122 protein-coding genes, 3 tRNA genes and 1 other RNA gene (1 of these 126 running past the window's edge) are annotated in these 111,698 nt (G+C 57.9%); 86 read left to right on the forward strand and 40 right to left on the reverse strand.

Annotated features, from left to right (window positions below; all coding sequences use genetic code 11):
* Positions 1-41: 41 nt before the first annotated feature.
* Positions 42-992, forward strand: a complete 951-nt coding sequence (locus tag IEV54_RS01640) for an NAD(P)H-quinone oxidoreductase (RefSeq protein WP_150277576.1) — start codon at positions 42-44, stop codon at positions 990-992.
* Between the two features lie 49 nt (positions 993-1,041).
* Here IEV54_RS01640 and IEV54_RS01645 read toward each other — a convergent pair whose 3' ends face one another.
* The 5 genes from IEV54_RS01645 to minC form a co-directional block, all read right to left on the reverse strand.
* Entirely contained in the window at positions 1,042-2,328 is a 1,287-nt protein-coding gene (locus tag IEV54_RS01645; RefSeq protein WP_150277575.1) for a M18 family aminopeptidase, read from the reverse strand.
* Positions 2,329-2,353: 25 nt separating this feature from the next.
* The gene (locus IEV54_RS01650) at positions 2,354-2,989 is read right to left on the reverse strand and encodes an RluA family pseudouridine synthase (RefSeq protein WP_150277574.1); all 636 of its coding nucleotides are present in this window, start codon (positions 2,987-2,989) and stop codon (positions 2,354-2,356) included.
* A gap of 50 nt (positions 2,990-3,039) precedes the next feature.
* Positions 3,040-3,300, reverse strand: a complete 261-nt coding sequence (minE, locus tag IEV54_RS01655) for a cell division topological specificity factor MinE (RefSeq protein ID WP_150277573.1) — start codon at positions 3,298-3,300, stop codon at positions 3,040-3,042.
* Positions 3,300-4,109: a septum site-determining protein MinD gene (gene minD, locus IEV54_RS01660; protein WP_150277572.1), complete on the reverse strand. Its 810-nt coding sequence runs from the start codon at positions 4,107-4,109 to the stop codon at positions 3,300-3,302. The genes minE and minD overlap by 1 nt, the downstream gene beginning before the upstream one ends.
* Positions 4,110-4,242: 133 nt before the next feature.
* Complete coding sequence (gene minC / locus IEV54_RS01665) at positions 4,243-5,010, reverse strand: septum site-determining protein MinC (RefSeq protein ID WP_150277571.1); 768 nt, start codon at positions 5,008-5,010, stop codon at positions 4,243-4,245.
* 111 nt (positions 5,011-5,121) lie between these two features.
* On the opposite strand from minC, the gene IEV54_RS01670 reads away from it, so the two are divergent.
* A complete protein-coding gene (locus tag IEV54_RS01670) occupies positions 5,122-6,078 on the forward strand; it encodes a lipid A biosynthesis lauroyl acyltransferase (protein ID WP_150277570.1) in 957 nt (318 codons plus the stop codon).
* The gene (locus tag IEV54_RS01675; protein WP_150277569.1) at positions 6,075-7,262 is read left to right on the forward strand and encodes a patatin-like phospholipase family protein; all 1,188 of its coding nucleotides are present in this window, start codon (positions 6,075-6,077) and stop codon (positions 7,260-7,262) included. Before IEV54_RS01670 ends, IEV54_RS01675 begins: the two co-directional genes overlap by 4 nt.
* 4 nt (positions 7,263-7,266) lie before the next feature.
* Here IEV54_RS01675 and rapA read toward each other — a convergent pair whose 3' ends face one another.
* Positions 7,267-10,107: an RNA polymerase-associated protein RapA gene (gene rapA / locus IEV54_RS01680; RefSeq protein WP_150277568.1), complete on the reverse strand. Its 2,841-nt coding sequence runs from the start codon at positions 10,105-10,107 to the stop codon at positions 7,267-7,269.
* A gap of 315 nt (positions 10,108-10,422) precedes the next feature.
* On the opposite strand from rapA, the gene IEV54_RS01685 reads away from it, so the two are divergent.
* The 20 genes from IEV54_RS01685 to IEV54_RS01775 all read left to right on the forward strand — a co-directional run bounded on the left by IEV54_RS01685 (position 10,423) and on the right by IEV54_RS01775 (position 29,377).
* Positions 10,423-10,671 carry a hypothetical protein gene (locus tag IEV54_RS01685; RefSeq protein WP_150277567.1) on the forward strand — a complete coding sequence of 83 codons (249 nt, stop codon included), beginning with the start codon at positions 10,423-10,425 and terminating at the stop codon, positions 10,669-10,671.
* Between the two features lie 41 nt (positions 10,672-10,712).
* Positions 10,713-10,904, forward strand: a complete 192-nt coding sequence (locus IEV54_RS01690) for a hypothetical protein (protein ID WP_150277566.1) — start codon at positions 10,713-10,715, stop codon at positions 10,902-10,904.
* A 137-nt stretch (positions 10,905-11,041) separates the two neighbouring features.
* Positions 11,042-11,170 carry a cytochrome c oxidase subunit CcoM gene (ccoM, locus tag IEV54_RS17420; protein WP_263363763.1) on the forward strand — a complete coding sequence of 43 codons (129 nt, stop codon included), beginning with the start codon at positions 11,042-11,044 and terminating at the stop codon, positions 11,168-11,170.
* A gap of 170 nt (positions 11,171-11,340) precedes the next feature.
* Positions 11,341-11,982, forward strand: a complete 642-nt coding sequence (locus IEV54_RS01695; RefSeq protein WP_373286417.1) for a tRNA-uridine aminocarboxypropyltransferase — start codon at positions 11,341-11,343, stop codon at positions 11,980-11,982.
* Between the two features lie 185 nt (positions 11,983-12,167).
* Entirely contained in the window at positions 12,168-12,998 is an 831-nt protein-coding gene (locus tag IEV54_RS01700) for an SDR family oxidoreductase (RefSeq protein WP_373286410.1), read from the forward strand.
* Between the two features lie 184 nt (positions 12,999-13,182).
* The gene (locus IEV54_RS01705) at positions 13,183-14,367 is read left to right on the forward strand and encodes a thiolase family protein (RefSeq protein WP_150277564.1); all 1,185 of its coding nucleotides are present in this window, start codon (positions 13,183-13,185) and stop codon (positions 14,365-14,367) included.
* 198 nt (positions 14,368-14,565) lie between these two features.
* The gene (locus tag IEV54_RS01710; protein ID WP_150277563.1) at positions 14,566-15,555 is read left to right on the forward strand and encodes a GlxA family transcriptional regulator; all 990 of its coding nucleotides are present in this window, start codon (positions 14,566-14,568) and stop codon (positions 15,553-15,555) included.
* 76 nt (positions 15,556-15,631) lie between these two features.
* On the forward strand, positions 15,632-16,846 hold the full coding sequence (locus IEV54_RS01715) for an aspartate aminotransferase family protein (RefSeq protein WP_150277562.1): 1,215 nt from the start codon (positions 15,632-15,634) through the stop codon (positions 16,844-16,846).
* A 14-nt stretch (positions 16,847-16,860) separates the two neighbouring features.
* The gene (astA, locus tag IEV54_RS01720; RefSeq protein WP_150277561.1) at positions 16,861-17,880 is read left to right on the forward strand and encodes an arginine N-succinyltransferase; all 1,020 of its coding nucleotides are present in this window, start codon (positions 16,861-16,863) and stop codon (positions 17,878-17,880) included.
* Position 17,881: 1 nt separating this feature from the next.
* Positions 17,882-18,922 carry an arginine N-succinyltransferase gene (astA, locus tag IEV54_RS01725; protein WP_150277560.1) on the forward strand — a complete coding sequence of 347 codons (1,041 nt, stop codon included), beginning with the start codon at positions 17,882-17,884 and terminating at the stop codon, positions 18,920-18,922.
* A gap of 86 nt (positions 18,923-19,008) precedes the next feature.
* The gene (locus IEV54_RS01730) at positions 19,009-19,551 is read left to right on the forward strand and encodes a glutathione peroxidase (RefSeq protein ID WP_150277559.1); all 543 of its coding nucleotides are present in this window, start codon (positions 19,009-19,011) and stop codon (positions 19,549-19,551) included.
* Positions 19,552-19,677: 126 nt separating this feature from the next.
* The gene (alaS, locus tag IEV54_RS01735) at positions 19,678-22,305 is read left to right on the forward strand and encodes an alanine--tRNA ligase (protein ID WP_150277558.1); all 2,628 of its coding nucleotides are present in this window, start codon (positions 19,678-19,680) and stop codon (positions 22,303-22,305) included.
* Positions 22,306-22,391: 86 nt separating this feature from the next.
* The gene (locus tag IEV54_RS01740; RefSeq protein ID WP_150277557.1) at positions 22,392-23,633 is read left to right on the forward strand and encodes an aspartate kinase; all 1,242 of its coding nucleotides are present in this window, start codon (positions 22,392-22,394) and stop codon (positions 23,631-23,633) included.
* Between the two features lie 215 nt (positions 23,634-23,848).
* Complete coding sequence (gene csrA, locus IEV54_RS01745; RefSeq protein ID WP_092386879.1) at positions 23,849-24,034, forward strand: carbon storage regulator CsrA; 186 nt, start codon at positions 23,849-23,851, stop codon at positions 24,032-24,034.
* A gap of 60 nt (positions 24,035-24,094) precedes the next feature.
* Positions 24,095-24,186: transfer RNA gene (locus tag IEV54_RS01750), tRNA-Ser, on the forward strand.
* 98 nt (positions 24,187-24,284) lie between these two features.
* A tRNA-Arg gene (locus IEV54_RS01755) sits at positions 24,285-24,361 on the forward strand.
* A gap of 160 nt (positions 24,362-24,521) precedes the next feature.
* Positions 24,522-25,961: a magnesium transporter gene (gene mgtE, locus IEV54_RS01760; RefSeq protein WP_150277556.1), complete on the forward strand. Its 1,440-nt coding sequence runs from the start codon at positions 24,522-24,524 to the stop codon at positions 25,959-25,961.
* Positions 25,962-26,142: 181 nt separating this feature from the next.
* Positions 26,143-26,397: an OadG family protein gene (locus IEV54_RS01765; RefSeq protein ID WP_150277555.1), complete on the forward strand. Its 255-nt coding sequence runs from the start codon at positions 26,143-26,145 to the stop codon at positions 26,395-26,397.
* Positions 26,398-26,448: 51 nt separating this feature from the next.
* Entirely contained in the window at positions 26,449-28,230 is a 1,782-nt protein-coding gene (oadA, locus tag IEV54_RS01770; protein WP_150277554.1) for a sodium-extruding oxaloacetate decarboxylase subunit alpha, read from the forward strand.
* A gap of 10 nt (positions 28,231-28,240) precedes the next feature.
* Entirely contained in the window at positions 28,241-29,377 is a 1,137-nt protein-coding gene (locus IEV54_RS01775; RefSeq protein ID WP_150277553.1) for a sodium ion-translocating decarboxylase subunit beta, read from the forward strand.
* A gap of 118 nt (positions 29,378-29,495) precedes the next feature.
* Here the strand turns inward: IEV54_RS01775 and IEV54_RS01780 are convergent, their stop codons facing one another.
* On the reverse strand, positions 29,496-29,819 hold the full coding sequence (locus IEV54_RS01780) for an Arc family DNA-binding protein (protein WP_373286411.1): 324 nt from the start codon (positions 29,817-29,819) through the stop codon (positions 29,496-29,498).
* A gap of 338 nt (positions 29,820-30,157) precedes the next feature.
* Between IEV54_RS01780 and IEV54_RS01785 the strand changes: the two genes are divergently transcribed.
* Positions 30,158-30,234, forward strand: a tRNA-Arg gene (locus tag IEV54_RS01785).
* A gap of 84 nt (positions 30,235-30,318) precedes the next feature.
* Here IEV54_RS01785 and IEV54_RS01790 read toward each other — a convergent pair.
* The 19 genes from IEV54_RS01790 to IEV54_RS01880 form a co-directional block, all read right to left on the reverse strand.
* Positions 30,319-30,585 carry a helix-turn-helix transcriptional regulator gene (locus IEV54_RS01790; protein WP_150277551.1) on the reverse strand — a complete coding sequence of 89 codons (267 nt, stop codon included), beginning with the start codon at positions 30,583-30,585 and terminating at the stop codon, positions 30,319-30,321.
* Between the two features lie 151 nt (positions 30,586-30,736).
* Entirely contained in the window at positions 30,737-31,096 is a 360-nt protein-coding gene (locus IEV54_RS01795) for a hypothetical protein (protein WP_150277550.1), read from the reverse strand.
* Positions 31,093-31,794, reverse strand: a complete 702-nt coding sequence (locus tag IEV54_RS01800; RefSeq protein ID WP_150277549.1) for a DUF2786 domain-containing protein — start codon at positions 31,792-31,794, stop codon at positions 31,093-31,095. The genes IEV54_RS01795 and IEV54_RS01800 overlap by 4 nt, the downstream gene beginning before the upstream one ends.
* On the reverse strand, positions 31,791-32,084 hold the full coding sequence (locus IEV54_RS01805; protein ID WP_150277548.1) for a hypothetical protein: 294 nt from the start codon (positions 32,082-32,084) through the stop codon (positions 31,791-31,793). Before IEV54_RS01805 ends, IEV54_RS01800 begins: the two co-directional genes overlap by 4 nt.
* Positions 32,081-32,641, reverse strand: coding sequence for a hypothetical protein (locus IEV54_RS01810; RefSeq protein WP_150277547.1), 561 nt, complete (start codon positions 32,639-32,641; stop codon positions 32,081-32,083). Before IEV54_RS01810 ends, IEV54_RS01805 begins: the two co-directional genes overlap by 4 nt.
* Positions 32,638-33,366: a hypothetical protein gene (locus tag IEV54_RS01815; protein WP_150277546.1), complete on the reverse strand. Its 729-nt coding sequence runs from the start codon at positions 33,364-33,366 to the stop codon at positions 32,638-32,640. Before IEV54_RS01815 ends, IEV54_RS01810 begins: the two co-directional genes overlap by 4 nt.
* A gap of 387 nt (positions 33,367-33,753) precedes the next feature.
* Positions 33,754-33,951 (reverse strand): hypothetical protein, encoded by a 198-nt coding sequence (locus tag IEV54_RS01820; RefSeq protein WP_150277544.1) that lies wholly within the window; start codon positions 33,949-33,951, stop codon positions 33,754-33,756.
* Positions 33,948-34,502 (reverse strand): HD domain-containing protein, encoded by a 555-nt coding sequence (locus IEV54_RS01825; protein ID WP_150277543.1) that lies wholly within the window; start codon positions 34,500-34,502, stop codon positions 33,948-33,950. Before IEV54_RS01825 ends, IEV54_RS01820 begins: the two co-directional genes overlap by 4 nt.
* Positions 34,499-34,945 (reverse strand): hypothetical protein, encoded by a 447-nt coding sequence (locus IEV54_RS01830; RefSeq protein ID WP_150277542.1) that lies wholly within the window; start codon positions 34,943-34,945, stop codon positions 34,499-34,501. The genes IEV54_RS01825 and IEV54_RS01830 overlap by 4 nt, the downstream gene beginning before the upstream one ends.
* Before the next feature lie 38 nt (positions 34,946-34,983).
* Positions 34,984-35,307 (reverse strand): pyocin activator PrtN family protein, encoded by a 324-nt coding sequence (locus IEV54_RS01835; RefSeq protein ID WP_150277541.1) that lies wholly within the window; start codon positions 35,305-35,307, stop codon positions 34,984-34,986.
* 11 nt (positions 35,308-35,318) lie between these two features.
* Positions 35,319-35,471: a hypothetical protein gene (locus IEV54_RS01840; protein ID WP_188434285.1), complete on the reverse strand. Its 153-nt coding sequence runs from the start codon at positions 35,469-35,471 to the stop codon at positions 35,319-35,321.
* On the reverse strand, positions 35,461-35,745 hold the full coding sequence (locus IEV54_RS01845) for a phage antirepressor KilAC domain-containing protein (RefSeq protein ID WP_150277540.1): 285 nt from the start codon (positions 35,743-35,745) through the stop codon (positions 35,461-35,463). The genes IEV54_RS01840 and IEV54_RS01845 overlap by 11 nt, the downstream gene beginning before the upstream one ends.
* Entirely contained in the window at positions 35,735-36,094 is a 360-nt protein-coding gene (locus IEV54_RS01850; RefSeq protein ID WP_150277539.1) for a hypothetical protein, read from the reverse strand. Before IEV54_RS01850 ends, IEV54_RS01845 begins: the two co-directional genes overlap by 11 nt.
* Entirely contained in the window at positions 36,091-36,375 is a 285-nt protein-coding gene (locus IEV54_RS01855) for a hypothetical protein (RefSeq protein ID WP_150277538.1), read from the reverse strand. Before IEV54_RS01855 ends, IEV54_RS01850 begins: the two co-directional genes overlap by 4 nt.
* Positions 36,375-36,539: a hypothetical protein gene (locus IEV54_RS01860; RefSeq protein WP_188434286.1), complete on the reverse strand. Its 165-nt coding sequence runs from the start codon at positions 36,537-36,539 to the stop codon at positions 36,375-36,377. The genes IEV54_RS01855 and IEV54_RS01860 overlap by 1 nt, the downstream gene beginning before the upstream one ends.
* Positions 36,540-36,709: 170 nt before the next feature.
* Positions 36,710-37,159 carry a hypothetical protein gene (locus IEV54_RS01865; RefSeq protein ID WP_150277537.1) on the reverse strand — a complete coding sequence of 150 codons (450 nt, stop codon included), beginning with the start codon at positions 37,157-37,159 and terminating at the stop codon, positions 36,710-36,712.
* Positions 37,156-37,626 (reverse strand): type II toxin-antitoxin system HicB family antitoxin, encoded by a 471-nt coding sequence (locus IEV54_RS01870; RefSeq protein ID WP_150277536.1) that lies wholly within the window; start codon positions 37,624-37,626, stop codon positions 37,156-37,158. Before IEV54_RS01870 ends, IEV54_RS01865 begins: the two co-directional genes overlap by 4 nt.
* Positions 37,623-37,880, reverse strand: coding sequence for a type II toxin-antitoxin system HicA family toxin (locus tag IEV54_RS17490; RefSeq protein ID WP_150277535.1), 258 nt, complete (start codon positions 37,878-37,880; stop codon positions 37,623-37,625). The genes IEV54_RS01870 and IEV54_RS17490 overlap by 4 nt, the downstream gene beginning before the upstream one ends.
* Positions 37,881-38,116: 236 nt before the next feature.
* Positions 38,117-38,836, reverse strand: coding sequence for an XRE family transcriptional regulator (locus IEV54_RS01880; RefSeq protein WP_150277534.1), 720 nt, complete (start codon positions 38,834-38,836; stop codon positions 38,117-38,119).
* A 90-nt stretch (positions 38,837-38,926) separates the two neighbouring features.
* Here IEV54_RS01880 and IEV54_RS01885 point away from each other — a divergent pair, with 90 nt between their 5' ends.
* From IEV54_RS01885 to IEV54_RS02020, 29 genes are all read left to right on the forward strand, one after another.
* Entirely contained in the window at positions 38,927-39,139 is a 213-nt protein-coding gene (locus tag IEV54_RS01885; RefSeq protein WP_150277533.1) for a Cro/CI family transcriptional regulator, read from the forward strand.
* 384 nt (positions 39,140-39,523) lie between these two features.
* Entirely contained in the window at positions 39,524-40,051 is a 528-nt protein-coding gene (locus tag IEV54_RS01890) for a phage regulatory CII family protein (RefSeq protein WP_150277532.1), read from the forward strand.
* The gene (locus IEV54_RS01895; RefSeq protein ID WP_150277531.1) at positions 40,044-40,262 is read left to right on the forward strand and encodes a TraR/DksA family transcriptional regulator; all 219 of its coding nucleotides are present in this window, start codon (positions 40,044-40,046) and stop codon (positions 40,260-40,262) included. Before IEV54_RS01890 ends, IEV54_RS01895 begins: the two co-directional genes overlap by 8 nt.
* Position 40,263: 1 nt before the next feature.
* Positions 40,264-42,489 carry a VapE domain-containing protein gene (locus IEV54_RS01900; RefSeq protein WP_150277874.1) on the forward strand — a complete coding sequence of 742 codons (2,226 nt, stop codon included), beginning with the start codon at positions 40,264-40,266 and terminating at the stop codon, positions 42,487-42,489.
* Complete coding sequence (locus IEV54_RS01905) at positions 42,486-42,860, forward strand: hypothetical protein (RefSeq protein WP_150277530.1); 375 nt, start codon at positions 42,486-42,488, stop codon at positions 42,858-42,860. Before IEV54_RS01900 ends, IEV54_RS01905 begins: the two co-directional genes overlap by 4 nt.
* Before the next feature lie 611 nt (positions 42,861-43,471).
* Positions 43,472-43,858: a DUF1275 family protein gene (locus IEV54_RS01910; protein ID WP_188434287.1), complete on the forward strand. Its 387-nt coding sequence runs from the start codon at positions 43,472-43,474 to the stop codon at positions 43,856-43,858.
* Positions 43,858-44,304 carry an HNH endonuclease signature motif containing protein gene (locus IEV54_RS17495; protein WP_150277529.1) on the forward strand — a complete coding sequence of 149 codons (447 nt, stop codon included), beginning with the start codon at positions 43,858-43,860 and terminating at the stop codon, positions 44,302-44,304. Before IEV54_RS01910 ends, IEV54_RS17495 begins: the two co-directional genes overlap by 1 nt.
* Positions 44,305-44,410: 106 nt before the next feature.
* On the forward strand, positions 44,411-44,887 hold the full coding sequence (locus tag IEV54_RS01920; protein ID WP_150277528.1) for a P27 family phage terminase small subunit: 477 nt from the start codon (positions 44,411-44,413) through the stop codon (positions 44,885-44,887).
* 227 nt (positions 44,888-45,114) lie between these two features.
* Positions 45,115-46,575 (forward strand): terminase large subunit, encoded by a 1,461-nt coding sequence (locus IEV54_RS17295; RefSeq protein ID WP_268235126.1) that lies wholly within the window; start codon positions 45,115-45,117, stop codon positions 46,573-46,575.
* Positions 46,576-46,622: 47 nt separating this feature from the next.
* The gene (locus IEV54_RS01925) at positions 46,623-47,795 is read left to right on the forward strand and encodes a phage portal protein (protein WP_188434289.1); all 1,173 of its coding nucleotides are present in this window, start codon (positions 46,623-46,625) and stop codon (positions 47,793-47,795) included.
* Positions 47,770-48,435, forward strand: a complete 666-nt coding sequence (locus IEV54_RS01930) for an HK97 family phage prohead protease (protein ID WP_150277525.1) — start codon at positions 47,770-47,772, stop codon at positions 48,433-48,435. The genes IEV54_RS01925 and IEV54_RS01930 overlap by 26 nt, the downstream gene beginning before the upstream one ends.
* A 5-nt stretch (positions 48,436-48,440) precedes the next feature.
* Positions 48,441-49,733: a phage major capsid protein gene (locus tag IEV54_RS01935; RefSeq protein WP_223825437.1), complete on the forward strand. Its 1,293-nt coding sequence runs from the start codon at positions 48,441-48,443 to the stop codon at positions 49,731-49,733.
* A gap of 60 nt (positions 49,734-49,793) precedes the next feature.
* Complete coding sequence (locus tag IEV54_RS01940) at positions 49,794-50,129, forward strand: hypothetical protein (protein WP_150277524.1); 336 nt, start codon at positions 49,794-49,796, stop codon at positions 50,127-50,129.
* Positions 50,129-50,449: a head-tail connector protein gene (locus tag IEV54_RS01945; RefSeq protein WP_150277523.1), complete on the forward strand. Its 321-nt coding sequence runs from the start codon at positions 50,129-50,131 to the stop codon at positions 50,447-50,449. The genes IEV54_RS01940 and IEV54_RS01945 overlap by 1 nt, the downstream gene beginning before the upstream one ends.
* Complete coding sequence (locus IEV54_RS01950; RefSeq protein WP_150277522.1) at positions 50,446-50,994, forward strand: hypothetical protein; 549 nt, start codon at positions 50,446-50,448, stop codon at positions 50,992-50,994. The genes IEV54_RS01945 and IEV54_RS01950 overlap by 4 nt, the downstream gene beginning before the upstream one ends.
* Positions 50,991-51,614, forward strand: a complete 624-nt coding sequence (locus IEV54_RS01955) for a hypothetical protein (RefSeq protein ID WP_150277521.1) — start codon at positions 50,991-50,993, stop codon at positions 51,612-51,614. Before IEV54_RS01950 ends, IEV54_RS01955 begins: the two co-directional genes overlap by 4 nt.
* A gap of 54 nt (positions 51,615-51,668) precedes the next feature.
* Complete coding sequence (locus IEV54_RS01960; RefSeq protein WP_150277520.1) at positions 51,669-52,385, forward strand: hypothetical protein; 717 nt, start codon at positions 51,669-51,671, stop codon at positions 52,383-52,385.
* A 63-nt stretch (positions 52,386-52,448) separates the two neighbouring features.
* Positions 52,449-52,883 carry a hypothetical protein gene (locus IEV54_RS01965; RefSeq protein WP_150277519.1) on the forward strand — a complete coding sequence of 145 codons (435 nt, stop codon included), beginning with the start codon at positions 52,449-52,451 and terminating at the stop codon, positions 52,881-52,883.
* Between the two features lie 21 nt (positions 52,884-52,904).
* Positions 52,905-53,690 (forward strand): hypothetical protein, encoded by a 786-nt coding sequence (locus IEV54_RS01970; protein ID WP_150277518.1) that lies wholly within the window; start codon positions 52,905-52,907, stop codon positions 53,688-53,690.
* Positions 53,687-54,049, forward strand: coding sequence for a hypothetical protein (locus IEV54_RS01975; protein ID WP_150277517.1), 363 nt, complete (start codon positions 53,687-53,689; stop codon positions 54,047-54,049). Before IEV54_RS01970 ends, IEV54_RS01975 begins: the two co-directional genes overlap by 4 nt.
* A 175-nt stretch (positions 54,050-54,224) precedes the next feature.
* Complete coding sequence (locus tag IEV54_RS01980) at positions 54,225-56,255, forward strand: BAR domain-containing protein (protein WP_150277516.1); 2,031 nt, start codon at positions 54,225-54,227, stop codon at positions 56,253-56,255.
* Between the two features lie 2 nt (positions 56,256-56,257).
* Positions 56,258-56,758, forward strand: a complete 501-nt coding sequence (locus IEV54_RS01985; RefSeq protein WP_150277515.1) for a hypothetical protein — start codon at positions 56,258-56,260, stop codon at positions 56,756-56,758.
* 3 nt (positions 56,759-56,761) lie between these two features.
* Entirely contained in the window at positions 56,762-58,471 is a 1,710-nt protein-coding gene (locus tag IEV54_RS01990; protein WP_150277514.1) for a hypothetical protein, read from the forward strand.
* Positions 58,472-58,930, forward strand: a complete 459-nt coding sequence (locus IEV54_RS01995; RefSeq protein ID WP_150277513.1) for a hypothetical protein — start codon at positions 58,472-58,474, stop codon at positions 58,928-58,930.
* Between the two features lie 11 nt (positions 58,931-58,941).
* Positions 58,942-60,483: a hypothetical protein gene (locus IEV54_RS02000; RefSeq protein ID WP_150277512.1), complete on the forward strand. Its 1,542-nt coding sequence runs from the start codon at positions 58,942-58,944 to the stop codon at positions 60,481-60,483.
* A gap of 2 nt (positions 60,484-60,485) precedes the next feature.
* A complete protein-coding gene (locus tag IEV54_RS02005; RefSeq protein WP_150277511.1) occupies positions 60,486-61,205 on the forward strand; it encodes a hypothetical protein in 720 nt (239 codons plus the stop codon).
* A gap of 32 nt (positions 61,206-61,237) precedes the next feature.
* Positions 61,238-63,118: a collagen-like domain-containing protein gene (locus tag IEV54_RS02010; RefSeq protein WP_150277510.1), complete on the forward strand. Its 1,881-nt coding sequence runs from the start codon at positions 61,238-61,240 to the stop codon at positions 63,116-63,118.
* Positions 63,031-63,645, forward strand: a complete 615-nt coding sequence (locus IEV54_RS02015) for an HI_1402-related protein (RefSeq protein WP_150277509.1) — start codon at positions 63,031-63,033, stop codon at positions 63,643-63,645. The genes IEV54_RS02010 and IEV54_RS02015 overlap by 88 nt, the downstream gene beginning before the upstream one ends.
* Positions 63,646-63,703: 58 nt before the next feature.
* Positions 63,704-63,856, forward strand: a complete 153-nt coding sequence (locus tag IEV54_RS02020) for a hypothetical protein (RefSeq protein WP_188434290.1) — start codon at positions 63,704-63,706, stop codon at positions 63,854-63,856.
* A gap of 323 nt (positions 63,857-64,179) precedes the next feature.
* On the opposite strand, the gene IEV54_RS02025 is transcribed toward IEV54_RS02020, so the two are convergent.
* Positions 64,180-64,878: a hypothetical protein gene (locus tag IEV54_RS02025; RefSeq protein ID WP_150277507.1), complete on the reverse strand. Its 699-nt coding sequence runs from the start codon at positions 64,876-64,878 to the stop codon at positions 64,180-64,182.
* 170 nt (positions 64,879-65,048) lie between these two features.
* On the opposite strand from IEV54_RS02025, the gene IEV54_RS02030 reads away from it, so the two are divergent.
* On the forward strand, positions 65,049-65,615 hold the full coding sequence (locus tag IEV54_RS02030; protein WP_150277506.1) for a hypothetical protein: 567 nt from the start codon (positions 65,049-65,051) through the stop codon (positions 65,613-65,615).
* Between the two features lie 39 nt (positions 65,616-65,654).
* Here IEV54_RS02030 and IEV54_RS02035 read toward each other — a convergent pair whose 3' ends face one another.
* From IEV54_RS02035 to IEV54_RS02045, 3 genes are all read right to left on the reverse strand, one after another.
* Complete coding sequence (locus tag IEV54_RS02035; RefSeq protein WP_150277505.1) at positions 65,655-65,867, reverse strand: carbon storage regulator; 213 nt, start codon at positions 65,865-65,867, stop codon at positions 65,655-65,657.
* A gap of 67 nt (positions 65,868-65,934) precedes the next feature.
* On the reverse strand, positions 65,935-66,228 hold the full coding sequence (locus tag IEV54_RS02040) for a hypothetical protein (protein WP_150277504.1): 294 nt from the start codon (positions 66,226-66,228) through the stop codon (positions 65,935-65,937).
* A 121-nt stretch (positions 66,229-66,349) separates the two neighbouring features.
* Positions 66,350-66,628, reverse strand: a complete 279-nt coding sequence (locus IEV54_RS02045; RefSeq protein WP_150277503.1) for a hypothetical protein — start codon at positions 66,626-66,628, stop codon at positions 66,350-66,352.
* Between the two features lie 287 nt (positions 66,629-66,915).
* Between IEV54_RS02045 and IEV54_RS02050 the strand changes: the two genes are divergently transcribed.
* Together IEV54_RS02050 and lysC are read left to right on the forward strand one after the other, a co-directional pair.
* Positions 66,916-67,452: an N-acetylmuramoyl-L-alanine amidase gene (locus IEV54_RS02050; RefSeq protein ID WP_188434291.1), complete on the forward strand. Its 537-nt coding sequence runs from the start codon at positions 66,916-66,918 to the stop codon at positions 67,450-67,452.
* A gap of 293 nt (positions 67,453-67,745) precedes the next feature.
* Positions 67,746-67,994, forward strand: a complete 249-nt coding sequence (lysC, locus tag IEV54_RS17500) for an Rz1-like lysis system protein LysC (protein WP_223825566.1) — start codon at positions 67,746-67,748, stop codon at positions 67,992-67,994.
* Between the two features lie 70 nt (positions 67,995-68,064).
* On the opposite strand, the gene IEV54_RS02060 is transcribed toward lysC, so the two are convergent.
* The 3 genes from IEV54_RS02060 to coxB form a co-directional block, all read right to left on the reverse strand.
* On the reverse strand, positions 68,065-68,913 hold the full coding sequence (locus tag IEV54_RS02060) for a hypothetical protein (protein ID WP_150279440.1): 849 nt from the start codon (positions 68,911-68,913) through the stop codon (positions 68,065-68,067).
* A gap of 69 nt (positions 68,914-68,982) precedes the next feature.
* The gene (locus tag IEV54_RS02065) at positions 68,983-70,284 is read right to left on the reverse strand and encodes a tyrosine-type recombinase/integrase (RefSeq protein WP_150279441.1); all 1,302 of its coding nucleotides are present in this window, start codon (positions 70,282-70,284) and stop codon (positions 68,983-68,985) included.
* A 282-nt stretch (positions 70,285-70,566) separates the two neighbouring features.
* Positions 70,567-71,574 (reverse strand): cytochrome c oxidase subunit II, encoded by a 1,008-nt coding sequence (coxB, locus tag IEV54_RS02070; RefSeq protein WP_188434292.1) that lies wholly within the window; start codon positions 71,572-71,574, stop codon positions 70,567-70,569.
* 412 nt (positions 71,575-71,986) lie between these two features.
* Between coxB and IEV54_RS02075 the strand changes: the two genes are divergently transcribed.
* The 9 genes from IEV54_RS02075 (at position 71,987) to IEV54_RS02115 (ending at position 84,009) form a co-directional block, all read left to right on the forward strand.
* Positions 71,987-73,015, forward strand: a complete 1,029-nt coding sequence (locus tag IEV54_RS02075) for an amino acid ABC transporter substrate-binding protein (RefSeq protein ID WP_150277475.1) — start codon at positions 71,987-71,989, stop codon at positions 73,013-73,015.
* A gap of 91 nt (positions 73,016-73,106) precedes the next feature.
* Positions 73,107-74,291: an amino acid ABC transporter permease gene (locus IEV54_RS02080; RefSeq protein WP_150277474.1), complete on the forward strand. Its 1,185-nt coding sequence runs from the start codon at positions 73,107-73,109 to the stop codon at positions 74,289-74,291.
* Between the two features lie 9 nt (positions 74,292-74,300).
* On the forward strand, positions 74,301-75,395 hold the full coding sequence (locus tag IEV54_RS02085) for an amino acid ABC transporter permease (protein ID WP_150277473.1): 1,095 nt from the start codon (positions 74,301-74,303) through the stop codon (positions 75,393-75,395).
* A 10-nt stretch (positions 75,396-75,405) separates the two neighbouring features.
* The gene (locus tag IEV54_RS02090) at positions 75,406-76,170 is read left to right on the forward strand and encodes an amino acid ABC transporter ATP-binding protein (protein ID WP_150277472.1); all 765 of its coding nucleotides are present in this window, start codon (positions 75,406-75,408) and stop codon (positions 76,168-76,170) included.
* 224 nt (positions 76,171-76,394) lie between these two features.
* Positions 76,395-77,453, forward strand: a complete 1,059-nt coding sequence (locus IEV54_RS02095; RefSeq protein WP_150277471.1) for a GGDEF domain-containing protein — start codon at positions 76,395-76,397, stop codon at positions 77,451-77,453.
* A 97-nt stretch (positions 77,454-77,550) separates the two neighbouring features.
* Entirely contained in the window at positions 77,551-78,138 is a 588-nt protein-coding gene (locus IEV54_RS02100; RefSeq protein ID WP_150277470.1) for a YqaA family protein, read from the forward strand.
* Positions 78,139-78,228: 90 nt separating this feature from the next.
* Complete coding sequence (locus tag IEV54_RS02105; protein ID WP_150277469.1) at positions 78,229-79,383, forward strand: efflux RND transporter periplasmic adaptor subunit; 1,155 nt, start codon at positions 78,229-78,231, stop codon at positions 79,381-79,383.
* Positions 79,380-82,556 carry a multidrug efflux RND transporter permease subunit gene (locus IEV54_RS02110; protein ID WP_188434293.1) on the forward strand — a complete coding sequence of 1,059 codons (3,177 nt, stop codon included), beginning with the start codon at positions 79,380-79,382 and terminating at the stop codon, positions 82,554-82,556. Before IEV54_RS02105 ends, IEV54_RS02110 begins: the two co-directional genes overlap by 4 nt.
* Positions 82,549-84,009, forward strand: coding sequence for an efflux transporter outer membrane subunit (locus IEV54_RS02115; protein WP_150277468.1), 1,461 nt, complete (start codon positions 82,549-82,551; stop codon positions 84,007-84,009). Before IEV54_RS02110 ends, IEV54_RS02115 begins: the two co-directional genes overlap by 8 nt.
* A gap of 19 nt (positions 84,010-84,028) precedes the next feature.
* On the opposite strand, the gene IEV54_RS02120 is transcribed toward IEV54_RS02115, so the two are convergent.
* Both IEV54_RS02120 and IEV54_RS02125 read right to left on the reverse strand, forming a co-directional pair.
* The gene (locus IEV54_RS02120) at positions 84,029-84,874 is read right to left on the reverse strand and encodes an inositol monophosphatase family protein (RefSeq protein ID WP_150277467.1); all 846 of its coding nucleotides are present in this window, start codon (positions 84,872-84,874) and stop codon (positions 84,029-84,031) included.
* A 315-nt stretch (positions 84,875-85,189) separates the two neighbouring features.
* Positions 85,190-85,918, reverse strand: a complete 729-nt coding sequence (locus tag IEV54_RS02125) for an ROK family protein (RefSeq protein WP_150277466.1) — start codon at positions 85,916-85,918, stop codon at positions 85,190-85,192.
* 272 nt (positions 85,919-86,190) lie between these two features.
* Between IEV54_RS02125 and IEV54_RS02130 the strand changes: the two genes are divergently transcribed.
* Positions 86,191-87,510, forward strand: coding sequence for an MFS transporter (locus IEV54_RS02130; protein WP_150277465.1), 1,320 nt, complete (start codon positions 86,191-86,193; stop codon positions 87,508-87,510).
* Between the two features lie 22 nt (positions 87,511-87,532).
* Here the strand turns inward: IEV54_RS02130 and IEV54_RS02135 are convergent, their stop codons facing one another.
* From IEV54_RS02135 to flgA, 4 genes are all read right to left on the reverse strand, one after another.
* Positions 87,533-88,282: a flagellar brake protein gene (locus tag IEV54_RS02135; RefSeq protein ID WP_150277464.1), complete on the reverse strand. Its 750-nt coding sequence runs from the start codon at positions 88,280-88,282 to the stop codon at positions 87,533-87,535.
* Positions 88,283-88,347: 65 nt separating this feature from the next.
* Positions 88,348-88,809: a flagella synthesis protein FlgN gene (locus IEV54_RS02140; RefSeq protein WP_150277463.1), complete on the reverse strand. Its 462-nt coding sequence runs from the start codon at positions 88,807-88,809 to the stop codon at positions 88,348-88,350.
* Between the two features lie 56 nt (positions 88,810-88,865).
* Complete coding sequence (flgM, locus tag IEV54_RS02145; protein WP_150277462.1) at positions 88,866-89,177, reverse strand: flagellar biosynthesis anti-sigma factor FlgM; 312 nt, start codon at positions 89,175-89,177, stop codon at positions 88,866-88,868.
* Between the two features lie 142 nt (positions 89,178-89,319).
* The gene (gene flgA / locus IEV54_RS02150) at positions 89,320-90,030 is read right to left on the reverse strand and encodes a flagellar basal body P-ring formation chaperone FlgA (protein WP_150277461.1); all 711 of its coding nucleotides are present in this window, start codon (positions 90,028-90,030) and stop codon (positions 89,320-89,322) included.
* Between the two features lie 118 nt (positions 90,031-90,148).
* Here flgA and IEV54_RS02155 point away from each other — a divergent pair, with 118 nt between their 5' ends.
* The 13 genes from IEV54_RS02155 to flgL all read left to right on the forward strand — a co-directional run bounded on the left by IEV54_RS02155 (position 90,149) and on the right by flgL (position 103,144).
* The gene (locus tag IEV54_RS02155; protein WP_150277460.1) at positions 90,149-91,075 is read left to right on the forward strand and encodes a chemotaxis protein CheV; all 927 of its coding nucleotides are present in this window, start codon (positions 90,149-90,151) and stop codon (positions 91,073-91,075) included.
* 45 nt (positions 91,076-91,120) lie between these two features.
* Positions 91,121-91,948 (forward strand): CheR family methyltransferase, encoded by an 828-nt coding sequence (locus tag IEV54_RS02160; protein WP_188434294.1) that lies wholly within the window; start codon positions 91,121-91,123, stop codon positions 91,946-91,948.
* Positions 91,949-92,170: 222 nt separating this feature from the next.
* Positions 92,171-92,575, forward strand: a complete 405-nt coding sequence (gene flgB, locus IEV54_RS02165; RefSeq protein WP_150277458.1) for a flagellar basal body rod protein FlgB — start codon at positions 92,171-92,173, stop codon at positions 92,573-92,575.
* A 3-nt stretch (positions 92,576-92,578) separates the two neighbouring features.
* On the forward strand, positions 92,579-93,022 hold the full coding sequence (gene flgC / locus IEV54_RS02170; RefSeq protein ID WP_150277457.1) for a flagellar basal body rod protein FlgC: 444 nt from the start codon (positions 92,579-92,581) through the stop codon (positions 93,020-93,022).
* A gap of 16 nt (positions 93,023-93,038) precedes the next feature.
* Positions 93,039-93,725 carry a flagellar hook assembly protein FlgD gene (gene flgD / locus IEV54_RS02175; RefSeq protein WP_150277456.1) on the forward strand — a complete coding sequence of 229 codons (687 nt, stop codon included), beginning with the start codon at positions 93,039-93,041 and terminating at the stop codon, positions 93,723-93,725.
* Positions 93,726-93,760: 35 nt separating this feature from the next.
* Complete coding sequence (flgE, locus tag IEV54_RS02180; protein WP_150277455.1) at positions 93,761-95,116, forward strand: flagellar hook protein FlgE; 1,356 nt, start codon at positions 93,761-93,763, stop codon at positions 95,114-95,116.
* Positions 95,117-95,318: 202 nt separating this feature from the next.
* On the forward strand, positions 95,319-96,059 hold the full coding sequence (flgF, locus tag IEV54_RS02185) for a flagellar basal-body rod protein FlgF (protein WP_150277454.1): 741 nt from the start codon (positions 95,319-95,321) through the stop codon (positions 96,057-96,059).
* A 47-nt stretch (positions 96,060-96,106) separates the two neighbouring features.
* Positions 96,107-96,892 (forward strand): flagellar basal-body rod protein FlgG, encoded by a 786-nt coding sequence (gene flgG / locus IEV54_RS02190; RefSeq protein WP_150277453.1) that lies wholly within the window; start codon positions 96,107-96,109, stop codon positions 96,890-96,892.
* Positions 96,893-96,906: 14 nt separating this feature from the next.
* The gene (gene flgH / locus IEV54_RS02195; RefSeq protein ID WP_150277452.1) at positions 96,907-97,584 is read left to right on the forward strand and encodes a flagellar basal body L-ring protein FlgH; all 678 of its coding nucleotides are present in this window, start codon (positions 96,907-96,909) and stop codon (positions 97,582-97,584) included.
* A gap of 11 nt (positions 97,585-97,595) precedes the next feature.
* Positions 97,596-98,696: a flagellar basal body P-ring protein FlgI gene (locus tag IEV54_RS02200; RefSeq protein WP_150277451.1), complete on the forward strand. Its 1,101-nt coding sequence runs from the start codon at positions 97,596-97,598 to the stop codon at positions 98,694-98,696.
* Between the two features lie 14 nt (positions 98,697-98,710).
* On the forward strand, positions 98,711-99,868 hold the full coding sequence (gene flgJ / locus IEV54_RS02205; protein WP_150277450.1) for a flagellar assembly peptidoglycan hydrolase FlgJ: 1,158 nt from the start codon (positions 98,711-98,713) through the stop codon (positions 99,866-99,868).
* Positions 99,869-99,870: 2 nt separating this feature from the next.
* A complete protein-coding gene (flgK, locus tag IEV54_RS02210) occupies positions 99,871-101,847 on the forward strand; it encodes a flagellar hook-associated protein FlgK (RefSeq protein ID WP_150277449.1) in 1,977 nt (658 codons plus the stop codon).
* 13 nt (positions 101,848-101,860) lie between these two features.
* On the forward strand, positions 101,861-103,144 hold the full coding sequence (gene flgL, locus IEV54_RS02215; RefSeq protein WP_150277448.1) for a flagellar hook-associated protein FlgL: 1,284 nt from the start codon (positions 101,861-101,863) through the stop codon (positions 103,142-103,144).
* A gap of 15 nt (positions 103,145-103,159) precedes the next feature.
* Here flgL and IEV54_RS02220 read toward each other — a convergent pair whose 3' ends face one another.
* Positions 103,160-104,905, reverse strand: a complete 1,746-nt coding sequence (locus IEV54_RS02220) for a potassium/proton antiporter (protein WP_150277447.1) — start codon at positions 104,903-104,905, stop codon at positions 103,160-103,162.
* Between the two features lie 114 nt (positions 104,906-105,019).
* On the opposite strand from IEV54_RS02220, the gene IEV54_RS02225 reads away from it, so the two are divergent.
* The 7 genes from IEV54_RS02225 to IEV54_RS02255 form a co-directional block, all read left to right on the forward strand.
* Entirely contained in the window at positions 105,020-105,673 is a 654-nt protein-coding gene (locus IEV54_RS02225; RefSeq protein ID WP_150277446.1) for a thiopurine S-methyltransferase, read from the forward strand.
* 92 nt (positions 105,674-105,765) lie between these two features.
* A complete protein-coding gene (locus IEV54_RS02230) occupies positions 105,766-106,692 on the forward strand; it encodes an AEC family transporter (RefSeq protein ID WP_150277445.1) in 927 nt (308 codons plus the stop codon).
* Positions 106,693-106,909: 217 nt separating this feature from the next.
* Positions 106,910-107,188, forward strand: coding sequence for a hypothetical protein (locus IEV54_RS02235; protein ID WP_150277444.1), 279 nt, complete (start codon positions 106,910-106,912; stop codon positions 107,186-107,188).
* A gap of 308 nt (positions 107,189-107,496) precedes the next feature.
* Entirely contained in the window at positions 107,497-109,140 is a 1,644-nt protein-coding gene (locus IEV54_RS02240; RefSeq protein WP_223825429.1) for a methyl-accepting chemotaxis protein, read from the forward strand.
* 115 nt (positions 109,141-109,255) lie between these two features.
* Positions 109,256-109,352: signal recognition particle sRNA small type (gene ffs / locus IEV54_RS02245), an RNA gene on the forward strand.
* A 124-nt stretch (positions 109,353-109,476) separates the two neighbouring features.
* The gene (dnaX, locus tag IEV54_RS02250) at positions 109,477-111,573 is read left to right on the forward strand and encodes a DNA polymerase III subunit gamma/tau (RefSeq protein ID WP_150277443.1); all 2,097 of its coding nucleotides are present in this window, start codon (positions 109,477-109,479) and stop codon (positions 111,571-111,573) included.
* A gap of 14 nt (positions 111,574-111,587) precedes the next feature.
* Positions 111,588-111,698 carry the start of a YbaB/EbfC family nucleoid-associated protein gene (locus tag IEV54_RS02255; RefSeq protein ID WP_150277442.1) on the forward strand. 216 nt of this gene lie beyond the right edge of the window, so 111 of the gene's 327 nt are visible here — the first part of the coding sequence; its start codon is at positions 111,588-111,590; its stop codon lies off the right edge, out of view.

Below are 111,698 nucleotides of genomic sequence, written 5' to 3' on the forward strand. Positions count from 1 at the left end.
TTCCCATCTTTGATTAGCTGATATTTCACTATGGAGGCACCGTGAGAGGATTGCAAGCCGAGGGAGGTTCGCTGCAATGGCGCGAACAGCCCGCAGTAGAGCTTATGACAGGGCAGGTTAGGGTCGCCGTAAAGGCATCCGGGCTGAACCGTGCGGATTTGTTACAAAAAGCCGGGATGTATCCGCCGCCGCCCGGTGTGACGCCCGTTTTGGGGTTGGAATGTGCCGGGGAAGTAGTCGAGATCAGTGGTCCGAGTCGTTGGCAGGTTGGCGACCGTGTCTGTGCACTTCTGGCCGGTGGCGGGATGGCGGATGAGGTGGTGGTTGATGGACGTCATTTGCTACCGGTGCCTGCGGGGCTCAATTGGGCTGAAGCAGCAGCGATCCCCGAAGTGTTCAGCACGGCCTGGCTTAACGTGTTCGAGCTGGGTGCGGCCCAGCCAGGCGAGAAGGTTCTTATCCATGCCGGTGCCAGTGGCGTGGGTACCGCGGCGGTTCAGTTGTGCAAGGCGCTCGGCAACCCCTGCTGGGTAACTTTGGGCAGTGAAGAAAAACTTCAGGCCTGCAAGGAGTTAGGCGCTACCGGGGGTGCGTTGCGTCAGAACGGTATCGCTTCTTTGCAGTCGGAAGGACCCTTTCAGGTTGCCCTCGATCCCGTGGGGGCGACCTATGCAGGAGACCACCTGGACCTGCTGGGCGTGGACGCCCGCTGGGTGCTGATTGGCCTGATGGGTGGGCGCGATGCCAAGCTTGATCTGGCGAAAATGCTGATGAAGCGGATCACTCTGGTGGGCTCGACATTGCGCACACGTGACGCTGACTACAAAGCTGGTTTGCTCGCGCGGATGGAGGAGCGTCTTTGGCCGCTCTTTGCCCAGGGCAAACTCAAGCCTATAGTAGCGAAAACCTTCAATCAGAATCAGGCGGAAGAGGCTTTCGCCGAGCTTGCGGCTGACAAGATCGTGGGTAAGGTCATTCTTGTAAGAGAGTAGGGCAGCTCTTCTTGGGCCCGCCGGCTAAAGGCGGGCCTCCTCGTTGCGTTCATACAAGCCGCTCGGTGTTGTAGAACTGCGTCAACACGCGGATCAGGTACTCTGTATCTCGACTGCCAGCCATTTCGCGGATCGAATGCATGGCAAAGGTCGGAACACCGATATCCACGGTGCGCACGCCAAGCCTGCTGGCCGTGATCGGCCCGATGGTACTGCCGCAGCCCATGTCACTGCGTACCACGAAACTTTGCACTGGCACGTCAGCCTGAACGCAAAGCTCCCGAAAAAATGATGAGGTCTCGCTGTTTGTGGCATAGCGCTGGTTGCTGTTGATCTTGATCACCGGGCCCGCATTCAGACGAGGGCCATGGTTGCCATCATGCCGGTCGGCAAAATTGGGGTGGACTGCATGGGCGTTGTCCGCCGAAATCAACACGGAGCGTTGGATCGTGCGGATACGCGCACTGTTATCAGGGATGACGCGCTTGAGCACGTCCTCGAGAAATGGACCATCTGCGCCGCAGGTTGAGCTTGAACCGACCTCTTCGTGGTCGGTACAGACCAGCATGCAGGGTTGGCCTGCCCCACTGTTTATCAGCGCAGCCAGCCCGGCATGACAACTGAGGAGGTTATCCAGACGCGCTGAACTGAAGAAATCGCCGTCCAGCCCCAGTGTGCTGGGTGGTTGGGTGTCATAGAAACTCAGTTCGTAGTCCAGCACCTGCTCCAGACCGCAATCTGGATGCTCCTTTTCCAGCTGACTGCGCAACAGCTCTCGCAGATCCTGCGTCGGTTCCTGACTGTGGGCCAGGACCGGTGGCAGGTCAGTCTGTGCATTGATCGCCAGGTTGTCATTCACACCCCGATTGAGATGGATCGCCAGGCTGGGAATGGTTGCAATGGGGCGGCGAAAATCAATCAGTCGACTCTGCAAATCACCGTCTCGGTTACGGAACGTCACCCGGCCAGCCAGGGACAGATCGCGATCGAACCAGGGAGCCAGCAGAACGCCACCGTAGACCTCTACGCCAAGTTGCCACAGACCCTGCTGATTGAGTTCTGGTTGTGGTTTGACGCGCAGACAGGGACTGTCTGTATGGGCGCCCACCAATCGGATGCCGGTTTCCGGCTTGCCCAGGGTGAACGCGATCAGGGAAGAACCATTGCGCGTCACCAGGTAGCGTCCGTCTGGTTTGAGTTGCCAGTCCGCTCGTTCGTCGAGGTGCTCGAAGCCCGCCGCAAGCAGGCTTTCTACCATGTGCTGGGTGGCGTGAAAGGGCGTGGGTGAAGCCTGGATAAAGTCAGCGAGCCGCTGGTTGGTGGGACTGTGGGTCATGCTTTAGCTCCTTGGCAGCAAACTGTCAGAACGGTGCCGGACTATCGAAAATCATGCGTTCACCCGTCTCCGGGTGGCTTATTCCCAGGCGGGCTGCATGCAGGGCCAGGCGAGGGCAGGCGTCCAGGGCTTCCCCTTGGGCGTAGAGCTGATCGCCAAGCAATGGATGGCCAATCGATAGCATATGCACCCGCAGCTGATGTGAGCGACCGGTTATTGGGGTCAATTCCACGCGAGAATACTCGGGAAGACGCTCGATAACCCGCCAGAAGGTTTGCGCGTGCTTGCCCTGCTCGTGGTCAACAACGTGTCTGGGCTTGGTGGCAGGGTCATAGCGCAGTGGCAGCTCGATCTGACCTGTTTCCGTGTCTGGCTGGCCCCAACACAACGCGATATACATCTTCTCGGTCTCGCGGTCGTGGAACTGGCGTGACAGCTCCCGGTGGCTATCGGCGTTGCGGCCCAATACCAGCAAGCCCGAGGTTTCCCAGTCGAGCCGATGCACGATACGTGCTTCGGGGTAGCCGTTGTCCTGCAGCCGGGTAATCAGACAGTCCTTGTTGTCCTCTGCGCGACCGGGCACGGACAGGAGCATCGAAGGCTTGCACACAACAAGAAAGGACGGATCCTCATGGAGGATCGAGATTTCACTAAGGGGCATGGATCTACCAGGCATTTAGCAGGACGCCTGGCCCAGGCGTCCTGCAGGGATCAGGGCCGTTCGGGCAGGGTGATGTTCAGTTCCAGGATCGAACAGTCATCCTGATTTTCAAGGGCCACGTGGACCTGTTCACGGTCAATTTTCACGTATTTGCTGATCACGTCGATGATTTCCTGCTGCAGTTGCGGCAGGTAGTCGGGCTGGGTCCGTTGTCCCCGCTCGTGGGCGACAATGATCTGCAGACGTTCCTTGGCCATCGAAGCGGTGGTGGTCGGCTTCTTGCGATCGCGGAAATAATCAAAAATACTCATTACCGACCCCCGAACAGGCGCTGCAGAAGGCCCTTCTTTTCAGCTTCCAGGAAGCGATGCGGGACGTCTTCACCAAGCAGGCGGGAGACTGCATCACTATACGCCTGACCAGCATCGCTGGTTTCATCCATGATGACCGGCACGCCCTGGTTGGAGGCTTTCAATACCGCCTGCGACTCCGGAATAACGCCCAGCAACGGGATCGAGAGAATATCTTCTACGTCGGTTACCGAAAGCATCTCACCGTTGGCAACGCGGGCGGGGTTGTAACGGGTAAGCAACAGATGCTCGCGGATCTTTTCACCTTTCTCGGCGTGCCGCGATTTGCTGGCCAAAAGACCCAGCATACGATCTGAGTCGCGAACGGAAGAAACCTCCGGGTTAGTCACTACCACGGCCTCGTCGGCGAAATACATGGCCAGATGCGCGCCTTTCTCGATACCGGCAGGGGAATCGCAAACGATATAATCGAAGGTCTCCTTCAGCTCGTTGAGCACTCGCTCAACACCGTCTTCGGTCAGGGCGTCCTTGTCACGGGTCTGCGATGCGGGAAGAATGAACAGCTTATCGCAGCGCTTGTCCTTGATCAGGGTCTGGTTGAGATTGGAGTCGCCATTGATCAGGTTGACGAAGTCATAGACCACCCGGCGTTCGCAACCCATGATCAGGTCGAGATTGCGCAGGCCGACGTCGAAGTCGACGATAACAGTCTTGAATCCGCGCAAGGCGAGCCCGGTACCTATGGCTGCGCTGGTTGTAGTCTTGCCAACTCCGCCCTTGCCTGAGGTGACGACAATAATCTTAGCCAAAGTGACCTTCCTGTCCGATAAATTGAGTGATTTGGATGCGCCGCGACGGCGTTTTGCGAGATGCCCGGAAGACACCTTGTGATGGCTCAAGGCTACGGTTTGCGGGCGCCCGCTGATGGTTGCACAGTATCAGTCATAGGGCTGCTATCTTCAAGCTGTCACCATCCAGACATACATGGACCGCGTTCTTCCACAGAGATTCCTTGCGCAGATCTTCAGCGACCTTGTAATGGCCAGCGATGGACACCAGTTCGGCCTCCAGTGACTGACAGAAAATCCGCGCTTGGGTGTCGCCGCGCACGCCAGCCAGGGCACGTCCGCGCAAAGGTCCGTAGACGTGAATGTTGCCATCGGCGAGGAGCTCGGAGCCAGCGCTGACCGGTGCCATCACAATCAGGTCTCCGCCTGGCGCATAGACCTGCTGGCCCGAGCGTATCGGTTGGGTGACGATTCTGTTCTGGCCTGGAGCGGCTGCGGGCTCTGGGGTATCTTCTTTAGCCGGATTTTCTGCTGGCGCTGGAGCTTCGTCGCTTACCGGCATATCCACCGTGCGGTCCCGCCCACGACCGGGGGGCATCAGAACCAGTCCGCTCTGTTGGGCCAGCGGCCGGAAGTTGTCACTGCCGCGTAGTGCCACCGGTAACAGCCCGTGGTTGCGACATATCTGCAGCAGGCCTGCCAAGGTGCTTACGTTCATATGAGCGTCAAGCTTTTCCAGGCTCAGCACCACGGGCGTGTCGCGAAACAGATTGGGCGCTTGTGCCGCTTTGTCGCCCAGTTGCCGGGCAAAACGGCCGGTGTCCAGACGGACTACTTCGATCACCGTAACGGTCAGCATGCCGCCCTTGAGATTGAACACGGGGTCGTTATCCAGCAGGTCGAGATTGGTATCAACAGTCATTTCAGATCCACAGAGCACGGTTAGTGGGCACACTTATATAGATTGGCCGCGCTGATCGCAAGCTGCGCGCTGCTTGGGTAGAATGCACTTTTAATAATGATGGCGTTACTTATGAGTGCTCCGGTTTTTCGTCCCGCGCTGTTGCATCCGCGTTATTGGCCGATCTGGCTCGGCTTGGGTCTGCTCTGGCTGATGGTGCGTTTGCCTTATCGAGTTCTGTTGGGGCTCGGCCACCTGGTGGGTGCAGGCATGTTTGTGTTCATGCGCGAACGTCGGCAGGTAGCCGAGACCAATTTGCGGCTATGCTTCCCCGACTGGTCTGATGAGCGCCGCAGCCGGGTGGTTCGCGACAATTTCGATTCCAATGGTATCGCCCTGTTTGAAATGGCCATGGCCTGGTGGTGGCCACGTGATCGGCTTGCGCGTCTGGCCCGGGTTGATGGGCTCGAGCACCTGCAGCAGGCCGCCGCTGCAGGTCAGGGCGTTGTGCTCACGTCCCTGCATTTCACTACCCTGGAGCTGGGTGCAGCGCTGCTCGGCCAACGGGTAACCATCGATGGAATGTATCGTGAGCACCGTAATCCGGTGTTCGATCTGGTGCAGCGGCGGGGTCGTGAGCGCCACAATGCTGATGCCCGGGCGATCGAGCGAGAAGACGTGCGAGCCATGTTCAAGTCGCTGCGCAGTGGCAGGGCGATCTGGTATGCACCTGATCAGGACTACGGGCGCAAGGCGAGTGTATTCGTGCCCTTCTTCGGCGTGCCGGCGGCGACCGTGACGGCGACAAGTTCCTTTGCCCGTCTCGGCAAGGCCCTGGTAGTTCCTTTTACCCAGACGCGTCTACCTGATGGTCAGGGCTATCAGTTGACCGTCCATGCACCTCTGGAGAATTTCCCCAGCGGTGATGAGGTAGCCGATGCCCTGCGCATAAACCAGTGGGCTGAGCAGGCGATCTTGGAACAGCCGGAGCAATATATGTGGGTTCACAGGCGTTTCAAGACGCGTCCGGAAGGTGAAGAGCGTCCCTATGCCAAGCGGCGCAAGCGCAAGCGCCGGAGCCGGGCATGAGCGATGAGGTGCACCCTGACGACTGTGTGCCGGGCACAACGGCTCTGGTGCTCGCCGGTGGCGGTGCCAGGGCGGCCTATCAGGTGGGTGTGCTCAAGGCGATAGCGGAGTTGCTGCCTGAGCCCGCGGTTAATCCCTTCCCTGTTATCTGTGGTACCTCCGCCGGTGCGATCAACGCGTTGGCGTTAGCGTCCAATGCCGGTGACTTCGCCAATGGAATTCACAGACTGAACGCCGTGTGGGCAAATTTTCGCTGCAACCAGGTTTATCGCTCTGACTGGCCCGGTGTAATCGCCCAGGCAGTGCGCTGGACTGGCGCCAACCTCCTGGGCATAGGGCGCCGCACACCCACGTCGCTGCTGGATAATCGGCCGCTGAGGCACTTGCTGGAGAAGCACCTGCATTTCGGCCGCATCGAAGGTGCATTGAACCAGGGGCATTTGCGGGCGGTTTCGGTGAGCGCCTTCGGTTACCAGTCCGCAGAGTCGGTCTGTTTTTACCAGGGCCATGAACGTATCAAGCCCTGGAGTCGCCACCGCCGGGTCGGCATCCAGACCCAGTTGGGTATCGATCACATGATGGCGTCGGCGGCGATTCCCCTGCTGTTCATGCCCGTCAAGCTCGGCCGTGAGTGGTTTGGTGACGGTGCTGTGCGTCAGAGGGCTCCGATCAGCCCAGCCCTGCATCTGGGTGCTGACAGGGTGCTGGTCATTGGTCTGTCGGACAATCTTGCCGAATCAGTCGACACCGGTCGGCGCGCCAGAAAAGTGGGGAGCGTATTGCCGCCTACCCTCGCACAAATGGGCGGCCATCTGCTTAACAGCACCTTTGTCGACAATCTGGAGAGTGATCTGGAGCTGCTTGAGCGCATGAACCGCCTGGCGAGTTTCATGCCGGAGGACGCGCGTCAGCATGGCAAGGGTCTCTTGCCAGTGGAGGTAATGATTATTGCGCCTAGCGAGCCTCTGGATCTCATTGCCGCGCGACACCGCCGCGCATTACCCGCTTCACTGCGCACCTTTCTGCGCGGTAGCGGGGCGACACGTGCCTCCGGGGGCAGTGTGCTGAGCTATCTTTTATTCGAGGCCGAATATTGCCAGGAGCTGATCGCGCTGGGCTATCGGGATGCGATAGCCAGGCGCGAAGAGCTGCAGCGTTTCCTTGGTCTGCTTTGCGCTGTCTAGACGCTCAGCCCACCACCAGCACCCGGATGGCATCCAGCCTGATTTTGGCATGACGCAGCTGCGTCAAGCCCTCTGTCTTGTGCACGTTCAGCGTGTCTATTTCGTCCGGCCGGACCAGCGGATTGACTTCGCGCAAGGCTTGCAGTCGATTGATTTCTTCATCCAGGTCCAGGGTGAAGCGGCGGCTGGCCTCTTCAACCAGTTCCTGGTGCTTCACGTCCGCTACGCTCTCGGCCTTATTCAACATGCTCTGGATAACATCACGCTGACTTTTTGCGATCTTGCTGGCAAGGTGTCGAGGTACGCTGTCCAGTTGTCCATCCAGGGTATCAAAGGCCACCTTGGCCGCCAGATCGTTACCGGTGACATCCAGCAAACACCGAACCGGCGTAGGCGGTAGATAGCGCTGCAGCTGCAAAGCCCGAGGTGCAATCGCCTCGCTGACAAACAGGCATTCCAGAAGCAGAGTGCCGGGTTTGAGCGCCTTGTTCTTCAATACGGCTACCGCGCTGTTACCCATGCTGCCGGCCAGTACCAGATCCATACCTCCCTGAAGCATGGGGTGCTCCCAGGTAATGAACTGCATGTCTTCCCGGGTAAGAGCTGTTTCGCGGTCATAGGTGATGGTCACACCTTCTTCATCACCCAGCGGGAATCCGGCGTCCAGCATGCGCTCGCCGGGCCGCAGAATGAGCGCGTTATCGGAGTGATCTTCGCTATCGATACCAAACACATCAAACAGCCGCTCCATGTATATAGCGAGCTGAAAGTCATTGTCCTGGGTTTCGATGGTTTCGATCATCTGCTGGGCATCGCCATGGCCGCGGGAATGGATCTCCAGCAGCCGATCGCGTCCGGCGTGCAACTCCTCCTCAAGCTCCAGCCGGCGGCTGCGTGCTTCGGCGAGCAGTAGTGTCCAGTCTTCCGGATCGGGGTTATCGAGCTGGTCTTGTAGCCGTACTCCGAACTCGTGTTGCAGTGCGTTGCCGGTCGGGCAGGTTTCCTCGAAGGCGTTGAGGGCCTGGTGGTACCAGACAAACAGTCGCTCCTGGGCCGTGTCCTGGAGATAGGGCACGTGTAGCTGGATGGTTTGCTGTTGGCCGATCCTGTCCAGACGGCCGATGCGCTGTTCGAGCAGGTCGGGGTGAGCGGGCAGGTCGAACATGACCATATGATGGGCAAACTGGAAGTTGCGCCCTTCACTGCCAATCTCGGAACAGATCAGTACCTGGGCGCCAAACTCTTCGTCGGCAAAAAATGCTGCCGCGCGGTCACGTTCGATAATGGACATGCCCTGGTGGAATACGGCCGCAGGAATACCGCTACGCACGCGCAGGGCGTCGTCGAGGTCCATTGCTGTGCCGGCATGGGCGCAGATCACCAGTACCTTGCTACGTTTGAGGGTTTTCAGCGTGTCGATCAGCCAGCCAACCCGCGGATCCTCCTGCCACCAGGGAGCGGGAGTGGCTTCAATGCCGGTCTGGAAGTCAGTCTCGGGATAGATCGCGCTGCGGCCCTGCAAGTCAAGATAAAGGTCCGGACAGGGCAATGCATTGGCGTGCAATTGGCGCTCTGGAAAGCCACTGATCGCGGCGCGGGTATTGCGATAGAGCACCCGGCCTGTGCCATGGCGGTCGAGTAACTGGCGGATCAGACTGTCGCGCGCTTCGCTTGCCGTATTGCCTGGCTTGTCCAGTTGATCGAGCAGGTCGTCGGAATTGCCGCCAAGCCACTGGCTGATGGCCTGTCGCTCGTTATCTGCCAGGGGCTTGGCATCGACCAGGGTTTGCACCGCTTCGGCCACGGGTTGGTAGCTTGAGGCCTCTTCACGAAAAGCTTCGAGATCGTGGAAACGGTCCGGATCCAGCAACCGCAGTCGGGCAAAGTGGCTCGCCTGGCCAAGCTGTTCGGGCGTGGCTGTGAGCAACAGGACACCGGGGATTCTGCCAGCGAGCTGTTCGACCAGTTCGTATTCGGGGCTGGGTTCATCCTCGTCCCAGACCAGGTGATGTGCTTCATCGACCACCAGCATATCCCAGTCGCTGGCTTGCAGGCACTGGCGGGCGAAGGGGTTGTCCAGAAGAAACTCGAGCGCTACCAACGCAAGCTGCTCTTCTTCGAACGGATTATCCTCGGCACCCTGGCAGCGTTCGATATTGAACAGGGCAAAGCGCAGATTGAACCGGCGCTGCATTTCTACCAGCCATTGATGCTGCAGGTTCTCAGGCACAACGATGAGTACCCGTTTGACCCGCCCGGTTTGCAACTGACGATGAATGACCAGGCCCGCTTCGATGGTCTTGCCCAGACCTACTTCGTCGGCTAGCAGAACCCGGGGGGCAATGCGATCGGCCACATCGCGGGCGATATGCAACTGATGCTCGATAGGCTGCGTGCGCACACCGGCCAGACCAAGCAGGGGAGAGCGTTGAATGCGGCAATGATGGCGCAGGCTTTCATAACGCAGACTGAACCAGGGCAGAGGGTCTATCTGACTGGCAAACAGCCGGTCGCTGGCAAGTCGAAACTGGATGAAGTTGTCCAGCATGGTTTCAGCAAACTCTGCAGGCTCATTGTTTTCCTTCAGCCCGCTATAAACCAGCAGCCCGTCCTGTTCGCTTACGGCAGTTACCGTCAGGGCCCAACCTTCGTGATGCGTGATGTTGTCGCCGGGGCTGAATCGCACACGGGTAAGTGGCGCATTTCGCAGCGCGTAGTGGCGGGTTTCGCCGCTGGCCGGGAAAAGAATGACCAGTAAACGTTCGTCCTGCGACAGCAGCGTGCCGAGTCCCAGTTCCGATTCGCTGTCACTTACCCAGCGTTGCCCCGGGGTATATATCGTCATGCCGCTCTCCTGCCCATCCGGAAAAGGCCAGTATATTAACTGAACATGTCCGGCGCAGAAACCGCTTATAGTCGACCTGTTGGCCTGTGAAATTCGTGTCCACGGCTGATTAAAGTTGCAAAATGTGGGTCGGATCACACAATCGGGGGATAAAGAAGAGGAATTCGTGGTCGATAAGATAAGAGCCTGGATGTTGAACCGAAGTCAGTTGATCGGAGCCGGGACACCTTATATCAGGCATCGGGGCGATCGGATTGTCGTCAACGCTGCTCATCAGTGCGTCGGCCTGCTGCAGTCAGGCCCAGTGAGGCAGCCATGCTTATACCCAATCTTCCCGTGCTCGGAGCACAGCAGGATCCCGTCAAGACCAAACGCAATGTCCAGCCCACCGCTGAGGCGGAGCGGGTGCACGAACATATGGAGCGTTCGGGTGAGCGCCGTCAGCGAGCCGAGGGACATTTTCCTGATCGGCGTCGCAATCGTGCTCGCCGCAAGCCGGTGAATGAACGCCGCGATATTGACGACCTGCCAAGCAAGGGCCTGCTGGTTGACATACAAGTCTGAAGGGGTGCTAACCTAAGCGCCAAAGCCTGGGACCCTGCGCCGTGACAGAGAAAACTGAACCTCTACCTGTAATCGATTTTGCCACCAGACGTAAGGAGCGCCTGCACCTGGTTCATGAAGCGCGTCTGGAAAAAATGCGTGGCGAGTTCGAAAAAGCCTTTCCGTTGCCGGGCAAGCCAGCGACTAAACTGACCAGGCCCACCAAGAAAAAAAAGAAGCCCCGCAAGCCCTGACACGGGTCACTGCTGCTTTAACCCCGGCACCTGAATTCCAGCACCTGCAAAATTCCTTCTCTTAATTGATCCGCGTCAATAACCCTGACAATGTGCAGGGGTATTCTTCAAGCATGGGCAATCAGAGGAGAGACCTCATGTTTATTGATGAAGTGGTACTTGCCGGGGTAGGGACAGTAGGTTTGATGATCGCATTTCTGGGTGGTGTGGCTCTGTTCATCTGGCGAGACAGCCACAAGAAGAAGCGTGGTCAAAAAGCCCCTTGAAATTTCAGGGGCCGGCGTCTGGCCGGCCCCAAACCAGTGCATGGCTCGCAAGGCCTTTGGCGGATCCCGTTATAGAGATCCGCTTTTTTTTGTTCGGCTGTTTCGGCGCACGCAGATACTGAGTAGGATTTAGCCACATTTGCCTTGATTGAGCTCCTGTGACCAAGCCCTTGAAAGCGCGCTGCGCTGTTTGTCTGCGGCCTGCAAATTTTTGTTTGTGCGCGCTGATCCCAACCCTGCAATGTGCCACTCGCATCCTGGTGATCCAGCATCCGCAGGAGCAGAAGCATGCGCTTAATACCGGTCGCTTGCTGGTTGCCGGGTTGGCGCATGCTGACCTTCTCGTAGCCGAGCAACTGCCTCCTGATTCGCCCGTTCTGCAACAGATATCGGATCCAGCCTGGTTCACCGAATTGCTTTTTCCGGGCGAAAGGGCTCAATTGCCAGTGCCGGCGCAATCAGGTGATGAACGTCCCCGGCGCCTTGTCCTGATTGATGGTACCTGGCGCAAGGCGCGCAAGATCCTCATGCTCAACCCCGTATTACAGAATCTGCCACGCGTTTGCCTGCCAGGTGGCCTGGTCAGCCGCTATCGCCTGCGCAAGACCAGGGTGCCGGACGCACTCTCTACTATCGAGGCGGGTGTTCATGCTCTGCAAATGATAGAGCCTGACCGCGACTATTCGGCCCTCCTGCACCCTTTCGAAGCGCTGATCGAGGGTCAGATCGAAGCCATGGGGGTCGAGTGCTATGAACGTAATCACAGCCCCTTGGTATGTGGTTATGTGAATTCCAGGCCAGCAAAGGATTAAGCCCCGGCGGCACATTCACCCGACAAAGCGTAAAGGGCGAACGGTTATTCGCAGAATTTATAATGCTCGGTTTTTGCTATCTGCGTCGCAGCTTGTGTTTAGACTGGAACCGGTAATTAGGTTTGAGACAAAACAACAAAATGCATCCCGCGCTGTTAGTCGGAGTGCGACCGGAGGTAGTGAACATGCAGTCAAATATGCACACTGGCGGGCAGCGGATAGTGGTAACAGGGGCCGGCAGCGGTCTGGGTCGTGAACTGGCACTGCGTTATGCCCGAGAGGGTGCACGCCTGGTGCTGGCAGACATCCAGGAAGCTGGTCTCAGAGAAACCCTGGAAATGGTCGAGGCCGCAGGTGGCAAGGGTTTCTGGCAGCGCTGTGATGTTCGTGACTTCAGTCAGTTGGCTGCCCTGGCCCAGAGTTGCGATGAGCGAATGGGCGGCATCGATGTGCTGATCAATAACGCCGGGGTGGCTTCTGGTGGATTCTTCTGGGATCTTACCCTCGAGGACTGGGAGTGGCAGATCAGTATCAATCTGATGGGGGTAGTCAAGGGTTGCAAGGCGTTCGTTCCGATGCTGATGAAGCAGAAACAGGGACGCATCATCAATATCGGCTCCATGGCCGCGTTGATGCAGGCCCCCGGCATGAGTAATTACAACGTGGCCAAGGCCGGAGTTGTGGCGCTTTCGGAAAGTCTGATGGCGGAACTTCACCCGATGGGCATCAAGGTCAACGTGGTGTGCCCGTCTTTCTTCCAGACCAATCTGCTGGATTCTTTTCGCGGCCCGGATCAGGCCGCCAAGCAACAGGTAGCCAAGTTGCTCGAGAGTTCGCCCATCAGTGCGGCTGATGTCGCTGATGTTGTCTACAGGGAAAGTGAGGCGGATATATTCATGATCCTTCCCCATGAAGCGGGTCGTGTTGCCTGGGCAGCCAAGCAGGCCAATCCACAGGTCATTTATGACGAGATGATCCGCCTTGCCGGGAAGAAGCTGGAGCCCTCTGCTGGCTGAGCGCCGACATGTTCTGCGCATGCTCGGGTATCACGCGGAATGATGATAGTACCCGCGCCACGGTGCGGGTTTTAGTCTCCGGGCCCTGCTAAAGTCCTCGTCCGAAGGGACTGCGTTAACTGTTGCCCAAACTCTGGTTCTGTATCAGTTGCTCCGAACCGACAAACTCAATCGAGGTATCAATATGCGTGAAGTGGTTATCGTAGACAGCGTTCGCACCGGTCTGGCCAAGTCGTTTCGTGGCAAATTCAACATCACTCGGCCCGATGACATGGCCGCCCATTGCGTCAATGCCCTGATCGAGCGCACTGGAATTGATCCTCTGCTGGTTGATGACTGCATTGTGGGTGCCGGTTCCAACGAAGGTGCGCAGGGCTACAATATCGGTCGCAACGTCGCCGTATTATCGGGCCTGGGTATCAATGCCGCAGGTATGACGCTAAACCGTTTCTGCTCGTCCGGTCTGCAGTCGATCGCCATCGCGGCCAACCAGATCGCCTCAGGCTGCTCCGACGCGATAGTCGCCGGTGGTGTCGAGTCCATCACCATGACGGCCAAGAGCCGCAACACGGATCACCTCTACAATCCGCGCCTTGAAGAAGAGCTGCCCGGTATCTATTACCCCATGGGTCAGACTGCCGAGGTAGTAGCGCGCCGCTACAATGTCAGCCGCGCAAGCCAGGATGCCTATGCTCTGCAGAGCCAGCAGCGTACTGCGCGTGCCCAGGCTGAAGGTCTGTTCAATGACGAGATCGTGCCGATGCCGGTCAAGTATCAGGTACAGGACAAGACGACCGGCGAAATCAGCATTGTTGAAGGCGTGGTTGATCGTGACGAGTGCAACCGTCCGGAAACGACGCTGGAAGGTCTGAACAGCCTGAAGCCGGTGTTCGCTGAAGACGGTTCGGTTACTGCCGGCAACGCTTCCCAGTTGTCTGACGGTGCTTCCATGACCCTGGTCATGAGCCTTGAGAAAGCGTTGGAGCTGGGCCTCAAGCCCAAGGCCTACTTCCGGGGTTTCACCGTTGCTGGATGTCAGCCTGATGAAATGGGTATCGGCCCGGTCTACTCGGTACCCAAGCTGCTCGAAGCCCGCGGTCTGAAGGTCGAGGACATTGATCTGTGGGAACTGAATGAAGCCTTTGCCTCACAGTGCCTGTATGCGCGTGATTATCTGGGTATCGACAACGAGAAGTACAACGTCAACGGTGGTTCAATCTCCATTGGTCACCCCTTCGGCATGACCGGTTCGCGTCAGGTCGGTCACCTGGTTCGTGAGCTCCAGCGTCGTAACCTGCGTTACGGTATCGTTACCATGTGCGTCGGCGGTGGCATGGGCGCTACCGGCCTGTTTGAAGTGTACAAGTAAGCCCCAAGGCCAGGCTCCGACTGCCCATGCAAGGGTAGCCGGTCAGAAGGGATGCAGCGTTACAGCGCTGCGTCCCTTTTTTTTGCCTGCGATCCGGTGCCCGATACCAGCGGCCAGGGGCTTGTGGCACAATGCGCCTTTGCATAACAGGGCTGAATCGGAACATGTGCAGGTCGCATGGCGATGGTGGGGCAAGGCATGGCAGTTGAGCTGCGAAGGGTAGCCTTCGTGCTGTGGCCAGGCACCCATCCGTCTGCCGTAATGCCGGCTCTGGCGGTATTGCGCTCAGCCAACAGAATGGCCGAAGCCGAACTGTATAGCGTTGAGTGCTTCACGCTGGACGATCAGCCGCTGATCAGTGACGAGGGCTGGCAACTGCCAGCCCGTCCCTGGAGCTGCGAGCATGCCACCCACGACCGTCTCTGGCTCGTGGCAGACGGCGTGGCCTTGCCCTCATCCTTGCCCGTTGGCCTGGCAAATCAATGTCGCAACCTGATTCGCGCGGGCCAGGTGATAGGTGCTCTGGAAGGGGGGGTTTATCCCCTGGCCATGAGCGGACTGCTGGATGATTGTCGCTGCGCGGTGCATTGGCGAATGATCGATGACTTTCGTGAACGTTTTCCGGCGGTTCTAGCTGGTAGCGAGCTTTTCGTCCAGGACCGCGGGCGGATGAGTAGCAGTGGGGGCCAGGCTACCCAAGACCTGTTTCTGGCCCTCCTGGCTGAAGAGCGCGACCCAGACCTTGCTGCTATGGTAGCTGAGGAGCTGGTGGTAGAGCGCCTGCGCGATGGTAGTGAGCGTCAGCGAGTCCCTTTGCGTAATCGCCTTGGCAGTACACATCCGAAGTTGACCCAGGCGGTGATCCTCATGGAGTCGAACATCGAAGAGCCTTTGACCACCGATGAAATTGCCCGACATGTGTGCGTGTCACGTAGGCAGCTTGAGCGTATTTTCAAGCAGTATCTCAATAGCGTACCGTCACAGTACTATCTTGAATTACGGCTCAACCGCGCCCGACAATTATTATTGCAGACCAGTAAATCGATTATCCAGATCGGACTGTCCTGCGGCTTCTCGTCGGGGCCACACTTTTCCAGCGCGTACCGTAATTGTTTCGGGATAACGCCGCGTGAGGATCGTAACCAGCGACGTGCGCAGCAGGCAATGGATGTGGCATCCAGGGCCTGAAGGGTAGTCAGGTGCAGGGTATAACAAGCAAAGCAGATCAGGATAATGGCCCTGAGGGGCAGAGGAGAGCAGTCGGATGTCAGATGTAATGCAGGTAGGCCGGGCGGATTTCGACCGGGTCATGGTCCCCAACTACGCTCCTATCGATATGATCCCGGTGCGCGGTGAGGGTTCGCGCCTGTGGGACCAGCAGGGTCGCGAGTATGTCGACCTGGCCGGGGGTATCGCTGTGAATGTACTGGGCCACGCCCATCCGCAACTGATCGACGCGCTCACCGAGCAAGCCGGCAAGCTCTGGCATGTGTCCAATGTGCTGACCAACGAGCCTGCGCTGCGTCTGGCCAGCAAACTGGTCGATGCCACCTTTGCAGACAAGGTGTTTTTCGCCAATTCCGGCGCCGAAGCCAACGAGGCCGCTTTCAAGCTGGCCCGGCGCTGGGCCCATGAAACCGTCGGCCCCGACAAGCATGAGATCATTGCCTGTACCAACAGTTTTCACGGACGCACTTTGTTTACCGTCAGTGTTGGCGGTCAGCCCAAGTACTCGCAGGGCTTCGGTCCGGCACTGGAGGGCATCAGTCACGTGCCCTACAACGACCTTGCTGCACTGGAGCGGCAGATATCATCACGTACCTGCGCGGTGGTTATCGAGCCGATTCAGGGTGAAGGCGGGGTAATACCCGCAGCGCCGGGGTATCTGCAGGCTGTCCGGGAACTATGTGATCGGCATGGCGCGTTGCTGATCTTCGACGAGGTGCAGAGCGGCATGGGGCGTACCGGCAAACTATATGCCTATATGCACAGTGATGTGACGCCGGACATTCTCACCAGCGCCAAGAGCCTGGGGGGCGGCTTCCCGATTGCTGCAATGCTGACCACCGACGCCATTGCTGCGCACTTTGCGGTCGGCACCCATGGCAGTACCTACGGTGGCAACCCCCTGGGGTGCGCGGTGGCCGAACGGGTGCTGGACATTATTAATACCGAGCAGGTTCTGGCCGGTGTTGATGCTCGTCACCGGCTGCTGGTCGACGGCATCATGACGGTAAACCGGGAGTTTTCCGTTTTTTCCCAGGTGCGCGGCCAGGGTTTGCTGCTGGGTGCGGTATTGGCCGATGCATGGCGCGGTCAGGCCAGGCAGATCCAGGAAGCCGCACAGCGGGAAGGGCTGCTGGTATTGCAAGCCGGCCCTGATGTGATGCGCATGGCCCCCAGCCTGGTTATCAGTGAAGCTGATATCACTGAAGCCATGCAGCGCCTGCACAAGGCCCTTGGCCACCTGGCTGAATAACCGCGGAGAGCGCCATGCTGGTTCAACGCCTGAGCAGAGTCTCGGATCTTCCCGAAATTCGCCGTCTGGCCGCATCCAGTCCGGCAGGCGTCACTGCGCTGCCGGATGATGAGGTTTTACTTGCGGAGATTCTCGAGGCGTCCGAGGCATCCATGACCGAGGAGATCAGCTTCAGTGGGGAGGAGCGCTATTTCTTTGTTATCGAGGATACGCTCAGTGGCGCACTGGCAGGCTGCAGTAGCGTGGTGGCCTCAGCGGGCTTCAGCGAACCTTTTTATGCCTTTCGCAACGAAATGTTTGTGCACGCTTCCAGGCAGCTCGGGCTGCATAACCGCATGCATGTGCTGTCGCTGTGTCATGACCTGACGGGGCACAGCCTGCTTTCCGGCTTTCATCTGGAGTCGGCTTTTCAGCATGCCGACGCAGTGACCCTGAATGCGCGGGGTCGGCTTCTGTTCATGGCCAGCCACCCCCAGCGTTTCGCTGAATCGACTTCGGTGGAAATCGTCGGTGTAAGCGATGAGCAGGGTAACGCCCCTTTCTGGGACGCGGTTGGGCGGCATTTTTTCGCGGTCACCTATAGTGAGGCCGAGCGTATCGGAAGTAGTCGCGGGCGCAGTTGTCTGGCCGAGCTGATGCCCGGTTATCCGATTTATGTCCCTATGCTTTCCGACGAGGCCCAGGAAGTAATAGGTCAGGTGCATCCGTCGGCCGAGCGTGTGTTTGATCTGCTGATGCAGGAAGGTTTCGAGACTGATAATTACGTGGATATATTCGATGGTGGACCGGTAGTGCATGCGCGGACCCGTGAATTGCATACGGTGCGCAATAGCCTAGTGGTTCCTGTGGAAGTGGGGCAGATGGCCACAAGTGGTGAAAGCTGGCTGGTTGCCAATGAGCGGATCAGCGATTTCCGAGCCTGCGTGATGCCGCTGGCTGTCCTGCCAGGCCAGCCGGTAGTGCTCGATCAGCGTATGGCAGATTTGCTGGGTGTGGTAACCGGGGATACATTGCGACTGGCGAGGGAGGTCTGACATGCTCGTACGTGCAGCCCGGGTCACTGATATTGGTAGTCTTCTGGAGCTCGCTGTCAACGCGGGGGCCGGACTGACAACGCTACCTGCGAGCGAAGAGCGTCTGTTGCGCCGCCTGCAGAATGTGGAGCAGAGTTTCCTTGGGCGGGTAGAGCGAGCCGACAGCGATTACCTTTTTGTGCTGGAAAATGAAATCGGTCAGGTAGTAGGCACCAGTGGGATGCTGGGCTCGGCGGGTATGCGCGAGCCGTGGTACAGCTACCGGATGGGGCTGACGGTGGCAGCCAGTCGCGAGTTGGATGTGTATCGTCAGCAACCGACCCTTTTTCTGGTCAACGATCTGACCGGTGCGACTGCATTGTGCTCACTGTATTTGCCGGAGCAGTATCGCCAAAGCGATATAGCGAGGCTGATTTCAAAAGCACGCTTCCTGTTCATGGCCGAGTTCATTGGCTCTTTCTCTCCCCGCGTCATTGTGGAAATGCGTGGGCGTTCCGACCGCGACGGCCGCTCCCCCTTCTGGGATAGTCTTGGCCAGCACTTTTTTCGCATGGATTTCGCGCGCGCGGACTATCTCACCGGTATGGGCAACAAGGCGTTCATTGCCGAAATGATGCCCAAGTTTCCCCTGTATGCCTGTTTTCTGAGCGAAGCGGCTCGAGAGGCGATTGGAAAGGTACATCCCGACTCCGAGGCCGGGTTGGCGATTGTTCAGGAAGAGGGTCTCAGCTACCAGGGTTACATCGATATATTTGATGGCGGCGCAACACTGGAGGCGCCGCTTGCCCAGGTCCGATCGGTCAGTGAGAGCCGGGTGCTGGTGCTGGCTATCGGCACGCCGGGGGATGATGCCGAGCCCTTTCTCATTCACAATCGCAGTCGCTACGATTGCCGCATGATCAGCGCCCCGGCGCGCATGGCTGCGGGGACTCTAGTGGTTTCCCGTGATAGCGCGGAAAGTCTCGGTCTGCGTTCTGGAAAGCCAGTCAGGGCGGTATCGCTGTGCGGCAACGAATCCAGAGTTCAGCCTTACGCCAGGTGACACAACGGCTTACATGAGTCTTCTTGGTCCGCTGCCGCCAGGTTCCTATACTCCGCTCTCTACCCACGCATCATGGAGCATTCCCCATGCGCCGCTTTGCCTCTACCTCGGTGCTATTGATCTGTGTCTTTGCCAGTCAGTCGGTCCTGGCTGATTGCGCCGCCATTCTGCAGCATGAAATGCCGGCATTGCGCTCCAAGGATACCGTCGACCTGTGCGAACGCTTCGCCGGCAAGCCCTTGTTGATTGTCAATACAGCCAGTTTTTGCGGCTTTACTCCACAGTTCAAGGGGCTGGAAGCCCTTTATCAACGTTACCGCGGGCAGGGCCTGGAAATTCTCGGTGTGCCCTCCAACGATTTCCGGCAAGAGGCTGCGGAGATCGAAAAGGTAGCCGATGTCTGCTACGTCAATTATGGCGTGACCTTTGCCATGACAGATCCCCAGACGATAACCGGTGCCGATGCCCACCCGTTGTACCGTCAGTTGACCGATGCCACCGGCCAGCCTCCAGGTTGGAATTTTCACAAGTACCTGATCGACAGGGACGGGCGGGTAGTCGGTGATTTTGCCAGCCAGGTGGCGCCCGATGCCCCCGCGCTCGTCAAGGCCATTGAATTGGCACTCTGACCCGCACTCTCTTTGTCATAATCGGCTTGAGGCATGATGCATGTGGGCGCCTGATGCTTATATAATGCGCGCCAGACCACGCCTGCGCCCGGAGCTCAGGCTGCACCCGATTCTGGTAGGGAATTTATGAAAAGCGCAGAGATTCGAGAAGCATTCCTCCAATTTTTCGAACATAAGGGCCACACACGTGTGGCGTCCAGTTCGTTGATACCGGAGAACGATCCGACCCTGCTATTCACCAACGCGGGGATGAACCAGTTCAAGGACTGTTTTCTGGGTCTGGAGACCCGCGCCTACACCCGCGCTGCCAGCAGCCAGAAATGCGTGCGCGCCGGCGGTAAACACAACGATCTGGAAAACGTTGGCTATACAGCTCGGCACCACACCTTTTTCGAGATGCTGGGCAACTTCAGCTTCGGGGACTATTTCAAGCGCGATGCGATTCTCTACGCTTGGGAATTCCTGACTTCGGACAAATGGCTGAACCTGCCCAAGGATAAGCTCTGGGTCACGGTGTACGCCACGGACGACGAAGCCTATGACATCTGGACCAGGGAAGTTGGCGTACCCGAAGCGCACATGGTGCGCATTGGTGACAACAAGGGCGCACCCTATGCTTCGGACAATTTCTGGGCGATGGGCGATACCGGTCCATGCGGTCCGTGCAGCGAAATATTCTACGATCATGGACCTGATATATGGGGCGGCCCCCCGGGTAGCCCCGAAGAGGACGGTGACCGCTACATTGAGATCTGGAACAACGTCTTCATGCAGTTCAATCGTACGGTAGAGGGCGAAATGCAGCCTCTACCTGCTCCCAGTGTCGATACCGGCATGGGCCTGGAGCGGATCAGTGCGGTAATGCAGCATGTGCACGCAAACTATGAAATAGATCTGTTCCAGAACCTGCTGCAGGCTTCGGCCAAGGCGATCGGCTGCGAGCATGACGATGCGGCGTCGCTGAAAGTGGTGGCTGACCATATCCGCTCTTGCAGCTTTCTGATCGCCGATGGCGTGGTGCCGTCCAACGAAGGCCGCGGTTATGTATTGCGCCGTATCATTCGCCGGGCCTGCCGACACGGCAACAAATTGGGCGCTCAGGGCGTGTTTTTCCACAAGATCGTTACGGCATTGGTCGCCGAGATGGGAGAAGCCTTTCCGGAGCTTAAAGCCCGTCAAGCGCACGTCGAGCGGATTCTCAAGACCGAGGAAGAGCAATTTGCCAAGACCCTCGAGCAGGGTCTGAAGATTCTCGAACAGGATCTGGCCAGTTTGAAGGGCACCGAGATCCCGGGTGACGTGGTCTTCAAGCTGTATGACACCTACGGTTTTCCGATGGATCTGACCGGAGACATTGCTCGCGAGCGTGGACTGACGCTGGATGAGGCAGGATTTGAAAGTGCTATGCAGGCCCAGCGTGAACGCGCCCGCTCTGCCAGTCAGTTCGGGATGGATTACAACAGCCTGGTCAAGATTGACCTGGAAACCGAGTTTCAGGGTTACGAAGGTACTCAGGGCGCGGGCGAGGTAGTTGCATTATTCCGTGAGGGGCAGGAGGTCGAGTGGCTGCGCGATGGTGAAAAAGGCGTGGTCATACTCGATACGACACCCTTCTATGCCGAGTCTGGCGGGCAAGTGGGGGATACCGGATATTTCGAGATAACCACAAGCGGCCTGCGTTTCGATGTGCGTGACACCACCAAGAATGGTGCGGCGCATCTGCATCATGGTGTCGTGGCCAGTGGTGAATTGCGCAAGGGTGACCAGGTAAAAGCGGTGGTTGACGGTGATATTCGCCAGGCGACCAAGCTTAATCACTCGGCTACCCATCTTCTGCACGCGGCGCTGCGTCAGGTGCTCGGGGACCATGTCCAGCAGAAGGGCTCCCTGGTTGACAGTCAAAGGTTGCGGTTTGATTTCAGTCACTTCGAGTCGATTAGTGCGCAGCAGCTGCGCGAGCTGGAAGACATGGTCAATGAGCAGATTCGCCTCAACACGGCTGTTGCGATCGAGGTGACCGATATTGAAACCGCAAAGAACAAGGGTGCAATGGCCCTGTTTGGTGAAAAGTACGGCGATCGGGTTCGCGTGCTGACTATGGGTGATGGCTTCTCGGTTGAGCTCTGTGGTGGTACCCATGTTAGCCGCACAGGTGATATCGGCCTGCTGAAAATCACCAGCGAAACCGGTATTGCTGCGGGCGTGCGGCGTATCGAGGCAGTGACGGGAGCAGGCGCGCTAGAGTTGACTCGCGAAGCTGACGACCAGTTGCGGCAAATCGGTCAGGCAGTCAAGGGTGGCCGGGAAAACCTGCTGGACAAGGTTGCGTCACTGGTGGAGCGAAGCCGACAGCTGGAGAAGGACGTAGAGCAGCTCAAGGCCAAGTTGACCAGTGCCGCAGGTAGTGACATGGCGTCCGAAGCTAAGGAAGTTGGCGGAATGCCAGTTCTGGTCAAACGGGTAGACGGTCAGGATGGCAAAGCGCTGCTGGGGCTGGTGGATCAGCTGAAAAACAAGCTTGGATCGGCCGTAGTGCTGCTGGCAGGTGAGTTCGATGGCAAGGTCGTGCTGGTTGCCGGTGTCACCAAGGATCTTGTTGGCCGCGTAAAGGCCGGTGATCTGATCCGCAATGCTGCTGCCGTGGTTGGCGGCAAGGGCGGAGGGCGTCCGGATATGGCTCAGGGTGGTGGTGTTGACGTGGCTGCGATCGACAGGGCGCTAACCGATGCTGCCAGTTGGCTGGGCGAGCAGTAGAGGCAGGTCAAACAAGGATCAGTTGCCTGAGGGTGGCTGACGAACCGTCGGGAAACCGATATTCACAGGGGGCTGGTGCAAACATAATGGCACTTATTGTCCAGAAGTTTGGTGGTACCTCGGTTGGCAGTGTCGAGCGCATTTGCCAGGTAGCCGAGAAGATCAAAGGGTTCAGATCTCGGGGTGTGGACCTGGTCGTCGTTGTGTCTGCAATGAGTGGCGAAACCAATAGGCTGATCGATCTGGCTAGGCAGGTTCAGAGTGAACCTGATCCGCGCGAAATGGACGTCATCCTGTCCACCGGTGAACAAGTCACCATTGGTCTGTTGGCCATGGCTCTCAAGGCGATCAATGTACCGGCAGTTTCCTACACCGGATCACAGGTTCGCATAGTGACTGACAATGCGCACAACAAGGCGCGTATTCAGCATATTGACGATGCCAATATCCGCGGTGAGCTCGCTGCGGGCAAAGTGGTTATCGTGGCTGGCTTTCAGGGCGTTGACGAGCAGGGCAACATCACCACCCTGGGGCGTGGCGGCTCGGACACAACTGGGGTGGCTCTTGCAGCTGCGCTCAAGGCAGATGAGTGCCAGATCTATACCGACGTGGATGGCGTCTATACTACAGACCCGCGGGTCGTGGAGAGTGCCAGGCGTCTCGAGCGCATCACATTTGAAGAGATGCTCGAAATGGCCAGCCTTGGCTCCAAGGTATTGCAGATAAGATCGGTGGAATTCGCCGGCAAATACAATGTGCCGTTGCGCGTTCTGCATAGTTTCAAGGAGGGTCCCGGGACCCTGATCACGTTCGAGGATGATGCTTCAATGGAACAACCCGTCATTTCCGGTATTGCCTTTAACCGCGACGAAGCCAAGCTGACTATTCGGGGCGTGCCGGATGTACCGGGCGTGGCCTTCAAGATACTCGGCCCGATCAGCGCTGCTAATATAGAAGTGGATATGATCGTGCAGAACGTTTCGAGCGATAACACCACCGATTTTACCTTCACCGTGCATCGCAACGATTTGCGCAAGGCTGAAGAGATCTTGCGTCAGGTAGCCGATAACCTGGGTGCGCGGGAAGTTGGGGGTGACAACAAGATTGCCAAGGTCTCGATTGTCGGTGTGGGTATGCGCTCACATGCGGGTGTGGCGAGCCAGATGTTTGAGGCCTTGTCCAATGACAGTATCAATATCCAGATGATATCCACCTCCGAAATCAAGATTTCGGTGGTGATTGACGAAAAGTATCTCGAGCTGGCGGTGCGCAGTCTGCACAGTGCCTTTGGCCTTGATGCCGATTCGGCTACCGAAGATCATCTGTAAAGGTTTGCGGTTGCGCGGTGAGCGTAATCGCGGGGGCGTGGTTTCTGGCTGTCGCGTCCCATCTGTCCTTCAGTTGCTGAGGTATGCGTCACAACGTCAAGGCGAACGAGTTGTTCTCTTGCGTTGTCATACGGTTACCGCAGCGGCAGGGTGACAGGCAACATGCCGGTTTTTTGCAGACTGCTGTGTCCTGATCATGAGCAAGGAGAAATGGAATGCTTATTTTGACTCGAAGGGTTGGTGAGACCCTGATGGTAGGTGATGAAGTCACTGTAACCGTACTGGGCGTAAAGGGTAATCAGGTACGAATTGGGGTTAATGCCCCCAAGGAAGTGGCCGTGCACCGCGAAGAAATCTATCAGCGCATCCAGAAAGAAAAGGATGACGAACCAAATAGTTAATTTCATTGAGTTTTTGTTTGCATTAAAGGCAGCGCGCAGTTACTATTTTGCGCGTGTTACGGAGAGGTGGCCGAGTGGCTGAAGGCGCTCCCCTGCTAAGGGAGTATACCTGTTAAAGGGTATCGCGGGTTCGAATCCCGCCCTCTCCGCCACTTATGTGGTATAGGGTTGGTCATACGTTAGTTTCTGAATCAGAAGGGAAAAAAGCGTTTGACAGCGAAAAAACAGTCCCTATAATACGCCCCACAATGCACTCGTAGCTCAGCTGGATAGAGTACTCGGCTACGAACCGAGCGGTCGGAGGTTCGAATCCTCCCGAGTGCACCAATTAAGAAACCCACTGGTTATCCGGTGGGTTTTTTTTTGCCTGAAATGAAAGCCTGCTAGGCTTTCAGTGCTTCTGGATGTTGGTCCCGGCTTGTTCGCTGATGAGCCTCCTGCTCGGTTGTTGTTGTTCGCCCACTGTGTCTTTCAGGGAAGTCACGCCATGCCTGTTCCCAATAGAAAATCCCCCGAAAGTCTCACGGATCGTCTGGATCAGGTGACGACTCTGCTGCGCAAGCATCGTCTGGTCGAGAACCTGGTGCATAAGCAGGAGGGCGCGCACCAGGATCTGGTTGAGCAGTTGGTGCACAAGCAGAATACGGTCGAGCTGCAGCGCAAGCTCGATGAGCTGCACCCGGCGGACGCCGCTTTCATACTTGAATCCTTGCCCCTTGAGGAGCGTCTGGCTGTCTGGCAGCTGGTCAGGTCAGATCGTGACGGCGAAATTCTTCTGGAGGTGTCAGACGCCGTTCGGGAGGCGTTGATCGCCGATATGGACGATCACGAGATCATAGCGGCCGCTACCAATCTGGACGCCGACGAGCTGGCGGATCTTGCCCCTGATCTACCCAGGGATGTGGTTCGCGAATTGATGGACACGCTGGACGCTCAGCAGCGTGAGAGACTCAAATCGGCCCTGTCGTTTGATGGCGATCAGGTTGGCGCCCTGATGGATTTCGATATGGTGACCATTCGTGATGATGTCACGCTGGAAGTCGTCAGTCGGTATCTGCGACGTTTCGAGACTCTGCCGGATCATACTGACAAGCTGTTTGTGGTCGACCTGGAAGGCGTGCTCAAGGGCGTGCTCTCGGTCAAGAAGCTGCTGGTGACGTCGGATGATCAGCTAGTAGCGGACGTAATGACCACCGACCCGGTTATTTTTGATCCCCATGATGATGCAGGGGAGGCTGTTCAGGCCTTCGAGCGCTACAACCTGGTGTCTGCGCCGGTGGTAGACCACAAGGGCAAGTTACAGGGTCGTCTGACCATTGAGCAGATGCTCGACTACATACGCGAGGAAAATGAGACCGATGCGTTGAATGCGGCTGGTCTGGTAGAGGAAGAGGATATTTTTGCCTCGGTATGGAAGTCGGTTCGCAATCGCTGGGCCTGGCTCGCAGTGAATTTGTGCACCGCACTTGTCGCCTCTCGGGTCATAGGCCTGTTCGAGAATTCGATAGAGCAACTGGTAGCCCTGGCGGCGCTGATGCCAATCGTCGCCGGAGTTGGGGGGAACTCCGGGAACCAGACCATCACCTTAATAGTCAGAGGGGTCGCAACTGGTCAGGTACAGCTGTCCCACGGTGAGCGGCTCTTGCGCAAGGAAGCGGGGGTGGCGCTGATCAACGGTCTGGTCTGGGGTGCCGTTCTGGGGGTAATCGCCTGGTTGCTGTATTTCAACATAGCTTTATCAGTAGTGCTGATGTCGGCAATGGTGCTGAACATGATGTTGGCAGCATTTATGGGTGTAGTGATTCCGTTGCTACGTGTGCGCATGGGAGGCGACCCGGCTCTGGGCTCAAGTGTCCTGATTACAGCGATCACTGATAGCGGTGGGTTTTTCATTTTTCTGGGGCTGGCCACTGTGTTTCTGCTGTAGTTCGATGTCGCCTGGTTTGCCAAAAATGTCACATCAGGCTACATTAGCCCGGTTTTGCGAGCAGAACGGATAGTTTGTTGCTAGCAGATTATCCATTCTGTACGGCTTGCGGTGTGACAACCCGGCCACTCGTGCCGAAGGGCGTCCCTGATGCACCGTACATAATGATGCAGGAGAGAAAATGAACTCGTCCGAACTGGTAATGGAAGGCTTGGAATTGATGCTGCTGGGCATGGGCTCGGTTTTCATATTCCTCATACTTCTTGTGGCGGTAACCACCGCCATGTCAGCAATTCTTACCCGCTTCTTTCCTGAAGCGTTGCCCGTGGCCAAGCCGCCGAAGAGAGCCCGTCCGGCTGCCGGCGCCGCGGTCGATCCCGAGGTTGTCGCAGTGATCGGGGCAGCAATCAAGCAACATCGCAGCCGTCGCGGCTGACACACCCATTTTGCGCGTTTTTCTACTTAAAACTACAAAGGCCATAACACTATGACCGATACCAAGCAGCAGCCCTTGGGCATAACGGATGTCATTCTGCGAGACGCCCATCAATCCATTCTGGCAACGCGCATGCGTCTTGATGACATGCTCCCGATCGCCGGCAAGCTAGACCAGGTTGGTTTCTGGTCGGTGGAGTCCTGGGGCGGTGCCACCTTTGATGCCTGTATCCGCTACCTGGGCGAAGATCCATGGGAGCGCATCCGCGAACTGAAAAAAGCCATGCCCAACACGCGCCAGCAGATGTTGTTGCGTGGTCAGAATCTGCTGGGCTACCGTCACTATGCCGATGACGTGGTCGAAAAGTTCGTTGAGCGAGCTGCAGTCAATGGTGTTGATGTCTTCCGCGTATTTGATGCGATGAATGATCCGCGCAACCTGGAAACTGCATTGAAAGCTGTGAAAGCTCAGGGCAAGCATGCTCAGGGCACGATTTCCTACACCACGAGCCCGGTTCATACCCTCGAGATGTGGGTGGATCTGGCCAAGAAAATCGAGGACATGGGCGCCGACTCCATCGCGATCAAGGATATGGCCGGTATTCTCAACCCGTACGTCGGCTTTGATCTGGTCTCGCGCCTGAAAGAAACCTTGAGCATTCCGGTGCACATGCAGTGCCACGCAACAGCTGGCCTTTCTACAGCAGCGATCCTCAAGGCAGCTGAAGCAGGTATCGACAACGTCGATACTGCCATCTCTTCCCTGTCCATGACCTACGGTCACTCGCCGACCGAGTCTGTGGTAGCGATTTTCCAGAATACGCCGCGTGATACCGGTCTCGACCTGCTGCTGCTGGAAGAATGTGCAGCCTACTTCCGTGAAGTACGTAAGAAGTACGCCAAGTTCGAGGGTAATCTCAAGGGCGTTGACTCGCGGATCCTGGTCGCACAGGTTCCCGGTGGCATGCTTACCAATATGGAAGGCCAGCTCAAGGAGCAGGGCGCCGGCGACAAGTTCGACGAAGTGCTGGCCGAAATCCCCCGCGTGCGCGAGGACCTGGGCTTTATCCCGCTGGTTACGCCCACGTCCCAGATTGTTGGCACCCAGGCGGTAATCAACGTACTGACCGGTGAGCGCTACAAGTCGATCACCAAGGAGACTGCGGGCATTCTCAAGGGCGAGTACGGCTCTGCGCCGGCACCGTTCAACAAGGAACTGCAGGCCCGTGTTCTTGATGGCGCCGAGCCGGTTACCTGTCGCCCGGCTGATCTGCTCGAACCCGAGATGGACAAGTTGACTGCTGAGCTCAAGGGCATCGCCCAGGAGAAGGGCATCAAGCTGGCCAGTGACGAGATCGATGACGTACTGACCTACGCCCTGTTCCCCCAGATCGGCCTCAAGTTCCTCGAGAACCGCGGTAATCCCGATGCCTTTGAGCCCGTGCCTACCGGCAAGGAAACCGTAGCGGCGAAGCCGGGTGAGCCCGAGGTATACACCGTCACTGTCAACGGCAAGGATTATGTCGTGCAGGTGGCAGATGGTGGCGACATTACTGGTATCAAGCCGATTGGTGGCGGGGATGCTTCAGCCTCTTCCGCACCGGCGCCGGCAGCCGGTGGCGGTGATCCACAGAAGGCGCCTCTGGCGGGTAATATCTTCAAGGTGCTGGTGGATGCCGGTGATCATGTGGAGGAGGGTGATGTGGTCATGATCCTCGAAGCCATGAAGATGGAGACCGAAGTGCAGGCCTTCAAGGCAGGCACCGTCGGCGATATCAACGTCAAGGTCGGTGATGCTGTGAGCGTCGGCGATACCTTGTTGACCATCGGCTGAGGAGAATTGAATGGATAATCTTCTTCAGCTCTGGGAAAGCACGGGTATCTTCAAACTGGAGTTTGGTCAGGTCGTCATGATTCTGGTCTGCCTGGGAATGATCTACCTGGCTATCCGCAAGGGCTTCGAACCGCTTCTGCTGATCCCCATCGGTTTCGGTGGCATTCTGGTCAACCTGCCCGTTGCGGCCATGGGCGATCCGGGTGGCCTGCTCTACATGATCTATGAAGTGGGCTTGCCTACCACGATCTTTCCGCTGTTGATCTTCATGGGCGTCGGGGCAATGACCGACTTTGGCCCCATGTTGGCAAATCCGCGGACTCTGCTGCTGGGTGCCGCTGCGCAGTTCGGTATTTTCGGTACCCTGTTGGGCGCCTTGGCATTGACTGCATGGGGTATCCCCGGTTTCGAGTTCTCACTCAAGGAAGCGGCGTCTATTGCGATCATTGGCGGGGCGGACGGTCCGACCTCGATCTTTGTTACCTCTCAGTTGGCCCCACAGTTGTTGGGTCCGATTGCAGTAGCGGCCTACGCCTACATGGCTCTGGTTCCGATGATTCAGCCGCCGATCATGCGTGCGCTGACCAACGAGAAAGAGCGGGCGATTGTGATGACGCAGCTGCGGGTCGTCAGCAAGGCCGAGAAGATCATCTTCCCGATCCTGCTGCTGCTGTTGGTTGCTCTGCTATTGCCCTCTGCTGCACCTCTGGTAGGCATGCTCTGCTTTGGCAACCTGATGCGTGAAAGCGGTGTGGTAGAGCGTTTGGCTGATACCACTCGCAATGCCTTGATCAACATAGTGACGCTGGGTCTGGGTCTGGCAGTTGGCTCCAAGCTGTCTGCTGATTCCTTCCTGCAGTTGACCACACTGGGCATTCTGGTGCTGGGTATGGCGGCGTTCTGTGTTGGTACGGCGTCGGGTGTACTGATGGCCAAACTGATGAATGCGGTCAGCAAACAGGCGATCAACCCGTTGATCGGTTCTGCCGGTGTATCTGCGGTGCCAATGGCTGCCCGGGTATCCAACAAGGTAGGTCTGGAGGCCAATCCGCAGAACTTCCTGCTGATGCACGCCATGGGCCCCAACGTGGCTGGTGTTATCGGTTCGGCGGTTGCTGCGGGTATTCTGCTCACCTTCGTCGGTTGATAAGGCAAAGCAAGCGCCCATAAAAAAACCGCTCTCTGTCGAGAGCGGTTTTTTTTGGTCTGTACTCTGATCCGCTGTCAAAAGCCCGATTGTATCTTCGGCAGCTTTGACGCGGGGATCAGGATGCCTGTTCTTCGCCAGGGAGCAGTGCCAGAAGGGCGTTCTGCTGACGCCGGCTCATTTCCCTGAAGCGCAGGAGCAGATCCCGCTCTGGATGACTCAGGTTATCGAGCTGGGTGTCATTGAGCATCTGTCTAATGGGCTGTTCGGGCAGAGTAGGCAGGTCGAGCAAACTGTGTTCGAGCCTGGCGATAATCTCGGAGTTCATGCTCCGGTGATGCTGCCGTGCGACCTCGGCGATATGTTCACGCATACCATCAGGTAAGCGAACAACAAATTTGTCGGCAGTGCGGCTGGTGTAATGTTGAGCTGCTGTTTTCATATGGGGCAACATTAATCGTCTGGGAGAATGAGCACTACTGGCGTAACCGCTGCGCCAGCCTGTCGAAGCCAGTATAGCGCGAATACGGCGCGTATGAGGTGCTGCTGAATTTACCACTCTATTTTCAAACTACTTTATACCCGCTTTCGACTGCTGCTGTCAGCCTATGCCAAAAAAATGCCTCTATTTTGTGACGTATTTCCGACAGATGGCTTTTTGCAAGTGCGGGCGGTGCTTTCGCGTCGCTGGCCAAGCCCCTGATAGATCAGGTAATATGCGCCGCGACTGGACTTTGATATTGTCACGTGTCCCGTCTAGCAACAATAACGCCCTTCAGTGCGCTTGTAGCTCAGCTGGATAGAGCGACCGCCTCCTAAGCGGTAGGTCCCCGGTTCGAATCCGGGCTCGCGCACCATACAAAACAAAGGCTTGCGAGGGTTCAACCCGGCAAGCCTTTTGTGTTTCTGGAATCTGGTCCCTGTTTTGGTCCCTGTTTCGCTCAGGCTGCTTTCTGGTCCTCGTTCTGGTCCCTGGTCTGTTCGGCCGGTGGCTTATATGTTCCAGTTGTGACCTGGCGCACACTGCCCAGCGGCCAGCGCGGTGAGCTGGGACCGATGTAGACCGCCGGCGGGTACCGCTTCTTCTTGATCCCCTCATACCAGGTCGACCGCGACACGCGCACCAGGGCGAGCACCTCGTCGACGCAGATCACAGAGCTGTCTGGCAGCTGGTCGAGGTAGCGATAGTCTGTCTTGTCGGCTCTCATGAGGCCCTCCGGTGCATTTGCTGCCTGATCTGTGAGCATCTCTGCTGCTTGCGGTGCTTGTGGGTGTTGCGGCGCTGGCCGCAGATGTCGCAAGTCACCTGAATGTAGGTGACGCCGGTCTGGTCTATCGGGCGGGGCTTGCCTGACTGGGTCATGCTGCACCTCCGAACATATCGGCCGTCCGCTCGCAGCGCTGGGGCGCTTCCTCTTCGGGCTCCAGTTCGTCAAGGTCATCGTCGTACAGGTCGTAGTTGAGCTCATCAAACCAGGCATCCATACAGGGTATGCAGCAGTAGTAGCTGCCCCAGTGGCTGCCATCCACGAATGCGCTTTCATGGCGCGCCATCTCTCCCGGCTGGATCTCGTGTTCTGGCTCTGGTCCGCCCATGCTCAGGTGGCACACGTGGGGCTTGCGGACTCTGACCAGCTTCACCTTCCTGCAGCGGATATCCACATCCATATCGCCTTCGAAGGGATCCCAGGTTAGGTACAGATCGGGTTCGTATTTCATGCCGTCTCCCTCTGAAAGCTCAGCGCTGGCAAAGGTGCAGATCCATTGACGGGCGTGTGCAATTGGACGCTCTCACCATCTTGCGCGCCGATCGCGGCCGCCATTGCCGCAAGCTTGTTGCCCTTGGTGGCGGATTTGGACTGGCGAGCTTCCTTGATTTCCTTCTTGTGGATCTCCTCCATGAATCGGGTATGCTTCTGGTCGTCCTCTTCCCGGAGAGGGGCGGCAAACTCGCGCACCTTTGCCTGTACAGCAGATACCCAGCCCTCACAGTACCCCTGCGAGAGCTTCTTTTTCTGTGCCGGGGTATAGGCGTTTGATACGCGCTCCTCGAGGAACCGCTTCCGTGCCTGCTTTATCTGACGCATCAGGACTGCCGCAGTGAAGGCAGCGATCTGCGCGTTCTCCGCCCGCCCGACAAAAGACGTGGTGTAGTAGCCGCTGAACACTGAGCACTGGAATGCGCGACCAACCAGTGTGAGCAACGCCTGCGTCCATAGGGGCTTTCTGGCATGCTCTGAGGCTATTCGCTCCAGACCGAGCGCAGACAGCTCTACGTGCTCTTCGCTCAAGCCGTGAATGTCCATTAGCTTCCGGGCCTGCCGCAGCGCGGCAGCTGCTTCGTGCTCGTTGGCGCTGCTGGCCAAGGCCATGCACTTGCGTACCTTGGCGAGGATCCGTTCGTTTTCGGTTTTCATTGCATGCCTCCCTGCAGCGCGAGCTGCTCCTGCATCGGCGATCGCGGGTGCGGCCGGTTGGGTACCGGGTAGCTGTACACGCCGGGCTCGCACTGGTAGCTGCCGCAGATCTCGGTGGCGAATACTTCCTGCTTGTGCTGGCTGCAGCGGCCGTAGGGGGTGCGCGTCTTGGGCTTGCCCCAATGAGTGAAGGGGCAGTGCTTGTCGTTGTCGAAGCCCTGCGGCGCGTATTGGGTGCAGCTGATGCAGGACTTGGGCATTTGCAGCTCGATCGGAGCGTTCGAGTTCATAGCTGCGCCCCCAGCAATACGTGCTGCACCACTTCCCACAGCCGCTGCTCCGACCATTGGAATCGGTCGAAGTCTGTGTCTGGTTCAACGCCGAAGCGGCAGGTGGAGTGCGATCCGTTAACGCCCTCGAAGGTTTTTCGAATGAGCGTGGCGACCTTGCCGTTACCCTGCGGCTCAGTGCGGTGATACTTGTATGCTTCCTGCCGGTAGGCTCGGCCCGCGGGAATCACGTCGTCATAAAGCGCGACCATGTCTGTGCGGCCGTTCGGCACCCAGGGTCGCCCGCCATTGGCTGTTCTGGCTCCTTCGTGCAGATAGAGAACGAACTCGCCATCATCTTTCCAGACGTCTCCGTACTCGATGTTTCTCTGGCTGCCGACCAGTACCTGCGAGATAAACGAAAAGCGATGATTGTGGATGGCCGAGTGCTCAAAGCATCTGCGGCGCGGCAGCTCCGGGTGCCAGACGTGCAGGCGCTGGTCTGCTTCGAGTTGCACCTGGATGAAGCCGAGGCCGTGCAGGGTGATGCGGTTGGTCATTTTGTCGGGGGTGATCATGGCTGCTCATCCTCCGGGTCCTGGTTGAATGCGCCGTCGATGTCGGAGATAACTCTGCTGTCCAGCCATTCGCACGCGGCTTTGATCTGCTCCCATTCTTCCAAGGCCAAGCCCATCTCGCTTACAAGCTCATCCGCGCTGTGGAGCAAGCCATAAGTGAATCCGGTTATCTGCTGTTTAGCTTGATCCAGCGCTAGGGCGGCCGAACCTTCCGCCGTCGGCGGATCGCAGATCATCCGTCGCAAGAAGTCTGCTGCTTGCCGATCGCGGGGGAACGTGAGGCGCACTTTCGTTTCATCCTGGCTGATGGTCAGGGTGGTGACCTCTTGGCCCTCTGGGTTGAGCATGGTGCCGGGCTGGGTCATTACCGAGTCATATCCACTGTCTATGTGGATGGTTGGGATATCGGACTTCGGCACCCGCTGGCAGACAAGTGCCTTCAACACATCTGATGCGTGGCTCTGCGTCGCAAAGGTGAGCGTGACTATCTGCTCCCCATCTGCATGGATCGTCAGGGCTGCGGCTTCGTCCTTCGCTCTAAATTCAAAGCGTGAATTGATGGTGACGTTCTCGCTTTGACCAAAGCGCACGACTGGAATACCGCTGCTCTTCTTGTCCTCCAGTTGCTGCCTGAGTCTCTCAATGCAGCTATGCCCGCCGTGCTGGCCGTGTGGCCAGGTGTATTGGCAATTAGGGCAGGTGTGGGTCTCAGGATTACTAGTCATGATCAGCCTCCAATTGCTCAACACGGCTGATCTCGTCTTCCATGCTCATCGCGGTGACTGTGATACCGGGTAGGGCCAAGCGCTCAGCGAACGCCCCTGTGAGCCTGTTTAGGAATGGCCAGGCTTGGTCTATGTCGTCGATCCGGAGTACGAACGTGCGGAACGCTGCGGGCGGGTGCTTATACCCCTCAACAAGCTGCGCGTGCGGCGCTTTGCTTGGTGGCTGGCAAGCGAGGTTAATGGCGGGCGTGGCGCACGCTTGTGGTGGGGTATGCGACCCCTCGGGGGCTGCTGGCTGGTTGATAATGCCTGCCCCTGCGGGGCAGAGGCTCTTTGTTGTCGGGTGAGCAGTGCCTGCGTTGGCACTGGCTTGCTCGCTGTGGTGGGTCATGCGGCCGCCCTCCCTGTGATGCGCTGAATCTGATCGTTGATCTCGGCAACCTGCTTGCGTAGCTGAGCGATCGTGGCTTCGGCCCGGGCGGCATCCTCTGGCAGGAATTTGCGTGGGGCGTTCTGGACTAGCGAAACATTAGCCAGATGCAGGCGGCGGGCTTGCTCAAGCTCTTTGAGTAGGGTCTGGCTCATGCGGCACCTGCCTGTGCTTTTGTTCGGTGGGTGGTGGCCAGCAGCTCCATCAGGTTCTGAAAGAACACGTGCTTGGCGTGCGGCTGGGAGAAGGGTTTGATGCGCCCTGGCAGCGGCTCGATGCCCTGCAGGCATTCCCATTGCTCGGGGTGCTTGGGCATTAGGTCGCGGCGCTCGGTGGCGAGCATGACCATGTCGGCGTGGTGAATGCAGGTGGGCAGGATCGGCTCCAGGTCGAAGCGTTCGCAGATGGCCAGCCAGATGCGGCGTTCGATCTCCTGGTAACCGGGCAGCATCTGTTTAAGCGGCCGCACCATGTCGCCCACGTAGGCCTCCGTTGCGTCATGCAACAGCGCTTCGAGCTGGCAGGCCTCGGGTACCAACTGCGCTACCCGCATGCTGTGCTCGGCTACCGAGTAGTGCATGGGGGTGTGGCCGTTGAAGCGGGGCAGGCGCGAGAGGCTGTGCGCTATGTCCTCGAGGTGCACCATCTCGGGCGTGGGGTTGACGAGGTCGAACTGCTGGCCGGTGGCGGTGAGTATCCAGCTCATGCTGCGTCCTCCAGACCGAGGTGCGGGGCGGTGTCGTTCGCTGCGGCGGGAGCTGGGTCCGGATCCATGGAGCTGGCGATTCTTATCAGCTCCTCGCTGAGTTGCTTTGCCGTTTGAGAGTGGGCGCTCTTCATCGCTCCAAACGTCTGGCTTGCCAGCGCAAGTTCCTTTGCCGCCATGCGGAGGGCGTATTTGGTGTGGGCGGTCCGGGGCATCTGATGGCGGAGCTGGGCAGCCAGCCACTTCGCTTCAGCTGCCTGGTTAATCACTGCCTGCTCTGCTTCGTGGGCGCGGCGTCGTTCGCTGAATATCAACTTGCGGAACCTCTCCAGTTTCTCGGCGCAGAGCTTGCTCTGTTGCATGCGGCCGGTGGTGATGCCGAACAGGTACGCGAGTACGCAGATGATCAGAGCAATGCCTATTACGATTTCTTGTAAGTACATGGTGGTGCCCTCGTGGTGTGTGCTGCCGGTGGTGGCGGTCAGCTGGGTTGGTCGCCCGGGTTGAGTCGGGAGGCCAGTTCCTGGTCTGCCAGATAGGCGCGCTGGTCGATGTACGCGGCCAAGTGACGGATGTTGATGTGCGGTATTGCCTTGTTGCTGACGTTCATTGTGCTGACCGGCAGCGGGATCTTCTCGGTACCGAGCGCGGCCTTGAACGTGTCGGCGTTCATGTTGCGGTAGTAGCGCTGGCGTACCTCTTCGGCCGGTATCATCTCGTCGCCAAATATGGCGAAGAGGCGTTCGACGGTCCCGGCCGAGGGGGCGAGCCCCAGCCGGATGGCTTTCTGGTTGGTGTCGGTCATGGTGTTGCCCGTTATTGTTTGTTGCCGCGCGGGTGGTTCCAGGCGATGCGTACGTGCGTCTTGATCAGTTCGCGCCACTCATCTGGTACCTCAGCCAGCGCTGCTTGCCGTTCGGCTATGGTGCGCAGGCTGAGGACGTGAGCGGCGTACTGTCTAGGCGACACGGCGGCGCTCCTCTGGCACCTTCGGCCGCTCCAGCCCCAGTTTGTCTGCCAGCCAGTTGATGCCGTACTGGGTGACCCTGGTGGACTCGCTGTACTGCATGCCGAGCTCGGGGTGGTACCACTGGCCGTGCTTGGTCTGCAGGTAGAACTTGTCGCGCATGGGGTGGGCGGGTAGGTTCTGGTCATTCAGCAGGCCGGCTTCGCGCATCTTGAAGATGAGCTGCTTGCGCTTGATGCCGAGGTGCTTGGCGGTTTGGGCGAGGTTACGCAGCATGGCGGGCCTCCTGGATGGGATCCGATATCGATCCGTCGACGTAGGCTTTCAGCTCGGTGGCTGCGCGTTCGAGGCAGGCGATTACTCCTGCTTCCGTTGACGGGTAGGTCCGGGATTCGGGATCTATCTCACCAATACGGGCCGTGCTACGGATATGCACCACGCCGGATATGTCGATGGAAAGTGCCTTGCCCTCATGCACGGTGCCGGCGCCATTGGATAGAACGCGGACCGATACGCGACCCAAGTTTTCCCAGTAGTTGAACTCGGCCAGGTGCTTGCCCTGGGTCTGTATCTGGATGCTCATGCGCAGCAGCATCATCAGGTAGGTGGCGATGGTGTCGGTCATGCGGCACCTTCCAGCCGGCCATTGGCGCAGTCTTCAATCCATTCCTTGATGCGGGCGGTCAGCTTGTCGGCTGGAATGGTTGGTAGGTTGAGCGTGTGGAAGTCCAGCCCGGCGCGCAGATGGCAGCGGACCTGATTGGCCTCTTGGTGGACCTGCAGCGTGGCGTTAGGGGGCTGATGGCCTGGAGCGTGTCGATGCCCTGCGAACTTGACGTGGAAGCTGCCAGTGCAGCGTACCTGAGCGGGCAGCAACAGCTGGCTGATCGGTGATAGACGGATCATCACGCAGCCCTCCCGCCATCGGGATCGATGGGTGCGGGCGGGCGGGTTACCAGCTTGGGCTTCTGGATGACGACCTTTGCGCCGGTGTCGCGGGCGGCCTGGCGCAGTGCGAACAGGCGGTCAATGTCGCATGAGGGTAGTACGTGGACCGTGGCGGATTGCATGGTGATACCTCAGCTCTGTGGTGGAGAGATGAGCTCGCGAAGTCAAAAGTGCAAGCAAGCTTGAACAAATGAAAGCATGAGGTGACTATAAATGCAAGCATGCTTGAATAAAAGTGAGAGGGTATGAAAAAGCCCGCACGCGGCGGGCTGGTTAGTGCCTCAAAGGCAGTTCAAGCAGATTTGTCCGCCCTTGCTTTTGAGGAGCCTTTTTTCCTAGTGGGTGGGGGCAAGGCAATGTAAAAAGGGAAATCTATGTTACCCGTTCCAAGGCTCTCTAGAATCGGCTTGGAGAACTGCCTGAGGTAGGGGAATAGCAGCGAGGCCGTTTCGTAAACCCCTGCTTCAGTCTTGATTTCTTTGACGATATGCTCATCCTCGATGATGAAATCACCAGCGACCTCGATTTCATACGAAGGCGTTTCTTCATCACCTATGATTGCCGCGAACCTGAGCCTTAGCTCAAACAGGTCTCCCTTGCTCAGACCTTCCAGATCAGACACGATTCTGGCGTTAAAAATCGCTTTAAGCTTTGCGGTTTCTGCTTCGTCGCTCTGCCCAAATGCAGTGCCAGTGATGTTTTCGATTCTTACCAGATCAAGCCTGACGTCGGAAGCTTTCATTCAAAAGCCCCTTGAATTTGGAGATCGAGATCAAATGGCCGGCGCTTGCGTGAGGACGCATCATGAAAAAGATATTCGGCTGTATAGTCAGCGGGGGGTTGGTAATGGTGGTGGATCTCTTGATGCCTGCCGTTAACATGGCAGTCCAGAGCTTCACGGACGAACTCATTGACCGACTTGTCTTCTCTAGCCGCGGTTTTAGCTACGGCCATGTGCAGAGGCGCGCCGATTCGGACGTTGAACGTGCCTGAAAAAGGCTTGTCGGGTTTCTTTCCTATCGCCTCACAGGTTTCAAGATAATCATCGACAGCTTCCTCGAAAGCCTTCACAAGCTCCGGAACGCTATCGGCGTCGTAAGTAATCATGTCTGCTATGTGCAGAATCTTTCCGTGGACGATGCCATCTTCTATTGAGAAGTCGACAGACCCTTGAAATCCCTTGTGTTCAAGAACCTTTTTAGTGCTCATTTTACCTGTCCTTCATCTCTGAGTTTGGCTAGCACACACTCAATCTGATATTCCAGGAGCGTGCTGTCTGGATGCCGTTTGTGAAGAGATATGACTTGCTTTGTATTCTGGTGAACAAATTTGACTCTAGACCCCGCACCCTGCAGAGGGTGGTAGCCAAAATGTTCTAGTACCCGAGTGATCTCCTTCCATGTGAAGTCCTTAGGTGATGGCTTACGCTGCAGCTTTTCCAAGAGCTTGGCTATTCTGCTCATTGGACAGCGCCTTCTGCAGCAGGGTTGCAACTATATGTTAGTTGCATGCATATATGCAATGTAGCCCATTCGCTGAATACGTCCATTCGTCCAGTTTTTCGACTCATCCGTGTCACATGGAGTTCCTTATCTGTTTCTATTTGATTCGCAGGCGTTACCAATTCATAGAGGCTTAAGGTTGGTTGTGTTTCCGCCGTGAACCTTGTTTCAGAGGCCTGTCTGTCAGCGATTAGCTCTTAAAGCCTCTTTGCATTCCATGCGAGCAGCACGCGCCCCAGGACCTGGAATTGCTCCAGTTCACCGTTGCGGATCTCGTAGGGTTTATACTTCTCGTTATCCGAGAGCATCAGCAACACGCCGTCTGGCCGTCGTTGCAGGCGCTTGATGTACAGCTCCCCTTTCAGGGATAGCACGTAAACCGCATCGATCTTGATCTCTGTGATCCCTCGGTCGACCAACAACAGATCGCCATCGTTAAATGTACCGGCCATGGAATCACCATAGCCAGTGATGACGGCTAGGTTTGCAGGGCTGCTTGCGTTGACGTTTCGGCGAAGCCAGCCTGAACTGACCCGCATCCGCTCGATCACATCTACATAATCTTCTGGCTGGACGAGACCCGGGCCCATGGACCCGGCTAGGCTCAAGCGTGGAATATCAACCATGTCTTGCCCACGGCCTGAAAAGTCGGCAGAAATCACATTGCTCTCCTTTGCTGTACTTCCTTGATCTCTTGTCATCTCACCTTTCCCGGTGAGCAGCCAATCGACAGTGCTCCCGTATGTTTCTGCTATCGCGGCTAGGTTCTCGTTTTTGATGTTACCTGTTTCGCCGCTGAACCACTGGCTCACCGCCTGATAGCTTATGCCGCAAGTTTTTGCTAAAGACCTGCGCATGCTCCGGGGCTTCACGTTCCGGTGGAGTAGGAGCTTTTCGATTCGTTCGACGATATTCATGTGAAAAACATACAAGCAATCTTGACAAGCATGCTTGCTTTATTAAGTTCAAGCATGCTTGAATATCGGCAACTGAGTGGAGGTACTCTCATGAAGCGCTCCGAAGCAATTACATATTTCAAAGGTATCCCGGCTCTGGCGAAGGCGTTAGGCATTAGCTACGAGGCGGTAAGGCAGTGGCCCGAAGAAGGGATCCCGCTGTTGCGGCAGTACCAGTTGAACCAGCTATCTGGGGGTGCGCTGCTTGTCGATGAAGTCTCTGCGACGGGCACCTCGGATTACTCCTCATCGAAAGCCGCTTAGGCGAAGTAACCGCCGGGCTATGCCCGGCTATCACTCGCCCTGACGTAAGTCAGGACTTGCCGGCTTCTCCACCACAGAGCGCCGGCCGTTGATGCAGCGAGGTGTGACCACCAAAGTCTGGCCTCGCTGCTAGCGCAACAGGCGGCACCACAAGGTACTACCGCCCGTTGCACGTTCGTCCCGGCACGGATGCCGGGGCTTGCCAGCCTCTCCACCACAGAGCAACTGGCCATTTTGGGGGCAGGGCGCATGCAAGCGCTCTGCTCCCGGTGCAGGGCCTTTCCGCTAAGAGCGGCCCTACTTGTGACCACCACGTGTGCTCACGGAACTGACTGTAGCAAAACAGTCCGCCCGTGGCACTGGCATAGTTTTGGAGTTACTGCCATGAGCCGAGAAGCAAAGAGTTGTCTGGAGCGGGCCAAGCGGGAGATTCTGCCGCTGGGTTTAGCGCTCTACCACGCCTGCCGGGACTTTCGCCCTGGTGGTGCTGCCGGGATCGCGGCGCTGTATGGCCGCAGTGCATCCACCCTGCAGCATAAAGTCAGCCCCACCCAGCACAGCCATACCGCAAACCCTGAAGACATTGAAGAGATCATCACTGCCACCCGAGACCCGCGCATTCTGGATTCCATCATCGAGTCATTCGGCGATGCGGCGTGGGTGGATCTGCGCGGGGTGCTGCCTGCTGTTGATACGGCGGCAGCGATGACCTCTGTGATTCAGGCAGTGGGTGACGTGCTCAAGAAGAAGTCTGCGCTGATGCAGGGTGTGGCGGAGGGTCTGGCCGATGATTCTCACATAGACCGGGAGGAGCTGGCGGCGTGCCGAAAGCTGATCCGCCAGGCGCAGGGCGCACTCATCGCGCTTGATCGTGTGCTCGAGCATGACGCGGAGGGCTCCGGACATGACTGACACTATCGATCGCGCCGGCGATTACGTGGATGAGTGGAATGAGGCCATGATCAACGCAGCCCGTACCGCTGCACCGGCCGGCCCTTCACTGACCATCTGCATTGACTGCGACGAAGAGATACCCGAGGCGCGGCGCGCAGCTGCTCCGGGGTGCAAGCGCTGTATGCCATGCGAATCTGATCACCAGCAGAGGACGCGGCAGCATGGATAGGGTGTTTGACGATGTGCTGGCCCAGTTCACGGACTACGGCCTGCAGGTGGATCTGCCTCTGACCTTCGGCAAGATAGTCAGGGTGAAAGCGGAAGGCGACAAGGGTCGGGAAAAGACCGGCTGGTACGCGGCGTATGACCACCGTACTGAGAAGGGCGACACGCTGATCTTCGGTTCATTCGGTAACTGGCGGATGGGCGAGAAGCAGAACATCAAGATGAAGGGCGTGAAGCTGAGCGATGAGGATCGCGAGCTGATGCGCGCCCGGCAGGATGAGGCGAAGCGCAAACAGCAGGAGAAGCAGGAGAGAGCGGCCGCCCGGGCCGCAAAGCGTGCTGCGGGGGTGTGGGCCCAGCTGCCGACCAAGGGCAGCAGTGATTACCTGGCCCGCAAGCAGATTGTAGGCTTTGGGGTGCGTTATGCACCTCGGTCGGGTGCCTTCCTGGTGCCAATGAAGAACGCTCGCAGCAAGATCGTCGGCCTCCAGGCGATCTACCCCGCGGTGCAGGAATCGATGGGTCGGGACAAGACCTATTGGCCCTATGGGGTGGCGAAGGAAGGGGCGTATCACTTGATTGGCCCGCACCCTGAGCCGGGTGAACCGATCCTGATTGCCGAGGGCTATGCCACTGGTGCCAGCTTGCACATGGCTACCGGGCTGGCCGTGGCTATGGCGTTTGATGCGGGCAACCTTCTGCCGGTCGGTAAGGTGCTGCGAGAGATCTTCCCGGCACGGCCGTTGATCTTCTGTTGTGATGATGACTGGAAAACCACTGACGCCAAGGGCGATCCATATAACCCTGGGTTCGAGAAGGCGAAGAGCGCCGCGGGAATCCTCGGGGGCGAGGTGGTAACGCCCGTATGGATAGGCGAGCGGGGCGAAAAAGAGACCGACTTTAACGATCTGCACGTGTCGGCCGGGCTTGAGGAAGTGCGCCGGCAGGTGATGCAGGTGGTGAAGCCCCCTGCTGCCGGCGGCTGGCTGGATAAGCTGCAGCGATCGGACAGCGGGGCATTGCACCCGCATATGCATAACATCAGTTTGATCCTGGGCAATGATAAGCGTTGGAAAGAGGTTATCGCCTTCAACGAATTCAGCAGCAAGATCCTCAAGCGGCGCACGCCTCCCTATGGCGGACAGGCCGGGGAGTGGTCCGATCTGGACGATGTGCGTGTCACCAGCTGGCTCGCCGAGCAGTACAACCTGCGGGTGAAGTCCAGCTCAGTAGTTGAGGCAGTGCTGCTGGTGGCTGCGAACAATGCCTGGCACCCGGTACGCGAATACCTGACGGACCTGGAATGGGACGGCAAAACCCGGCTCGATTTCTGGCTGCATGCTGCGATGGGGGTTGAGAACAGCGTCTACTCGATGAAGGTGGCGGCGCGCTGGATGATCAGTGCCGTGGCTCGGGTGATGAATCCCGGCTGTAAGGCCGACAGCGTTTTGATTCTCGAAGGCGGGCAGGGCAAGGGTAAGTCAACGGCGCTGTCTGTGCTGGGCGGGCCGTGGTTCATGGATTCGCCTATCAACCTCGGCGACAAGGATGCATTTCAAGCGATCCGGGGTAAGTGGATCGTGGAGCTGGGCGAGCTGGATAGCTTCAACAAATCCGAGTCCACCCGGGCCAAGCAGTTCTTCTCCGCATACATCGATACATACCGTGAGAGCTACGGCCGCAGAACAGTGGACGTGCCACGGCAGTGTGTTTTCGCGGGTACCACCAACCAGGAGGAGTACCTGAAGGATACAACGGGCAACCGCCGCTATTGGCCGGTGCTGTGCCACGACATTGACCTGGCGCTGCTGCGAGAGACGCGGGACCAGCTATGGGCTGAGGCCGTGGCGCGATATGAGGCGGGTGAGCGCTGGTGGGTCGAGAGCCATGAGGCCGGCGACTTTGCCGAGCAGCAGGACGCGAGGTACATGGTCGACGCCTGGGAGCACCCGATCCGTGAGTGGCTGGAGCAGCCAGACCGCCTTGAGGTGATCACGGGTGACCAGATCTTCGCCAGTGCCTTGAAGCTGGATCTGGGGCATTGGGGCAAGCCTGAGCAGATGCGAGTTGGCCACATCATGCACCGGCTGGGCTGGACACGTAAGCGTCTGTCCGCTGCCGGTCGTAGCGGGATCCGGCCTTGGGGTTACGAGAAGCCGGCCAGCTGGAAAGCCGCCGGCGCTGCGGCCGATGCCGAAGAAGCTGAAAAAAAGAAGGAGGAGCCGTTTTGATCAAGCCAATCGATGATCTGCTGGTGGCCTGGGCTGAGGTTCACCGGATGCTGATGAGGGGCGAGCCTGTGGGGCCGCTGGGAGTGAAGTGCAGCCTGGCGGCAGCGATTGATTCTAAGGGCGTTGTGATACCGGCGACCACGCGGGGAGGTTACCAGGGGGATCCTCACTTCCCGATCACTGAACTGGCTGTGACCCAGTTGCGCTATGACCTGCAGCGCGTCGTGTATGAGCACTACCTACTGCACCCTGGTGAGTACGCAAGCAACGCTAGATCGCTGGGCTATGGCTGCACCCGGTCGTATTACAACGCACTGGACACAGCTCATCAGCATATCCGTCACGCGCTTAGTGAGCGCCTAGCAGCATGACTCTGTCTCGCCTGGCTTACCGTCCCGCTTCTGTCCAGCTTGGGTTTTGCCCTGCTGGACAGCGGAGCGGCATAGCCTGCGCGGGTTTGTCCTGCCGTCCCACCTTAAAGCGAGTTTGCTCACACACATACACATGCGCCCATATAGGCGCCCACGCGCCCGCGAGCCCCTCCGCGCACAATATATCTATATTAGTGAGACAGTCAGACAATTATATAAATATCAGTAAGTTACCGAGACTCTCAGCGTTTTCTGCTAGAGGGACAGTAGGACAGCCGTTAAGAGCGGGCGAGGTGATTCAGACTTATTTACCGACATTCTCAGGATGTTTGCAGGTTATTGACCGGACATTAGCCGATGGCATTAAATCCCACTTGCTGCCACTGCAATGGAAGGGTACAAAGTAAGCACGCTGTATAGGTGCGTCCGAATAGACCACCAACTGATCAACCTGAAACCCGGCCCTCGCGCCGGGTTTTCTGTTTCTGGCGTCCGGCTTGTCACAAGGCCACGGAACGACGCCACCTTCCATCGGAGCACTGCTCCTTTCCCTGCCCTGGTGGTGGGGTTTTTTATTGCTAACCGACAACAGGCGCTTGCCGGGGATGACTATGAGGATCAGAGATATGAGTGAGCCGGTATCCAGCGGGCTGGCAGGTGTTGGCCTGGTCAAGATCGCCGGCTTTCTGTTCGGTGCCACGTTCGCCTCTATCGTGGTGATGGCGATGACTCAGCCCAAGTCAACGCGGGAATGGGTGGTCGCGCTGATCTGTACCGTGATCGCTTCCATCTGTGGCGGGGCGTTCGTCGTCCAGTGGTTCGAGCTGCACCGCTGGGCTGAGGTGTGGGAAGGATCGGTAGCGCTGGCCGGGCTGCACTTCGTATGCGGTCTGCCTGCCTGGGTGTTCGTGCGGGCTTGGTTCGTGTACGCAGAGAAGCGGCAGACGATGAGCCTCACCGACATGATCCGTGAGTTGCGAGAGGCATTGCGCGGCTGATGCCCTCCGCATCCAAGTCAGTGTGCACCCAGCCTAGCTGCACCCGTGTTGCCCCCTTGGGTCAAACTCGTTGCACGCAACATCAAGAGGAGTGGGCCGCTCGCCGTCAGGTTCAGGTAGCCAAGGCGCACAAGCAGTACAACGAGCGCCGGCCGGAATCTGACAGCTTCTACCGCACCGAAAGGTGGAAGAAGAGGAGCCAGCAGTTCAGGAGGCTTCACCCGCTATGCGCTGAGTGTGAGCTGATCGGGCTGGTTGTTCCCTCGAAAATGGTCGACCACATCAAGCCATATCGCGAAAGACCGGACTTAGCCCTCGATGATGATAACCTTCGGGCGCTTTGCTGGCCGTGTCACAACCGCGTAGGCGCGAAGGTACGCGAACCCGGTACCTCACCCCGAGTCGAGCCGCGCGTCACCACGGCGACGAGCAGAGGCAGGGGGTAGGGGGTGCAAATCCTTTAGACCGAAATGCTCCCGAACGACGGGGGGATCCATGTTTCGCCGCACGGCGGAAATTCAAACAGGGGGGGGGTTAACCAGACCCCGGACTATGAGCGACTTACCTATTGAAGTCCAGGCGGCGGGCAGTGAGCACGCGGTCGCGGCGACCTCAAACGAGGTTCAGTCGCCGGATTGCCCGATTGATTTCTCGCCCGATGAACTGAGGGTCTGGGATTACATCTGTGACCAGCTGCGCAAGGCTGGGCTGTTGCACATGACCGCCGGACTGGCGATCTCTGTGATTGTGAAAAAGTACCGGCGCTGGCTGACGGCGATCGAGCTGCTGGACAAGTACCTGGAGGAGAACGACGGAAACTTTCAGGTGAAAACACCGAACGGCTATGAGCAACCACACCAGCTGGTGCACTACGTCGATAGACAGGAAAGGGAGCTGCTGCGATGGCTACCGTCTTGTTGCCTGACGATACCGACCTTCGCGAAGGTCAAGGCGCTGGAAAAAGGCGCAGAGCAAGGCGACCTGTTCTTAGACGAGATCCGAAGCTTTATGCAGGGGCGACCAAGCTAATCCCCAAAGAGCTGCACCCCTGGGATGAGTACGGGGTCGCGGTTCTGCGGGGCAAGATACTGGTTGGCCGGCTGACGTTCCTGTCGGTCAAGCGCCACTACCAGGACCTGAAGAAGGGCGCCAAGCGGGGCCTGTGGTTCGACCCGTCCCGTGCCGAGTACATCATTGAGTTCTTCCCGAAGTTCCTGCGGCATATCCGCGGCGAACACACGGGCAAGCCGATTGATTTGGAATGCTGGCAGCAGTTCTGGCTGGCTGTGCAGTTCGGCTGGCGGCGGACCGATGGTACCCGCCGCTTCCGCCAGTGGTATGAAGAGGTTGCCCGCAAGAACGGCAAAAGCACCAAGCTGTCTGGCATCGGCCTGCACCTCTCGGCGTTCGATGGCGAGCCAGGTGCGAAGGTGTATACCGCCGCGACCAAGCTGGAGCAGGCGAAGATCACCCACGGCGACGCAGAGCTGATGGTGCAGTTTGCGCCTGGCTTGAAGCGCCTGTTCCGTAGCTATCGCAATCGGCTGTTTGTACCCGGTACCGCCAATGAGTTTGTGCCGCTGGGTGCCGACGCCAAGACACTAGACGGCCTGGATCCGCACGGCGCGCTGTTGGACGAGCTGCACGCGCACCGCACCCGCGAGATGTGGGACGTGATCATCTCGGCGATGGGTGCTCGGCGAGAGCCGATGCTGACTGCGATCACCACCGCTGGTTTTAACCAGAACGGGATCTGCTATGAGCAGCACCAGCTGCTGATCGACATCCTGGAAGGCCGGATCGTCAACGACAGCGTTGGCGGCGTGATCTACACCCTGGACGAGGGCGACGACTGGACCGACGAGCGGCTGTGGTGCAAGGCCAATCCGAACCTGGGCGTATCGATCCGGCTGAGCTACTTGCGGGAGCAGGTGACTCTGGCCCAGCAGATCATCGGCCAGCAGGTCAACGTACTAACCAAGAACCTGAACATCTGGTGCCAGCAGGATGATCGCTGGCTGGATGTGAAGGGCGTGTGGGATCCCTGCGGTGAAGCATTCGATATCGAGATGCTCACTGGCCGCAAGTGCTACGGCGGGCTGGACCTCTCGACCGAGACTGACCTTACCGCGTACGTGCTGGTGTTTGAGCCGATCCCTGAGGATCCGCTGATCTACGTGCTGACCTGGTTCTTTGTGCCCGAAGCCAACATGGATCGGCGTGCGAAGGCTGACCGCGTGGCCTACCCGCTATGGGCAGCCAGCGGGGCGCTGGAGGCCACCCCCGGAAACGTGGTGGATTACGAGCGCGTGCGCCACGTGATCAACGAAAGTGCCGAGCGCTTCGATGTGCAGGAGATCGGCTATGACCCATGGAACGCCACGCACCTGGTATCGCAGCTGATCAACGACGGCCGCGAGATGGTCAAGCTTGCTCAGAACTTCGGCAACCTCAGCGCGCCCACCAAGCGTCTTGAGGGCCTGCTGCTGGGCAAGACACTACGCCATGGCGGCCATCCGGTGCTGCGCTGGAACGCTGAGAACGTGGCCTTGCTGCGTGACAGCAACGGCAACTACCGCCCACACAAAGGCAAGAGCACGGAGCGAATCGATGGGATAGCAGCACTGCTCAACGCATTGAACAGGTTGATGGCTGCGATCGAAGAGCTTGACGACGTGAACTCCGCTTACGAATCCAGAGGCATCAGAACAACGTGAGCATGCTCAAACGACTTAACCCGTTCCGGCGTAAAAGCACGGACACGATGACCTCCCGCGATCTGCTGGACATGATCGCCGCCGGCAGCATGGCTTTATCTGGCGTGCATGTGAATGCTGAAACAGCCTTGCGGTATGCGGTGTTCTTCGCCTGCATCAAGGTGCTGTCCGAGGATGTTGGCAAGCTGCCGTGCAAGCTGCACAAGCAGCGCCCTGGACGCGGCTCTGACGTGGCCAGCGGGCACAAGGTGCACCGACTGATCAGCCGGCGCCCCAACGACTACATGACCGCCCAGGAGTTCTGGGAGATGTGCACCGCGCACCAGGTGATGCGCGGCAATTTCTACGCCTGGAAGAACATGGTGGGTGGCGAGGTGGTTGAGCTGCTACCGCTCAACCCTGGCTCGGTAGTGCCGAAGCTGCGCGAGGATTGGTCGCTGGTGTATCAGGTGACCTTCGCCAACGGCAAGACGGACGTGTTCACCCAGGACGAGATATTCCACGTTCGTGCCTTGACGCTGGATGGCTACAAGGGCGTGGGCGCTCTGGAGTACGCCAGGGAGACGATAGGACTCGGCGTGGCAGCGGAGCGCCACGGGGCCAAGCTGTTCGTCAATGGTGCTAAGCCAGGCGGCGTGCTTGAGACCGAGCAGGTGCTGAAGGATGACACCTTCAAGCGCATCAAGGACAGCTGGAACGAGATGCACCAGGGCACAGATAACGCCCACAAGGTGGCGATCCTGGAGGGTGGCATCAAGTGGGCCTCCATCACCATGAACAACTCCGACGCCCAATGGTTAGAGGGGCGCAAGTACACCGACACTCAGCTCTGCGGGCTGATGCGGGTACCGCCGCACAAGATCGCCAACCTGGAGCGCTCGACCAATAACAACATCGAGCACCAGGCGTTGGAGTACGTGACCGATGCGCTAATGCCGATCGTGACGCGCATCGAGCACAAGATCCGCGTGAGCCTGCTCAACGAGCAGGACGAGGAAGACCATTTCGCCAAGTTCAACATGAACGCTCTGGTGCGTGGCGACATGAAAGCGCGTGCGCAGTTCTACAAGGACATGGTCTACATCGGCGCATTCAGCCCCAACGACGTACTGGAGCTGGAGGACCGCAACCCGCGGGAGGGTGGGGATATCTACCTCACACCCACCAACATGAACATCAATGGAAGCACCGCCAATGAATCGCAAAACAGCGACCGCTAGCAAGCACCTGGCCACGCCATTCAAGCTCAAGAGCATCAACGATGACGGCACCTTTGCCGGCTACGGCTCTGTGTTTGACGTGGTCGACAGCTACTCAGACGTGGTGCACAAGGGCGCTTTTCAGGGCTCGCTTGATGCCTGGAAGGAGCGCGGTGGCCAGCCGGCCATGCTATGGCAGCACAAGTTCGATGAGCCCATTGGTATCTACACCAAAATGGAAGAGGACGATGTGGGCCTCTACGTAGAAGGCCGGCTGCTGATTGATGACGACCCGCTGGCCAAACGCGCCTATGCGCACCTGAAGGCGCGCAGTATCACTGGCCTGTCGATCGGCTACGACATTCCCCCCGGCGGTGCCGAGTGGGATAACAAGGCCGGCGTGTTCCGGCTCAAGAATATCAACTTGTGGGAAGTGTCACTGGTGACATTCCCCGCCAACGACGCAGCCCGAGTAGAGACGGTGAAGCACGCTCTGCAAGGGCCACGTCAATTCGAGAAGTTCCTGCGTGACGCCGGACTTTCCCGAACCGAAGCCAAGGCCCTCATGGCTGACGGCTACAAGGCGCTCAATCTGCGTGATGCAGGCGGTGATGACCTACTCAGCGATATTCAGAAACTTACATCACAGTTAAGAGGTTGAACCCTATGCAAACCCCAAACCCCTTGGCCCGCTCCGTTGGCGTGGCCCACCTCGGTGGCATGCGCCGCCGTGAAGCCGGTGGCGATAGCCATGGCGAACTGCGTACCGCGCTGACTGAACTGGGCGCCGCCTTCCAGGAATTCAAGAAGTCGAACGACGAACGGCTGGAGAAGCTCTCGAAGGGCGCGCCGGACCCCCTGATGGAAGGCAAGGTGGATGCGCTGAACGCCAAGCTCACCGAGCTGGAAGCGTTCAAGAAAGCCACCGAAGACAACCTGAAGAAAAAGAACCGCCCCGGTACCTCGGGTGCGGATACCGAGACGACTGCTGAACATCGCAAGGCGTTCGAGGGCTACGTGCGCAAGGGCCGCGACGACGGCTTGCGCGAGCTCGAGCAGAAAGCCATCAATCTCGGCACCAACGAGGACGGCGGCTTCGCAGTACCCGAAGAGCTGGATCGCAACATCACACAGCTTGAGCGCGATGCCAGCACCATGCGCATGCTGGCCAACGTCATCACCGTGGGTACTGAAGAGTACAAGAAGCTGGTGAACATCGGTGGCGCTGGCTCCGGCTGGGTCGGCGAGACAGATGCGCGCCCTGAGACCACCTCACCGAAGCTCGCACAGATCGCCCCGTTCTTTGGTGAGATTTATGCCAACCCGGCGGTCACCCAGAAGTCGCTGGATGACATTTTCTTCAACGTCGAAGGATGGCTCTCTGAGGAGCTTTCGATCGAGTTCGCTGAGCAGGAAGGCGAGGCATACGTGACCGGTGACGGCGTGAAGAAGCCCAAGGGCATTCTGGCTTACCCCAGCGCGGCGACTACCGACAAAGCGGGTACTCGCCCGTTCGGCACCATCCAGTTCGTCACCTCCGGTGCAGCTGCTGCGCTGAGCGATCCGGATCGCCTGATTGACCTGGTGCACAGCCTCAAGCGCGGCTACCGTCGCAACGCGGTATGGCTGGGCAACGGCCTGACGCTGGCTGCGCTGCGCAAGCTGAAGGACACCGAAGGCAACTACCTGTGGCGCCCCGGCCTGGAAGCAGGAGAGCCGGGCATCCTGCTGGGCTATCGCTACGAGGAAGACGAGAACATGCCCGATGTTGCGGCTGACTCGCTGCCTCTGGCCTTCGGCGACATCCGCCGGGCGTACACCATCGCGGACGTGCAAGGCACCCGCGTGTTGCGCGACCCCTTCACCAACAAGCCTTACGTGCACTTCTACACCACCAAGCGTGTGGGTGGCGGCCTGATGGACAGCACTGCCATCAAGCTGATGAAGGTCGCGATCTAAGGTCCAGCAACCGTAAGCAGAAAGGCCCTAATCGGGGCCTTTCTCATTTGAGGTCCGATCATGAAAAAGACACTCGTAGTGCTGCTGGCCGCGTTCAAGTATTCCCCCGATGGAATGAAGGTGATCGAGCTTGAGCCGGGCGAGCATGAACTGCCTGAACGGGCAGCGCAGGTTGCCCGGGAGATGGGGATTGTTGATGACTCTGAGGCGAAGCGCCAAGCCGAGGAGGAAGCAGCCACCGCCAAGGCGGCGGCCGAAGCCGAGCAGAAGCGTCAGGCCGAGGAGGAAGCAGCCAATGCAAACGCCCCAAGCAAAGCCACTGAGCCCCCCATTCAACCAAGCAAAGCGCCCGCCAAAAACAAAGCGCCCGCCAAGGCTGATGCCGGAGCCAAGTGATGCTGAACATCAACGCGGTGAAGGCGCACCTGCGGGTAAGGCATGACCAGGAAGACGAATACATCGCGGCCCTGGTTGAGGCCGCTGTGCAGGCGTTTGACGATCAGACCAACCGCAAGTTGGTTGCCACGGCAGAGGAGCTGCCCGACCCCGTGACGAATGAGGTCGTGCTTAACAAGGCGATCGAGCAGGGTGCGCTGCTGCTGATTGGGCAGTGGTACAGCAACCGCGAGGCTGTGGTGCTTGGCACGATTGTGGCTGTGATGCCGCAGGCAACCAACGCCCTTTGGGGCCCTTACCGCTGGGTGAATATTGGATGAGAGCCGGAAACCTCAACACCCCCGCCAACCTCCTCGAGCTGAACCCCGACCTGCAGCCCGTTACCATTGACTGGCTGTGGGTGGGGATACGGGCGAAGGAGGGTGCTACCCCGGCGCCGGTGGGTTTGCGCAGTAGTGCGCAGGTGACCGTGCGGGCGTGGTGGGATGAGCGGTTGCTGCAGGGGCGGTACCTGGAGGCGGGTGGGCGTTTGCTGCACATCGATAACGTGCGCGATGTGATGGGCGATGGGGTGGAGGTGCAGATCGCTGCCACCGAGCTGATTGGCGAGCCCGCGCAGCTGATGTCGGACAGCAGCGGGATCCGCTGTTGCCGGGTTTTCCTGCAGCATGAGGCCCCGGTACTGGACACCATGCAGCAGGTAGTGGGCTACAAGACACGCGCCGAGCTGGCCCTGATCGAGACGGGCCGCGCTGAGCCGGGTGACGGATTGGAGGTGGGCTCGGTGAGTTATCGGGTGGTTGACTACGACGACCGCAGCGATGACGGCGTGGTGCGCGGGGTGTGGCTGGAGCGTGTGACGTGAAGGTGACCCTCACCACTCGGAATGTGCAGCAGGCGCGGGAGGATCTGGGCAAGCTGAACCGCCGCATTGATCCAGTGGTGCGCGGCACCTGCAACACTACTGTGACGACGGTGCGTAAGACCGAACTGCTGCCTGACCTGTCTCGCATTATTGGTGGCGGCCGTCGCAACATTAACCGCAGGCTGATCATTAAGCGGGCCGGTAGCAAGCGTACCAACGCCCGCATTATTCCATCCTCCTCTGGCGTGCTGGTGGAGCAGTACAAGAAGTGGGGCTTCAACGCGGTGGACCCTACGCGGGCCATTGTGTGGGTGCAGGGCATTACCGGCCGCAAGATCGCGGCGGGCTTTGTTAACCCCAAGGGCAGCAAGCGTAAGCCGCTGCGTACCGAGAGCCGCCGCACGGCCAGTGTAGGTAAGCTGGGCGGTGCGCAGCGCACATATCGGTATGGCACCGCCAAGCCGGAGCCGGCGCTGGGGCCATCGGTGGCGTACTGGTTTCATCTGATGATGACCGGGGCGCGGCTGAGTAAGATCCAGACGATCCTGGTAAACGAGTTTGACCGGCGGCTGCAGGCTGAGATAGCCAAGGGGATCCGCACTCCGACCAGACGGAAGTGACTGGGTTCTTCGTGCGGGCTATAGTCTTCCTCAGTTGACTAGGGAGAAATGACTATGGAATGTCCGAAGTGCCGTTATGAACCCACTATGGCCGAGCAGGCCGAAAGCCCAGGCATCTGCCCTAAATGCGGTGTGGTATATGCCAAAGTTCAGGCGCAGAGAAACGGTAAAGGAGGAGTCACGCAAGGCCCTTCAATCGCTTCGCAAATGGCGGCGACTGCAAGGCCTTCGCCCCCGCGTGCTGTAAGCAACGACAATGAGCTTGTTGCGATCGACGGGGAAGTTGTTGTGACGGGTGTGCAAATACCGTTCTTTAGCTTGATATGGCTGATGACCAAGATCATCTTGGCAGCTCTACCAGCGATGATGCTTGCGGCATTCATCGTCTTCCTGCTCGTTACGTTTTTTGGAAGCGCTATCTCCAGCTTCAACCAGTACTCCGGCGCAAGCGCAACGCCGCCTTCCGCCATCTCTGCTGAGGCATTGCGATCCCGTGCCGCTGCGACTGCCCGGTCTGGTGGTGCTGAATCCTGCGAGATCATGCAGGAGCTGGGCGGGGCCATCATGACTGGCCACCAGGGTGGAATGCCGATGGCTAATGCTATTTCCGCCGTGAAAGGGAATGGTGAGCACAGCGATGAGATATTGAGCACGCTTGTCACCTCGGCTTACAAACGCCCTAGGCACCCCACGTCTCTTGAGCGACAAGAGCAGATCGATACGTTCAAGCGAGAGACTTATGACTGGTGCGTTGAGAACAGCTTTTACTAGCCCGAGCGCAGCACGATAAACCCCAAACCCGCCCCGGCGGGTTTTTTATTGCCTGGAGTTCCCATGACCAAAGCCACGGAGCTGGACAACGCTCTGAGCGATCGGCTGGCCGGCATCTCGCAGGCGGCTGGTTACTTCACTGACATCCGCCAGATATATGGCCCGCTGGACCGCCCCAGTGATCGTGCTGAAACGCCGTACATCCAGTACCGCATGCTGCGCGACACCCGCGAAGACACTGCAGGCCGGCAGGCATTGCGCCGCCGGGCCTATGCGATCGAGGTCACGTTTTCAAAAGCTGCACCCACCTCTGACATGGACCGCGTACACCTGGATGTGATGCGCGCCATGGGCTTTAACGAGGTGGATGTAGACAAGCGCTTCCCTGGCCTGGACGACGGTGAGGATGAAGCAGAACCGCAGTACCCCGTTGATGGCGTGACGACGATGCGCCTGATCATCACCCTCGCTGTGCTGTACAGCGAAACCTACCGATAGGCCGCAGGCCAGGAGAAACACATGGACCAACTCTACACACAGCTTTTCCGCGGCCATACCAGTGTGGCGCCGTACCCCAGCTGGGGGCTTGAGGAGATATTCAAGCTGCAGAACGTGAGCGCCGAGGGTGAGACCACGGAGATCAACGTACCCAACCCGACCCGCATCGGCCTGCCGGAGCTTGACGGGGTGACCTCTACCTCTGCCATCAACATCACTGGCGAGGCGGTTGACTTCAGCCCGCGCGCGGCTGCCATTGCACTGTACGGCTCGGTTGAGCGGGTGCCCAGCGGCAACGTGGTAGACGAAGAGCAGGACGCCTACGTGGGCGGCGATATTGTACTGGATCACATTCCGCTGGCGGTTACCGACGTGACCAGCGCAGATGGTATTACAGAGTACACCCGCGGGGTGGATTACTCCGTGATGCCGGGCGGCTTGCGCATTCTGGCTGGCGGGACGCTGGCCACGGCGATTGCTGCCGAGGTGGCTGGCACCGATGGCCGCAAGAAGCTGCCGATTCTGGTTACCTACAGCTACCCCACTGTGGATCTGATCAAGCCATTCACCCAGGGCCGCAAGTTCTACCGGGTGATGTTCGGCCAGGTGAACGAGGGCGGTGCGAACGAGAAGCGCCGCATCAAGTGCTTCTATGCGCGCATCAACCTGAACGGCGGTATGCCCATCACCCAGGGCGCGGAGTTTGGTGTGATCCCGGTGAGCATCCGCTTGCTGCCTGACCCGAACATTTTTGAAGCAGGCGATGCAGCGTTCTACACCATCGAGCATGAGGTGGTTGAGGCATGAGCGAGTTGAGTGTGTTGTTCCCCAAACCTGTGACGGTGCCCATGGGCGCCACGCAGGTGACGGTGAGGCCGGTAACGCTCGAGCACTTTGAGGCGTTCGGCAAGGCAGCCGGGGAGCTGCTGAGCATGCTGCAGAACGCGACCCCGGCGCAGATCTACGCCTACGCCCGGCAGTCCGGCGCGCTGGATGTTGTGCTGGGCAGCTGCACAAGCCTGGGCCGCTGGCGGCGCAGGCGCTTGCCTGCCGCTGCAGCCGTGAGCCTGATGTTTGCGGTGATACAGGTGAACTCCTCTTTTTTCGACCAAGCCCTGGTTCAGGCGGCAAGCCAGTTGGCTGGCTCTACGTTGTCCAGCAGCTGATCGAGCGTGGCCACCCACTCGCGGAAGTGAAGGGGTACACGCTAGACCAGCTTGAAGGATTCCAGAAAGCCATCGCCAGCCACGACCGCCACCGCCGGCATGACGCCATCCTGGTGGCCGCGTCGGCCAGGGCCAAACCAAGCCGCCTCAAGAACACACTGCAGGAACTCCTCAAATGAGCAAAAAGGCCCGCGTGCAGCTGGTGGTGGACGGTAAGAACACCGCCGGCCCCGCGTTCAAACAGGCAGACAGCCAGCTGGACCGGTTCAGTTCCAAGGCCAAGAAAGCAGGCCTTTCGCTGCTGGCTGCATTCTCGGTGGGCGCTGTGTCTTTATTCGTCAAGCAGAACGCTCTGGCGACCGGCCAGATGGTGCGACTGGCGGAGCTGTCGGGCACTACTGCGGAGAAGTTTCAGGGCTGGGCGTTTGCTTCTAAAGGTCTGCGCATCGAGGCGGACAAGCTGGGCGACATCTTCAAGGATGTGCGCGACAAGGTAGGCGACTTTCTGCAGACCGGTGGCGGGCCGCTGGCTGACTTCTTCGAGAGCATCGCGCCGCAGGTGGGTGTGACGGCTGACCAGTTCCGCGATCTGAGCGGCCCGGATGCGCTGCAGCTGTATGTATCCAGCCTGGAGAAGGCCAACGTCTCGCAGAACGAGATGACGTTCTACATGGAGGCGATCGCCAGTGATGCGGCGTTGCTGCTGCCCCTGCTGCGCGACAACGGCAAAGAGTATGAGCGCCTGGCACAGCAGGCCAGAGAGCTTGGCCTGGTGATGAGTGAGGACGTGGTGCAGGGCGCCAAGGCGTTCGAGCGTTCCGCTAATACGGCGAGCGCTGTGTCTGAAGGCTTGGGGCAGCAACTGACCGCAGAGCTGGGCCCTGCGATGAACATGTTTACCGGGGTTTTGGTTGACACATCGCGCGAGGGAAAGATCGCCACCCGGGTTGCCGCGCTGCTTGGCGCGGTAATCAAGGTTTTGGGTACCGCTGTACTCATCGCTGGTGATGGCTTCGGCGCCCTGGGGCGATTCATTGGTGGTACGGCAGCAGCCGCGGTATCCGCAGCAAAAGGGGACTTTACCGAAGCTGCGGACATCATGCGGCAGATCGGGGAAGACAACGCCCAGGCCACTGGCGAGATGATGGGCAAGATTGCCAAGCTGTGGGACGGCACCTATGAACAGGTTGGCGAGACGGCGTCCAGCGTAGCCGACCAGCTCGAGCAGAGCGAGAGGCGCTCCACGGCTGCGGTGGTTGGTGGCACCGAGGCAAAGAAGAAAGCCTATACCGACATGGTCGAGCTGGCCAAGGGCAAGATCAAAGAGCTGACCGATGCTGAGCGCGATGCCAACAAGGACGTGGAGAAGTACCGCGACGAGCGCCTGGATATTGAGAAGCGCTATGCCGAGGCGCTGAACCAGCTCGCCGGTGGCGGGGCGGGTGAGGCCAGCTATGGCAATGCCCAGAAGCTGAAGGTGAACGCCCGCAACGCCCTGCAGGCCGGGGACTATGAGGACGCCCAACGGCAAGCGCAGGCCGCACTCAAGATGCTGTTGGAGCTGCAGCAGGCCGGGGAGAACACTTACGGCTTTGCCGGGTTTGCGAAGGAGCTGCAGGACATTGAGCTGAGCGCAAACAAGTTTCAGCAGACCGATGCTGACGAGAAGCTGAAGGCGATCAAGGCCGAGCTGCAAGAGTTGAAGGATCTGACCGATCTGGAGATCAAGCCGTATATGTCTCCGGAGGCGATCAAGACCCTGGAAGACCAACTGAGCAAGCTGGGCAAGCTGCTGGGTGATGCATTCGTTATTACCCCCACGCTGGCGGTGCCTGAGTCTTCTACGTGGAATCTCACGCCTGATCGCACCACCAACCCCAAGGGCTATGCCACTGGCACCCCCAGCGCTCCGCCCGGTCTTGCCTGGGTGGGTGAGCGCGGGCCGGAGCTGGTGGCCTTTGGCGGTGGCGAGCGGGTGTTCACGGCTGATGCCAGCCAGCGCTTGGCCAGCGTGCTGAAAGGGCTGCGTGCCACGCAGGATGACATGGGCCTGACCTCCGCCGCGATGGATGCCGCCGAGAACGACTTCTCCGCCGGCGCGGCTATATACCTGCCGGACGGTCGGCAGGTGAATGCGCGGTTTCAGCAGGGCGGCCTGGACGAACTGGCCACCTATGTGCGGCTCGCGAAACTGAGAAAGGGGTGAGCATGTACCACTTGATGCTGGGCGGTGTGCGAATAGCTCACCAGAGCGGCTGGCCAAACGTGACCTATGAGCCAGAGGGCGGTACCTCCAGCGTGCGCCTGAGCGAGGGCAAGCTGGTGGAGATGTCGCACTGGGAAAAGATGCGCATCTCGATCAGTGGTAGCGGGCTGATGGGTGCGGGGCTTGAGGGTGTGGACTTCCGCTCTGACCTGGACCTGTGGAGCATCAAGGCCATGCGCCTGAACACGGCCAGCCTGACAGCTACGCTGACCACCGAGGTGAGGCCCGATGCGCCGGTGTGGTGCGATGCCCTGCTGGAGGATGGCCGCGAGCAGCGCACGCCGGTCACCATGGATGGTCGCGTGGCAACCATCACGCCTGTGGCGGATGCCGTGCAGTACAGCATTGGCTGGCTGCCTCGCTTTACCGTGCGCTGCCGCCGCCCGACTGAAAGCAGTGAAACCCGAACCAATGACTGGCAACTGATCTGCCTTGAGGTGTAACGCATGCTGAACAGCCTCCCGCTCAACAGCGCGCCGCTCAATTCTGTTGCCGTAAGCGATAGCCAAACCATAACCATCCAACCAGGTGGCAGCTTTACCTGGCGCTGGGCCGCCACGCTGGCGGGCGTTGATGTATCGGCCACCCTGGCCGGGCCAATGCGGATCGAGGCCGTAGAGGATGGCGACCGGGTAGCCACGTTTGATCTGTGGCTTGGCCCGGACCCTGTGACTATTGCGGATTACGCCGGCATGGCCGTGACGCTGGACTTTGTGGTGATGGGCGATCCGGTGTTGGCTGTGCGGCTTTTCACTGGCTCACTGGTGCAGCCCGAGTTCGATGTGCTCACCCGCGTGCTCAGCTGCACGGCCACCACGCGCCTGGCTGACACCATCGAGGCCATGCCGATTGAGCTGATCGACGCGCTGGTAGCGGGCCAATGGTCCGTGGATGTATTTGAAGAAACCGCCGGACGTTCGCGCTGGGAGTACGCGCAGGAGCGACTGAGCACCCGCACCGCCAGCCTGTGCGCTGGGCGGGACGGGCAGCCGCGCATTGTGGAGTGGTACCCGGCGGGCACTGCCTATGAGTTCGCCCCCGGCAGCACGGCATACCAGAGCCTGGATATATCGCTGGCCAGCCTGAGCGACACCACCAACGTGGTCGAGCTGGAGATGGACTACCGGTATTCCCGGTACCGAGAGCGCGGGCAGAGCTATAGCTGGCTGAACCCCGCGACGGGCGGCAATACCAGCATCACCGGCTTTAACGCATGGCGTGCCGACAGTACAGAGCTGCCTGACATTCAAATGGTGACGGACGCGGTCGAGAGCGCAGGGTGGTTTATTACCGCGTCAGATTGGTACCGCTTGCCCGGTGACCTGCCAGAGCTGCCGCAGCCCTGGTACAACAAAAATATTGATCTGCTGTTGGGGGCTGACTTCACCACGGCGTTCCGCTGGAGCCAGCGCGCCGTCGAGGCTTACCGGTTCCGGTTGGAGGTTGCGGCCGCCGTGGCGGCGGTGGGAGAGGTCATCACCCGTGACCGCGTGGTGCTGGATACCGACACGGATGCGGACGCGCTGTGGGAGTCCAGCCGCACTAATCCTGCCGCGGTAACAGGCGACGAGCCTATCGATCAGCTGCCGCGCCGCGATCAGCCCCGGCTTGATGTGGCAATCAACACCGCGCTGGCTCGCGCCAGGTCGCAGCTGCTGCAGGCTCAACGGGGTAACCGCGTGAGCTGGCAAGTGCCACTAGGCCATGCGCTGGACGTGGATATCGGCCAAGGCATCAGGTTGGCTGACCGCGCCACTGCGACGGGCGTTGTGGTGGGGCTAACCGCTGAAGGCGACCAGGAGACCGGCTCAGCCATGCTGACCATCACCCTGGCTGTGAGCCGCGGTGAGGCGGAAGCGGTGGCTGATGTGCTGGCCCCGCCAGATCCTCCGGAGTTTGTGGACGTGGTAGCGCCTATCATCAACCCGGTGCTGCCCACGCAACTGATCAAGGATTCGTCCAGCCCGCCCTATAACGAGGAGATGCCCGGGTTTGCCGGCAGCTACTCGATTGGCACCTGGCCTCCGGAGAATCGCTACCCCCGCCGCTTTGCGATTGACGCACCGGAAATACCTGAGCAATGGCGGGACGAAATCACCGCGGAGCGCGCCGTAGTTATCCGCGTTGCGCCCCCTGTTGATGTGCTGGAGATATAAATGGCTACCCCTACTGAACGATCCACGGGCATTCGTGAGCGCCTCAGCGCGCGTTCCAACGGCCTGAGCAGTCGCACCAATGCGCGGGCGGACGGCATACAGGAACGACTTGATGCTCGCCATCAGCGCAAGGCGGGCGAGCTGGTACAGAACCTGCTCGACATGGCCAACCCTGGCAAGCCGCTCCCCACACTCAAGCGCGAAGAGCCCCGCGGCGGCATCCCCCAGCGTCGCGGTTACAGCGAGGTGAACCAACAGCCCGGCACAGGCGGGCAGGGAGGCATTGCCGGCCCCCTGCAGGAACTGGACATCGACCAGCGCGAATACTACGCCCCGCTACTGAGCAGTGACGGCCTGTTTGCGCTGCCGCAGATCAAAATGCTGCAGATGACAGACGGCGGCGGCAATCCGTTCCAGGTGCAGCTGGCTGATCCGCACCCGCCAGAGCCTACGCCATGAGGCGGGCGTTGATGTGGCCCTGGCATGGCCCCGTCGCGAATGGCGCCATCACCCTTACTGATGAAAGCACACGACCTTACCCGCAACCCATCGACACCGTAGGCCCCGACATTTACGCCGGCCCCGGCGATACCCATCTGATCACCGTGCCGGGTATTGACCCCATCACACCGGAAGAAGAGGCTGTTGCGCCCCCTGGCGGCGAGTGGTGGGCCGGGCAGGCGCTGATTACCGGTGCCAGCTTGTACGGCCAGGCGCTGCGAGGCTGGATCTACCAGGCCGAGGACGGCAGCCGCTGGCGTGTTCATATCCGCAATGCGGTGGTGAGTGCCTCGGACACGGTGGGCGAGTTTGTTACCCGGCGCTTTGGCGAGTGGCATGTAGAGCCGCAGGAGAAGGTGCAGGGGTTTGCGTTGGGCTATGGTCGTGCAACAGGGGCAGATGCGGCCAAGGTGTTTGCTGACCTGCGCTCATCCGCCAACGGTGTATTGCGCCTGCATAGCGTCAGCTCCACTGGCCGGCATGCCGTGTTGGCCCTGGCAGCGTATCAAAGCGCCAACGTCTCACCTCTGGACAAGAAGCCGCGGCCCTACCGTTTCTACCTGTGCAGCGTGACGGGTACCGGCGCCGATCTGTTGGTGAACGTCAGCCTGCTTTATGACATCGCGGACATTCGGCCAGCCAGCATATTCACCGAGCCGCCCATTGATAACCGTATCCTGGGTTATGTGCTGGGCCCTGAAGTGGCGCGCTCCCCGGCGACGGAAGACGGGGTGTATGTGGGCGACCGCGTGACCTATGATTTTGCAACCGAGGTGCTGACCGGGCCCGGTGGCGGCACGGACGTACCCCGCGCCGGCGAGTACACCGAGCATTACCGCTGGATGTGGGCTGTGCGCTTTGCTGATGAAACCCCGGTGCCGGTTTACTTCCACCTCGGGCTGGTCAGTCAGGTTACGAACAACGGCCTTCAGTGGGAGACCGCCACCCAGCGCGTGCAGGTTGAGCGCACAGACGGCACCACTCAGATAGAGGTATTGGGCCTGGCTCAGTTGGCTGGTACCAGGGTGGCCAACACGGATGCGGTATTTGAAACAGAGGGCGCTGCGCAGAACTGGATTCAGCCGCTGCCCTGCAGCGTGACCAGTACCGTGTCTGGCGATGTGGTCAGCAATGTGTATCTGGTGGGCAGCGAGACAGCAACGGTCGGCGGCCAGGATCTGGAGAATCTAGGCAGGCCGCCTGGGGCGCTGTTGACCGGCGACAACCTCAGCCGTCGCCCGATCGCGCAGGTATTCGCTGGCCCGAAAGACTCGCAGCTGGGCTCTGAAATCAACGTGCAGTACCTGCTCGACCTGTTCAGCAACAACTGCATGGGCCTCAGCACGCGCAGCACCAGCACCGCCGGCAGCTATGTCGGCGCCCTGACGCCAGACGGACTCAAAACCAGCACCGGCACCTGGTCCGAAACCAACCTGTTGCAGTACGGCAGCTACAACCCCAAAACCGGGCAGATCATCATCGCCGCCCCCACGCCCGTCAACTGGATATAACCATGCAGAAATTCGCGAACAACTGGGCGACTGTGCTGAGCGCGCCCCTGGCCAGCACAGACAACACCCTGACCGTGCCCACCGCCCAGGCGGACAAGCTGACGTTTGCCTCTGGCGATTACTACGACCTGACGATTGACCCGAACGGTGACGCCCCTGAGATCCTGCGCATCACCGGCAAGAGTGGCGGGGTGCTGACGATTGGCTCACGCGCTCGCGAGGGCACTGTCACGCCTGGCAGCTGGGCGGCGGATACCGTAATTGCTTGCACTGTGACGGCGGCATTTGCTGAGCTGATACAGCAGGGCGGCGCCTCCGCAGGATCGCCTGCGATTTTGGTAGACGAGGAGGCCGGTACTTTTGCCGTGCCCGCGGGCGCTGCCAACGTATGCGTATTTATGGGCCTGGGTGATGTTGTTTTGGATCTGCCTGTCCCGTCTGCGGGGCAGGGTCATTCGTTCGATCTGTATGTGTCGGGCGGCGCCGAAGCTGGGGATCTTCGATTGCGACTAACCGGGGGGCCGATTTCTATTCTGGGTGGGCCGGCATTTCAAAGCGGTAACGACCTGAACGGGGACTTGGTCATCACTCCCAGCAGCGATTATTTCTATGGCCGAGTTGTATTGAGTAGCGCCTCTACCGAGGTGTCGTTCGGCCTGTTCCTACTGACCTCGGACTCTGCGTGGTTTGCCCTGACGCCCCCGGACCCGCAACCCAACTGAGCAACAACCCGCCTACAGTAACGGAGACACCCATGCAGCCTACCCAGCTCGCACTTGTGATTCATAAGGGCGCGACCTTCCGTGCCCTTCTGCGCGTCATGCAGCCGACGCCCGAATACCGCGATATCACCACCATCAGCCCCACCGCCCCGTTGCGCCTGACCGTAGACCACGGACTGCCGACCGACTGGCCGATCTGGATCGAGCTGGTCCGCCAGTTGCCAGCCCTGAACCGTGCGCTGCCTCAGGAGAGGCCGCACTTCGCGCGGATGGTGGATGCCGAAACGCTGGAGATCAGCACCATCAATGCCACTGGCAGCAAGGCCTCTGGCGGCCAGATCGTGTACTACCCACCCCTGCCGCTGACCGGTGCCACTGCAGAGCTGACCCTGTATGAGAAGGGCGCGGCTGTGGGCACCTTGCCGGTGACCGTGGATGCGGGTGGCTGGGTAGATGTGGTGCTGACCGATGAGCAGACCGAGGCGCTGGAGTGGAGCGCGCTCGAGTACACGCTCGACGTGCAGCTGGGATCGACTGACGTGCTGCGGGTTTATGCGGGCAAGGTGACTGCCATTGCGGCAGGAACTGCTCCGGCCACCTGTCAGGGCTTTGCTGTGATTGGTGGGGACCGTGGGCCTGCCGGGCCAGCAGGCGAACCCGGCCCGGCCTTCCAGGTCGACGCCACTGGGCTGCTCGCTGATCGCTCCGCACACGACGGCGAGGATCTGAACTTCTCGTACCTGGCAACGGACAACGGGATGCTGTACTTCCGGATCGCTGGTGGCGGATGGTCAGACGGCACACCGTTTCAAGGTCCGCCCGGCGAAGCCGGACCAGCAGGCCCGATGGGTCCGGCTGGGGCCCAGGGCCCGGCGGGTGCTGATGGTGCGCAGGGCGCGCCAGGACCACAGGGTCTGCCGGGCCCGGAAGGACCAGTTGGGCCAGCAGGCCCGCCAGGTGCTCAGGGTTTGCAGGGTGAAGCCGGCCCCCCAGGTCCGGAGGGGCCGATTGGCCCGCAAGGTCCGCAAGGTGAAACCGGTGCGGGCCTCGCAATACTGGGTAGTTTGGATTCGATCGCCGAGCTACCCGGCACAGGCATCCAAGGCGATGCCTATATCATCAATGGCGACCTTTGGGTGTGGGCGACTGCGTCTTCTGACTGGGTCAATGCTGGAAACATTCAGGGCCCGCAAGGTATACAGGGCGAAGACGGTGAATCAGGCCCGCAAGGGCCAGCCGGGCCGCAGGGCATCCAGGGCGAAGTGGGGCCGACCGGGCCGACCGGGCCCGAGGGCCCGCAGGGTGTTCAAGGTGTTCAAGGCCCAGCAGGCTCCGCAGGTCCTGCCGGAGAGGATGGACGAGAAGTCGAGCTTCGCAACGACGGGACCCACCTCCAGTGGCGTTACTTGGGGGATGTAACATGGATAAACCTGGCGGCGCTATCGGATCTGGGTAGCGGCGGTGGCGGCGGTGGTTTTACTGCGGTTTATGGTAAAGCGACCAACTCGGCAAACGTAAGTGTTCCAAGCGGAACATTCACTGAGGTCACGCTAAACACCACAGTGCATGAAGCCGGTGGTGAGATACATAATCCAGCGTCAAATCCCGGACGCCTTACGGTCCCGGCAGGCCAGGGCGGAGCATATATCATCGGTGCGGGTGTCTTTTTGTCGGCTAGCAGTTCAGGACGTCGAGTGCTCCGGGTTCAGAAGAACGGCAGCTCTGACATAGTGCGGCAAGATATTTCACCTGTAACTGTACCCACTGCTCCTACTGGGCTTGTTTGTAGTTCTGTCGTTACTTTAGCGGCTGGAGACTACATCACATGCCAGGCATTCCAAGATTCCGGCAGTACCTTACAGGTTATGGTATTGGATTTTTCTCCGATGCTCTGGATGGCGAGGGTAGGATAATGATGGCGAGCATCGTACTGACCGATATTGACCACTGTTCAGGTATAGCCGTATTAGCAGGCCAGCCAGATATTGAAAAATACTGGTTGTCAGGAAATGTTCTGTTTGTGGCTGATGTGCCCCAAGAATCTCTTGAACAGGCTCAAGCACAGTACAGCCCATTTCAGTCGATGAAGACGCAAACGATAGAAAAAAATAACTCACTTTTTGAGCAGGCCATGCTGGCCTTGACCGCAGACTACCCGCCAAGCGAAATCAGCAGCTGGGAGCGGCAGCGGGCCGAGGCACTGGCATGGCAGGCGGACCATGCCGCACCTACGCCATGGATCGACATTGCTGCCCAGGTGCGCGGAGTGCCGCGCGCGGAGTACCTGCAGCGCACTGTCGCCAAAGTACAGTTGTTCGCCCAGGCCAGTGCATTTCTGGTTGGGCGGCGGCAGGCGATTGATGACGCGATAAGGCGGGCCACTACCATGGCAGAGCTTGAAGCGATCCGGATCGACTACACGCTGCCGGGGGCCGCGTAAGTTCTTCGGCGTTGCTCTGTTCGGGCCATGGACCCATAACGCGCTGTGCCGGATCAAGATGGCACGCATCCAGCTGGAGCTGCAGGCGTACAAGGTTCACGTCAAGATCGGCGTAGGGCCGGGGCTGCCGTATCGGGACCGTGAGTTCGCGATCAATGCGATGGTAGGGCATGGAATGGATGCGAAGGATGCGCGGCGGGCGCTGGGGTAGGCCTAAAAACCGGGACTGCTTAACCCGGCACAACAAGGATGCCGCCTTTGAACACGGCACAGGGATAGTAGCGTAAGCGGGTAGGGCGGGGAGTGACGGGGTTCACGTCTCTGACTTGGGGGAAATTTGGTGCGATAGATTCCCCCAGAATCCCCTAAGCACGCTATAGCATCATCAGGATAGATGCGGTTCTAGGGCCTTGCAGCATATCGCAGTCCCGCAGAATAGGGGGTGCAAACGGATTCGAAATCCGTCCCCCAGAGATTCATTCCCATCAAATCAAATCGTAGACAAAAAAGGATGTTGCTGAAACAGGACCGAGGTCATGCATTGCCATTTGTGTGGGCAGGGAACTGGTCGGGTTTGGTCTCGGCTTTTTTGGCTACATGGGTGTTGAGCTCTGTAAAGTACTCGTAATGGGAAATAGAGGCTTCTTGCAATAGCGCGATTAAGTCCAGTGTAATGCACGTCGCCATGCCTATCTCAGCCATTATCTTTTCTCGCATGGCTCCATAGAACCAAAGCCTCAAGGGGTCTTCTGTCGTTTTGAAAAAGGCAAAGCAGTTGTAGGTAGCGATCCATAGAGTTGTTAGTTCCGTCTGAGCTTTGCCGTAGCTGTATCCTGAGGTTAATTCCTCGGTTATATCTGAGTCAGAGAATGTCTGGTACGCCCCTATAACATCCTTGCTGTCTTGCTCGCTTAGACGTCTCAGCAGGGTTTGAAGAACATTGTCTAGCCTTTCGCGTGACGTGTTTTGTACGTGCTGCTCATGCAGGAACGATTGCTGCTCCCGTTGCAGGGTGTGTTGAGCTTTAAGGGTTTGGTGTTGCTGCCAAAGGATCCCAAGGGTAAGTAAGCCTAGCAGTGGTGCGTAAATCCCTGCCATAGCAGAACCCATCTCTGCCCACTGCCCATGGTCTGATGTGATCCTCCAGCCAAAGTGCCAGATGTAGATGGCGATCGGCGCGAGCAGTGCGGCACCGGCGGCAAGAATGGCTAGGGCGAGCTTGAAACGTTTCATGCGGGGCTTCCATGCGGTGGCAGAGTTGCAAGCCTAGCATGCAGGGCTGTGGACAGGTTGTCCCCAAGCAGTTGAGGTCAGATGAGGTTTAATTGCATCCTGCAGCGGCTGGTTTGCGCTGAAGCTCGCCACTACCCATACTCGTTGGATATTAAACGGGTGGACGAATCATGCTAAAAGCAGCAAGGGCAGAGCTGAGAGCGGCGAAAAATGCGCTCGAGCACATGAGTAATGCGGAAAGTTTTGAAGAGTATGAAGACTATTGGAGACAGCTTTTGAACTGTCTTGAGAAGTGTTGGAACAAAGCTGAAAGAGGTTGTCAGCATGTTCGGGATCAGTTTCAGCCATGGCAAGGCAGAACCCAAAACCTACGGAAAAAAGACATGCTGCTTCGCTATCTGAAGCAGGCGCGGGATGCGGATAATCACTCTATTCAAGAGCTTGCGGAGCACAGGCCGGGCGGAACAGGGCTCGGATTTCCGAACGGCTCAGGCCATATTAAAAGGCTGGAAATAGTGAACGGTGAGATTGTCCATTACGAGGGCGATCCTGTAACCCTCACGCACTATCCTTCCAGGCTTCTGGTAAAAAGCGTCGTTAATTCCGGCAAGTGGTATAACCCGCCAACTAGCCATCTGGAAAAGCCTTTGAACTCGGCTGACCCTCGGATTCTAGGGAAGCTTGGGATCGAGTTTTACGAGCGATTCATAGATGAGGCTGAAACGAAATTTTTCTAACTGACTAGCAGATTGACCGGGGTCAAGGCATGACCGTGGTCAAATCTTGCCTTTTGCCTGAGTAATCGGCTGGTCCTGGTTCGGCGATGCGGACGAATCGTCATAGATTATTAGCTCTTCCCGCAATACAAGGATCTCCCTAGGGGCGTCGATACCAATGCGAGCGCACTGGCCATCGGTGTCGAGTATCTCAAGTATCACGTTGTCGCCTATATAAATGCGCTCGCCGATCCGGCGGGTGAGTGCAAACATGGTCTGAATTCCTTTTCAAAAAGCATGAGCATGCCATCGGCCGGCTCGGTTGTCTGCGAACGGGATCTCATTCTGGCCGGCACAGCCAGCTTTGAGCATAAGCCGCCCCGTCGACGAGCTCAATGCCGGAGATTACAAAAGCGTTGGGCGCCATGGATTGCGCGCTCGCGTCCAGTAGGTCAGGTATCTGCGGTTCATTCAGCGGCATCGCGCCCTTCAGCATGGCGATGATGGAAGCGCGGCCGAGTGCACAGCTCTCGTGGTTGATGCGCACGTCACCGCGGATCTCTTCTGCTTTTCGTAGTTGGTCGGGGGTGAGCGGTACGCCCTGGGCTCGCATGCGCCTAACGAGAAAGATCATAGTGTTGGTCAATATGCTGTATGGATGTACAGCATATTGAATGAGGCAGGAAAATCAATCTGTTTGATTCTGGGCAGCCCGGCTGCGTAGGCGGTCTGCAGCCGGGCCTGTTCGGCTGGGCTTATCCTCCGTATTCGTGATGGATGACCTGATCTTTCTCGACATCCTGCAGGCTGTCCCACTCGCAGTCTTGGGGTTCTGCTGAGGCGTCGAGTGGCGGGTAATAGCCGCTGACTCGCCCGGCCCAGGTGGCTCCTGATTGTGATTTGAGTGTTATCTGGATTTGCCCTTGGTGCTCGTCTGACTCCACGAAGACGCGGTCTCCAGACTGAAGGCCGCGGTCAATTTTTGCGTCTTGATCCATTCCAGTCGACATCGTAGTGGCTTTCTTAAAGATCATGCTGAGTGCTCCTGCGTTTAGAGGGAGCAGGTGACGCTATGTGACTGAATGAGGGGTGCAATGGTTAATAAGTGCTTTGCAAGCTCGATGAGGCTGGTGAGGAGCCTGGTCAGGAGGATCAGCCTTTTGAGTGTGTGTTCGTTCATAAGTACCTCAGATTGGCGAGAGCGGGATGCTTTCTTCCGGCTAGGGTGACTTTTTATTTCCGGCTGCTGATCGGTCGGAACCCGACTCAATATGTGCCCGCTTCGGCGGGCTTTTTTATGCCTGCAATTCAGGAGCAACCCATGCAAACGAGAACACTCTTCATCAGCGCCGGCCACTCCGACGCTGACCCTGGTGCTGTGGGGAATGGCTATACCGAGGCCGATATCGTGCTGGAGTTTCGGGACCTGCTCGCCGGCGCGCTGCGCGCCCGGGGTGTTGAGTTCAGCAAGGATGGTGAGCCCGGCCAGAACCTGCCGCTGTCCAAGGCATGGCGGCTGGCGGCCACGCAAGATATTGCCCTGGAGTTCCACTGCAACGCATTCCGCGCGGCAACGGCCACGGGCGTGGAGACACTGAGCTGGCCAGGCCAGATGGATCTCGGCGGGCGCATCTGCAACGTCATCAGCGAGACCCTTGATATCGCCAACCGCGGCGCGAAGGGCGAGGCCAGCGGGCAGCACAGCCGCCTGGCATTCGTGAGCCGTGGCGGCGGGATCATTGTGGAGCTGTTCTTTATCAGCAACCCGCAGGACGTGGCCCGCTACCAGCGTTGGAAGCTGCAGCTTGCGGAGGTGCTAGCCGAGCTGCTGGCAGAGGAGGTGATGTGTGCTGACTAAATACAAGTTGCTGCTGCAGATCGGCGTGGCATTGGCTGTGCTGGTTGTGATCGCGGCCGTGGCCTGGTGGATCATCAGCCCCCGCATCGAGTTGGAAACCCAGCGGGCCGACCGTGCCGAAAGCGACCTGGCCAAGGAAAAGGAACTGACCGAGGTGCAAGCCCTGGTGCTGGAGGGGCAGCAGCGCGAGATCGACCGCGCCGCAGACATCGACCGCAGCATCAAACTGCTCGAGCAAACCATCACCCGCCAAGCCACCCGGCAAGAGCGCGCCATCCAGGAGCTAAAACGCAATGATCAAACCATCATGGATTATCTGGCTGAGCCTGTTCCTGCTGACCTCGGCATGCTCTACGCCCGCCCCGACACCACAGACCCAACCGCCTACCGTGCAGCGCAGCCAGTGCAACCTGGTGCCGTGCCTGCTACCGGGGAGGCCGCCGCTGGTGGTGAATGAGGATTGGCGCCGGGCGTTGGATGAGGTGGAGGGGGCGTTGGAGAGTTGTGCGCTGCAGGTGAGGGGGTGTATTGGTAAGGAGTAAGCTGCCGCGTCGCTGAATGCGCCATAATTCGATAATAATTCAGGAACCAGCTTCTGAAATAGTCGAAATATTAAAGAGCTGGATCGACCTCCCCGGGGCATGATAGCTGATACTGCGTCTGCGGAATCGGATGTCTCCATGTCCCGGGAGCTAGAAGCTCTTGAGAAATAGTGTATCTGTCGTAAGACTCGCCGGTCATGTAAACGGTAACACCGTAGGCGGTAAGCCAGGAATAATCTTGAGTGTCGCCCCGGGGCCACAATTGACCAACGCCAAGATAGTCGTCTAATAGTTTAATAAAAAACTTATCGTCTGTTTCAAATTTAGTTTTTTTGGGGCTGCTGTTTTGAAATGAATCGCCGGAGTCCAAAAGCAGTTGCTCTATATAGTAATCCCTTTTGACGTAAGAAATTTGATAAATCACTTTCTTGTTTTCAAGTTCTGGTAGCTCGGCATAATAATAGATAATTGAATCAAATAGCGCATGGTCTACTTTTACTATCCAGTAATCATTATTAGATTTTTCTATTTTTTCATCTTTATGGATTTTTTGTACTCTTGTTATCTCATCAAAAATTTTTATGCTTGGAAAACTTACAGGATATGGATTGCCCATATCTAGAATCCGTCCAAGCTCTAGCTCGGTAATTTTTTCTTGTTGGCTTTCTATTATCTCTTTTAATGCCGATGCGTCTTTTTTTAGGGATGACCGTTCAGAGTCAATATATTTATTATCGTTCCTTAATGAGTTTAGCTTCTCTTCAAGCTGGAACTTCTCCGAAGTTAGTGAGTCAACAGTAATTCTATGGTCATAGTTAAGCTGTGCGTTGAGCGATGGAAATAAAAATTGCACTGCAAATCCAATGCCCGCAGCACCCGAGGCTATAGAAATTATCACAGGGCTACCTTTCCAATCCATGTCGCTTTCCTTTTGCAGCTTTTTAGTTCAGTACTCATAATTGACGAGCTTTGGTGTTCGTAAACCCTTTCATATAAGCAAGTCTGCTAGAGCTGACTCATACTCTCTAATAGCTCGCCACTTGTCCGGAAGGGCTGCGTCCGGATTATTAGCATAATGTTTGTTGGCTACGCCAGTCTGCCCGTGGTCCTGCAGCAGATCCCGCAGGTGCGGCTCGATGCCGGCGCGCTGCATCACCTGCTTGATGGTGCGGCGCAGATCCCTGGGCGTAAATGGCTGTACGCGCTTGCCGGCTTCCTTTTCGATCCAGGAGGCTTCGTCATCGATGAACCTGACGATCGCGTTGCGGGGTGTGCTGATCACCATGGGCGCATCGCCTGTGTATGACCACGGCCATTCATGCTGGCCGGTCAGGGTACGCACCTCCTCAAGGATCCCGATCGCGCGATCGGTGAGCGGCGTCATGTTCACCCTGGCTTTGCCTCGGCCCTTCAGGCTGGGCGTGCTGAATACCTTCCCCTCGATGTCATACGCTGACCATGGCGCCTGCATCATCCGGTAGGGCCGCTGGCCTCCGGTGGCGATCATGAACTGCACCAACAGCGTGACCAGCTTCCCTACCTTCTTTGCCTTCACCAGGTTGTGCCAGAAGTGACGCAACTCCTCATCTGTCAGCGCTCGATCGTGAGCGTTCTCGCCTTCCTTCTGCCGTCGCAATGCCGCCACCGGGTTGTGTGTCAGCCCGAATGATTTGCGGCTCTTCCTTGCAACGTCATACTCCGCCTGCAGCCCCATCTGAAATGCCGCGTGTAGATACGTGCGCGCTCGGTTGTACTGAGTCTTCGCGCCACGCTCCCAGAACGGGGAGAGCAGCGTCATGCAATGGATGGGTTCGATATCGCGGGCTTTGAGGGCCACCACTTCTGGATGTTTTTCGATGAAATCCTTGGTGATGATGCGCTCGATCTCCTTGGCCGACACCACGGCATTGGCGTGCAGCTCGGCCGTATAGTCCTCGAGGAGATCTTGCAGGGATCCGCGCCTGGCTTCGGTCGCTGCTTTTTGCAGAGCTTCAGCCTCGGCCGCGGCTTCATCGGTGGCACGCTGCTGCAGTTGGGCTTTGAGATTGGGGTGTTCCTGCCGCAGGCCGGCCAGCTCGGATGCCTTGGCCCGGCATTCAGCCAGGGTCATCACGCCGTAGGTGCCGATCTTGATTGCCTCGGCCTTCCCCTCGAAGTGATACTGGTAGTACGCCTCGGTTGCACCAGACTCCCTCCGGCGGAAGAGCAGGGCACCATCACCCCGACCGCCGACCCGCTCCGACACTTTCCCCTTCAGCGTTTTAACTTCCCGATCCGTCAGCCTGGCCATATTGGTCCCTGTTTTGGTCCCTGTTTCTACTCGGTTGGCATCATATCTGGCTGTACACCATCGGACAATCGCAGGTCGTTAAGTGTCTGTTTTGTATAGGGTGTAGGCTTTTCAGGCGGACAGGGCTGTCCGTGAAAATACGCGCCGATCAACGCCTCCTAAGCGGTAGGTCCCCGGTTCGAATCCGGGCTCGCGCACCAATCTTGGTATTTCTCCCCCGGATCCGACACTTTTACGCGCCTGCTGCTTGAGCCCGAGCGTGATACGGGTGAATCGAACCATTTATTCCAATCCGCTCAGATACGTCGCCAGTGCCTGGAGCTTCTCCTCTCCGAGAGCTGCAAAGGGGGGCATCTTCGTGCCCGGTTTGAGCTCCCTTGTATGTCCGATCCAGCGGCTGAAGCTCTCCGGGTCCATGGACAACGTATCCGCAGCCAGACCCAGGCGACTCCCTACATGGGTGAGATCGGGGCCGGTCCGACCCTTGGCATTGGTGCCGCGAATGGTGTGGCAATCTACGCAGGTGTTGGTCATGAATACTTGCTGGCCGCTCAGGGCGGCTTCACTGGTAGGCGTTTTTGCCGGTCGGGCCTGCCTGGATAACCACTCCTCGAATGCCTGCTGCTCCATTACCTTTACCTTGAAGCGCATAAAGGAATGGGACGTGCCGCAATATTCGGCGCAGACACCCTGAAAAGTGCCGGTACGGGTGGGTTCCAGGAGCAGTTGGTTGGTGCGGCCGGGGATCATGTCCACCTTGCCGCCCAGCGCAGGGATCCAGAAAGAATGGATAACATTGGTGCTGGTCAGTTTGAACAAAACCGACTTGCCGACCGGCAGGCGAATTTCGTTGGCCAGCTCTATAACCTCGCCAGCAGCCGTTGCATACGAGATGCGCCACCACCACTGCTCACCCGAAACACTGATGTTCATCTCGGCCTGCTCGTGCCGGCGAGTGTCTGGCATCAGCGAGAGCCCATAGATCAACAACGCAGACAGTACGACCGCGGGAAACAGGATCCCTCCTCCAACGATCATCCATTGGCTCCTGTTGGAGTCGTGTTTCGCCGGATTGGCCCTGATGACGAAGAGCGCAAGGGCTACTACGGAAATCCAGATGAGCATGCCGCCACCAAGCATCCACCAGAACAGCGTGGCAATGCGTTCAGCCTGCAGTCCTGCGGGTGCCAATATGGACTGGCTACCCTCACAGGCACTCAGTGTGATCGCGAGGAGCGCGATAGTTGTGCGGCAAATACAGGTCAACACATATTGCCAGGTCCAATCCATGATCCGGTCCATTCGACGATTCAATTATTTACGACATCACCATAAACAAAAAGTTAGCCAGGGGGTGTGTGGGATCAATAGCGCGCTTCGTGCAGCTTTGGTGCGCATCGCAGGAGAAATATGCCTGTTTTGGTGCGCCTATTTGTGTCAATTGGACCATCGATTCATCTAAATGTCGCATTCAGGACCATATTGACGAGAAAAACACCCGGGTATGCACTTAACTGTACTGGTACAGGCCTTGCAACGGCTTGAGGGACTGTGGACTGGCAGCTTGCCAGCTGTCTCGCGCTGGGCGTGAGATATTCTCCTTTCCCGCATGACGGCTGTACCGTCATTGCGTCTCAAGCCGGTACGGGGCCGACAGGGAGAGTGAGACTCCATAATAATTATTCCAATCTGGAGATTTTCAATGAAGACGGTGAAAACTACCCTAGCAGTATTAGCGACCGCTGCCGCACTGGGTGCAAGCAGCTTTGTACAGGCAGGCGCTACGCTTGATGCGGTCAAGAAAAAGGGCTTTGTACAATGTGGCATCAGTGATGGCCTTCCGGGTTTTTCCTATGCGGACGAGAAGGGTAACTACCTCGGACTGGATGTGGACGTGTGTCGCGCCATGGCGGCGGCGTTGTTTGGTGACGCCAGCAAGGTCCGCTACAGCCCGCTGACGGCCAAGGAACGCTTCACCGCATTGCAGTCGGGCGAAGTTGACGTGCTGTCGCGTAACACTACCTGGACAAGCTCGCGGGATGCCAGCCTCGGACTCAACTTCGCCGGCGTCAATTACTACGACGGTCAGGGTTTTCTGGTTAACAAGAAGCTCGGTGTTACCAGTGCCAAGCAGCTTGATGGTGCTACCGTCTGCATCCAGGCTGGTACAACGACCGAGCTCAATGCGGCGGATTATTTCCGCGCCAACGGCATGAGTTTTACTCCTATCACCTACGATACTTCTGATGAAAGCGCCAAGTCTCTCGAGTCAGGCCGTTGCGATGTGCTGACCTCAGATCAGTCACAGCTTTACGCACAGCGTATCAAGCTTGGTTCTCCCGGCGACTACGTGGTGCTGCCAGAGGTTATCTCCAAGGAGCCGCTGGGCCCGGTGGTGCGTCATGGTGACGACGAGTGGTTCGACATCGTCAAGTGGTCTCTTTTTGCCATGCTCAACGCGGAAGAGATGGGCGTCACTTCGGCCAACGTCGATGAGATGCTGAAAACGCCGAAAAATCCGGATGTTGCACGCTTGCTCGGTGTTGAAGGTGAGTACGGTAAGGAACTCAATCTGCCGAAAGACTGGGCGGTGCAGATCGTCAAGCAGGTCGGCAACTATGGAGAAAGCTTCAGCCGCAACGTCGGTGCTGGGAGCGAACTGGAAATTGAGCGCGGCCTCAATGCCCTGTGGACCAACGGAGGCCTTCAGTACGCACCACCGGTGCGCTGATACTTCGCGAGATCAGCTTCGCGACTGATCTTATGGTTCCGCTGATGTGAGTCCCGTCCGCCTGGTGGGCGGGGCTTGCGAGAGGGTTTTCATGCAAACTGCTGCGAAAGCGCCGCGTCCGAAAGGTTCACTCTGGACTGATCCAAAGGCACGAGCCTGGGTTTTTCAGCTTGTTGCCATTCTTGTTGTAGTGGCCCTTGGCTGGTTTCTGTACAGCAACACCATGATCAATCTGGAAAAGCGGGGTATCACCACCGGCTTCGCTTTTCTCAATAACACTGCCGGTTTCGGGATCGCGCAACATCTTATCGAGTACACCGAGACGGATAGTTACGGCCGGGTATTTCTCATCGGTCTGCTCAATACCTTGCTGGTTTCGGTTATCGGGATTGTGATGGCCACGTTGCTCGGCTTTACGCTGGGTATTGCCCGTCTCGCTCCGAACTGGCTCGTCAGCAGGCTGGCCACCGTTTACATAGAGATATTCCGTAATATCCCGCCATTGCTGCAGATCCTTTTCTGGTACTTCGCCGTTATGCTCTCACTTCCCGGGCCGCGGCAGAGCCTGGGTGTGTTCGACAATTTCTACCTGAACAGCCGGGGTCTCTATGTTCCCGCGCCGAGCGTCTCTGACACTTTCGGGTTGTTCCTTGGCGCGTTGGCAGTCTCGATTGTGGCAATCATCGTGCTCGGGCGGTGGGCCAAGCTGCGGCGTGAAGCTACGGGGCAGATATTTCCTGTTGCCCTGTCGGCTATCGGTATTCTGCTGCTGGTTCCCGGCATCGCGGTGATCGTCGCTGGCAGTCCGCTGGACTGGACTACGCCAAAACTGACTGGATTCAACTTTACAGATGGTTGGGTACTGATACCGGAGCTGATCGCCCTTACGCTGGCTCTGACGATGTACACAGCGGCTTTTATTGCTGAAATCGTCAGGGCAGGTATTCAGTCGGTCAGTCACGGCCAGACCGAAGCAGCCAGCTCTCTTGGCCTGCCGCCGGGCAGGACCTTGCATTTGGTGGTCATTCCCCAGGCGTTACGCGTGATCATTCCACCGCTGACCAGTCAGTATCTCAATTTGGCGAAGAACTCCTCGTTGGCCGCGGCGATTGGTTATCCGGAGATGGTGTCGCTGTTTGCTGGCACCGTGCTCAACCAGACCGGGCAGGCAATAGAGGTTATCGCTATCACCATGAGTGTTTATCTGGCCATCAGTATCAGCATTTCGATGTTGATGAACTGGTATAACAAGCGCATTGCGCTGATCGAGCGGTAAGGGCAGCCCATGCAGACTCATCATTTCAAACCCGACCTTCCGCCGCCGCGTCAGAGTATCGGGCCAGCGGCATGGTTGCGTGCCAATCTTTTCTCCAGCTGGTTCAACGGCCTGCTCACGGTAGTCGCGCTCTATCTGATCTGGCTAATCGTGCCGCCACTGGTGCAATGGGCATTTCTCGATGCCGACTGGCTGGGTGAGACCCGCGCTGATTGCACGAGTGACGGTGCGTGCTGGGTGTTTATCAAACAGCGTTTTGGCCAGTTCATGTATGGATTTTATCCGACAGAGCTGCGCTGGCGGGTCGACCTGACAGTGGTTCTGGCCATTCTGGGCGCCGCGCCGCTGTTCATTTCGGCTATGCCGCGCAAGGCGCTCTACGGGATCGTTTTTCTGTTGGTGTATCCGTTGGTGGCCTATTGGCTTCTTCACGGAGGGATGGGGTTGGAAGTGGTTCGCACCAGCCAGTGGGGCGGCCTGATGCTGACTCTGGTCATTGCTGCGGTGGGTATTGCCGGTGCCTTGCCATTGGGCATAGCCCTTGCTCTCGGGCGCCGTTCCGACATGCCGGCCATCCGGGTTATCTGCGTCACCTTCATCGAGTTCTGGCGAGGCGTGCCTCTGATTACGGTGTTGTTCATGTCGTCGGTCATGCTGCCGCTTTTTCTGCCGGAGGGTATGAGCTTTGACAAGTTGATCAGGGCGTTGATAGGCGTGATTCTGTTTCAGTCCGCTTACATCGCAGAGGTGGTGCGCGGCGGGTTGCAGGCAATCCCCAAGGGGCAGTATGAAGCCGCTGAAGCCATGGGGCTTGGATACTGGCGGGTCATGGGACTGGTGATCCTGCCCCAAGCGCTGAAAATGGTGATTCCGGGCATCGTCAACACCTTTATTTCGCTTTTCAAGGATACCAGTCTGGTGATCATCATTGGATTGTTCGACCTGCTCAACAGCATAAAGCAGGCGACCACTGATCCCGCCTGGTTGGGTATGGCCACCGAGGGATATGTATTCGCTGCCCTGGTTTTCTGGATCTTCTGTTTCGGTATGTCCCGCTACTCCATGCACCTGGAGCGCAAGCTGGATACGAGCCACAAGCATTAGGAGTATGGATATGAGCGAAGCTAAGGTTGAGTCGGTCATCGCTGACCGCATGATAGAAATGGTTGACGTTAACAAGTGGTATGGCAATTTCCATGTGCTCAAGGACATCAATCTGAATGTACGGCAAGGCGAGCGGATCGTTATCTGCGGGCCTTCCGGTTCGGGCAAATCCACGACCATTCGCTGCATCAATCGTCTGGAGGAGCATCAGCAAGGTCGGATCCTGGTCGACGGAACTGAGCTGACCCAAGACCTTAAGCATATAGAGGCAGTAAGGCGTGAGGTCGGCATGGTGTTCCAGCACTTCAATCTTTTCCCCCATCTGACAGTTTTACAAAATTGCACGCTTTCTCCCATGTGGGTAAGGCGCATGCCCAAGCGCAAAGCCCACGAGCTGGCCATGCATTATCTTGAGCGGGTCAAGATTCCAGAGCAGGCTCACAAGTTTCCGGGGCAGTTGTCCGGGGGGCAGCAACAGCGCGTTGCCATTGCCAGAGCCTTGTGCATGCAGCCAAAAATCATGTTGTTCGACGAGCCGACCTCATCACTGGACCCGGAAATGGTCAAGGAAGTGCTGGACACGATGATTGGTCTGGCGGAAGACGGTATGACCATGCTCTGCGTGACCCACGAGATGGGCTTCGCGCGTACTGTTGCGGACCGGGTGATCTTTATGGATCGCGGGGAAATTGTCGAAGAGGCTGAACCCAATACGTTCTTTACCAATCCGGTGAACGAAAGAACCAAGCTTTTCCTCAGTCAGATTCTGCATTGAACCTGGCACTGACAGGGTCGTCACGCATGTGGAGGTCATGGATCCTGGCGACAAGGCTTTGTTAGCTTTTATTACTTTTTGCCATGTCGCCAGATCGATGATGTCAATTTGCTCTCCAGTACCGGAACCAGTCGGCTGGCTTTGAGTTATACTTTTGACATTGTCACCGCTTACTATCCCGACCAATCCATGCGGCAGACCCCAAGGAAGGAGTGAGTTTGTCGATGGACAAGGTAACCGCGCCGGGCCGACACGAAAGTGGCAAACCGCAGTTCTGGCAACTGGCCAGGCGCTGCTGTCAGCTTGCTGCCTCGGTCGACGTTGCTTTTTTCTTTCTGTTCCATCTTCTCGGATCGCCAATTCTGGCTTGGATCAACGTGGTCAGCGTGGGGCTCTATCTGCTCGCCTACTGGCTGCTGGGTAAACGCCTGAATCAGCCAGCAATCATCCTTATCTGGATCGAAGTAATCGTTCATGCCTTCCTGGGCACCTTGCTGGTTGGTTGGGATAGTGGCTTCCATTATTTTCTGTTGATGTTCATTCCCGCCCTATTTGCGGGTATGCGGCGGCGAAACGCCTGGCTTGCGGTGGGAGGGCTCTGGGCATTTTATGTAGGGCTTTATGCGTTGATGTGGTTTGTTGATCCGTTACAGCCGATAGCCTCTGGCGGACTGCTCGGAGTGTTTCTTTTCAACCTGACCGTTGTTTTCTGTATGTTCAGCTACCTTACTCTGTTCTACATCTCGACGGTTTCGGGAACGCAGCGTGCGCTGCGGCGTATGGCTACGATCGATTCGTTGACCGGTTTGTTCAATCGCAGACATTTGTCGGATCTTGCTGACAAGGAAATCGCGCGCCATGCGCGTAATCCAGAGGAGCTGAGCTTCCTGTTGCTGGATATCGATCATTTCAAAGAGTTCAATGATGAGCATGGCCATGACACGGGTGATCGTATCCTTGAGCGCGTGAGCACGGTGTTGGCTCAGACCTTGAGGGAGCAGGATTATATCGGGCGCTGGGGTGGCGAGGAGTTTCTGGTGGTGCTTCCCGGTACCGGGCTGGAGCAGGCTATCCAGACCGCCGAGCGCATACGTTGCGCAGTTGAAACCTGTTCATGGGTTTTCGCGGATCTGGAAGTCTTTGTGACCGTCAGTGTGGGCGTCAGTCAATATTGCGCGGGTGAAAATTTGAGTTCGGCTGTTGCGCGGGCTGATCAGGCGCTATACGAAAGCAAGCGCAGGGGGCGTAACAGGGTCGAAGTCAGCGCAACCGAGTTGAACTGACTGGAATTATCTGGCCTGACAACGGTCTTCCTAGTCTAGCAAGCCGTCGTGCCCTTCATTAGGTGGCCATCCAGCCAAAAGGAGCTGTCAGGTAGCAATGTTTCAATCCCGTCTTCTTTCTGCGCGCACCTGGCTGAATAGGCTGGACCGATCGCCTTATGCCCTACCTCTTCTCTTCATCCTGTCGATGGCGGAAACGCTGATCGTCCCCATTCCCATTGAAACCATTCTGATTCCCTGGATGCTGAGTCAGCCCCGGCGCCGCTGGACCATAGCTAGCGTGGCGCTCGCCGGTAATATCACAGCAGCTGCGGTTGGTTACTGGCTGGGTGTGCTTGCGTGGGGTCAGTGGGGTGATACCTTGCTTGAATGGGCCGGCAATCCACAGGCTTTCGAGACCTTCGCCACACAAGTTCGACAGAATGGCTTCACAGCGATATTGGCCGTGGGCATTACGCCTACACCTTTGCAGATCGCAATGCTGGCTGCAGGGGTGGTGGGCTATCCGTTTCTCCTGTTTTTACTCGCTGTTACATTGTCGCGGGCGGTACGTTATTTCGGCCTGGCGCTGCTCGTGCATTTCGCTGGAGACGCGGCATTAGGGCTCTGGAAGCAATATTCAAAGCAGATCGGAGTGCTGTTGCTGTTGGTTGCAGCAGTCTGGCTTTGGTTTGCTTTCCGTTGACCGTGGAACCGCTGTCGTCCCAGGCTGTCGAGAAAAGGACAAGTTCGGTTGCATGAGGCAGCCGCTGTCTAAGCCGAAAAGGACCCATAGATGGCCTACCCACAGCGTAGCCTCGCTATCGTCGCAGCACTCCTGCTGGTCGGTTGTGAAGAACAACAGCAGCAGGATTCGCGCCCTACACCCACTGTCGAGGTCATGACCCCGCAGGCGCAAGCAGTACCCAACACCATCGAGTTGCCAGGCCGAGTTCAGGCCATACGTATTGCTGAGGTGCGCGCGCGCGTCAATGGCATCATCGAGGAACGGCTGTACGAGGAGGGCACAGCTGTCGAGGCTGGCGACCAGCTGTTCCAGATCGATCCACGGGAAAGCCGGGCCAACCTGAATGCTGCTCAAGCGCGTCTCGAGCGCGCTCGCGCTACTGCCATGAATGCAGCTCAGGATGTGGAGCGTTACCGGGGCCTGGTGGAGAAGCAGGCGATCAGCCAGCAGGAGTTCGATGCCGCGCAGGCGCAATTGCGCATGGCGCGGGCTGACGTCAAGCTCGCCGAAGCGCAGGTACAGACTGCTGAACTGGACCTGGATTACACCCGGGTAGAAGCCCCCATTGACGGTATTGCCGGCCGGGCCGAGGTAACCGTGGGCGCTCTGGTGCGCGCTGCTGACGGCACCTTGCTGACGCGGGTAGAGCAACTGGATCCGGTGTATGTCAATTTTTCGCAATCCAGCTCCGACCTGCTTGGATTGCGCGCGCAGATCGCCTCCGGTGAGGTCTCGGTTACCGAGAATGAGAAGATCGCGGTCGAGCTGGTTCTGGAAAATGGTGAAGCCTATCCCCACTCCGGTTATGTCGACTTCCGGGCGATGTCGATCGACCGCTCTACCGGTACGGTGCAAGCCCGGGCGCAGGTCCCCAATCCCGATCATCTGCTATTGCCTGGCATGTTCGTAGAGGCACGGGTGACTGCGGGCCAACGCACGGACGCCCTGGTCATTCCGCAGCGGGCGGTGATCATGCAGGATCAGGGTCCCAGCGTGATGGTGGTGGGAGAGGACGGTAAAGCAGCTTCACGTGACATCAAAACCGGCAGCATGCGCGAGGGCAATTGGATTGTGCTTGAGGGGCTGGAGCCGGGCGAGCAGGTCATAGTCAGCGGCTGGCAGGACCTGCGCGGGGGTACCGAAGTGGAGACTGTGCGAGCGGATGAATCCCAAGAGGATAATGGCGACGGGGATGCACCGTGAATTCTACATTCTTCATTCGGCGTCCTGTTTTCGCCTGGGTGCTAGCGCTGGGTTTGCTTCTTGGCGGTCTGATTGCATTGCGCGGTTTGCCGGTCGAGCAATATCCCACCATTGCGCCGCCCTCCTTGAACATCAGCGTCACCTACCCGGGTGCGGATGCTTCGGTTCTGGAAGCCAATGTCACCCAGGTGATTGAAGAGGAGCTCAACGGGGTCGAAGGCTATCTGTACATGGATTCGACCAGTCGATCCAACGGTACCGCCTCGATCGAACTGGTGTTGCAACCGGGCACCGATATCGATATTGCTCAGATGGAGGTGCAGAACCTGCTGAGCCGGGTTGAGCAACGGCTACCGGAAGAAGTTCGGCGCCAGGGCATCAGAGTCTTTCAGGCGTCCTCCAATTTTCTTCTGATCATTTCAGTGTTGTCTGAAAGCGGTGAGATGAGCAGTCTCGAGCTGGGCCATTACGCCACCACCAATATTGTCAATGAACTGCGACGCGTCTCTGGCGTAGGCGATATCCGCGAGTTCTACACGCCCTATGCGATGCGCATCTGGTTTAACCCCGATCGTCTGGCGAGCTTCGGCATGTCCCCCAGCGATGTATTGGCTGCGGTGCGAGCCCAGAACAGTCAGGCTGCCGGCGGCGCACTGGGCGACCTGCCGCTCAGTGAGGGTATCGAGATACACGCACCCCTGGAAACCCGCGGGCGACTGAGCTCACCTGAAGAGTTCGGCGAAATTATCCTGCGCGCTGATCCGGATGGCTCTGTGGTGCGGCTGGAGGACGTGGCGCGAATCGAGTTAGGCGCCCAGGATTATGCCTCGCGTAGCGAACTGGACGATCAGCCCAATGCGGGCCTGGCGGTGCAACTGGCGCCGGGCGCGAATGCGCTGGATACCGCCGCGGCGGTGAAAAAGCGCATGGGTGAACTGGAAGAAGCGTTTCCGGGCGATATCGAATGGATGGTTCCCTACGACTCTACTCCCTTTATCTCCAGTTCCATCGAGCGGGTGCTGTTGACCCTGGCGCAGGCCATCGGGCTGGTGGTGCTGATCATGCTGCTGTTTCTGCAGAACTGGCGCACGGTCGTGATTCCTACCATCGTGATCCCTATCGCACTGGTAGGCACCTGCCTGGGTCTCTGGCTGGTCGGCTTCTCGATCAATCTGCTGAGTCTGTTCGGCATGGTGCTGGCAATCGGCACCCTGGTGGATGATGCGATTGTCGTCACGGAGAATGTAAAGAGACTGATCGACGAGGAGGGCATGGCGCCCTACGAGGCTACGGTGGAGGCCATGGGACAGGTTAGCGCCGCGATCATCGGCACGACCCTGGCATTGATCGCGGTATTCGTCCCTTTGGCATTCTTTCCGGGCTCCAGTGGGGGTATTTACCGGCAGTTTGCGGTCACCCTGTCCATAGCAGTGGGGATTTCGACCTTCCTGGCCTTGACCCTGACTCCGGCGCTCTGCGCTACCCTGCTCAAGCCCCGTGACGACGAGCAGGATAAAAAACAGCGTTGGAGCGACCGTATTTTCGGACCCTTCAACCGCGGCATGAAGCGCACCACCGATCGATATCATGGCGCGGTCAGTTACGTGCTTGCCCATCCGCTGTGGTTCCTGCTGGGGTTTGCGGCCCTGCTGGCGCTGGTCGCGGTGCTCTACCTGCGTATGCCCACAGCATTCCTGCCCCAGGAGGACCAGGGCTCGGTCATGACCGTGGTGCAGGCGCCGCCTGGGTCAACCATCAATGCCACCACCGCCGCTATGGATCAGGTGAAGGACTTCTATGCTGACAGTGCGGCAGTCGAACACACGCTGGCGGTTTATGGATTCAGCTTTTTTGGTCAGGGTCAGGCCCACGGCATGGCATTTGTCAGGTTGCTTCCCTGGGCGGATCGCGAGCAGCGTGCGCCGGAGCTGGTCAATGAGGCCTCCGGGGCCTTTTCGCAGATACGTGAAGCGCGTGTCTTTGCCCTCAATCCGCCATCCATCCCGGCACTCGGCGTGGCAGGCGGGTTCACGTTCAAGCTGGAAGATCGCGGTAATAACGGCTATGAGGCGCTGCTGGAAGCCCGGGACCAATTACTGGGCGCAGCAAGTGAAAGTGAGATGCTTGAAGGCGTGCGGCCCGAGGGCGCGGATCAGGCACCTAAACTGAAGGTAGATATCGATCGTATCAAGGCAAGGGCGCTCGGCCTCTCGATAGCTGAAGTCAACGCCAGCCTGAGTACGACATTTGGTAGTGCCTACGTGAATGATTTCAATATGGACGGCGAGGTGCTGCGCGTGTTGCTGCAGGCCGATTCGCCCTACCGGATCACCCCCGAAGATGTGCTGCAGTTGGAGATACCCAATGAAATGGGTAACAACGTCCCCTTTGGTGCGTTCTCCACAGCCGAGTGGACACGGGGACCGATACAGCTACAGCGCTACAACGGCTACCCGGCCATTACGCTATCGGGCAACGCCGCATCCGGTTATACCAGTGGCGAGGCGATGGACGAGATGGCGCGTCTGGCCCAGGACCTGCCGCGCGGCTTTGATTTTGAATGGTCAGGAGCGTCATACGAAGAACAGCAGGCATCCGGTCAGGTGGGTTTGCTGCTGGGGTTGTCGATGCTCGTGGTGCTCATGGTATTGGCGGCGCTGTACGAAAGCTGGGTAATGCCCATCGCGGTATTGCTGGTCGTTCCCCTAGGGGCGCTGGGGGCGATTCTGTTCGCCATGTTGCGCGGGATGCCGGCTGATGTGTATTTCAACGTGGGGCTGGTGGCGATCATCGGCTTGTCGGCCAAGAATGCGATTCTTATCGTCGAATTTGCGATTGAAGAAGAGGGGCGCGGCAAATCCATTCACGAGGCGATCATGAGCGCGGTCCGCATGCGCTTTCGCCCGGTACTGATGACCTCGCTAACCTTCATCTTTGGCATGTTGCCGCTCATCATGTCCAGCGGGGCGGGCGCTGCCAGTCGCGCTGCGGTGGGCACTGGCGTGATTGGCGGGATGCTGGCCGCCACTATCTTCGGACTGTTTTATATTTCGCTGTTTTATCTTTGTGTCAGACGCTGGTTGAGCCGCCGCCGCCCACCCAGCCGCCAGCACGAAGATGACGACAACTCGGATGGTGAAAAGGGATCAATACAGGGAGCCGGTGATGCGTAATATCTTGCTACCTGTACTGGTGGGGTTTCTGCTTGTCGGTTGCCAGTTTGCTCCGGAACACCAACGGCCCATGCTGCCGACCAACCAACAATATCCCGCGTCGCTCCAGCCAGGTCAGGGGGAGTTGATCGCCAGTGAGGTAAGCTGGAACAGGTTTTTTCTCGACCCGCGTTTACGGCTTCTCATTGACACGGCGCTAGAGCATAACCGCGATATGCAAATAGCAGTCGCACGAATAGAGGAAGCGCGCGGGCAGTTCCGGGTGCGCGATGCCGACCGCTATCCGACGCTGGCGCTGGGGGCAAGTGCGGTTCGCAGTCGTTCGGCGATTCCCTCAGCGGGTGCTGGAGCCTCCGGTACGGGCGGCTCGGCAGCGCCTGCAGCGGGTTTGTCGGGTGGAGGGGTGACCGAGCGTTATACCGTAGAGGTAGGAGTGGCCGCCTTCGAACTCGATTTCTGGGGCAGGGTTCGCAATCTTGCCGAGGGCGCGCGAGCCGAGTACCTGGCGACCCTGGAGGCGCAGCGGGCTTTTCAGCTGTCATTGGTCGGCGATGTGGCCGCTACCTACCTCTCAGTCAGAGGGGCCGAGCAGCGTATGCAGTTAGCGCAATCCACCGTCGCAAACCGGCGTGACGAGGTGCGCATATCGAGGGTTCGCCTGGACGCAGGTATCGCTTCGGCGCTGGAATACAATCAGGCAGAGGCTCTGCTGGCACAGGCGCAGACGCAATTGGCGGAGCTGCGCCTGACGGTGGCTCAACAACAGAATTACCTTACGCTGTTGACCGGGGCTGCGACGTCGTCACCCTTGCCGGAGCCGTATCCGCTGGACCGCCAGCTACCCGCTAGCGCCCTGGCGGCAGGCTTACCCTCAGAGCTGCTTTACAGCCGGCCAGACATCATTGCCGCAGAAGAACGTTTGCGCGCGGCGAGGGCCAACATCGGGGTGGCCCGGGCAGCATTCTTCCCCAGTATCTCCCTGACTGGCAATGCCGGCTACGCCTCCGGCGAACTGGATGGCCTGATCAGTGGTGATAACAAGTTCTGGAGCATCGGTCCGAGCGTCACCTTACCGATATTCGATTTCGGTGGACGCGATGCCAACCTCACGGTGGCACAAGCTCGGGAAAATATCGCTATAGCCGAATATGAGCGCACCATTCAGGCGGCCTTCCGCGAAGTGGCCGATGCGCTGGCGGGCCGCCGTTACCTGGCCGAGCAACTGGCCCTCCAGGAGGACAACGTCGCTACATTGGGCAATATCGCAGAGCTGGCGCGTGATCGCTACGATGAGGGAGTTGTCAATTTTCTACAGGTGCTGGACGCCGAGCGTACCCTATTTGAAGCAGAGCAGGCGCTGGTGCAGATCCAGCGGGCAAAAATGGAGAATCTGGTGGCCCTGTATATCGCCCTGGGCGGGGGAGCCGGAACGGTGGCTACCGACTCCCAATGATGGCGTAAGGCTGGCGACGTCAGTCCTCATCCAGCGAAGGTCCGATCATGCGCGCCAACTGGTCATACACACCCGGCGCGGCTACCAGAAAAGGGTTGCCTTGCAGCAGACCCTCTCCACGCAGAAAGTCGCTCCGCCTTCCTCCGGCCTCGGCAACCAGAACCAATCCAGCCATGCAATCCCAACTTTTGAGCTGCGTCTCGTAGTAACCGATCAATCGCCCAGCTGCGACGTAGGCCGTGGTCAGGGCTCCTGACCCATTGCGAATGAACATGCCACCGTCGGCCAGCAGCTTTTGTAGAAAAGGCAGAAAGTTCTCCTTGCCACTTGGGTGGAAGGTGCCAACACCTGTCAATCCCTCCCTTATATCGGACGCCTGGCTGACCCGCAGGGGCGTGTTGTTGACGAAGGCGCCGCGGCCAATGCAACCATGAAACAACTCGTCGTGGTTCGGGTCAGCGATGGCTCCCACGCAAGGCACACCATCAATCATCATGCCAATGGATACGCACCATGAATGCAGGCCGTTAACGAAGCACGCCGTACCGTCAATGGGATCGACTACCCAAACGCAGCGCGCGCTCAGTTGAGCAGCGCCGCTTTCTTCGCCGACAAAACCATCCTCCGGAAAACGCTTGGCCAGTGTCTGACGAATCAGATCCTCCAGTTGCCGGTCTACCTCGCTGACTACATCCTGGAAATCATTGTTCTTGTGCTCGATTGTCAGTTTGGCGCGCTCGTTGTAGCGGGTCTTGCCTTGTCTTGCGGCTGCGAGAGCAAGTTCTTGGGCGAGTGTGTAACGCGCGTCCAGATCGATCTGGCTCAGGTCAGGCGCGCTGGTGCGCGCATTGATTGTTGCGTGCATACTGGATTTCCGCATAGCTGTTTGAATAGGTCTTCTGTGGTGTTCAGTTTCAATTGACGCAGTCATTCGACGGATTGGCCCCAATTGGCCATCACGTTCTGGGTTTCGACTCTACCAGCCCCTGAGATACCGTCCAATAAAACCACCGACGCCGAATTCATTCGCGACATCGACCAGGATGGGAACCGCAAGGCGGTGCTAGAGGCATAGCTGTCCACCGTAGTCATTCTGATATTGCGGCTGGTTGGTATTGGCGTGGCGCTAGTGTTGGTCATCATCCCAGTGGTGAAGCGCCCGATGGACGGTTACCGGAGGCTAATTGTGCGACAGGTCAGGCAGAGGCGGGTATTCACGCCACAGTGCCGCACCGCCTGAGATTCCCCTGGCCTCTGAAACGATCCGAGTGTTGGCAGGCAGGCTTGTGCTGACGTAACGCGCATTGCCGCCGCCCAGCAAGATCTGGTCAGGATGGAAAAGTGTATTGAGCAGGGCCAGGGCCAGGGCCAGTCGTTCATTCCACGTCTTGCTGCCAATTTTTTTTAATTCGGCATCGCCCAGGTACTGGTCATAGGTCCGACCTTCGGCGATAGGGTGATGCGCGAGCTCCATATGTGGCATCAAGTCACCGTCGCGGAAAATGGCAGTACCAAAGCCGGTCCCGAGAGTGACCACGATTTCCAGGCCAACCCCGTCGATCAATGCAAATCCGATCATATCGGCATCGTTGATGACGCGAGTTGGATAGTTTCCAAGGCGTACCGATAACTGCTTGGCCAGTTCAAAATCAATCCATTCATCGCTTTGTAAATTGGCCGCAGTGAGTACACGGCCCTGGCGCACGACCCCGGGGAACCCGACGGAAATACGGTTGAAGGCGGGCATGTCCCGCGTGAGGCTGGTCACCAGGTCAAGCAGCAGGTCGGGCGGACAAGGATGGGGTGTCACGATCCGCAAACGCTCCGTCAGCATGTGGCCCTTTATATCCAGCACCGCGGCTTTGATGCTGAGCCCGCCTATGTCGACTGCGAGAATACCCGTGGTCATGGACAACTCCTCATGGTCAGATTCCTGCGCACGCTCCGTATACTCCCTTTCAGTGGACTTTTCGGACACACAAGCGTTCATCCTGATGCAGGGATTTTGTGTGAAAGAGCAGTTTGTGGCAATTCCTCAGGCGCCGATGGGAAGCATGCTCGCGAGCTGCTAATATGCGCGCCTGCCTGTCATTGACCAATTCTGCTGGCCTGAATTTCCCTGTTTTTTTTCAGTATTGTCCTAGACTGTCCACTGCACCCTTCAGCCACATCGGAGTTTGAATGCCCAGAAGTATCATGGCCTTTTCCTCGTTGTATTTTGCTACCTTCCTGATGCTTGTCGGTAGTGGTCTACTCGGTACCTACCTGGGCCTGCGTCTGGCTGCCGAAGGGGTCAACGAGATATGGATTGGCCTGCTTATGACTGGTTATTACATTGGTCTGGTTGCTGGCGCGTCCGTAGGTCACCGGTTGATTGCCAAGGTGGGACATATTCGTGCGTTTGTGGCCAGCGCGGGAGTGGTGACTGCCTCTGTACTTGGGCATGCGATGACTGCGGACGTTCAGATCTGGTTCGTTCTCAGGATTGTTGTTGGTGTGGCTATGATGTGCCAGTACATGGTCCTGGAAAGCTGGCTCAACGAACAGGCAGAGCCTCATCAGCGGGGCATGGTGTTCGCCAGCTACATGTCTGTGACCTTTCTGGGCCTGGCAATGGGGCAGGGGATTTTGACGGTGATGCCAGAGCTGGATCTCAGTCATCTGCTGATTGTCTCTATGTGCTTCTCCCTGTGCCTAGTGCCTGTTGCCGTTACCAACAGAATCCACCCTGCGCCTCTGCACCCTGCACCTATGAAGGTACGCGTGTTTTTGAGTCGTATTCCTCTGGCGCTCACCACGGTGGCGGTGTCAGGGTTGTTGCTTGGGTCGTTCTACGGTATGGCACCTGTATTCGCCACGGGTGTTGGGCTGGCGACATCGGAAATCGGTGTTTTTATGGCGGTTACCATTGGCGCGGGCCTGGTCGCACAATGGCCGGCTGGATGGCTTTCCGATCGACTGGACCGGAGCAGGATGATCCAGATCAACGCCATTATCCTGACGGGCGTGGTTCTGATCATCGCGCTGGTGCCCTTACCTCCTTTCGGGTTGCTCGTGATGAGCAGTATGTTTGGCGTCTTGGCATTTACCCTGTATCCAATTGCTGTTGCCTTGGCTAACGACCACATCGATCCGGATGATCGTGTAGCGCTTTCAGCCATGCTATTGGTGACCTTTGGTTTGGGGGCGAGCTTCGGGCCGCTGCTGGGGTCCATACTGATGAAGTTGCTAGGGCCCAATATGCTTTACGTGTTCATGGCACTTTGCACGCTGGTGCTGGTAATGCGGGTCAGGCCCGAACGGGTCACCGGAGAGAATCTGTCGCTGGACGCACCAATTCACTTTCTGCCATCGGGGGGTAACCTTGTAACCTCTTCGTTGTCGGCTGCAATGGATCCACGAGTAGACGAACAACAGGTGGAAGAACAGATGCGCGATGATGTTGCGCCGGGTGCTGGCGCGGACCTTGATGAAGACCAGGACGACCATCGCCCCGGTTAGGGGCTAGTCAGGTAGGGGTCAGCTAGAAAAGATCTTCCTTTTCGAGGCGACGTGCCTCGCGCTGCAGATAGTTCACGAAGCGATCTATCTGGCGTTGCACATTCGCCTGATTCTGACGAAAGGCCAGTCCGACCTGGGTTTCGTTGCTGCCCGAATCGTACTGGGCATGCCGTATCTCGATGCTCAGGTTGAGGCGCCCGCTTTCCGGAAGTTCCAGAGAACAACGCTCAAACAGGTCTCCCGGCGGCAACTGGTGTGTGCAGTCTCCGCTAAAACGGGCCTTGCAGCCTGTTGCGGAGATATCAATGAGGGTGCCATCCAGGGCCACATTGCGCTCTGAGTGACCCAGATGCACCGACAGTTCCATGCTGCGTCGCACGGCAGCCCTGAAGGCCCCACGCTTCTGGTGATAGACCATCTCTTCGGGAAGGGGAGCGCAATAGGTAGGCACTCCATCAAGCATCAACCTTTGCACGCCGGGACAGTGCCAGCGCATGTGTACGCCTTCATGCCAGGCGTCTACTCGAAATGCTTCTCCCGCGGTGGCAAACCGGTCGCCATCGCGGGGCATCATCTCGTCAATCCAGAGGGTCTTGGTGGCATTGTCTATCTGCACAATGAAGCTCTGAAACTTTTGCGGACGGTCAGCGAAGGTAACGCGCAGATGATCACGGTGCTGCTGGATATTTTTCAGCAGCGAGAGAATCTCTACTGGAGAACGGACGTCCCGCGGTGGCTGCGGTCCTGGTTCCTGGTTGAATAAGCTGGACACTGAAGGCTCTCGAGTTCAAAAGGTCAGGCATACTACTACAGTATGCTGGCTATCTGACACGCCGTTCAGGCCTTGGTCAGGTTGCGTTGATTACCGGAACGGCTGGCAACACCTTGACGATCGTATACGCTCTGACTTGCCTCACCCTGATTACGCAGAAGATCAAGTAAGCGGCCAGTGGCCTGTTGATTATGCCGGACCAGTCGCGCGTTGCGCAGGTTGGCTGCCTGGCAGCGTTGCAACGCGTTCTGAAATGCAGAATAGACCTCCAGTAGCGTAGCGGCTCCTGAGGATCTGATGTGTGCTTCGAGCCCATCTCCGGGCGCAATACCAATCTGCGAGCACCAAGTTCGAATAGCGAGGTCATGATGAGCGAGGGCGTCGACCAAGGGGGCTTTGGCAGACAGCAGTTTCTCAAGCTCATCCATGTCACGGTTGATAAGCGCTTGTTGCTCCTGGTCCAGAAGTTCGGCGAAAGCTTCGCAGTCCGGCTGCGCTTGCAAGAACACCTTCTCCAACTGTTCCATCCGCTTTCTCCGCTAATCGCTATACCGGCAAGGAGTCCGGACACGGCTCCGCAGGGTTATTCCAGAGCCAGCAGTCTGTCAGCAATGCGGCCGCTGTCAGCATTATAGCTGCCATCACTGATGGCCTGCCGAATCTGGGCTACACGCTCGCTATCGACCACTGGCAGTTCACGCAGCCGCTCTTCCACTGCTTGTAACTGCTGGGCCTGTGGGCTCAATTTGACCTGTCCATCTTCCGCAGGTGTGTTTTGCGCGTTTCCTTGCGCGGCAGGACGGGTGCCTTCGGCCGCGGCATCACGCTTGCCCATGGTAGCGCCTGTCTGGGCACCCCGATTGGCACTGTTTGATGCGTTGAAGTCAATAACCATTCTGTTTTCCTCAGAACCTGAATGCTTTACTAACACCTGTAACGGCCGATGCAGTCAAAACTTTAGGAAAAATTTATGTGAATCTGGTCACGTTTCTTCGCCGAATTTCACGATCCGATTATAGAGCAAATGAGCAATAACTTCACATTGCGACTTCAACCTGCCCGGGGCCGGTGATTCTGGCCTTGACCACGCGACCGGAGCGCGAATTTCGCACACGTATCTGACTGCCCATATTTCCGTTTTCCAGGGCTTCGCCCGGCATGCGCACCGATACATGGCTGTTGGCAGCACTGATCACCACCTTGTCGCCTCGTTTGACGACCTCCTGCTGCTCCAGCTGATTGGGCGCCAAAACCGTATCGGCCGCCACCTGGCGTCTCAGGCGCAGGCCCGCTACCTGAGCAATGTCGGTCAGATAGGCGTTGTTCAAAAGACCCACGTCACGCTCGAGCAGGGTGATATCCTGCATGGTAATCACGGCATGGCGCGACAGTGGCCGAGTGGTCACAAGAACGGGTTGGTACAGACTCACCTGGGCCGGCACGAAGAGCCGCCAGCGCACCTCACTGTCACAACTGAGTCGCACGGTGACCCGGCCGACAGGTTCGGCCGGGCTTTCCAGTTCGGCATGCAGCGCTCCCTCCGGGCACAACGGCAAGCGTAGCCGGTTGTCCAGGCGATTGACTGTGACCTCGTAGCGGGCGTCCCGTGCACTGCGCTGCAGGTGACTCTCGATTTCTTGCTCAAGAAAAGAGGTGGTCGCGCCGATAAGTTGATCAATCAGTGGATTGGCGGAAACGCCTGCGCAAAAAAATAGCGGCAATACCGCGCACCCTGTGAGAAAACGCATACAATGAACCTTGATGACGAGTGGGTTGGCGCATGTCAAAAAAACGCCGTAACGAGCACTACCCTAACAGCGCAGCAAGATGCATGCCGTTTCATTCAAGATATTTGAGGAGTCGTCCATGGCTGGCGTAATGGATTCGGTAAACCAACGTACCCAGCTGGTCGGTCAGAACCGCCTGGAACTCTTGCTGTTTCGCCTTGCAGGACCGCAGTTGTACGGCATCAATGTTTTCAAGGTGAAGGAGGTGCTGCAGTGTCCCAAGCTCACTATCTTGCCGCGGTTGAATCCGGTCGTGCGGGGGGTCGCGCATATTCGCGGAGGTACCCTGCCCATCATCGACCTCAACAAGGCCACTGGTGGGCCGGGGCTCGATGATTTGAGTACGGCGTTCGTGATCATCACCGAATATAACTACCGTGTTCAGGGCTTTCTGGTGCGTTCAGTCGAACGAATCGTCAATATGAACTGGTCAGAAATACACCCGCCGCCACGGGGCACCGGTCGCGACCATTACCTGACAGCGGTGACCCGCGTCGACGACAAGATGGTCGAGATTATCGATGTCGAGAAGATTCTTGCCGAAGTCGTGCCAACTGTGGAGACCATCACCGCAGGTGTGATCGATGAGGTAACCCATACCGAAGCTCTGGCGCGCAAGGTGCTGATCGTTGATGACTCATCGGTGGCGCGCAAACAGGTCGTCCGATGTCTGCAGGAAGTGGGTGTGGAAGTGGTCGCGCTCAACGATGGACGTCAGGCGCTCAACTGGCTTCGTGACTTGGTCGAAAATGGCCAGGGTGTATCTGATCTGTTGATGATGGTTTCAGACATCGAAATGCCGGAAATGGATGGGTACACGCTGACCGCCGAGGTGCGCGGTGATCCACGTATGGCCGGTTTGCATATCCTGTTGCACACCTCGCTTTCGGGCGTGTTTAATCAGGCAATGGTAAAAAAGGTGGGTGCAGACGATTTCCTCGCCAAGTTCAAGCCGGATGAGCTGGCACAAAGGGTGATTGATCGCCTGCACGCACTGCGTGAGTAGATCGCCGCATGGGGAAGCAATTCAATTGATTACAGGATGGGCTGCGTGACCTCGGCAAACCAAGATTTTCATGTTTTCAGGGAGTTTCTGGAAAAAGCGTGCGGCATTGTGCTGGGCGACAATAAACAGTACCTCGTAGCCAGTAGGCTGAACCGGTTACTCGAGCAGCAGGGCATCAAAAGCCTGGGCGAGCTGGTAACGCGGATTCAGACGCAGCCCCGCAGTGGGCTGCGAGAGTTGGTCGTGGATGCAATGACCACCAACGAGACACTCTGGTTTAGAGATGTCTATCCATTCGACGTGTTGAAAAACCGATTGCTACCCGAATTCGTGAAGGCCAACCCCGGTCAGCGACCGCGAATATGGTCTGCAGCATGCTCGTCAGGACAGGAGCCCTACTCATTGAGCATGGCCATTGATGAGTTTGAGCGCAGCAATCCCGGTCAGCTGCGTGGTGGCTGTCAAATTGTCGCCACCGATCTGTCCGGGGGTATCCTGACCGCCGCAAAATCGGCGGAGTACGACAGTCTTTCAATCGCCCGCGGACTCTCCTCCGAGCGCCTGGCGCGTTATTTCGACCAGGGCAGTCCGGGTCGCTGGACAGTCAAGCAACCGATCCGCAGTCGGGTCGAGTTCCGCGCCATGAATTTGCTAGACAGTTATTCGATGCTGGGCAAGTTCGATATTGTTTTCTGCCGCAACGTGCTTATCTATTTTTCTGCTGATCTCAAGAAAGATATCCTCAAACGCATACACGGGACCCTCAAGCCCGGCGGTTATCTGATGCTTGGTGCGTCCGAGGCGTTGAATGGCCTCCCTGATCTCTATCAGATGGTTCAGTGCAGTCCGGGTATTGTCTACAAGGCAAAATAGCTACAAGCCGCAAGCTTCGGGCCTCCTTGCCGCTGGGTGACCTGCCGTCCAGGGAAGTGCCGTCCAACGGAATGCCGTCCAACGGTAATCCATTGCCGCTCTGAATTGTTCTTCCTTTCAACTCATTGAATATAAAGGGTTTCGTGTTTTGGCACGGAACCTGCTTTGTTATTGCGCAGAGAGAACTGTGTGGCCATTTATTGCCACAAGAGGAATGCGCAAATGACGATCAATTTTGACAATGCTCTGGGTATCCATGAGAAAGCACTGACTTTCCGCGGTCAGCGTGCGGCCGTTCTAGCCAATAATGTCGCCAACTCGGAAACCCCAAATTACAAAGCGCGTGACCTGGATTTCCAGGCGGTGCTGGCTGCTCAGCAGAGTGGAGATGACAAGGGGTTTGCCGCCAGTACCACACATTCCCGGCATATCAATACCGAAAGCCTGCTCGACCAGGCTGCAGGTCTGCGCTTCCGCACGCCCTTGCAGCCATCACTGGACGGCAACACTGTTGACGCTGACGTCGAGCAAAGCGCTTTCGCCAAGAATGCGATCGAACTGCAGGCCAGCTTTACTTTTCTCAACAGCAAATTCAAGGGGCTGATGACAGCCCTGCGCGGAGAATAAGCCATGTCTCTCAATGACGTTTTCAACATCTCCGGCTCCGGTATGAGCGCACAGTCGCTGCGACTGAACACCACGGCCAGTAACATCGCCAATGCTGAAACGGTTTCCAGCAGCACTGGTGAGACCTACAGGGCCAGGCACCCGGTTTTTGCAACCATGTTCAACGAGCAGCAGCAGGGCATGGGCCAATCGCTTTTTGCCTCTCAGGAGCAGGCAGGGCAGGGCGTTGAGGTTCTGGGTGTGGTTGAGTCCGATGCCGAGTTGCAATCACGGTACGAACCTGATCATCCGATGGCGGATGAGCAGGGCTATGTGTTCTATCCGAATGTCAACATTGTCGAAGAAATGGCCAACATGATGGCCGCTTCACGGGCATATCAAACCAACGTAGAAATCATGAACGCAACCAAGACCATGTTGCAGCGCGTTCTCACACTGGGTCAGTGACAGGAGCTTCAAGACAATGAGTATTTCTAGTGCACTGAGTGTAGGTGAAGGCGTTCTGGATCAGTACAAGGTGGACCAGAGCCGTGACGCCAAGGGCGGTGAGCTTGGCAAGAACGAGTTTCTCAAGTTGCTGGTGACTCAGATGAACAATCAGGACCCGCTGTCGCCTCAAGAGAACGGCGAGTTTATTGCTCAATTGGCTCAGTTCAGTACGGTTGAGGGTATTGAAACGCTGAATTCCTCGATGGAGTCGCTGCTTAACGGCTACCAGTCTTCACAGGCCTTGCAGGCTTCTTCTCTGGTAGGTCGCACGGTCATCGTGCCGGCGGATCAGGCCATGGTAGATACCACCAAGGGGATCAAGGGGCAGTTGGCTCTACCCGCGGCCAGCGACAATGTCTACGTCAATGTCACCGATGCCGCGGGTAGCGTGGTTACCCGGTTGAACCTGGGTAGCCAGGCTAGCGGTATGCACGATTTTGTCTGGGACGGCAAGGACAGCAGCGGCAATCTGATGCCGCCCGGTAAGTACAAATTCGAAGCTCAGGCCGCTATCGAAGGTGACAACAAGCAACTCGCCACCCTGCTACCTGCCAACGTGGACAGTGTGTCCCTGGGCAATGGCAAGGGTGGCGAAATGATGCTCAACGTTGCGGGCCTCGGCAGTATCAGTCTTTCAAATATCGTTTCCATTGGTCAGTAACAGTCGTCCGATCTACATCGGCTAGGAGAGTAACCATGTCTTTCAATATCGGTCTGAGTGGTATCCGGGCGGCGTCATCCGATCTGGATATTACCGGTAACAACATCGCGAACGCCGGCACTGTCGGCTTCAAGGGTTCGCGCGCAGAATTTTCTGATGTGTATGCAGCCTCAGTCCTTGGCTCGGGCAGCAATGCCCAGGGCAGCGGTGTATTGCTGGGGAACGTGGCCCAGCAGTTTACCCAGGGCAACATCAACTTTACCGAGAACAGTCTGGATCTTGCTATCAACGGTAATGGCTTCTTTGTCACCAGTAACGACGGTGCGCTCAGCTATACCCGTGCTGGTTACTTCGGTACTGACCGGGACGGTTTTATCTCCAATAACTTCGGTGAGCGTCTGCAAGGCTTCGGCGTTAATCCTGTGACGGGTCAGATCAATCAGGGAGTGCAGACCGATCTGCGTGTGGACACTCGTTCTGCGGATCCCAGAGCAACATCGGTAGTCGATTCTACCCTGAACCTGAATTCAACAAACGTTCGTCCGGCCATCTGGCAGCAGGCTTATGATACGGAAATTGCGGCAGGTGGCACGCCGGCAGATGCGCTTGCGGCCGCGCGTGATACTTTTGATCCGACTAACTCGGCGACCTACAACAGCTCTACTTCGGTGAACATTTTTGACAGTCTGGGTAATGCTCATACACTGACCAAGTACTTTGTGAAAACTGACGGTAATCAGTGGGACATGTTTACCATGATTGATGGGCGCCAGGTTACCAACGATCCTGCCACCAATAACGCTTTGCCCACGGATGCCGCGTTTGCGCCCACACCTACAGAACTGACTTTTAACAGCGTAGGCGAGCTGACCACTCCCCAGCCGCTTGGCAGTATTCAGAACTGGGTCCCTTTGGACAGCGCGGGACGTGAAACCGGTGCTGAATCCCCGGCCTCCTTTGATATAGACCTGGCGGGCAGCACCCAGTTTGCAGCTAGCTTTGCGGTCACCGCTGTAGTCCAGGATGGCTTCACTACTGGGGATCTGGCGGGTCTGGAAATTGACGACGCCGGTTTGTTGGTTGCGCGTTATACCAACGGTCAGACTCGTACCCAGGGCCAGGTAGTGTTGGCCAACTTTGCCAATCAGCAAGGGCTGACGCCGCTGGGAAAAACCGCCTGGGCCCAGTCTTCTGCCTCCGGTGAGCCGGTGGTAGGTGCGCCTGGTACCGGTACGCAAGGCAGTATCCAGTCAGGGGCTCTGGAGCAGTCAAACGTCGACCTGTCGGAGCAATTGATCAACCTGATCATTTCCCAGCGTAACTATCAGGCTAACGCGAAGACGATCCAGACAGCTGATGCGGTTACTCAGACCATCATCAACCTCAGGTAAGTTCCGGCAATATTCCGGCAATGGCAGGGCGGCAATACCGGCGGGTCTATCCCGTTTGTATTGCCGCCCTGTTTTTTATGGTGATTCTATCTGTTTGTTTTATATGCTAAAAGTGCGATAAATCACTTTTTGGCATGAACCGTGCTTTATTTTCCTGTGATAGTAGCAAAGCGGCAATTCCTTGTCGCAACGGGAGTACAGCGTGGACAAATCACTTTTCATCTCCATGACCGGCGCCAGCCAGAATATGCTGGCTCAGCAGGCTCATGCCAACAATCTGGCGAACGTGAGTACCACTGGCTTTCGTCGTGACTTCGAACAGGCGCGGTCGATGCCTGTGTATGGCGAGGCCCATCCCACACGTGCCTATGCAATGACCGAAAGGCCTGGAACCGATTTTGCCTCTGGCAGCATGCAGGAGACCGGGCGCGACCTGGATATTGCCGTAGAAGGGCAGGGATGGATTGCCGTCCAGGCTCCCGACGGTACGGAGGCCTACACCCGTGCAGGCAGCCTGAAAATTGACGCCTTCGGCCTGTTGCGTACCGGTAGTGGTATGCCGGTGCTGGGTAACGCCGGCCCGATCGCGCTGCCTCCGGCTGACAAGGTCGAAATCGGTCAGGATGGCACTATCAGTATTCGTGCAGAAGGTGAGGCCCCCAATGTGTTGGCCGAGGTGGACCGTATCAAACTGGTCAATCCCGACCCGGCCACCATTCGCAAGGGTGAGGATGGCTTGATGCGCGTGGAGAACGAGGCCGAGCAGCCTGCTGACGCGGCAGTGCGTGTTGCGTCCGGTTTTCTGGAAAGCAGCAATGTCAATGCCGTGTCAGAAATGACGGCGATGTTGTCCCTGGCCCGTCAGTTCGAGCTGCACATCAAGATGATGCGCACGGCCGAAGAGAACAGCCAAATCACCAACAAGATTCTGCAGATCAGTTGAACCTGAGCAGCCGCCTCACTCAGTCAGTGACGCGCTAGGAGAAGCATATGCACGCAGCACTTTGGGTAAGCAAGACCGGACTGTCCGCCCAGGACACCATGCTGACCACCATTTCCAACAACCTGGCGAACGTGGCGACTACGGGCTTCAAGCGTGATCGTCCCGAGTTCGAGGATCTGCTGTATCAGATCAAACGCCAGCCGGGCGGCCAGACCACCCAGGACACGCAGCTGCCGTCAGGTTTGCAGTTGGGTACCGGTGTTCGTGTTGCCGGCACGCAGAAGATCTTCACCGAAGGCACGCTGCAGACTACCGAGCAACCCCTGGACCTGGCGATCAATGGCAAAGGTTTTTTTCAGATTCTGATGCCCGACGGCAATATTGGCTACACCCGCGATGGCAGCTTTCACCTGGATGCGGACGGCCAGATTGTGACCTCCAGTGGCTTTCCCCTGGAGCCGGCCATCCAGTTGCCCGACGATGTGCAGTCCTTCACCGTGGGTGAGGATGGCACGGTAAGCATTTCCGTTTTCGGTGATCCGGCAGCCCAGCAGCTGGGCATTCTGCAGACTGCAAACTTCGTCAATCCGGCCGGTCTACAGTCCATCGGCAATAACCTCTTCCTGGAGACCGCCGCCAGCGGTGCCCCCCAGGCAGGTAATCCAGGACAGAACGGTTTGGGTACGGTGCTGCAGAACACCCTGGAAAATTCCAACGTCAGTGTTGTCGAGGAACTGGTCAACATGATCACGACGCAGCGCGCATACGAAATGAACTCCAAGGTGATCTCGACGGCTGACCAGATGCTGCAGTACGTCAGCCAGAACCTTTAATGGGAATGACTAAGATGAAATTCCTGCGTCTTGCACTGGTTGTGCTGATCCTTGGGAGTCTTGCGGCCTGCATGCAGATGCCACCGGCCCCCAATGATCCGTCCTACGCGCCGATCATGCCGCGCACCCCGATACCGACGGAGCTCAACAACGGCGCAATCTATCAGGCCGGCTTCGAGACCAACCTGTATGACGATCGCAAGGCCAACCGGGTGGGTGACATTATTACCATCACGCTGCAGGAGCGCACTGCTGCACGCAAGAGTGCCGATAACGAGATCAGCAAGAACAGCTCGACTCAGATCGCCAATCCCACACTGCTGGGGAATGTGGTCGGCGCCAAGGGCTTGAATCTGGGTGTGGATATTGGCGGAAATCGCACCTTTGCCGGCGACTCGGAGGCGAATCAGACCAACAGTCTGAACGGCTCGATAACCGCGACAATTTTCGAAGTCCTGCCCAACGGCGTGATGCGCGTGCGCGGCGAAAAATGGATTACTTTGAATAACGGCGACGAGCTTATTCGTGTCTCCGGTCTGGTTCGCAGTGAGGATATCGGGCCGGATAACACCGTGCCTTCAACCCGTATTGCCGACGCACGTATCGCCTACTCGGGCACCGGTGCTTTCGCCAATGCAAGTCAGCCAGGTTGGCTCAGCCAGTTCTTCATGAGCCCCATGTGGCCCTTCTAGGAGTAGTGAGTATGCGTAAGCTGCTGATGTGCCTATGTCTTGTGCTTGCTGCCCCCCTGGTCCATGCCGAGCGGTTGAAGGATATCGCCAGCGTGGCCGGGGTACGTACCAACCAGCTGATCGGCTACGGCCTGGTGGTGGGCTTGGTCGGCTCTGGCGATCAGACCAGCCAGACACCCTTTACCGTGCAAACCTTCAACAACATGTTGACTGAGTTTGGTATTACTGTGCCGCCGGGTACGCGCATCCAGACCAAGAACGTCGCAGCAGTGGCGATTCATGCCGAACTACCCCCCTTTGCGCGGCCGGGGCAGACGATCGATATTACCGTCTCGTCGATTGGTAATGCCAAGAGCCTGCGCGGTGGCAGCCTGCTAATGACCCCGCTCAAGGGTATTGATGGCCAGGTCTATGCCATCGCCCAGGGCAATCTGGTAGTTGGCGGCTTTGGCGCCGAGGGTGCCGATGGTTCGCGCATAACCGTCAACGTGCCAAGCGTGGGACGTATTCCTGCCGGGGCTACTGTAGAGCGCGCAGTTACCAGCCCCTTTGCCAGTGGCGATCATCTGGTGTTCAACCTTAATCGCCCGGATTTTACGACCGCCAAGCGAGTGGTGGACCAGATCAACAATACCTTCGGCGCGGGGGTTGCTCAGGCGCAGGATGCCGGTTCTATTACCGTGCGCGCGCCGCTGGATCCAAATCAGCGTGTGGACTACATGTCCATGGTTGAAAATCTGCAGGTGGATCAGGGTAATGCCGCAGCGAAAATCGTGATCAATTCGCGTACCGGCACCATCGTTATTGGCCAGGATGTCCGTGTCCAGCCGGCGGCGGTTACCCATGGCGGTCTGACCGTGACCATCAGTGAGAACATCCAGGTGGATCAGCCAGACGCACCATTTGGCGGCGGCCAGACAGTAGTCACGCCCAGCTCGCAGATCAATATCGAAGAAGGTGACAGTCGCATGTTCGTGTTCAATCCGGGCGTGTCACTGGACGAGATAGTGCGTGCGGTCAATCAGGTCGGCGCTGCCCCAGGCGACCTGATGGCCATTCTTGAAGCCCTGAGACAGGCCGGCGCTTTAAACGCCGAACTTGTCGTTATCTGAGCGAGGACGCGATCATGAACCCCAACGGCATCAGCTATACCGACATCAACTCCATGAGCGAGTTGAAAGCCGGTTCCAAGGCCAATAGCCCGGAGAACATGCAGCGCGTCGCCGAGCAGTTCGAATCCCTGTTCATGAACATGATGGTCAAGAGCATGCGCGATGCCAATCAGGCCTTTGCTGAAGGTAACCCGCTTAACACGCCTCAGACCAAGTTCTATCAGGACATGTACGACAACCAGATGTCCGTTCATCTGTCTGAGAAGCAGGGCCTAGGCCTGGCTGACGTGATGATGCGGCAACTGTCCCCGGAGAAGACCCCTGCAACGTCAGGTACTGCCCTGGAGCGGCCGGTGCTGAAATCTGACTTGTCTGCGGCTGCGCCAGGCGGGAATGGCAATGGCAATCTGCCCGACCATTCTGCCCTGTTGGCCAAGCGTCGGCTGGGCTTTTCCCTGGGTCACGGGGCTACACAGATGGCTCTGGCAGGCAACCCCGGTGGTTCTGCTGCCTCTTCCGCGCCGCTGCAGTCTGAGCCTTCACAGGCCTGGCAGCCGCTGCGTGCAATGCAGGGCGTGGCTCGCAGTCAGCCAACCACCGCTGACGCCATTGCCCAGGCCGCACCTGTGGGTCCGGGTCCCACGCGTTTTGCCAGTTCTGGTGAATTTGTTCAGGCAATGCTGCCCATGGCCGAGAAGGCAGCTGCGCGACTGGGCGTTGATCCGCATTATCTGGTGGCTCAGGCTGCCCTTGAGACCGGCTGGGGCAAGTCGATCATCAAGCAGCCTGATGGCAGTAACAGCCATAACCTTTTCGGTATCAAGGCCCATGGCGGTTGGCAGGGGGAATCGGCGAGCGTGATGACCCATGAGTACCGTGATGGCGTAAAGGGCCAGGAGCGTGCGAGTTTTCGCAGCTATGCTTCCTTCGAGCAGAGCTTTGACGATTACGTGAATTTCCTTGAGGGGAACGGTCGTTACAAGCAGGCGCTGGCGCGTACCGAGAACCCGGATACTTTCTTCCGCGAGCTGCAGCAGGCCGGCTACGCTACCGACCCGCAGTATGCCCGTAAAGTGTCCCAGATAGCCCGGCAGTTACTGAGCGAAACCAGCACTCAGCAGGCCACGCAGGTCGCCCAGGCTGATGCTGACTCCAGCACAGGCAGGGCATAACCATGGCAGATCTTTTTGGTATTGGACTCAGCGGCCTCAAGGCCAGCCAGACCAATTTGTCGGTTACCGGGCAGAATATTTCCAACGTTAACACGCCCGGTTACAGCCGCCAGACTGCTGTTCAAGCCGCGCGCGACCCCAGCTTTACCGGTGCGGGGTACATTGGCAACGGCACCAGTATTGTCGATGTGCAGCGGGTCTATAACGAGTTCCTGAGCAATCAGGTGCGCAGCAGTACCGCGATCAATTCAGAGGTAGGCGCTTTCCAGACGCAGATGGAAGAGCTCAACACCCTCTTGTCGGGAACCGCTACAGGTATCACCCCCGGCTTGCAGAACTTCTTCGATGCACTGCAGACTTCGGTCGAGGATCCAGCAAGCCTGCCTGCTCGTCAGCTATTTTTGTCCGAATCCGAAGGCCTGGCCTCGCGCTTCAATACCGTGCAGACCCGTCTATCGACCCAGACTGAATTCATAGGTCAGCAGATGGGAACGCTTACCGGTCAGGTCAGCCGTCTGTCGGAGTCTATTGCCCAGTACAATGACTCCATCGGCCGCGCCGTAGCAAACGGCTCCGAACCCAATGACCTGTTCGACGCCCGTGATGAAGCGGTGCGTCAACTCAGTGAGCTGATCGGTGTGACGGTAGTGCCGCAGGACAATAACAGCATCAACCTGTTCGTTGGTTCCGGTCAGCCCCTGGTAGTTGGCAAGGAGGCTTCTAGCCTGCAAGTGGTACAAGGGACTGCAGATCCTTCACGCGCGGAGGTGCAGCTGGTCAGCGGGGGATCTGCCCAGGGTATTACCAGCTTGATCAGCGGTGGTCAGCTAGGCGGTCTGATACGGTATCGCCAGGACGTGCTTGATCAGGCATTGAACTCGGTAGGTCGGCTGGCTTTGTCGATTGCCGACGAGGTCAACAGCCAGTTGGGACAAGGCCTGGACGTCAATGGTCAGGCCGGTGGCCAGCTGTTCAAGGATATCAACAGTCCTGATCAGCTTGATTTGCGCAGCCAGGCACGTCCAACCAACAGTGACCCAAATACCAAGCTGAATGTGTTCATTTCTGACACCTCAGAGTTGAGCACTTCGGATTATGAAGTGTTGTTCAGCAGTGCAACGCAATACAGTATCCGGCGGGTAAGCGACAACGCGGTCACCGGGCCTATCGATATTACGGCTGCAACTGCTCCCGAGGTTGATGGTTTTACGATCACGCTACCCACCGGTGGCAGTGTGGCGGCAGGGGACCGCTTCCTGGTCACTCCCACACGCTACGGCTCTGGCGGCATGGAGTCGGTCATGCAGCAACCGGAGGAGCTGGGTTTTGCAGCTCCTGCTAGCGCCGATAGCAGCCTGGCAAATCGGGGTACGGCGAAAATTACTCAGCCGACCCTGGTAGAGGGACCGCAACCGATTGACCCTGCTGTAATGCAGAACTTTCTTCCAATCGAGATGAGCTATGCCCAGGGCAGTAATACACTGACGCTTTCCAGCGCCGCAGGTGTGATAACCCCAACAGCTTTGAGCATTGTCCCGGGGCAGACCAACACCCTGGAATGGGAAGTGGATGGCTACAGTTTCAGCATGAAAATGACCGGCACACCACTGGATGGTGATACCTTCAATATCAATTTCAACGAAGGTAAGTCAGATAACCGTAATGCCCTGGCATTGTCCGAGCTCCAAACCAAGGCCGTTCTGGGGCAGGCGGGAGGTCGCAGTGGTTTTTCCTTTGTTGATGGTTACGGCGACCTGGTTCAACGCGTAGCGACCTTTACCGCACAGGCCCGCTCTGATAGCGATTCAAGTGCGGCTGTACTCAAGCAGGCGACCAATAATCGTGACTCGGTATCGGCGGTCAACCTTGATGAGGAAGCCGCGAATCTGATCAAGTTCGAGCAGTATTACAACGCCTCGGCGCAGGTACTACAGGTTGCAAGATCCTTGTTTGATACTCTGATAAGCAGCATCCGCTGATAGGTGACAGGCCATGCGTATTTCGACAATACAGACCTTCAATAATGGCAATCAGGGTATCCAGGATAACTATGCCAAGGTAACCCGTACCCAGGAGCAGGTCAGCTCGGGAAAGCGTCTGCTGTCGCCAGCCGATGATCCGGTAGCCACCGTACGCCTGTTGCAGCTTGACCAGGAGGCCGGTCGTCTCGAACAGTTCAAATCGAATATGAGCGCCGCGACCAACAGCCTGAATCAGGAGGAGGCCACACTCAATTCGGTGACCAATATTCTGCAGCGGGTGCGCGAAATCACCCTGCAGGCGGGTAATGGTGCACTGGATGCGTCTGACCGCCAGGCCCTTGCCCAGGAGCTGACCGAACGTGAAGAGGAGCTGTTTGGTCTGTTCAATAGTCGCAACGCCCGCGGTGAGTACCTGTTTGGCGGCTTTCAAAGCCAAACCCCACCCTTCGTACGGGAGCCCAACGGCACTTACACCTACGAGGGGGACCAGGGACAGCGTTCAATTCAGATCGCAGGCTCTAAGCAATTGGCGATCAACGATAACGGCAAGGATCTGTTCGTTGACGTGGGCAACGTCAATCGCGTTGTGACTGAAAGAACATTGCCTGCGGACCCTGCGGTGCCTTTTCCGCGCATCTCGCTTGGCGTGGTAGAAGACAAGACAACTTACGATACCAAATTCTATCCGAATAACACCCTGTCCATTTCTATAGGGCCTGGCAATACTTACACCATTACGGGTGATGCTCCGGTGCCTGGGCCTGGTGATCCCGGCTATCCTTCAGCAGTGCCGGTATCCGGCACATTTGAGCCGAATGAAGAAAATAATCTGCAGATACGTATTGCTGGTGTGGTCGTTAATCTCGACGGCGCGTTGCAGGATGGGGATACCTTCACCATCAAACCCGGTGACACCGACGATACAGGCGAGAAGCGCAGCATCCTGCAGAATATCGCCTTCCTGCGCGAAACCCTGGAGGACCCGGGCAACTCGCCCGAAGACAAACTGCTACGCCGCGACAAGCTGGCAATCAGCCTGGAGAACGTCGATAACGCAATGAACAGCGTACTCAGTGTGCAGACCAGCATCGGTGCCCGGCTCAACGTTATAGAATCCACTGGCAACGAGAATGCCGAGGTATCTCTGATCAATACCAAGGTGCAGGCGGAGCTGTCGGAGCTGGATTACGCAGAAGCACTCAGCCGTCTCAGTCTGGAGTCGGTGGTATTACAGGCCGCCCAGCAAAGCTATGTAAAAATCAGTGGCTTGAGTCTGTTCAACCTGCTGCGCTGAATATGGGATTGGTGCCTAGAATCCCAAGGGGATTCGTGGCTTGTCGCCATCCAGCTTGAGGCCTACCTTGAGTATGGTGTCGTTGTCCACGGCAGCCACTACCCACGTATGACCTTCCCATTCCAGTTTGTCGCCTACCACGGGATGGCCCCCAAAGCGCTTGCCCAGAAAGACCGCAAGGGTAATGTCGCGGAGAGACTCGGGCACCGCGAATCCGTAGAAGCGGCCTACCGCACCCAGTTCGGCATCGCCCTCAAGAATAAAGTCGCCAAAGAAGCGCCGGGTTTCCAGGTAACTGGCGGCATGGGGTTTGCTGAATAACTTCGAAAGGGCAGGTAGGTCTCTCTGCCTGCCGATAATGCACAACACATCGTTCAGCGCGAGGGTAGTACTGCCGCGCGGATGCAATAGCTCGCTCCCGCGAAATACCGCCGCTATGCGGGAGTTGTTGGGCATGGCCAGTTCGCGCAGGCTGACGCCGACACACCAGTTGGCATTTTCCAGCTGGTAGATCATGACCTCATAAGCGCCATCCACTGCCACATCGAGACTCGTTCGCTGTAAGGGCTCTGGCTGAGGGGGGATTTCCACTTTGCAGAGGCGGGCCGCCAATGGCAGGCTGGAGCCTTGTAGCAGAAGTGATACCAGAACGACCACGAAGGCCACGTTGAACAGCAACTGCGCCTGCTCGAGCCCCGCAAGCAGGGGGAAGATTGCCAGAATGATGGGTACCGCTCCGCGCAGGCCGACCCAGGAGATGAATAATCGCTCGCGCCAGGAGAACACAAAGGGTGCCAGGCATATCAGCACCGCAAGCGGCCGGGCAATGAATATCAGAAAGAGGGCGATTCCAATGGCGGGCCCGGCGATAGGCATCATCTCGCTGGGTGTGACGAGCAGGCCGAGCATCAAAAACATGCCGATCTGACTAAGCCACGCCATTCCGTCCTGCACGTGGAGAATATTCTGCAGGTTGTGCACCCGGCGATTTCCAAGAACCACGCCGGTCAGGTAAATCGCCAGGAATCCGCTGCCCCCGATAGTATTGGCAAATGCAAACACCAGAATCGCGCCACTGGTGATCAAAAGCGGATAAAGACCGGTTGCCAATTTGACCCGATTTACCAGGCTTGCCAGCAGCACGCCCCCTGCCAGACCGCAAATGCCGCCGATACCAAATTGCTGGATGAAAACGCCAAGAAATTCCCAACTGACGCTTTGCTCCCCGGAAGCGAGTATTTCCACCAGGGTAATCGTCAGAAAGATCGCCATGGGGTCGTTGGAGCCGGATTCGATTTCCAGGGTGGCACCTACCCGTTGCTTCAGGTTGAGTCCCTTGCCTTGAAGCAGGGAAAACACCGCAGCGGCATCGGTTGAGCCGACAATGGCGCCAAGAAGCATTCCCTGGAGCCAGTGAATATCAAGTAACCAGGCTGTTACCATACCGGTCAGACCCGCACATACCACGACGCCTAGACTAGCCATCGATACCGCAGGCCAGAGTCCGACACGAAAGTTCTCGACCCGGGTTCGCATTCCGCCATCGAGCAGAATAATCGCTAATGCCAGACTGCCAATCATGAAGGCAGTACCGGTGTTATCGAAAGCGATCCCCCCGAACCCATCTTCTCCTGCAAGCATTCCGATGATCAGGAATATCAGCAGCAAAGGTATCCCCAGTCTTGAGGACAGGGAGCTGGCAAGGATGCTAGCGCATAACAGCAAGGCGCCAATCAGAAAAAGCGTGTTGATATAGTCCATGCGGCAGAGCAACTCATTCAGGTATCGTATCCGTCTTCACTATATAGGCTGATGCCGTTTGTGGGTGGAGGATTTGCTGTAATCTCAGTCAATTGCGAGCGGGGGGAAGGTGTGATGGATGCGGAATTCTGGCGAGAACGCTGGCAGCTCGGAGAAATCGGATTTCATAAGTCGCGGGCGAATCCATTGATGATGCGCTGGTGGCCCATGCTGAATCTGAGTCAGGGAGCGAGTGTACTGGTCCCGCTGTGCGGGAAAAGCCTCGACATGCTGTGGTTGCGCGACCAGGGTTTGGCGGTGGTTGGCGCCGAATTATCGCGGTTGGCCCTGGATAGCTTTATTGCGGAACACCAGCTCCCATGTGAATGGCTTGTGTGCGATGGCTTTGATGTGGCCAAAGGCGATGGGCTGACGCTTTATTGTGGCGATTTTTTTGCACTTGGGGTCGAGCAACTCCACAGCGTGAGTGCGGTATATGACCGTGCGGCCCTCATTGCCTTACCGCCACCGATGCGCCAGCGTTACGTTGCGCACCTGCGCGAATACCTCGAAGGTGGCTGGAAGATGCTGCTGATCACGCTTGACTATTGCCAGTCAGAACGCGCCGGTCCGCCGTTCAGCGTGCCGGATGCGGAGGTCAGGACGCTTTTTTCCGGTTGCTCGGTGTCGGTTCTGCATGAGGTCGACGTGCTCGGCGATCATCCTGTATTTCGCGACCAGGGCTTGACCAGCCTGATCGAGCGGGTCTACCTCATCGAAGAAAAGTGACCCGATGGCCACGGTGAGCGGCTCCTGCGGGCCGCTATCACGGGCGCTCGGGAGATTGGTAATATCAGGTCTGTTTCCTGCCCGGAGTTATCATGGCGGCCGCCCTTGCCTTGTTGTTCAAGCTTTTTCCGCTTTACATAACCGTTGGGCTTGGCTGGCTTGCAGGCCGGTTTCTCCAGGCGAGTGGTAGCCACATTGCCGGGATCATGCTGTACATTGTCACACCGTCGGTCGTGTTTTCGGGCGTGATGAATGCGCCTTTGTCAGCCAGCGTCATCATGCTTCCATTCCTGGTGTTCGGCTTTTGTACCTTCCTTGGCGTGGCTCATCTAATCGTCGCCCGTGGCTGGCTGAATAATGCCAGTGCCAACCTCATTCCACTGTCGGTGGGTACCGGTAACACAGGGTACTTTGGCATCCCCGTCGCGTTGTTGATATTCGGCGAGGAGGGTCTGGGTATCTATATAGTGTGTCTGCTGGGCACAACGCTGTATGAGAACTCAGTAGGCTTCTACCTGGCAGCGCGCGGACGTTTTGGTATTCGTGACTGTCTGCTGAAGGTCGCGCGTCTGCCTTCCATTTACGCCTTCTGTCTTGCCGTGATGCTGAATCTTGCTGACCTGAGTATTCCAGGGGTACTTGTACCCCTGTTCGATAATCTCCGGGGCGCCTACAGCATCCTTGGCATGATGATTATTGGTATGAGTATTCTGAGTTTTCGGGGTCTGGCAGGCGATTTGCGTTTTACCGCCCTGGCATTTTTTGGCAAATTCATTTCCTGGCCTCTGCTGGCTCTGGGGTTCTGGGGTATCGATAGCCTGTGGCTGCACATTTACGACGCTGCTGTGTACAAGGCGGTGTTTCTTATCTCCATCACACCGATTGCCGCCAATACGGTGGTAATAGCTACTCTGCTCGATACCGAGCCCCAGCAGGTGGCAGGAACGACGCTCTTGAGTACTGTATTTGCGCTGATCTACATACCCGTAATGGTCTCCCTTGTAATGTCATCGCTATGACAGCATTTTGCCTCCATGCATCCTGCCTGACAAAAATTGACCAGGTCATGCAAAATGCAATGAGGATCGGGATCGAAAAATTGTAAAATATTGATTTTATTGAATTTAAATATATTTAATTACTGGCATGACCTCTGCAACTCTCCCTGTATAGGCGATAGCGTCGCCATCAGCACTAGAGCTCATCACTCTGATTGATATTGGGAGGAATTTCAGAATGAAAGGTCGAGACGTTGCTTTTTTCGTCAGTATCCAGGGGATGCTGCTCGGTGCGGCATTCCTGCTCTCTACGGGTGAGGCGGACATTAATACCTCTGCACGCCAGGCGCCCCAGCAGGTCGAGATGCGCAGTTGGGTCGACGACAATCCCAGCTCTCGGGCAGTTGCGCGGCAAATGAACATGCGCACAACAGCGACTATCGAAAAGCCAGGAGAACCTGATGCTGTCGCGGTGGCGCTGGAGCGTGCAAGTCAACAACGCAGTTGGGTATTTTAGCAATTCCGGCTGGTTGTTCGCTCGTCGTGTATAGGCGACCTCGCATTACCCGTAAAGTTCATAATGATCCTGGTGCCCTGTGGTGTTCTACGCATGCAGAATGCACGACGGGGCGGCTTCCCCCTCATCTGGATTGTTCAGGCGCGGGGCGGGCTGAGACATAATTCAGCATGCACAGTCGCAAAATTTCCTCATGTTGTTCGATAAACGGCCGATATGGCAGCTAATATGTCAGTAAGAACTTCTTTCTGACAAAAAGGCGCCTTTTGCGATCGAGCCAAGGCCGCGAACCATATGAGGAAACAATAATGGCTTCTTTTCGTAATCTGGGTTTCCGCTGGAAGTTAACTCTTCCAATGGTACTGCTGGCCGGCCTTTTCTGTTTGCTGGGCGCCGTAGCCTTTATCGGCACCAATGATTTGTCCTCGCGCATGGAGCGTTTCTCCAGCGGCTTGTTGCCTCAGGCAACCAATCTCCTTGAAGCTGATCGGGACATGTACCAAGCGCTGGTTGCCGAGCGGTCACTTGTGCAGGGGGTGGCGCGCGTGGAGCGCGATAAGCTCGTGTCCGAACACGCAGATAACCTGCAGCAGGCGCTGGATCGGGTCAAGGTATCCACCTCGCTGGCGGTTTCTCCAGAGAGTAAGGCCTTGGGCCAGCAGTTTGTGCAGGTTTTCGGCGACTGGAAACGGGTCAGCCTGGAAGTGGTACGGCTGTCGCAGAGCGAAGCATTCCAGGACAAGGGCGAAGCTAATCAGCTCAGTTATGGTCAGTCTGCCGAGTTGTTTGGCCGGGCCCGCGATCTGATCGATCAGATGACTCAAGTTGTGGACGCCGAGGCTGCCACTGAATTAACGGACGCAGCAAGCTTTACGGCAGCCAATGCACGCAATCTGGCTCTGGTAGTCATTCTCGGACTCGTTATCTGTGTGCTGACCATTGCCTTTTTACCTGGTCTGATCGTCCGCCCGATCCAGGACATCCTTGCTCGTATCCGGGATATTGCCGGCGGTGGTGGCGATCTGACCAAGCGAGTTGAGGTCAGCTCGGCCGATGAAGTGGGGCAGCTTGGTGCGAGCTTCAATGAGTTCCTCGGTCAATTGCAGATGCTCATTCGCGAAGTTGCTGAATCGACACTCCTGGTGGCTTCAGCGTCAGAGCAGATGAGCGCCATAGCCGCCAACCAGGATCAGTTGGTGACAGACCAGCACCTGGCTATCGATCAGGTGAGTACAGCGGCAACCGAAATGACCGCAGCTATTCATGAAGTGGCTGATAACGCACACAGTACGGCCGAAGCTGCGCGTCAGGCGGACCAGCAGGGGAAAGCGACATCCGAAGTTGTTGGCCAGACCATGAATGCCCTGCGGCGCTTGGCCAAGGATGTGGCGGAAGCGGCAGGCGTCATAAACCGGCTTGAGCAGGACAGTGACAAGATAGGTGGCGTGCTGAGTGTCATTCAGGCGATTGCCGAGCAAACCAATTTGCTGGCACTTAACGCAGCAATCGAAGCTGCTCGTGCCGGCGAGCAAGGTCGAGGCTTTGCCGTGGTAGCCGACGAGGTGAGGACCCTGGCCGCGCGCACACAGGACTCCACCCGGGACATTCAGGAGATGATCCAGAGCCTGCAAGCTGGTAGTTCGCAGGCAGTGACTGTCATGCAGCGGGGTGCCACGCTGGCTGCAGAAAGTGTCGAGCAGGCAGAAGGCGCAGAGAGGTCGCTTAGCGAGACGGCACAGTCAGTGGTGCGAATCAACGACATGGCCGCACAGATCGCTTCGGCCTGTGAGGAACAGACTCAGACCACTGAAGAAATTGCCCGTAATATCAGTGGGATCCGGGATCTTTCTGATCAGGCGGCACAAAATTCCAGCGAGAGCCGTCAAGCCAGTGAGTCCATGGCGAGGCTTGCGGCCGGCTTGCAGCAACAGGTAGGGCGTTTCAGAACCTGAAATGGTACCTGGTCCGAAAAAAAGGCGTTGTGAGGCGCCCAACAATGGGTTGTAAGTTGTTGGCAAGCCGTTACAATAGCGCGGCCTGTCCAGTACAGGTTCGTTATGGTGACCCTGCCGGTCCCCTCGCAATGATTCGCCGTTAACCTGGTCAGGCCCGGAAGGGAGCAGCCACAGCGGTTACATCGTGTGCCGGGGTGTGGCTGGTAGGGTCGCCACCCATGACGACCTACCCTATTCAGTAACACCAAGCCTCACCGCATATCTCGCAAAGTCAGCCTGCTTTGGTTACAGTACCCGCTTGTCTTTCAGATCCTACCGGACAGCACACATCCAATGAGTTATCAGGTACTTGCCCGCAAATGGCGTCCGCGCCTGTTCCGTGAAATGGTCGGCCAGACCCACGTGCTCCAGGCGTTGATTAATGCGCTCGACCACGACCGGCTGCACCATGCCTACCTCTTCACTGGCACCCGGGGGGTAGGAAAAACGACGATCGCGCGTATTCTGGCCAAATGCCTGAACTGTGAGACCGGAGTTAGCTCCGAACCCTGCGGAATCTGTTCGGCCTGCCGGGAGATAGATGAGGGACGCTTTGTCGATCTGATTGAAGTGGACGCGGCCAGTCGCACCAAGGTCGAAGATACCCGCGAGCTTCTGGATAACGTGCAGTACGCGCCGTCACGGGGCCGGTACAAGGTCTATCTGATCGACGAAGTGCACATGCTTTCCAGTCACAGTTTCAATGCGCTGCTGAAAACCCTGGAGGAGCCCCCGGAACACGTCAAGTTTCTACTCGCGACCACTGACCCGCAAAAATTGCCTGTCACCATCCTCTCGCGCTGCCTGCAATTCTCGTTGAAAAATATGCAGCCCGAAAAAATCGTTGATCACCTGCGTCACGTTCTTGGTGAAGAGCTGATCCGCTTTGACGAAGAATCCTTGTGGTTGCTCGGGCGGGCGGCCGACGGCTCCATGCGTGATGCATTGAGCCTGACTGATCAGGCAATTGCGTTTGGCAATGGCGCATTACAGGTCAGTGACGTACGCAGCATGCTCGGGACCATTGATCACGGTCAGGTATTTGGCTTGCTTGATGCGCTGGCTGCGGGCGACGCTCAGGCCTTGTTGATTGCTGTGGGCGAGTTGGCGGAGCAGGGTGCCGATTTTTCTGGCGTGTTGAGTGAGCTGCTGTCGGTCTTGCAACGCGTGGCTATTGCTCAGGTGCTACCACAGGCGGTGGATAACAGTCTGGGTGACCAGGAGAGGGTGATTGACCTTGCCGGTAGGGTGAGTGCCGAGGACGTGCAGTTGTTTTACCAACTGGGTTTGCATGGTCGCCGGGATCTGCCCCTGGCCCCCGAACCGCGCGGCGGCTTCGAGATGGCCATGCTTCGGATGCTTGCCTTCAGGCCCGGCAGCGTTGAACAGGACGCCGTAGTCGCTTCACCTGAAGCTCCGCCGGGAAAGCCGGCGGGACTCAGCCAGGCCACGGCTGAATCCGGGACTCCCAGGCCAACTTCGGAAGCCACCCCACAGGAAGGTGTTTCTTCAGAAGCTGGAATGGCTGTGAGCAGCTCGGTGGATCTTGCATCCGAGGCAGTCGTGCTGCAAAGGTCAGATGCCCAGCCCGCTGGGCGGCCAGCCCCGGAGCACGGGGCGTCTTCAGCGGTCTCCAATGACCTTGGCTCGAATGTGGCTGCTGCGCCTTCCGATCACGCTTCAGGGTCCGAACTGCCATCAACTGATGTGTCCGACGTTAGCAATGATTCCTGGCGTCAGCCCAGTTCCGGCCAGCCCATGAAAACCTCCACGCCCGTTAAGCCACCCCAAGACGAGCCCCCTGCGGAATGGTTGCAGGCCACGGCTGTGACTGATCGTGATTCTGATGACCGCGATGACGAAGAGGAAGACAGCCTCGAACTGAGTCAATACCCCGGTGACTGGCAATCCGCTGAAGCGGTAGTTGCAGCGACTACAGTCGAAGCAGACAATCTGGATGCCAGCTCAGCAGCCGGTGATCTACCGCCGGCCACCGGACTGGCCGCCCAATGGTTGGACATATTTTTGCAGTTGGGACTCAGCGGCCTGACGCAAAGTATTGCGGCCCATTGCCAGCTCGTGGATCGTAGTGACAGTGTTTGGTTACTGCATCTGGATCCCGGTCACAGCGCCCTCTATAACGAGAATCATCGCTTGCGTCTGCAGCAGGCGTTGGTGGAGCATATTGGTGTGCCGGTGGATCTGGAGGTGCGCGTTGCTGCTCCCGACCAGGAGACTCCTGCCGTGGCTGCAGCCCGCCGCAAGCGCAAGCGCCAAGAGCAGGCGGAGGCGAGCATTCAGCAGGATCCGCTGGTGTTGGGTCTCATGCGCGAATTTGCGGCACAGATCTGTGAAGGTAGTATCCGCCCCATTGATACGACGACCCATTGAATGAGGATAACAGCATGATGAAAGGTGGCATGGCCGGGCTTATGAAGCAGGCGCAGGAAATGCAGGAGAAAATGGCCAGGATGCAGGAAGAGTTGGCTAACGCGGAAGTTACCGGCCAGTCCGGT

The sequence above is a fragment of the Halopseudomonas salina genome (assembly GCF_014637955.1).
Taxonomy (GTDB): Bacteria; Pseudomonadota; Gammaproteobacteria; order Pseudomonadales; family Pseudomonadaceae; genus Halopseudomonas; species Halopseudomonas salina.

Coding starts and splice junctions, on each gene's coding strand:
- IEV54_RS02130 (WP_150277465.1), top strand. CDS start 86,191: ATGCCCAGAAGTATCATGGCCTTTTCCTCGTTGTATTTTGCTACCTTC.
- astA (WP_150277561.1), top strand. CDS start 16,861: ATGCTGGTTCAACGCCTGAGCAGAGTCTCGGATCTTCCCGAAATTCGC.
- IEV54_RS17490 (WP_150277535.1), bottom strand. CDS start 37,880: ATGAGCAGAATAGCCAAGCTCTTGGAAAAGCTGCAGCGTAAGCCATCA.
- IEV54_RS02120 (WP_150277467.1), bottom strand. CDS start 84,874: ATGCACGCAACAATCAATGCGCGCACCAGCGCGCCTGACCTGAGCCAG.
- IEV54_RS01740 (WP_150277557.1), top strand. CDS start 22,392: ATGGCACTTATTGTCCAGAAGTTTGGTGGTACCTCGGTTGGCAGTGTC.
- IEV54_RS01930 (WP_150277525.1), top strand. CDS start 47,770: ATGAATCGCAAAACAGCGACCGCTAGCAAGCACCTGGCCACGCCATTC.
- IEV54_RS02035 (WP_150277505.1), bottom strand. CDS start 65,867: ATGTTTGCACTCACCCGCCGGATCGGCGAGCGCATTTATATAGGCGAC.
- IEV54_RS01970 (WP_150277518.1), top strand. CDS start 52,905: ATGGACCAACTCTACACACAGCTTTTCCGCGGCCATACCAGTGTGGCG.
- IEV54_RS02220 (WP_150277447.1), bottom strand. CDS start 104,905: ATGGACTATATCAACACGCTTTTTCTGATTGGCGCCTTGCTGTTATGC.
- IEV54_RS01650 (WP_150277574.1), bottom strand. CDS start 2,989: ATGCCCCTTAGTGAAATCTCGATCCTCCATGAGGATCCGTCCTTTCTT.
- IEV54_RS01865 (WP_150277537.1), bottom strand. CDS start 37,159: ATGAAAGCTTCCGACGTCAGGCTTGATCTGGTAAGAATCGAAAACATC.
- oadA (WP_150277554.1), top strand. CDS start 26,449: ATGACCGATACCAAGCAGCAGCCCTTGGGCATAACGGATGTCATTCTG.
- flgK (WP_150277449.1), top strand. CDS start 99,871: ATGGCAGATCTTTTTGGTATTGGACTCAGCGGCCTCAAGGCCAGCCAG.
- IEV54_RS01775 (WP_150277553.1), top strand. CDS start 28,241: ATGGATAATCTTCTTCAGCTCTGGGAAAGCACGGGTATCTTCAAACTG.
- IEV54_RS01830 (WP_150277542.1), bottom strand. CDS start 34,945: ATGTACTTACAAGAAATCGTAATAGGCATTGCTCTGATCATCTGCGTA.
- IEV54_RS01965 (WP_150277519.1), top strand. CDS start 52,449: ATGACCAAAGCCACGGAGCTGGACAACGCTCTGAGCGATCGGCTGGCC.
- IEV54_RS02240 (WP_223825429.1), top strand. CDS start 107,497: ATGGCTTCTTTTCGTAATCTGGGTTTCCGCTGGAAGTTAACTCTTCCA.
- IEV54_RS01805 (WP_150277548.1), bottom strand. CDS start 32,084: ATGAACTCGAACGCTCCGATCGAGCTGCAAATGCCCAAGTCCTGCATC.
- flgA (WP_150277461.1), bottom strand. CDS start 90,030: ATGCGTTTTCTCACAGGGTGCGCGGTATTGCCGCTATTTTTTTGCGCA.
- IEV54_RS02085 (WP_150277473.1), top strand. CDS start 74,301: ATGCAGACTCATCATTTCAAACCCGACCTTCCGCCGCCGCGTCAGAGT.
- flgG (WP_150277453.1), top strand. CDS start 96,107: ATGCACGCAGCACTTTGGGTAAGCAAGACCGGACTGTCCGCCCAGGAC.
- IEV54_RS01800 (WP_150277549.1), bottom strand. CDS start 31,794: ATGAAAACCGAAAACGAACGGATCCTCGCCAAGGTACGCAAGTGCATG.
- IEV54_RS17495 (WP_150277529.1), top strand. CDS start 43,858: ATGCCCTCCGCATCCAAGTCAGTGTGCACCCAGCCTAGCTGCACCCGT.
- IEV54_RS02060 (WP_150279440.1), bottom strand. CDS start 68,913: ATGGATTGGAAAGGTAGCCCTGTGATAATTTCTATAGCCTCGGGTGCT.
- IEV54_RS01710 (WP_150277563.1), top strand. CDS start 14,566: ATGGCAGTTGAGCTGCGAAGGGTAGCCTTCGTGCTGTGGCCAGGCACC.
- csrA (WP_092386879.1), top strand. CDS start 23,849: ATGCTTATTTTGACTCGAAGGGTTGGTGAGACCCTGATGGTAGGTGAT.
- IEV54_RS01925 (WP_188434289.1), top strand. CDS start 46,623: ATGACCTCCCGCGATCTGCTGGACATGATCGCCGCCGGCAGCATGGCT.
- IEV54_RS02225 (WP_150277446.1), top strand. CDS start 105,020: ATGGATGCGGAATTCTGGCGAGAACGCTGGCAGCTCGGAGAAATCGGA.
- flgL (WP_150277448.1), top strand. CDS start 101,861: ATGCGTATTTCGACAATACAGACCTTCAATAATGGCAATCAGGGTATC.
- coxB (WP_188434292.1), bottom strand. CDS start 71,574: ATGGATTGGACCTGGCAATATGTGTTGACCTGTATTTGCCGCACAACT.
- IEV54_RS01960 (WP_150277520.1), top strand. CDS start 51,669: ATGGAATGTCCGAAGTGCCGTTATGAACCCACTATGGCCGAGCAGGCC.
- IEV54_RS02235 (WP_150277444.1), top strand. CDS start 106,910: ATGAAAGGTCGAGACGTTGCTTTTTTCGTCAGTATCCAGGGGATGCTG.
- IEV54_RS01885 (WP_150277533.1), top strand. CDS start 38,927: ATGAAGCGCTCCGAAGCAATTACATATTTCAAAGGTATCCCGGCTCTG.
- IEV54_RS01685 (WP_150277567.1), top strand. CDS start 10,423: ATGCTTATACCCAATCTTCCCGTGCTCGGAGCACAGCAGGATCCCGTC.
- rapA (WP_150277568.1), bottom strand. CDS start 10,107: ATGACGATATATACCCCGGGGCAACGCTGGGTAAGTGACAGCGAATCG.
- IEV54_RS01950 (WP_150277522.1), top strand. CDS start 50,446: ATGAGAGCCGGAAACCTCAACACCCCCGCCAACCTCCTCGAGCTGAAC.
- lysC (WP_223825566.1), top strand. CDS start 67,746: ATGATCAAACCATCATGGATTATCTGGCTGAGCCTGTTCCTGCTGACC.
- minC (WP_150277571.1), bottom strand. CDS start 5,010: ATGACTGTTGATACCAATCTCGACCTGCTGGATAACGACCCCGTGTTC.
- IEV54_RS01945 (WP_150277523.1), top strand. CDS start 50,129: ATGCTGAACATCAACGCGGTGAAGGCGCACCTGCGGGTAAGGCATGAC.
- IEV54_RS01810 (WP_150277547.1), bottom strand. CDS start 32,641: ATGATCACCCCCGACAAAATGACCAACCGCATCACCCTGCACGGCCTC.
- IEV54_RS02030 (WP_150277506.1), top strand. CDS start 65,049: ATGCTAAAAGCAGCAAGGGCAGAGCTGAGAGCGGCGAAAAATGCGCTC.
- flgJ (WP_150277450.1), top strand. CDS start 98,711: ATGAACCCCAACGGCATCAGCTATACCGACATCAACTCCATGAGCGAG.
- IEV54_RS01940 (WP_150277524.1), top strand. CDS start 49,794: ATGAAAAAGACACTCGTAGTGCTGCTGGCCGCGTTCAAGTATTCCCCC.
- IEV54_RS01910 (WP_188434287.1), top strand. CDS start 43,472: ATGAGGATCAGAGATATGAGTGAGCCGGTATCCAGCGGGCTGGCAGGT.
- flgM (WP_150277462.1), bottom strand. CDS start 89,177: ATGGTTATTGACTTCAACGCATCAAACAGTGCCAATCGGGGTGCCCAG.
- dnaX (WP_150277443.1), top strand. CDS start 109,477: ATGAGTTATCAGGTACTTGCCCGCAAATGGCGTCCGCGCCTGTTCCGT.
- IEV54_RS01985 (WP_150277515.1), top strand. CDS start 56,258: ATGTACCACTTGATGCTGGGCGGTGTGCGAATAGCTCACCAGAGCGGC.
- IEV54_RS02090 (WP_150277472.1), top strand. CDS start 75,406: ATGAGCGAAGCTAAGGTTGAGTCGGTCATCGCTGACCGCATGATAGAA.
- IEV54_RS02065 (WP_150279441.1), bottom strand. CDS start 70,284: ATGGCCAGGCTGACGGATCGGGAAGTTAAAACGCTGAAGGGGAAAGTG.
- IEV54_RS01730 (WP_150277559.1), top strand. CDS start 19,009: ATGCGCCGCTTTGCCTCTACCTCGGTGCTATTGATCTGTGTCTTTGCC.
- IEV54_RS01935 (WP_223825437.1), top strand. CDS start 48,441: ATGCAAACCCCAAACCCCTTGGCCCGCTCCGTTGGCGTGGCCCACCTC.
- IEV54_RS02095 (WP_150277471.1), top strand. CDS start 76,395: ATGGACAAGGTAACCGCGCCGGGCCGACACGAAAGTGGCAAACCGCAG.
- IEV54_RS01895 (WP_150277531.1), top strand. CDS start 40,044: ATGACTGACACTATCGATCGCGCCGGCGATTACGTGGATGAGTGGAAT.
- flgD (WP_150277456.1), top strand. CDS start 93,039: ATGAGTATTTCTAGTGCACTGAGTGTAGGTGAAGGCGTTCTGGATCAG.
- IEV54_RS02045 (WP_150277503.1), bottom strand. CDS start 66,628: ATGATCTTTAAGAAAGCCACTACGATGTCGACTGGAATGGATCAAGAC.
- IEV54_RS02100 (WP_150277470.1), top strand. CDS start 77,551: ATGTTTCAATCCCGTCTTCTTTCTGCGCGCACCTGGCTGAATAGGCTG.
- mgtE (WP_150277556.1), top strand. CDS start 24,522: ATGCCTGTTCCCAATAGAAAATCCCCCGAAAGTCTCACGGATCGTCTG.
- IEV54_RS01835 (WP_150277541.1), bottom strand. CDS start 35,307: ATGACCGACACCAACCAGAAAGCCATCCGGCTGGGGCTCGCCCCCTCG.
- IEV54_RS01890 (WP_150277532.1), top strand. CDS start 39,524: ATGAGCCGAGAAGCAAAGAGTTGTCTGGAGCGGGCCAAGCGGGAGATT.
- minE (WP_150277573.1), bottom strand. CDS start 3,300: ATGAGTATTTTTGATTATTTCCGCGATCGCAAGAAGCCGACCACCACC.
- IEV54_RS01995 (WP_150277513.1), top strand. CDS start 58,472: ATGGCTACCCCTACTGAACGATCCACGGGCATTCGTGAGCGCCTCAGC.
- flgB (WP_150277458.1), top strand. CDS start 92,171: ATGACGATCAATTTTGACAATGCTCTGGGTATCCATGAGAAAGCACTG.
- IEV54_RS01870 (WP_150277536.1), bottom strand. CDS start 37,626: ATGAGCACTAAAAAGGTTCTTGAACACAAGGGATTTCAAGGGTCTGTC.
- IEV54_RS02155 (WP_150277460.1), top strand. CDS start 90,149: ATGGCTGGCGTAATGGATTCGGTAAACCAACGTACCCAGCTGGTCGGT.
- IEV54_RS01855 (WP_150277538.1), bottom strand. CDS start 36,375: ATGATCCGTCTATCACCGATCAGCCAGCTGTTGCTGCCCGCTCAGGTA.
- IEV54_RS01815 (WP_150277546.1), bottom strand. CDS start 33,366: ATGACTAGTAATCCTGAGACCCACACCTGCCCTAATTGCCAATACACC.
- flgE (WP_150277455.1), top strand. CDS start 93,761: ATGTCTTTCAATATCGGTCTGAGTGGTATCCGGGCGGCGTCATCCGAT.
- IEV54_RS02140 (WP_150277463.1), bottom strand. CDS start 88,809: ATGGAACAGTTGGAGAAGGTGTTCTTGCAAGCGCAGCCGGACTGCGAA.
- IEV54_RS01670 (WP_150277570.1), top strand. CDS start 5,122: ATGAGTGCTCCGGTTTTTCGTCCCGCGCTGTTGCATCCGCGTTATTGG.
- IEV54_RS02230 (WP_150277445.1), top strand. CDS start 105,766: ATGGCGGCCGCCCTTGCCTTGTTGTTCAAGCTTTTTCCGCTTTACATA.
- IEV54_RS01825 (WP_150277543.1), bottom strand. CDS start 34,502: ATGAGCTGGATACTCACCGCCACCGGCCAGCAGTTCGACCTCGTCAAC.
- IEV54_RS01765 (WP_150277555.1), top strand. CDS start 26,143: ATGAACTCGTCCGAACTGGTAATGGAAGGCTTGGAATTGATGCTGCTG.
- flgH (WP_150277452.1), top strand. CDS start 96,907: ATGAAATTCCTGCGTCTTGCACTGGTTGTGCTGATCCTTGGGAGTCTT.
- IEV54_RS01880 (WP_150277534.1), bottom strand. CDS start 38,836: ATGAATATCGTCGAACGAATCGAAAAGCTCCTACTCCACCGGAACGTG.
- IEV54_RS02020 (WP_188434290.1), top strand. CDS start 63,704: ATGGCACGCATCCAGCTGGAGCTGCAGGCGTACAAGGTTCACGTCAAG.
- IEV54_RS02005 (WP_150277511.1), top strand. CDS start 60,486: ATGCAGAAATTCGCGAACAACTGGGCGACTGTGCTGAGCGCGCCCCTG.
- IEV54_RS01980 (WP_150277516.1), top strand. CDS start 54,225: ATGAGCAAAAAGGCCCGCGTGCAGCTGGTGGTGGACGGTAAGAACACC.
- IEV54_RS02115 (WP_150277468.1), top strand. CDS start 82,549: ATGCGTAATATCTTGCTACCTGTACTGGTGGGGTTTCTGCTTGTCGGT.
- IEV54_RS01790 (WP_150277551.1), bottom strand. CDS start 30,585: ATGAGAGCCGACAAGACAGACTATCGCTACCTCGACCAGCTGCCAGAC.
- IEV54_RS02015 (WP_150277509.1), top strand. CDS start 63,031: ATGCCAGGCATTCCAAGATTCCGGCAGTACCTTACAGGTTATGGTATT.
- IEV54_RS01820 (WP_150277544.1), bottom strand. CDS start 33,951: ATGAGCCAGACCCTACTCAAAGAGCTTGAGCAAGCCCGCCGCCTGCAT.
- IEV54_RS01920 (WP_150277528.1), top strand. CDS start 44,411: ATGAGCGACTTACCTATTGAAGTCCAGGCGGCGGGCAGTGAGCACGCG.
- astA (WP_150277560.1), top strand. CDS start 17,882: ATGCTCGTACGTGCAGCCCGGGTCACTGATATTGGTAGTCTTCTGGAG.
- IEV54_RS01700 (WP_373286410.1), top strand. CDS start 12,168: ATGCAGTCAAATATGCACACTGGCGGGCAGCGGATAGTGGTAACAGGG.
- IEV54_RS01860 (WP_188434286.1), bottom strand. CDS start 36,539: ATGCAATCCGCCACGGTCCACGTACTACCCTCATGCGACATTGACCGC.
- IEV54_RS02040 (WP_150277504.1), bottom strand. CDS start 66,228: ATGATCTTTCTCGTTAGGCGCATGCGAGCCCAGGGCGTACCGCTCACC.
- IEV54_RS01780 (WP_373286411.1), bottom strand. CDS start 29,819: ATGAAAACAGCAGCTCAACATTACACCAGCCGCACTGCCGACAAATTT.
- IEV54_RS01990 (WP_150277514.1), top strand. CDS start 56,762: ATGCTGAACAGCCTCCCGCTCAACAGCGCGCCGCTCAATTCTGTTGCC.
- IEV54_RS02000 (WP_150277512.1), top strand. CDS start 58,942: ATGTGGCCCTGGCATGGCCCCGTCGCGAATGGCGCCATCACCCTTACT.
- IEV54_RS01850 (WP_150277539.1), bottom strand. CDS start 36,094: ATGACCGACACCATCGCCACCTACCTGATGATGCTGCTGCGCATGAGC.
- IEV54_RS02010 (WP_150277510.1), top strand. CDS start 61,238: ATGCAGCCTACCCAGCTCGCACTTGTGATTCATAAGGGCGCGACCTTC.
- IEV54_RS02125 (WP_150277466.1), bottom strand. CDS start 85,918: ATGACCACGGGTATTCTCGCAGTCGACATAGGCGGGCTCAGCATCAAA.
- IEV54_RS01975 (WP_150277517.1), top strand. CDS start 53,687: ATGAGCGAGTTGAGTGTGTTGTTCCCCAAACCTGTGACGGTGCCCATG.
- IEV54_RS02075 (WP_150277475.1), top strand. CDS start 71,987: ATGAAGACGGTGAAAACTACCCTAGCAGTATTAGCGACCGCTGCCGCA.
- ccoM (WP_263363763.1), top strand. CDS start 11,042: ATGTTTATTGATGAAGTGGTACTTGCCGGGGTAGGGACAGTAGGTTTG.
- alaS (WP_150277558.1), top strand. CDS start 19,678: ATGAAAAGCGCAGAGATTCGAGAAGCATTCCTCCAATTTTTCGAACAT.
- IEV54_RS02105 (WP_150277469.1), top strand. CDS start 78,229: ATGGCCTACCCACAGCGTAGCCTCGCTATCGTCGCAGCACTCCTGCTG.
- flgC (WP_150277457.1), top strand. CDS start 92,579: ATGTCTCTCAATGACGTTTTCAACATCTCCGGCTCCGGTATGAGCGCA.
- IEV54_RS01675 (WP_150277569.1), top strand. CDS start 6,075: ATGAGCGATGAGGTGCACCCTGACGACTGTGTGCCGGGCACAACGGCT.
- IEV54_RS02080 (WP_150277474.1), top strand. CDS start 73,107: ATGCAAACTGCTGCGAAAGCGCCGCGTCCGAAAGGTTCACTCTGGACT.
- IEV54_RS01715 (WP_150277562.1), top strand. CDS start 15,632: ATGTCAGATGTAATGCAGGTAGGCCGGGCGGATTTCGACCGGGTCATG.
- IEV54_RS01845 (WP_150277540.1), bottom strand. CDS start 35,745: ATGCTGCGTAACCTCGCCCAAACCGCCAAGCACCTCGGCATCAAGCGC.
- IEV54_RS02025 (WP_150277507.1), bottom strand. CDS start 64,878: ATGAAACGTTTCAAGCTCGCCCTAGCCATTCTTGCCGCCGGTGCCGCA.
- IEV54_RS01705 (WP_150277564.1), top strand. CDS start 13,183: ATGCGTGAAGTGGTTATCGTAGACAGCGTTCGCACCGGTCTGGCCAAG.
- IEV54_RS02200 (WP_150277451.1), top strand. CDS start 97,596: ATGCGTAAGCTGCTGATGTGCCTATGTCTTGTGCTTGCTGCCCCCCTG.
- IEV54_RS01645 (WP_150277575.1), bottom strand. CDS start 2,328: ATGACCCACAGTCCCACCAACCAGCGGCTCGCTGACTTTATCCAGGCT.
- IEV54_RS01795 (WP_150277550.1), bottom strand. CDS start 31,096: ATGAAATACGAACCCGATCTGTACCTAACCTGGGATCCCTTCGAAGGC.
- IEV54_RS02050 (WP_188434291.1), top strand. CDS start 66,916: ATGCAAACGAGAACACTCTTCATCAGCGCCGGCCACTCCGACGCTGAC.